We start from the raw sequence: 97100 nt of genomic DNA, 5'->3' as shown, positions 1-97100 counted from the left end.
CTGAATATCATGGGTATCCATTAAAAATACGAGTAGATAATGGACCAGAATTCACCGGAAAAACCTTTATAAACTGGGCTAAATCACATGATATAGCCATTGATTATATAAAGCCCGGTAGCCCTTATCAAAATGGTTACATTGAACGATTTAACCGGACTTATCGAACTGAAGTGTTAGATTTATATCTTTTTAACAACCTAGCGCAAGCAAGGAGAATAACCGAAGAATGGCTAACCATTTATAATACCGAAAGACCGCATGAGGCATTAAATAACATGACACCGATTGAGTATAAAACACTAAAACAAGCAGCTTAATTTTCTACGTGAGTTGTGTACTAAGTTTGGGGCATTTACAGTTGTTTTAATAACAAAGTATTAGTTATTAAACTGTACTAGGAAAATTAGTTTTGTTACCATTTTGTAATGAAGATCATATTAAAGCGATACCAACTAATTTTGTAACTTCTAATATTTTTATTACAATAGGTTAAAGATCTACATTATTATGAAATAAGTTCTAAAAATGTCGGTAACAAATAATAATATTACGATTAAAGTAACGTTTTAAACCTAAATTGCTACAATTTATTCTGTTGTTATAATTTTATAATAATAATTTTTACCCCATTTATAATTTATTAAAAAAATAAGATATTTTATCCGCTAATAAATCTTGTTTAGGTACTTTTAATAAAGGTAATTTAATATTTTCAATTGATTAATCTTTTACCAAAAAGAGTCTACATTATTTTTTTAATAGTTAAAAAGCCTGTTTTTCTTTCTTCAAGGATGGTTTTTATATTAGTTCCAAAACCATTTATGTCCCAATGATTTTTATATAATAACAATAAGCGAATATATATTAATCTTTTTAATTATCATCACAATTTCAAACTTATTTAGAGATATTAAAATGAGTAATCATATTAATAACAATTCTATATTGTAATTAAATTACATAATCGGTATTAATACCTACAAATTATCCTTATTTTAAAAATAAGTATTCAATATTATCTGATTATTAGGATAATTTTCAGTTTAATTTATTCTTGCGCAATTATTTGGAATCAACTTGAATAAACCATAAAAATTTGATAGTTTACTGTTAATTATTTTATCATTTAACAAATAAAGAAGGTAAGTGTTATGACAATCAAAGTAGGTATTAATGGATTTGGTCGTATTGGCCGTATTGTTTTCCGTGCAGCACAAAAACGTTCTGACATTGAGATCGTCGCAATCAATGATTTATTAGATGTTGATTATATGGCTTACATGCTTAAATATGATTCAACTCACGGCCGTTTTGATGGTACTGTTGAAGTTAAAGATGGCAAATTGGTTGTTAATGGGAAAACAATCCGTGTTACTGCTGAGAGAGATCCTGCAAACTTAAAATGGAATGAAGTAGGTGTTGATGTTGTTGCCGAAGCTACAGGTTTATTCTTAGATGATGCAACAGCTCGTAAGCACATCCAGGCTGGTGCTAAAAAAGTTGTTTTAACTGGACCTTCTAAAGATAACACTCCTATGTTCGTTATGGGTGTTAATGATAAAGATTATGCTGGTCAAGATATTGTTTCTAATGCTTCATGTACAACTAACTGTTTAGCGCCTTTAGCTAAAGTTATTAACGACAACTTTGGTATTGTTGAAGGTCTAATGACAACAGTACACGCTACAACTGCAACTCAAAAAACTGTAGATGGTCCATCACATAAAGATTGGCGTGGTGGTCGTGGTGCAGCTCAAAACATCATACCTTCATCAACAGGTGCTGCCAAAGCTGTAGGTAAAGTTATTCCTGAATTAAATGGAAAATTAACTGGTATGGCTTTCCGCGTTCCAACTCCAGACGTTTCTGTTGTTGACTTAACTGCTCGTTTATCTAAACCAGCTAAATACGAAGATATCTGTAAAGTGATTAAAGCTGCTTCTGAAGGCTCAATGAAAGGTGTTCTTGGTTATACAGAAGATGCAGTTGTTTCTACAGATTTCTTAGGTGAAGTTTGTACTTCTGTATTTGATGCGAAAGCAGGTATTCAAATCAGCGATACTTTTGTGAAGCTTGTTTCTTGGTATGACAATGAAGTGGGTTATTCTAACAAAGTATTAGATTTAATAGCTGTTGTTTCTAAAAAATAATCGTTATTAAAGCGCTAAAAAAGTAACTAAAAACGCCCATTATCAAGAATGGGCGTTTTTAATAATAATATTACTATATTAATTAAATTACGACGACTTCTGAAGCTGCTGGTCCGCGAGGGCTATCTTGGATAGCAAATTCAACTTGTTGTCCTTCTGCTAGCGTTTTAAATCCGTCACCGGAAATTGCTGAGAAGTGAACAAATACGTCTTTGCTCCCATCGGCTGGCGTGATAAACCCAAAACCTTTACTCTCGTTAAACCATTTTACTTGGCCTGTTTTCTTATTCATTTACTAGATATCCTAACAATAATTAATATTTTGCCTTTTAGGCTCGTATAGACTTTTTACGCAACATTAATAATTCAACAGATAAAAAACAACTAATAAACTACATCATAATTGTTAACCGTTTTCATAGAAATGTACTGCGTCATAAGTCTGTTACTATTACCGCATAATTTATATTTGAAAGCAAGAAATTAATGACAGTTTTTTTATCTTAGAGTGAAGTTTTTTATAAAATTTTTATATGTGTCGCATAATTTGATATATAGCAAATTATTAGCCGATAAAAAATTTTTAATTTATTTCGAAAGTAAAGAATACTAAAGTAAATTAAGTGCAGATCTAAGGAAATGAGGAAGGTTAATATTAACTATTATGTATCCAATTTATAAAAGTAAACAAATTTATAATATTATTTGTTTTATGCGTTTTTATGGACATTTTAAAAACGTGAGTTAAATGAAATAGGGTTATTCTAAATAGTCATTTTTATCTTGTTACTTTTTTATAATTTAATTTCTGCCAAAAATGTTTGGTCAGATGTAAGAAGTTAAACTCTACAATATCCAGGTAAAATCATATTGGTAACCATATTTCAAATTTTTGTGGGACTAAAAAGAATATAAATGATACATTTATAGGATGTCTTAACAAAATATTTTCGAAATCAAATTAAAAGCCATAAGATATGATCTTATAGCTTAACTTAGGTAATGAATTCTATCTGATTAAAACGTATTATTAGGTGAAACTATTTACTTTTTGCTCTTTCAAATGATTCAACAATCTCTTTACGAGCAGCTTCAGCATTCTCCCAACCTTCAACTTTAACCCATTTGCCTTTTTCAAGTGCTTTATATTGTTCAAAAAAGTGCTTAATTTGAGATTTAAGCAGTTCAGGTAAATCATTTACATCTTTAATATGGTCATACTCTTTTGATAATTTTGTATGTGGAACAGCAACAAGTTTTGCATCTTCACCTGCTTCATCCTTCATTTTTAATACACCAACTGGGCGGCAACGAATAACTGAACCTGGTTGTAATGGGTATGGAGTTGGGACTAATACATCAACTGGATCACCATCAAGTGATAAAGTATGATTAATATAACCATAATTACATGGATAAAACATTGTTGTTGACATAAACCGGTCAACAAAAACCGTACCTGTGTCTTTATCAACTTCATATTTAATTGGATCAGAATTAGCAGGAATTTCAATCACAACGTAAATATCATCGGGTAAATCTTTACCTGCAGGTACATTTAATAGTCCCATTTTAGTATCCTCTATCTTTGTTAATAATATTGTTTAATGATAAGTAAATAAGTGCGCCTATTAAAATTATTCAGTATCACTTAAATCTCTTAAGTACTGAAAAATTTGCTTGGCTACTTTTTGTGTTTTATTGGCTTCTTTTTCTTTCTTAGCTGCCCGAGCTAAAGCGCGAAGCTGCTGCCTATCAGCTGTGGGAAATAAACCAATAATAATTTCTGCATCACCTGTTTCAATCAAATCATCTCTCAGTTTTTCAATCTTATGAAACATTGCGACTTGTTGATTATGGCGATTTTTAAGTTTATCAAGTGCTTGAGTAATTGGTTCAATATCGCGGTTACGAAGTAGTTTTCCGATATATTGAATCTGTCTTCTGTATCCCTCTTTTTTAATTTTTTTTGCAAGTTCAATTGAATAACGTAAATCTTCATCAAGTGGGATCTTATCAATTTCATTTTTGCTTAAATTAACTAATTCAACTCCCAATTTCTTTAAAGCTTCAGCATCTCTTTTTATTTCACTTTTGCTGACATAAATAATTTCATCTTCAATGTCTTTTTTGTTAAATTCTTGCGCAGTGATTAATTCTTTTTGGTAATTCATAGGATTTCTTGTGTTAACAGTTAACTAAAATGTAATTCTGGCTTATTATAGCGTATCATTAGCAGAATTGTAGAAAATAATAAATGAGTATTGAACAGATAAAAAAAGATGCTATAAGCCAAAAATTACATTTATCAGCTATTGTAGCTAATGCTATAGAACAAGCTAAAAAAAGAGTCGATTCAGTGGAAGTCTCGATTAATCAAGCAACAGGACTAAGTGTAAGCACTCGCTTTGGTGAGGCCGAAAACGTAGAATTTAATAGTGATGGCGCATTAGCAATTACCGTTTTCCAAAACCAACGTAAGGGAAGTGCCTCAACCAATGATTTATCGCCAATAGCTATTTCACAAACGATTGATATGGCGATTAATATTATGCGGTACACTTCTGCTGATCCTTGCTCGGGTTTAGGCGATGTTAATCAAATGGCATTTAATCCTCCTGATTTAGATTTATTCTACCCAAGTGAGTTAAATGTTGATAAAGCCATAGAACAAGCAAAAATGGCCGAAGAAATGGCTTTGGCTCACTCTAAGCTTGTTAATAGTGATGGCGGTTATTTTAGTAGCCGATACGGGATTTATGTTTATGGTAATAGTTTAGGAATGTTACAAGGGTATTGTGCGAGTTCGCACTCACTTTCTTGCTCGGTCATTGCCGAGGAAGGTGGGCAAATGGAGCGTAATTATGCTTATACATCATCACGTGATACCAATGATTTAGCTTCCCCCTTATGGGTTGGAGAACAAGCAGCAAAAAAAGCAGTTTCTCATTTGGGCAGTAAGAAAATTTCAACTATGCAAGTACCTGTACTATTTTGTGCAGAAGTTGCAGTTGGATTACTTGGGCATTTGATAGGTGCCATAAGTGGTGGCTCAATATATCGTAAATCTTCTTTTTTATTAGACAGGTTGGGAGAATCGATTCTACCTTCTTGGACTACTATTCATGAAGATCCCCATGTTTTAAAAGGAATAGGTTCTTCACCTTTTGATAGTGAAGGTACTAAAACCATTAAACGTAATATCATTGAACAAGGTGTTTTACAAACCTATTTGCTAAGTAATTATTCTGCTAGAAAGTTAGGGTTAATTTCAACCGGTCATGCCGGTGGCATTCACAACTGGATAGTATCATCAAGCCTATATGATGCTGATTTTGATGCGATGCTTAAGAAATTAGATAAAGGGATAATGATTACTTCATTAATGGGGCAAGGTGTTAATATTGTTACGGGTGATTATTCTCGTGGAGCAACGGGTTTTTGGGTTGAAAATGGAAAGATTCAATATCCAGTTAGTGAAATTACTATTGCTGGTAATCTGAAAGATATGTATAAAAATATTGTCGCAATTGGTAATGATGTCGAAACAAGAACGAATATTCAATGTGGTTCAATTTTGATTGATAATATGAGTATAGCAGGGAAATAAGAGCAGTATGGGCAGATTTTTACATAGTACCTTTTTTCAAAAAATAACTTCATGGATGCCGGGGTTAAGTAGTTTATTACAATATAAGCGAGAATATTTTACTTTTGATCTTAAAGCTGGCTTATCGGTTGCTGCTGTTTCGTTACCTGTGTCCATTGCTTATGCTGAATTAACGGGAGTCGGTGCAATAGCAGGGCTATATTCAACTATTTTACCTTTAATTATGTATGCGCTTTTTGGCTCTTCTAAACAACTAATTGTTGGGCCTGATACAGCAACTTGTGCGGTGGTTGCTGCTGTTGTATTGCCGTTAGCGGTTAATGATCCTGTATTACGTTGGCAATTAGTTGTTATATTAACAATTATGATCGGTATTTGGTGTATTATTGCCGGGAAGTTGCATCTTGGTGCACTGGCTGACTTACTGAGTCAACCTATTTTAATTGGTTTGCTTAATGGAATTTCAATTACTATTATGGTTGATCAATTAGCTAAAACATTAGGATTTCATTATGATTATTCCTATTTGATTGAGCGAATTATTTATTTTCCATTTAAGATATTCCAAATTCATATAGGAACAGCACTAGTTTCATTTTTTACTTTGCTGATTTTAGTTAGTTTAAAGCGATTAAAACCACAATATCCAGCTCCACTGTTAGCTGTTATTGTGATGACGATATTTTCATGGTTGTTTAATTTTGATCATTTTAATATTCGTATTATTGGTAATGTGAGCAGTGATTTTATTCCTGTCGAATCATGGATTGATTTTGATAAAGGTTTAATGCGTGATTTAGTTGTACCTTCGCTTAATATTGCTATCATCTGTTTTGTTAGTATGATGATAACAGTACGTAGTTTTGCTTCTAAAAATAACTATGAAACAAATGCCGATGTCGAATTTAAAGCGTTAGGTATGGCTAATATTGCAGCAGGGCTATCACAAGGTTTTGTCGTTAGTGGTACATCATCAAGAACTGCTGTGAATGATGCAAATGGGGGTAAAACACAGCTAGTTTCAATTATTGCCGCAATCTTAATTGGTTTTGTAGTAATGTTTTTGCTTTCCCCTTTGCAGTATATTCCAACTTGTGTATTAGGGGTGATTTTAATTTATTCTTCAATTTCCTTAATTAATTTTCAAACGATCATTCGCTTTTTTAAATTTGATCGTGACGCTTTTTATTTAAGCTTATCAACTCTAATTGCGGTACTCTTAATTGGAATTATTCCAGGTATGGCTCTTGCTGTTTTATTAGGTCTATTTTTATTTTTACGACGTATATTTAGACCTAAAGATCAACTATTAGGCATTGATGAAAGTGGGAGAATTCATTCATTAGGACAAGGTGTTAATCCAGTAAATAATACCATTATTTATAGATTTAACTCTCCATTAACCTATTTTAATATTGCCTATTTTAAAAGAAGAATTATTAATTTTATTGATGAAGCAGAGGAACCAATTAACTATGTTATTGTTGACGCAATACCCTGCTTTACCTATAAAGATGTCAGCGTAATATCGGGCATTGATGAACTAGTCAGATCGCTGAAAATACGTAATGTTGTTTTGATTTTATCGGGTAGACGAAAAACACTTAAAAATTGGTTTAAACAAATGAATATTAATCTCGATGATAAATGTATTGAAATTACTTATGATCTTTATTTCGCTGTTCGATTAGTTCAAAGCAGGAGACATATGGAAAAAAATAAGTTTGATTAATCTGCATTATATTTATTTTTAATAAATTAAGGAGTAAGCAACCTGTCTCCTCAACAGAAAATGTATAAAAATTAACATTAGATTCAATGTTATTAATAAATATTTTACAAAAAATAGCTTTTTGTTTTTTTGAGAACTTTTCTATTTTAATAATAGTAAGATATTAATATAGACAATTCCCTACAAATTTAAGTAAAATAATAGATCTTTTAAATTAAGCAAACAAGTAAAATCATCAGAGGTAAAAATGGCTCGTGTAACTGTCCAAGATGCAGTAGAAAAAATAGGTAATCGCTTTGATCTCGTTTTAGTTGCAGCAAGGCGTGCTCGCCAATTACAAGTCGAAAATAAATCACCACTAATTCCCGAAGAAAACGACAAAGAAACTGTTGTTGCTTTGCGTGAAATTGAAGATGGTCTTGTAAATAAAAATATTCTTGATACTGCTGATTTTCAAACACGCCAAGAAGAAGAGGCAGAAGTACTTTCTACTCTGCATGAATCGATTCTCCTTGAAAATACGCCATCGTACGAATAAGCTTAACAGGAATTGCCTATGCAATATTTTGATAGCTTAAAAGAAATCATTACGTCGTATCTTCCTCCTAAACAAGTTGAGATTATACAAGGTGCTTATCTTTTTGCTAAGAAAGCTCATCAAGGGCAATTCCGAAGTAGTGGTGAATCATATATAACTCATCCCATTGCAGTTGCAGCAATATTGGCCGAGATGCGGCTTGATTGTGATACAATTATCGCTGCACTTTTGCATGATACCATAGAAGATACAACAGTAACTTTTCAAGATATCACCAATCATTTTGGTAAACATATTGCCATTCTCGTTGAGGGTGTATCTAAGCTTGATAAATTAAAGTTTCGTAATAGACAAGAAGCACAAGCCGAAAATTTTCGGAAAATGATGCTTGCAATGGCTGAAGATGTTAGGGTTATTTTGATTAAACTTGCTGACCGTACGCACAACATGAGAACTCTTGCTGCGTTAAGGCCTGATAAGCGGCGTCGGATTGCAAAAGAAACGCTAGAAATTTATGCACCACTAGCACATCGTCTCGGTATTCATCATATCAAAACAGAGCTCGAAGTTTTAGGCTTTACAGCTATGCATCCAAACCGAGCAAAAGTCATCGAAAAAGTTATCAAGTCCGCTCGAGGAACAAGAAAAGAACTTATTCAGCAGATCTTATCTGAGATCAGAAGTCGATTATTAGAAGCCCACATTGATGCAGAAGTTGAAGGATTAGAAAAAAATATTTATGTGATTTATCAGAAAATGCAAATGCGCGAGCAGCATTTTCATTCAATTATGGATATTTATATTTTTAGAATTTTGGTGAAAGATATTGATGCTTGTTACCGTGCACTTGGCCTTGTGCATAATCTTTATAAACCACGCCTTAATCGTTTTAAAGACTATATTGCTATTCCAAAAGCGAATGGTTATCAATCATTACATTCTTCATTAATTGGTCCACATGGCACACCAGTTGAGGTTCAGATCCGTACTGAAGATATGGATCAAATGGCTGAAATGGGAGTAGCTGCGCATTGGGTTTATCATGAAAACAATGCGCTCAATAATACAACAGCACAAATTAAAGCTCAACGTTGGATGCAAAGCTTACTTGAATTGCAACAAAGTGTAGGTAATTCATTTGAGTTTATAGAAAACGTAAAATCAGATTTATTTCCTAAAGAGATTTATGTTTTTACACCAAAAGGTCGTATAGTGCAGTTACCAGAAGGAGCGACTGCAGTTGATTTAGCTTATGCAGTCCATTCAGATATTGGATATCAATGTATTGGTGCAATTGTGGATCGTAAGCCATATCCTCTTTCACAACCCTTAAGTAACGGGCAAACGGTTGAAATTATTACTTCTCAAGAGAGTAGACCTAATGCTAACTGGTTAAATTTTGTAGTTAGTGCTAAAGCTCGATCGCGCATTCGTCAAGCGTTAAAAACATTAAAACGTGAAGATGCAATTGAATTAGGTCGACGATTGCTAAACCTATCCTTGCTTAGATCTGGTGGTATTAATGCGCTTTCTATAAAACAGAAAAATAAGATTATTGAGTTAACAAAATTGCAATCTTTTGATGATGTGTTAGCGGAAATTGGGCTTGGAAATATCATGAGCCATTTTATTGCTAAAGGAATAGTACACGAAGAATTATTTCAAGATTTGTCTGAGACAAATAAAACACTTGTTATCACTGGTAGTGAAGGTGTTTTAGTGACCTTTTCAAAATGTTGTCATCCAATTCCTAATGATCCTATTGTTGGGTTGGTTAGCCCAGAAAAAGGATTAACAGTGCATCATGAATCTTGCCGAAATGTTTCTGGTTATCAAAACAACCCCGAACAATATATTTTAACAAGATGGGCGCTAGATATTACACAGCTATTTGTCGCTGAAATTTGGGTGGATATTACCAATAATCAAGGATCACTTGGACATATTCTTTCTATCATTAATGATGAGCAAGCACATATACAATGGCTTAATACTGAAGAAAAAGATAGGCAAATTTACACGATTATCCTTCAAATTGAAGTTAAGAATACACAAAAACTTAATGATTTAATGCGGAAAATCTCATTTCAGCAAGATGTTGTTAGTGTCACTCGTAATGTTAATCAGCGATGATGAGCCGATTTTTTAGTCAACTGCCATTGATACAATTAACGGGTATTGGGAGTAATCTAGAAAAAAAATTCCATACACTGGGCATATACACAGTTCAAGATTTATTATTGCATTTTCCTCTACGTTATGAGGATCGTACTTCTTCATGTGCCATTGGAGATGTTTCTATAGGTGAATACACCACTATAGAAGGGCGGATTATAAAAAGTGAAGTAATTTTTAGACGCCGACAAATGTTAATCTGTCATATTCAAGACGACTCAGGTATTGCGATATTAAGATTCATGCATTTTAATGCTGGAATGAAAGCAAGCTTAGTTCCGGGAAAATGGATCACGGCTTACGGTGAGGTTAAAAACGGAAAAACGTATCCCGAAATTATTCATCCCCAATTTAAAATAAAGACAAACCTTCAAGAAAAAACGGTTAATTTGGAGGATAACCAAGAACGTTTTACACCTATTTATTCCACAACCTATGGATTGACTCAGAATGTCATTCGTAAATTAATTCAATCAGCTTTACTATTACTTAAACGTAATCTTCCTGAGGAGATTTTGCCAGAAAAGCTGGCAAGTCGTTATTTAAGTGCATATGACTCACTAAATATTATCCACAATCCACCAATTGATACTGAGATTAAACTGTTAGAATCGGGTGAACATCCTGCGATTAAACGTTTTATTTTTGAAGAGTTAATTGCTTACCATTTAAGTATGTTGATGATAAAAAAACATAACCAAAACCAGCGATCGCATCCATTTTATCCAAGCCAGCGCTTAATTAAGCCATTTTTATCCTCATTACCTTTTACGCCAACTCGTGCTCAGCAACGCGTTGTGCAAGATATCTATCAAGATATGACCAAAGCAGTGCCCATGATGCGATTAATTCAAGGTGATGTAGGTTCTGGTAAAACGTTAGTTGCTGCTTTAGCTGCATTAAATGCGATTGAAAACGGTAATCAAGTGGTGTTAATGGCGCCGACCGAAATATTAGCTGAACAGCACTATAACAATTTCAATAATTGGTTTACGCCGTTAGGGATTAGCCTTGAATGGTTATCTGGTCGATTAACCGCTAAAAATAAGCAGCTTCGTTATGAACGTATTAAAAATGGTGAAATCACCATGTTAATTGGTACGCATGCAGTGTTTGTGGATAAAGTTGAGTTTGCTTCGTTAGGATTAGTCATTATTGATGAACAGCATCGCTTCGGTGTAAACCAACGTTTAACTCTTTGGGAAAAAGGTATTAAAAATAACTTTCATCCACACCAATTAATTATGACTGCAACGCCGATTCCTCGAACACTAGCCATGACAGTATATGCAGATTTAGATGTTTCTATCATTGATGAATTACCGCCTGGGCGAACGCCCATTACTACAGTTGTCATACCTAATACTCGTCGTGATGAAATTATTGAACGTGTCAACCAAGCTTGCCTTGATAACCGCCAAGTTTATTGGGTTTGTACATTAGTTGAAGAATCTGAAATGCTTGATGCCCAAGCTGCTGAAATACTTGTAGAAGAATTACAACAAAGATTGCCACATCTTAATATTGCTTTAGTACACGGCAAAATGAAATCAGATTTAAAACAATCAGTCATGCAAGACTTTAAAGCTGGAATGATTCAACTACTTGTTGCTACAACGGTTATTGAAGTCGGTGTTGATGTGCCTAATGCGAGTTTAATGATTATCGAAAATGCAGAACGATTAGGCTTAGCTCAATTACATCAATTGCGAGGGCGAGTAGGGCGTGGAACGGCGGTATCGCATTGTGTGCTTATGTATCAAGCGCCTTTAAGCAAAGTTGCCCAAGCACGCATGAAGGTAATGCGTGAAAGTACAGATGGATTTGTTATTGCCCAAAAAGATCTTGAACTTCGTGGTGGTGGCGAAATTTTAGGTACTAGGCAAATGGGAGTGGCTAATTTTAAAGTTGTTGATCTAATTCGTGATCAACATTTGATTAGTGAAGTACAACAAGCCTCTTATGATATCCAAACAAATCACCCACAAAGCGCAGCGCAATTAGTTGATTGTTGGCTTCCAAATCGTGAAAAGTATATTAATGCTTGATTAATAATGTTAAGTTAGATTGACGTGTGGATGATAAAATTATCATTTGAATCCGTCCACACGTTAAAGTCTAATAGCTAAATTCGCCGATTATAAGAATGAGCGATACGGCAACTCTGGTTCATCGATAAAAATATCTCTAAAGCCACGATAATGTTGATAATGCATTTTATTCTTATCGGTTGGGTAAGTATATTTACCACCAACTTGCCAAAAGAAAGGTGTAAATTTATAATCAAGACGATCTTTTTTCATTTTCCATAAAACTTCAATTTCACGAGGATCGCTTTGGAAGTTTGCCCAAATATCATGGTGGAAAGGGATCACAACTTGAGTATTAAGAGATTCAGCTGCTCGCAAAATATCGGCCGATGTCATTTTATCGGTCACGCCACGAGGATTTTCGCCATAAGACAGCAGTGCTACATCAATTTTGTAATCATTCCCATGTTTGGCATAATAGTTAGAATAGTGGGAATCACCAGAGTGATACAGTGAACCGCCTGATGTTTCAAATAGGTAATTTACCGCTCTATCATTCATACCATCTAAAATAGATTTATCGGTTGATGATACGCCTTTTGGCAAAGTCACCAACGATGTTCTATCAAAAGAGTCTAATACTCGAATTGTAATATCACCTACCTCAATTGTTTCTCCCACTTTAGCAACAATACAACGTTCTTCAGGTACGCCCCAGCTTTTCCATAATTCCACACAAGCTTTTGGACCAATAAATTTTACTTTGGGTGAACAGTTTTGAATAACCGCAGCAGCAACATTTACATCAATATGATCGGCATGATCATGCGTTGCCATCACTGCATCAATTTTTTTTATTGCAAAAGGATCAAGAACAAATGGACTGGTTCTTAAGTTAGGCTGCAATTCACGGACTCCACCCATTCGCATCATTTGGTGTTGCTTGTTCATTAATGGGTTTGCGTGAGTTTTTTTACCAGTACCACACCAAAAATCAACAGATATATTGGTATTACCTGCTGATTTCAACCAAATACCTGTACAAGCAAGCCACCACATAGTAAATGTATTGGGTTTAACCTCTGTAGCTTCAATCTCCTCATTAAGCCAAGTTCCCCACTCAGGAAATGTATTTAATATCCACGATTCACGGGTAATTTCATTTACTTTACTCATACTCTGTTCCTTTTACAATTTAATAGTTAAACTAAAATAACTTCAACGCCTTGCTCCTTAATGCATTCAATTACGTCCTTATTGGCTTGTTTTCCAGTAATCAAAATATCAATTTTATTTACTGGGCAAAAAAGCATGCCAGAATTGGCCTTAGTATCAATTTTTGAGCTATCAACGACCACAACTAATTTTTCAGTTTTTTCCAATATTTGTTGTTCAGCTATAGCACCTAGAATTTCGTTTTTATAAAGACCAGTTGGTGTTAATGTTTTACCACTAGTAAACATCCACTTGCCAGCATAAGAATCGGTTATGTTAGCAATAGGGTTAAGAATAATATTTTGTGTTTTGTTATATAATCCACCCATAATGATGACATTTTCATGATCATGCTCAATTAAATAACAAGCTAATGGAAAATAATTAGTAATAATTGAAACATCTTTCCCACACAGTTCACGCCCTAGTAAAAAAGCTGTCGATCCACAATTTATAACAATATTTTCATCACTGTTGCATAACTGTGCAGCACGAATTGCAATACGTGCTTTTTCGTGATAATGATCGGTATTGTTGTTGTCAATCGGTGCCCAGATTGGTTTTACTTCTTCTAATCGCATAACGCCATTACGAACTTTTTTAACTCGCCCTTCCTGATCAAGCTTAGTAATATCTCGCCTTGCTGTTGCTGGCGATATAGCAAAGTTTGCGATCAACTCAGTCACTTTAACCATACCTTTTTCGTTTACCAACGCTACTATTTCGTTATGCCGTGTAATTTCGTTCATTTTTATATTTTATGATTAAATTTGATTATTTTATCGTAATTTTTATTTATGTTGTTGTCAATTATTATAATTTAATTTATTAATGATTAATTATTTAATATGTTGATAATAATGCTTATTTTTATTTTTTTCTTGTAATTTTTTATAAATTGTGATGACTGTCACAGATATTATAATGGTTATCATAGAAAAGTGATCTTTATCAAAGTAATCATAAATAATCATTGAGTGATTTGTTTTGATTGTAGAATATAGTAAGTGCTATCTAATAAGTCATTACGAATAACATTAAAGTGATCAGCGTTTCCATTCATTCACTTTGCAGGTTGTAAGTATTTTGATGAGAGGCATTTAGCTAAAACGCAATATCAAAATGTAGTGTTGTAAGGACAATAAGAAATGTCAATAACTGATGAGAGGAACATATGGAAGCAATCTATAACGTATTTTATATTTTTTATAGTCAAGTGATGACAAAAGCGCCTTTGTTACTTGGCTTAGTGACGATGCTTGGTTATTGTTTATTACGTAAAGATCTAACTACAGTGTTAAAAGGTACAATTAAGACCATTGTTGGATTTATGCTATTGCAAGTTGGATCTGGTGTGTTGGTTTCAACATTTAAACCTGTTATTGCTAAACTTGCAGAATACCATGGTATTAAAGGCTCAATTATTGATACTTATGCCTCTATGGTGGCCGTTGAAAATGGTATGGGTGAGCACTATTCATGGGTAGGTTATGCAGTTTTACTCGCTTTAGCTATCAATATTTTATTAGTTATTTTTCGACGCCTGACAGGTATTCGAACTATTATGTTAACTGGTCATATTATGTTCCAACAGGTCGGTTTAATTGCACTATTTTACTTTCTTTTTGGCTACAGCATGTGGGAAACCATCATCTATTCGGCTATTATCACCGCACTTTATTGGGGCATATTTTCTAATATGATGTTCAAACCAACCGAAGCGGTAACTGGTGGAGCTGGGTTTTCAATTGGTCATCAGCAACAGCTAGGTTCTTGGATTGCGGTTAAAGTGGCACCAAAATTAGGTGATAAAAACGACACAGTTGATAATCTAAAATTACCAAAATGGTTACATATTTTTCATGATAGTATTGCTGCAACCACAATCGTAATGACGATTTTCTTCGGTATTATATTACTTTCCTTTGGGTTAGATAATTTACAAACAATGGCAGGTTCCACTCATTGGACTATCTACATCTTTGAAACAGGGCTTAAATTTGCCGTCGCAATTCAAGTTATTGTTGGTGGTGTACGCATGTTTGTTGCTGAATTATCTGAAGCTTTCAAAGGTATTTCAGAAAAACTGATCCCTAACGCAGTATTAGCCATTGACTGTGCGGCAATTTACGCTTTTTCTCCAAATGCGATGGTATTTGGTTTTATTTGGGGGGCATTAGGGCAATTCTTAGCGATTGGCTTGCTCCTTATCTTCAAATCGCCAATTATGATTATTCCGGGATTTATACCGATGTTCTTCTCCAATGCAACTATCGGAGTATTTGCTAACCATTTCGGTGGATGGAAAGCGGTAATGAAAATATGTTTTTTCATGGGAATGATAGAGGTATTTGGTTCAGCTTGGGTGATTAATATCTTTGCGCAAAACAGCACGCCAATTGATTCATGGATGGGTATGGCAGATTGGGCAATTTTATTCCCACCGATTTTGCAAGGTTTGTCTTATTCTCATTTATTTATCTATGTACTGATAGCACTTGCGTTAATTTACATGTTTTTTGCTGCTAAACAGTTGCGCCAGGAAGAGTCCATACAACAAAAAAAACCAGAAATTAACGATGAACATCAAGATATTAACGAAGCTGTACTTGAAAAAATGGATGAAGTTGCTGTGAGTGAAGGTCGTCCAGTGCGGATTTTAGCGGTATGCGGTAGTGGGCAAGGTTCATCAATGATGATGAAAATGAAAATCGCCAATTATCTAAATAAAAAAGGTATTCCAAACGAAATGGACTCCTGTGCTGTAACAGATTACAAATCACGTTTGCCAAATGTCGATATCATCGTCGCTTCTAAGCATCTTATTCATGAAATCGAAGTTAATGAAGGTCAACATGCATTAGGTGTGCAAAATATGCTAAACCCCCACACCTTTGGCGATGAGCTTATAAAACTGATTGAGCAAGTGCTTTTAAAATAGATTTTAAATACTAAGGAGTACACCATGGCTTTAAAAGAATCATTAATTGAAAATAACTCTATTTTACTCAAGGCTGAGGCATCAAATTGGCAAGAAGCAGTTAAATTGGGTACGGATATGTTAGTTGCTTCTAAGGCAATAGAACCTTCTTATTACGATGCCATTATCCGCTGCGTCAATACAATGGGTCCTTACATTATTATTGCACCAAACTTTGCCATGCCACACGCAAGGCCTGAAGACGGTGTAAATCGTACTGCTTTTGCTTTGGTGACTTTAAAAAATCCTGTCTATTTTGATGGTGAAGCTGAGCCTGTTGATGTCTTAGTGACATTAGCAGGTAGCACGTCTGATCAGCATATGGAAGGATTAATGGAAGTGACTCAAATCTTAGATGATGAAAATAGTGAAACAGGAGTTGATCTTGATAAATTAAGGCGTTGTAACACCAAAGAAGATGTGTATGCCGTTATCGATCAGGCATTAAATGGAGGCTGAATTATGTATCAAGCTTTAAAAGAACGTGTTTTAAACGCTAATTTATTACTGCCCAAATATAATTTGGTCACCTTTACTTGGGGTAATGTATCTGAAATCGATCGCGATAAAGGTCTTATCGCTATTAAACCTTCTGGTGTTGAATATAGCAATATGAAGGTGGATGATATTGTGATTGTTTCGCTAACGGGCGATATTTTAGATGGAAAATTAAATCCTTCCAGTGATACCGCAACACATATTGAGTTGTATAAAGCATTTCCACAGATTGGCGGTATTGTGCACACCCATTCTCGTTACGCTACCATTTGGGCTCAAGCTGAATTAGATATTCCAGCACTGGGCACCACTCATGCTGATTACTTTTATGGCGATGTGCCTTGTACACGTGAACTAACCGATAGTGAAATTACAACTGATTACGAAAAAAATACAGGATTAGTAATAATAGAAGAATTTAAACGCCGAAGCTTAGATCCTGTTGCTATGCCTGGCGCTATCATATCAGGTCATGCCCCATTTTGTTGGGGTAAAAACGCCTTAGATGCGGTGCATAATGCTGTAGTACTTGAAGAAGTAGCAATGATGGCGCTTTCAACTCGGCAACTTAATCAAACAATCAAAATACAACAAACATTATCTGACAAGCACTATTTTCGCAAACATGGTGCGAATGCTTACTACGGTCAAAAATAACAAATATTAAGGAGAACAACATGACAGCACCTAAATTACAAATAGCATTAGATCAAACTGAATTAACACCTGCACTAGATGTGGCAAAAAATGTAGCAGGGTTTGTTGATATTATTGAAGTTGGCACCATTCTTGCCTTTGCCGCGGGTATGCAAAGTGTAAAACGGTTAAGAGAACTCTACCCAAATCACATTTTAGTGTGTGATTTAAAAACCACTGATGGAGGAGCGATATTGGCAAAAATGGCGTTTTCAGCTGGAGCCAATTGGTTAACCGTATCAGCTGCAGCTCATATTGCAACTGTAGAAGCATGTAAAAAAGTGGCTGATGAATTTAATGGTGAAATTCAAATCGAATTGTATGGCCATTGGACTTTAGATGATGCCAGAGCTTGGCGAAAACTTGGCATTAAGCAAGCGATATACCATCGCTCTCGTGATGCAGAATTAGCAGGTATTGGTTGGGGTGAAGATGATATAATTAAAATGCGTCAATTGTCTGATTTAGGGCTTGAACTATCAATTACTGGTGGAATTGTGCCAGAAGATATTCATCTATTTGCAGGCATAAAAACCAAAGCCTTTATTGCCGGTCGTGCGCTGGCTAACGAAAACGGTCAAAAAACGGCACAAGCATTAAGAGAGCAGATCGCAAAATATTGGTAACAACCACATGTAGCTGAACAAATCGGCTACATGGTTTCTTTTCATATAAAAAATAGGTTATCGCCATGCCACAAAGTAAAAATATATCAAAAAAACTGTATCAACCCCAAAATACGCCTCGTATTGGTATTTATGAAAAAGCCCTACCTAACCAGCTATTATGGCAAGATAAATTACAAGTAACTAAAGATTTAGGATTTGATTTCATTGAAATTTCTATCGATGAATCGGATGAACGTCGCGCCAGATTAGATTGGTCTGACGATGAGATCTATTCACTCAGACATCAATGCGAAAAAATCGGAATTCCTCTACATTCCATGTGCTTAAGCGCACATCGTAAATATCCATTTGGTTCAGCCAATAATGATATCCGTAGTGAAGCCCAAATCATTATGGACAAAGCCATTACGCTAGCTTATAAGTTAGGAATAAGAGTGATCCAACTTGCTGGCTATGATGTTTATTATGAACCTGCTGACTTACAAACGCATCAGCGTTTTATTCAAGGTATGCAGTGGGCAGTTAAGCAAGCAGAACGAGCAGGGGTAATGTTAGCGGTTGAAATTATGGATACGCCGTATCTTAACAGTTTAAGCAAATTCGAAATCCTCAAAAAAAATATCGATTCTCCTTACTTTATGGCTTACCCTGATGTTGGAAATATTACTGGTTGGAATTATGATACTTGCACTGAACTTATGTTAAGTCGTGACCATATTGTCCAAATTCATCTAAAAGACACATTTAAAGTTAAAGCTGATTATTCTGGGCAATTTAGGGATCTAGTCATTGGTGAAGGTGAAGTTGATTTTGCCGCTATTTTTGCAACACTTCGTACCATGAATTATGTTGCGCCATTGGTAATTGAAATGTGGGCAAAAGATGATAAATGGCAAGAAAATATCATGATTGCTCAAAAAAGGTTAAAAACAATAGGGCAAAAGGCGAAATTTCCTATATTTAGTAAATTGTACAATTAATAGTTATCTAGCTATTATTAAATGCTCTACCTAATTGATAAAATTGTATAATTTTTAACTATCTAAATATAGTGCAGCGTTAAAAGTAAGAAATTGTCTATGATAAAAGTAAAAGAGGATTTGGACATGAAAAAATTTATACAGGGCTTTTCTAAGTGTTTTTAATCGTATCTAAAAGTTAGGTAGTACAGGACAATGGATTAAAAAATTAAAGGTTATTTAATATAAAAAAGTATTATTTTATTTCTTAACCCTTTTGGATTGAATCGGAAGAGCGAAGGCTTTTACTTCCGATTAATATATTGAGAAAAACAATATTTTTTCTGAAATTGAAAACTTAAAATATCTTTTAATATGTCAAATATAATTATGTCATATTTTGTTATATAGTATTTCTCAATTCTTTCAGTTCTATATATTATTGGAATTTATGTCTTGCTTTTTCTAACTATCTTTGTCCTCTTTGTGTCAAAGCGGGCATTAGGCTTTTTTTACAAAGCAAGCTTTAAGCATAATTTTTATTCCGTCAATTTTACAATCGATTTCATGATCGCCTTCAACTAAACGAATACCTTTAGCTTTAGTTCCTTTTTTTAAAACTGTTGAAGACCCTTTCAATTTGAGATCTTTTATAAGCAAAATATCATCACCATCCGCAAGTAAATTACCATTACTGTCTTTAACCTCTAATTGAGATGATTCAGTAGTTGTTTGATTTGGATCCCACTCATGTGCGCAAATTGAGCAGACAATTAAATTACCATCAGGATAAGTATATTCCGAACTACAATCGGGACAGTTAATTGTTGATTCCATCTTGTTTCCTAATTATTTAAAAACTAGATTATAGCATAAGTAATACAAATTTTATTGAAATTACTATATACATTATATTTATTATCTAAAAAATAACATGAATATAAAGATTTGATGAAAAATTCAGTTTTTTTAATTATAAAGACTTTATTATTTGCTCTTTGCACGAATAGGGGTATCGTGTAATATAGTGGCATCATAAAAAATAAAAATTGTGAACGTTGTATGAAACCATCTATTAAATTACTTTCAATGCTTTTATTTATACTGTCATTAGTTGGTTGTGGATTAAAAGGTCCACTTTATTTTCCTACAAATGGGGCAATGGCATTAACTCAATTACAGTTATTCGATAAAATCGCTTAGCGGGATAGATGAATGGATTTTTTACATTATCAAAACGGCCATTTAAAAGCTGATAAAGTAGCAATTTCTGATCTTGCAGCGCAATATGGTACCCCATTGTATGTTTACTCTGCAAACTATATTGTCAAGCAATTTTTAGCTTATGAACGATCACTTACAAATTATAAACATTTAGTTTGTTATGCGGTTAAAGCAAATAGCAATTTATCGGTTTTAAATTTATTGGCTAAATTGGGGGCTGGTTTTGATATTGTTTCACAAGGTGAATTGGAACGAGTGCTTAAAGCGGGTGCAGATCCTAAAAAGATTGTTTTTTCTGGTGTGGCTAAATCCATTGTTGAGATTGAACGGGCATTACAAGTTAACATTAAGTGTTTTAATGTTGAATCTGAAGCTGAGTTATACCGTATAGATCAAGTAGCTAAACGTTTGGGTACAGTCGCGACTATTTCTTTAAGAATTAATCCTGATGTGGATGCCAAAACTCATCCTTATATTTCAACAGGCTTACGCGAAAATAAGTTTGGCATTAGTTATCAGCTGGCACTCGATGTATATCGTAAAGCCCAAACGTTAACCAATATAAAAATTGCCGGTATTGATTGCCATATTGGATCACAATTAACAGAATTATCTCCATTTCTAGATGCTGCTGATCGTGTACTTAAATTGGTTGATCAACTAAAATCAAACAATATTCATATTGAACATATTGATTTAGGCGGAGGATTGGGAGTTTGTTATGATAATGAAAATCCGCCGAAAGCATCAATACTTGTTAAGGAATTAGTCAAAAAGTTAGCAAATTATAAGGGTATTGAAATCATATTTGAACCAGGTCGGTCAATTGTTGCTAATGCAGGTCTATTAATTACAAAAGTGGAATATCTCAAACATCAAGATAATAATCATTTTGCTATTGTTGATGCAGGTATGAATGATTTAATTCGCCCATCACTTTATAAAGCTTGGATGAAAGTTTTGCCAGAATTAGAACCACAAGTTGATGATGAAAAATATATTTACAATGTTGTTGGACCGATTTGTGAATCAAGCGATGTTTTAGCTTATCAGAGAGAGCTTTCTATTAAACAAGATGATTTACTTGTTGTATGTAGTGCTGGCGCTTATGGGTTTAGTATGGCTTCCAATTATAACAGCCATCGACGTCCGGCCGAAGTAATGTTGGTTGATGAACAACAGCATAAACTAATTCGTAAGCGTGAATCATTTGATGATTTATGGCGTGGAGAGATTGTTTGATAATTTTTAGCCAATAAGCAAACAGTAAAATTAAAAGATAATAGCGTTTTATAATATAAGGTAAATCACGATGAACTTTTCAAAAATGCATGGACTCGGAAATGATTTTATGGTCATAGATGCGGTAACGCAAAATGTTCATCTCTCGGTAGAAACGATAAAACGTTTAGCAGATCGCTATACTGGCGTTGGATTTGATCAGTTGCTAATTGTAGAGCCACCTTATGCTCCTGATAGTGATTTTCATTACCGAATATTTAATTCAGATGGATCAGAAGTTCAGCAGTGTGGCAACGGAGCCCGTTGTTTTGCTCGCTTTGTTCGTTTAAAAGGATTAACTAGAAAACGAGTTTTAAATGTAAGTACCATGAAAGGTAATATTGTATTAACAGTTAATGATGATGAAACTGTACGGGTAAATATGGGGATGCCTGTCTTTGAGCCAAGTAAAGTTCCTTTCAAAGCAATTAAAGAAGAAAAAACTTATATTATTCGAGCACAAGGACAAACTGTTTTATGTGGCGTTGCTTCCATGGGCAACCCTCATTGCATAATACAAGTTGATAATATCATTACTGCTCAGGTGGCATCCCTAGGGGCATTATTAGAACAACATGAGCGTTTTCCTGAACGGGCTAATATTGGGTTTATGCATATAGTTAATCGTAATAATATTAATTTGCGCGTATTTGAACGCGGTGCAGGTGAAACGCAGGCTTGTGGCAGTGGTGCATGTGCGGCAGTTGCCGTTGGTATTAATCAAGGTTTACTTAATGACTATGTCTCGGTTAATTTGCCTGGCGGTAAATTGCTTATTGAGTGGAAAGGAGGGAATCATCCACTTTATATGACAGGACCTGCAACACATGTATATGACGGATTTATCGCTATATGATCAAAAATTTTACGTTATTTTTTTGTATTATATTAGCTGATTTGAACAGAAAAAATGGATCTAATTATAAGATATTATGATTAAATTTAAAACACTTTATATTTGGATTTAATTGAATAGATTATGGTTAAGCAAAATACTCAAGATAAAAAAAAGCGAGTTTTATCAAATAAAATAAATGATAACCTTGTTAATCAATATTTAATTGATAATCCAGACTATTTTATTCGTAATGCCAATTATATTGAATCAATGCGGGTTCCACATCCTATTCGGGGTGGAATTTCATTGCCAGAGTGGCAAATGGCTAGGCAACGCAATAAAATAAAACAATTAGAATCAGAAATTACCTTACTAATGGAGAACGCGAGTGCTAACGAATTATTATTTAGCCAGCTTATTAATTTATACCTTGAGCTTATTCAAACATCGAATTTAAATGAATTAATAGAATCATTGAATAATTGGGCAAAATCACTTGGTCTTAGTGGAGCTTATTTGTATCTATTTGATGATAAATGGTTACTTGGCGCTCCATCAAACTATCATTATTTTGCTATTAATTCATCAAGGTTTGATTTTATTCGTGTTCGGCATTTACAGTACAGTAAACAGTATTTAGGCACCTTAAATTCAACCGAATTGGATTTTTTATTACCTGAACATGGTTATGTTGGATCGGTAGCATTATCTCTATTGGGAACATTTGGGGATTTAGGGATTTTAATTTTTACTAGTACTAGCCCAAGGCATTATCAAGCAGGGCAAGGGACATTGTTATTGGAAAAAATAAGCGAAATACTACCAATTTTAATTGGTAAGTGGATTATGCGAATAAAGTAAGGAAAAATTATGATTCAATCTCTTCAAGATCAAGTCCCTTTACTTACACAACCTGTCGAGGAATACCTGAATTATTTGAAGTCCGAAAAACAGCTTAGTACCAATACTCAAATCAATTATCGGCGCCAACTTTATGCACTTATTGCATTAGCAAAAGAAATTGAAATTTCAAGTTGGCAAGATTTAGATACTTCGGTAGTGCGTTTATTGATGGGGCGTAGCAAACAAACTGGTTTACAAGCTAGAAGCTTATCCCTAAGATTGTCTGCATTACGGAGTTTTTGTGATTGGTTAGTAAAAAAACAGGTGCTTAAGGCAAATCCAGGACGGGGAATTTTAAACCCTAAATTAGGTAAACACCTTCCCAAAAATATCGATATTGATGAGATTAACCAATTGCTTAATATTGAATATAATGATCCTCTTTCTGTTCGTGATAGGGCAATGCTTGAAGTGATGTATGGGTCTGGGTTGCGTTTATCTGAATTGGTTAATATTAATTGCCGAGAACTAAATCTAACTGACGGTGAGATTCGTGTGGTGGGGAAAGGCGGTAAAGAGCGTAAGCTGCCATTAGGCGGAGAATCCATAAAATGGATTAAAAACTGGCTCTCAATGAGAGATTTTTTAAGACCTCAAGGTGATGCTTTATTTGTATCAAAATTAGGTCGCCGGATTTCCCCCCGTAATGTAGAAAAACGTTTTGCACAAATAGGGGTTAAACAAGGTTTGAGTTCTCATGTTCATCCACATAAATTACGTCACTCATTTGCCACCCACATGTTAGAGTCAAGCCGAGATTTACGTGCTGTGCAAGAGTTATTAGGACATGCCGATTTATCAACAACTCAGGTTTATACTCACTTGGATTTTTCACACCTGTCAGAAGTTTACGATTTAGCTCACCCAAGAGCAAAAAGAGGAAAATAGCGATGCGATTTTATCGATCCTTAAATGCTATAAAAGCGATGACTTTTGATCTCGACGATACATTGTATAATAACAGCATGATTGTTGAAAGGGCTGAAGAAGAGATGGTAAAAATACTTCAGCATTATGATCAATTGCAGCACATTACTCTTTCTGATCTTTATACTGAAAAAAAAAGAGTGCTAAATGCCAACCCAGAGATTTATCATGATGTTATCGTTTGGCGAATTGCAACAATTAAATCATTATTAACTAAAGCTAGATGGCCAGCGTCAAAGATAGAAAACATGATTAATGAAACAATGGCATGTTTTAATTTTTGGCGACATAAAATGCAGATACCCCAATCAACACATGTATTACTGTCCAAGTTAGCAACCAAAATACCTCTGGCGGTAATAACAAATGGTAATGTTGACATTAACCAAATAGGTTTAAGCCACTATTTTCAATTTTCATTGCGAGGGGGTGCGAACGGCCGTTCAAAACCTTTTCCTGAAATATTTGAATTAGCTGTACGACAGTTAAAGGTACCTGCTCATCAAATTTTACATATTGGAGATAATTTATTCACTGATGTGAATGGGGCAATTAAGAGCGGTTTTTTAGCATGCTGGATCAACATTTTTCAGCAAGATATTTTCCATCTTACTGAGGCAAGATGTTTACCACATGTTGAAATAAGCCAATTGCTAGAATTAGATAATCTGCTATAATTTACATATGTATAAATAGACAGTAAAATGAATGTAATCATTTATTGCATTTAATAAAATACCTATCTTGATATCCTGTTTGCCGACAGCCAACAAACAAAATATTGAAAGATAATAAACGTATAGATAATACTTTGGACATCAATTTCGATTAAAAATTGTTATTATCGTAATGGGTTTCAACATAATGGAAATTAAACAATCATTATTAAACGATCTTAATTTTGAACAAAAAAATGCCGTCACAAATGATAATCAATACACTATAGTGCTTGCTGGTGCTGGAAGTGGTAAAACTAGGGTATTAGTTCATCGTATTGCATGGCTTTGTATTGAAAAAAAATATTCGCCAAACTCGATCTTTGCTGTAACTTTTACTAATAAAGCTGCGGCTGAAATGCAAGAACGTATTCAAGCCTTAATGGGGGAAGGCTATTTTAATGGCATGTGGGTTGGTACATTTCATGGGTTAACGCATCGTTTATTGCGTATGTTTTCTCAGCAAGCTAACCTTCCATCTAATTTTCAGCTTATCGATTCGGAAGATCAAATGCGCCTAATAAAGCGAATTTTTCGTGAGTTAAAAATTGATGAAAAGCAGTGGTCTGCTAAGGAATGTGCTAACTTTATTTCTAATCAAAAAGAGCGAGGTTTACGTGCTAGTGATATGATACCAGAAGATCCTAAACAAATGATGTGGCAAACCATTTATCGCGATTATCAAGCCATTTGTGATAGGGTAGGATACGTTGATTTTTCAGAATTAATTTTAAGAACATACGAATTACTTTGTCGTGATGACGAGGTTTTGAACTATTGTCATCATCGTTTTTCAAATATTTTGATTGATGAATTCCAAGATACTAACCAGATTCAATATCAATTGGTACAAAAATTAGCAGGCACAGCAGCTAATGTTATGATTGTAGGCGATGATGATCAATCAATTTATAGCTGGCGAGGCGCTAACGCCGATAATTTACAAGCATTTATTAATGATTATCCAGAAACTGAAATTATCCGCTTAGAACAAAATTATCGTTCTACCAGTATTATTTTAGATGCAGCAAATAAACTTATTGCCAAAAATCACAATCGGTTAGGTAAAAATTTATGGACAGATCGAGGGGAAGGCGAAAAGATTTCGTTGTATGTTGGATTTAATGATATTGATGAAGCTCGATTTATTATTGGTCAAATAAAAAAGCGCCATGATGAGGGTGACAAATATGCCAGTTGTGCAATTTTATACCGCAATAATGTTCAGTCTCGTCTATTTGAAGATACTTTGTTACAAGCTGGATTACCATACCAAATTTATGGTTCTATTCGATTTTATGAGCGACAAGAAGTGAAATTAGCGTTGGCTTATTTGCGATTATTACATGATCATGATAATGATATGGCATTTGAAGCAACGATTAATACGCCAACTCGTGGTATAGGTAATGTTACCCTTGATAAAGTTAGACTAACAGCAAAGCAAAATAGTATTTCATTATGGAATGCTTGTTTATTGTTAATTCAAAAGGGTGGATTTACGGAAAGACAAAGATCTGGAATTAGCCGTTTCCTGGAGCTTATTGGCTCAATTTATGATGATGTTGTCACAATGCCATTTTATGAACAACTTGATATGATTATTAAATTATCAGGCGTGCTTCAAATGTATGAGCAAGAACCAGGTATAAAAGGGCAATCAAGGCTAGAAAATCTTGAGGAGTTGATTTCAGCTGCTGAACAATTTTACCATAACAATGAAAATACAGTAATTGAAGATCATGAAACTGGAAAAACGCTGACAGTACTTGAATCATTTTTATCATACACATCACTTGAAAGTGGAAATTTTATAAAAGAGCAAGATTCCGTCCAGCTTATGACATTGCACTCAGCTAAAGGACTTGAATTTGATAATGTTTTCATTGTTGGGTTGGAAGAAGGTATTTTCCCAACACAGCGCTCTATACAAGAAACAGATAGATTGGAAGAGGAAAGGCGCTTAGCCTATGTTGGTATAACAAGAGCACGAAAACGTTTAACATTGTCATTAAGTGAATCAAGGCGCCTTTATGGACGTGAAGAGCGAAACCTGCCTTCCCGATTTATAACTGAACTGCCTATTGATAGATTAACTGAAATCAGTTATCGAGGGATTTTAGTCACACCAGAGGTAAAATGTAAAGACATAAATAAGGAAAAACGTAAACAATCTTATATAGAAAAAAGCCGTGAAAGCGACGGTTATATATTAGGCAAAAAAGTCATGCATAATCGTTTTGGCGAGGGAACAATTATTAACGTTGATGGGGAAGGAGACCATAGACGTGTTCAAATTGCTTTTGTTAACGAAGGAGTAAAATGGCTAGTGGTAAAACTGGCTAATCTTACCTTAATTTAAGCTAATTGGGGTTTTTAGCTTACTTAAGTTCCTTATAAAAACAAGGAGCAATGCATTAAATATTGCTCTCTAAGAATTTCGGTAATTATCTATTATCTTTTAATGATTCTAAGAAAACCTCATCAAAGGTGCGAGCCGAGCGATTACAAATCCATTGATTATCCACATAATCAAAATGATATCCTTGCTGATGTGTAGCTAGCCAAATTTGAAAAAGGGGCTCTTGCGTATTAACAATAATTTTACTATTATTGGGAAAACTAATGGTAATGACATTTCCGTTGGTTTCATAGTCTAAATCGATATTATGCTCATCAGCATAATTATCTAAAGTTCGTTCAACCCTATTAAAGAGTTGCTCTGTTAAAGTATAAAATTGCGCGATGTTCATAACTATATATTCGACTCAATCTCTGTAATGCAAAGATATTAGCATAAACCAATCTTATTTGTCATCATACAATGATAGGAATATTGTAAGATATTGATTAGCTTTTTATTTGATTTTTTTAAAATTTTTTGGAAAATATAAAATAGTATACTTTAAAAACAACGGTTGATTAAGGCTTTGCTAATAAACCCATATCAAGTGAACGAGTTTTATAAAAAATATTTATCGCAATAATTGGTTATCTAATTTTCGTCTTCTTGCTTTTTACCAATTTCGGATAAATCAGACGTATTTTCAGAAATAGTTTGTAATTCATTAGGCTGATTATCTTGCTCTTGCTGCACTTGTAATAACTCAATAGCTTTTAATTTTTCATCAATTTCAGTTTTTATCTTTGCTTCGATAGATTTTATATCAGGGCGAGTTGCATATAAAACTTCTTTATTCAAATCACCTTGAATTGAGCAAGTTAACCTGCTTTGTTCTTCCGTTATAGTTTCTAAATAAAGTGCTTTTTCAATTGTTTTTCGTCTTGGAAAGGCCATATCAATAGAATGAGGATTATCTTGCCAAACTGGTGGCTTAGAATTAAGATCTAGCATTTTAGCATTTGCAGTATAAATTTCAAAATTGAATTGTAGCCAATTAACATTATTCAAAGCTTTTTTAGCATCTTCAAGATTATTATCAATAATAAATCCCCAATAATAAAATTCGCCAGAAGAAGATGTTGAAATATAGATATTTTGATATCCTGTTATTGTTAACCCATGATACTTAAATGGTTTTTTGAACATTACTTTATTTCTATTTGTATCTTTAATGGATTCGACGGGAATATATGTAACATCGTTATCAGTTGTTAAAGTAACATATTTGCTAAATGGTTTCTTATATTTAGCTAATTTTTCAAAAAATTGATTATCACATTCTAAAAATGCATCCATTATATTATTGGTATCATTTGTATTGATTTTGCTGTGAGCAAATGCCATACAAGATATAAATGATGCACAAAGCAGCATGGAAATTTGTTTTAATAGCATGGTAGTTTCCTATATTTAATATTTCATCCAATAAATTACTATGTCATAGTAAATTATCGTAAACATTGATGTCAATCTTCCAAATTAACATCTTCAATAAAAACAAGTAAATCTCCTTTTTCAAAAATGATATCAACTGAGCTAGATGTTGCTTTATTACGTAAGCTTACGAACTTTCCTAAAGACAATGTTTGTTTAATTAAAGGGTATTTAACCCCTGTAATGGTTAAATCTGTAACCTCGGAAAGAGGCATAAATGAGATTATATGATTTTTTATATTAATAATTTTATGATGATCTTTTGCAAAAAAGAAGTGACAATAATTGTCATAAAAAGTTATTTGATATTGGTGATAATACTGCATAGCGACGGAAAGGTTACCTAAGAAATGATCGCTGGCATGACCGGAAGCGCCATAAACATCAAATTTGGTTATACCCTTATTAATAAGAAATAAAATTGCTTTTTCAAAATCCGTTTTATTTTGGTCTGGTGTATGAATGATCTCAGTTTTATTAGGAATCACACAATTGGAGTTTAAGCTATCTAAATCGCCTATAATAAAATCAGGGATGATTGGTAAATTAAACAAATAATTATGGTAAGCACCGTCAGTACAGGCAATATAATTATATTTACTTATGTCATTTGGGTAGCGTATTGGTGGTTCACCATTAACTAGTAGTAAGGCTTTATTTTGTGTCATTGCACCATCCTTATGGGGGGATATAAATCTAATGAATAAGCCATAATAATTGCATCTTCTTGTTTGCTGTCTTTGGTCGGATAATAATTTTTTCGAACCGTGATTTGGTTAAAACCTAGCGCATGATATAGCCTAATTGCTGGTGTATTTGATTGTCTAACTTCAAGCCAAAGCGTTGAAATAGGGCAAGATAATTCCATAGTTAGTAATTCTTGTATCAAATGGTTGAGTAAAGCTTTTGCTAGTCCTTGTTTTCTAAAATCGGGATGTATTGCAATATTAAATAAATTTGCTTCATCAGCTGCTTGTTGGCAGATACAAAATCCCACTATTTGGTTACCAATCGTTATTTTAAAATTTAAGTAGCGATCACCTTGGTTTGAAAAGAACGTCTGTTTTGACCAAGGTATCTCATGACAGATCAGTTCTAATTCAAAAGCATTTATTAAATCATGTTCAGTTAGGGGAGAAATAGTTTTCATATTGACATAATTGTTGCCAAAGTAGGCGTTTTTGTTGTGGTGTTTTAGCAAGAAGATCTAAGTTAATTGTTTGAATTATCAATGAATTCTTCCAGGATTCATCTGGCGTAATATTAATAAACCAAATTACCTTTTTAATTTCATCTGCAGGTATAATTAGTTGTTGTGGCGTTAAAAACAACACTTGTTCCTCAGTTAGATGAATAGCATTTAAAATATCATAATAGATTTTTTGTGTTGGTTTTTGCTCTGCAACCACAATCAATCTAATTTCTTCATTTATTTGTGTCGCTATTTCACCTTTGAAAACATTAGCATTCCTCAAAACGTATTGAGTTATGTTGCACTGTTTTAGATACCAATCTTGTAGTGTCATTATTGACTTACTGTTTTTTATTAGAGATTAAAGATAGTTAATTGTATAATCAATGCATCAATTTATAAAGGTTTTTCATTGAGGAAATATGGCAACATCTGCTTTTACCCCAGCAAGTCAAGTACTTGAGCGTCACCAAACGTTTTTTAACGATAAAAATGTGTTGATAGCTGGTGATATTCAGGATAATTATCCATCTATTATGCCGGCAAATCAAGTTAAGATTCATTGCACACAATTTCATACTTATTTACGTCTAAAAGCTAGTGCACGAGGCAATCATACCTATTTTTCATTGTTGCCAGAAGCGGATTTTTACGTTGGAATAAACACACTGATTTACTATTGGCCCAAAACGAAAAGTGAAGCGCAGTTTCAGCTATCGTGTTTATTACATAATATGCCTAAAGGGAGTGATATTTTTATTATTGGTGAAAATCGCACAGGCGTAAAAAGTGTTGAATCTTTATTAGGCGATTTTGGAACAATTCAAAAAATAGATAGCGCAAGACGTTGTGGTTTATATCATTTTCAGGCAGAAAACCGTTTAGCCTTTGATCTTGATGAATGGTGGCTAAGTTATCATTTAACTATTGAAAATCAAGATATCGAAATTAAAAGTTTGCCAGGTGTATTTAGCCAAAAAGGGTTAGATGCTGGTAGTGAATTACTGTTAAATGCATTGATGGATCGTACTGATATTATTAAAGGTAATGTATTAGATGTGGGGTGTGGTTCAGGCATCTTATCCACGGTGATAGGTAAATTATCCCCTGATATTGCACTAACGTTATCTGATGTAAGCAGTGCGGCAATTGAATCAAGTAAAGCCACGTTAAATAGTAATAATGTTAATGCAACGGTTGTGGCAAGTGATGTTTTTTCTAATCTAAATGATAAATATCATTTAATTGTTTCTAATCCACCATTTCATGATGGAAAACAGACTGATTACACGGCCGTCAATACGCTAATCAAAGAAGCGAAAAAACACCTAAAATTAAATGGTTATTTGTGCATTGTGGCAAATTCATTTTTACCGTATCAAACCATCTTAGATGAAACATTCAAAAGTGTTGAAGTGATTGCACAAACGACAAAATTTAAGGTTTATTTAGCCAGCTACTAATAAGCTCAGTTTGCTTATTTTGTTTTAAAAGAAAAGAATAAGTTTTAAAAAATAGGGCGATGCTATCGCCCTATTTATAAAATGTAAATATTTAGACTTAAACTGATTTTATTATTTGTGGAATTACTCGCACTGTTTACAGCAATTTGGCAAACGACTTCAAATTAAATAACCCTAGAAAACTGCTGCTGCCTTGCCATTTTTCGCATGTAAATATCAAAGCACATACAAATATTGCGTATCAATAAATGCCCTTTATGTTGGACTTCAATTATATTGTTATTGATTGTCACTAATCCATCTTTTTGCAATGGTGCCAGTAATTTTAAATCTTCAGCAAAATAATCATCAAATTGAATTTGGTATTGTTGTTCAATAACATTTTTATCTAAATGAAAATGGCAGATAAGCTGTTTTATCACATCACGACGAATCTTATCGTCACGATTTAAGGTGAATCCTTTCCATAATCCATGTCCTTTTTGCTCAACCTGAGTTTGATAGATTTTTAGATCTTTCTGATTTTGCGCATAACTATCACCTAACATACTAATGGCCGACACACCAAGTCCAAGTAAATCAGCATCGCCTTGAGTTGTATACCCCTGAAAATTACGATGCAATTTATTTTCTTGTTGAGCAATAGCTAATTCGTCAGTAGGTTTTGCAAAATGATCCATACCAATAAATTGATAACCCGCTTGAGTTAACTTTTTAATACTCGTTTGTAGAATCTGTAATTTTTGATTGGCATTAGGCAAATCATCATCTTTAATTTTACGTTGGGCAGCAAAACGGCTAGGTAAATGGGCATAATTAAAAACACTTAAACGATCGGGCGAAATAGCAATGACTTTATTTAATGTTTCAGTAAAACTAACAACAGTTTGTTTGGGTAAGCCATAAATAAGATCTAAACTAATTGAATGAAAATGGTTTTTACGCGCTTGCTCAATTAGTGCGCGAATTAAGTTTTCGTCCTGCTTTCGATTGATTAGGTTTTGTATTTCATCATTAAAGTCTTGAATGCCCATACTTAATCGATTAAAGCCAACATGGGCTAAATGATCGATAGTTTCGGGGGTAATTTCACGAGGATCGATTTCGATTGATAGTTCCGCGTTATTTGCAAAATGAAAGTGCTTTTTTAGTGATGCCATTAAGCGAGATATTTCATCATTTGTTAAAAATGTTGGTGTACCCCCTCCCCAGTGCATTTGTGTCACTGTACGGTTATCAAATAATTTTGCACGGTTGGCAATTTCAATATCTAAAATATCAAGGTACTTGGTAACTTTTTGCATTTGACGAGTAATGAGCTTATTACAACCACAAAAATAACAAAGCTTATGACAAAACGGAATATGTACATAAAGCGATAATGGCTTTGTAGAGTAAGCGGTTGTTGCTAATAAAAAATCCTGCTCGCTGAAGTTTTCATTAAATTCAAGTGCAGTAGGGTAAGAGGTATATCTTGGACCAGAATAGTTATATTTTTCAATTAATGCTTGATCCCATAATTGCGTATTGCTCATCTAATTACTTCCGTTTAAATCTGTATTTGCTGTTGTTTTTATGAAGTTTTAATATTGGTTTTTGCTGATTTCTAATTTTGTTTTTAATTTTAATGCGACTTGTTTTATTTAAATATAACAATGTACAAATTAATAACCCAAAATATAAACTTAACATAATTAATATTGGCATTACGGCTTACTCGCTTTTAAGTTATCAATTTATAGGATTTAAATTTCGGGCAGAAATTTAATCATTAAAGTTACCGTCCTGCCCATATTGAAAAACACTATTACAAATAATTTTATATTTTTGTCATTAACTGCGTTTTAAAAAACTAACAATATCTTCTTCTTTTTCGTCTTGATCTTCAAACTCATCATCGGTATAGCCTAGCTCTTGCATCAGTTCGTCGATTCGATTTAATTTACTGTCAAGGTAGGATTGTTGTTCTTTAGTTAGTTTGTTATTTTGTTCAACTAAATCAAGCAACATATCTAATTTTGGATCGTTTTCTAATTGTTCTAATTCTTGTTGTGGCGATAAAACCGTTTTTATTGATTTAGGTTGCTTAACCCGCTTTTCTATATTTCTAGAATCTTCAAGAATTAACGAAATAGGTTTTTTACTCCCAATACGGGGATCCTTTAACTCTTTTGGAGTGTTTTTATTTTTGTTGGGCCCGCCATTATTAAAACGTGATCCGCTCGGCAAGCCCTTATGTTTGCGTTTACGTTTCAGTTCTCGAGATTCTTCATTAATCTCTTGACGACTTTTTTGGGGTTTCTGTTTTGATTTGTTTTTTAACATAAAGTCTCTATCTAATATTATGGTTAATCATTTTACAAACATATTTTATCAGTAAGTCCAAAATATAGCTATGATGAACAAGTCATGCTAATTTAAGATTGTAAAAAAAGAAATTTATGTATAATCTGAGTCAAATAAATTTGTTAGATCGAATTAGAGAACAATATAAAATGAAAAATCACTTAAGCCCTTATCTCAAATTTAATCGTCAAGAATGGGCTCGTTTACGTAGTACTGTGCCAATGACTTTAACAGAAGATGAATTAGTCTCGTTGCAAGGTATTAATGAAGATTTATCTATAAATGAAGTGAGTGAAATTTATTTACCTTTATCTAGATTGCTTAATTATTACATCAGCAATAATTTTAATCGGCAAGCTGTTTTATCTAAATTCTTAAGTAAAAGTCAAAAAACGCCCTATATTATTGGCATTGCAGGTAGCGTTGCTGTAGGTAAAAGTACTACTGCTCGAGTGTTACAAGCATTATTAACCCGTTGGCCTGAACATCGCAAGGTAGCTTTGGTTACCACCGATGGTTTTTTATATCCAAATAGATGGCTTGAAGAGCGTGGAATAATGAATAAAAAAGGGTTTCCACAATCTTATGATATTAAAAAACTTATTAACTTTGTTGCTGATGTCAAATCAGGACAAGATAAAGTCAAAGCGCCAGTATATTCACATCTAGTTTATGACATTGTCGAAGGTGAAGAAATTGTTATCGATTGTCCTGATATTTTAATTCTTGAAGGATTAAATGTCTTACAAGGCACTATAAACTATACCCAAGCCAATAATCGTGTTTTTGTGTCTGATTATGTCGATTTTTCAATTTATGTTGATGCTGATTTAGCATTGTTACATGATTGGTATGTGAGTCGATTCTTAAAATTTAGAGCAGGGGCTTTTAGTGATCCTAACTCTTATTTCAACCATTATTCACAGCTACCAGAACAAGAAGCGGTCAATATTGCTAATCGCCTTTGGTGTGAAATTAACGAATTAAATCTAATTGAAAATATTTTACCAACTAGAGAAAGAGCCAGCTTAATTTTAACTAAAGGTAAAGATCACAAAGTTGATTTGATTCAGTTAAGAAAATAAATTAATAGGAGTTTATATGAAGTCAGTAATTCAAGCAGTGACCAAATTAAGTATTATCGCTTTGGTTATTTCATTTCCGTTTGGCATTTATGCCTCTGATCATGTAGAAGGACTCACCTGTGAAGGAAAAAAACAGGCTATTGAGGTCGGAATTGAACAAGCAAAAAATCACAATAATATCCATAAGGTTGAAGGTCTTCAAAAAATATTAAAAGATATTAAGAATCATTGTTTAAATAAAGATTTAGAAGAAAAATATAAGAAAAAAATCCAAGAAAAGACAGATAAAGTAGCCAAAAGAACCCAAGAATTGGCTCAAGCAAAAACAAAAGGTGATAAACAAAAAATTACTAAGCAACAAATAAAATTAGCTGATGCCGAACAAGAACTTAATGAAGTTAAAGCTGAATTAGCTAAATTTTATAAAGAGCTTGAAGCAAATAAACCAACTAATAGCTTAATTCACTGATTCTATAATGACGTTTTAATTATAACCCCCATTACTGATTACTGACGATGGGGGTATTTAGTCTTTTGCATGGTATCTTATCCTAGCTAGACTTTTTTATTAAAAAAGAGTATGGTGTGCGTCTTGTTACGTGGTTCGTGAACCTCCCACGCTAAAAAACTAAGGAAAAATAATGAGTAAAATTACACTACTAGGCGATCAGTCTGTTCGCTATCCAACAACCTATTGTCCTGAAATACTCGAAACGTTCGATAACAAACACCCGAATAACGACTATTTTGTTAAATTTAATTGTCCAGAATTTACTAGCCTTTGTCCTATCACAGGGCAACCTGATTTTGCGACAATTTATATTTCGTACGTGCCGAATATTAAAATGGTCGAAAGTAAATCGTTAAAACTCTATTTGTTCAGCTTTCGTAATCATGGTGACTACCACGAAGATTGCATTAATATCATTATGAAAGATCTTATTAAATTGATGGATCCTAAATATATTGAAGTCTGGGGAAAGTTCACTCCGCGAGGTGGCATTTCGATTGATCCTTATGCTAATTATGGCAAATCAGGTACTCATTGGGAACAAGTTGCGGCTAATCGATTAGCCAATCACGACATGTATCCAGAAAAAGTGGATAATCGCTAATTTAATCTATCCTAACAGGAACAGTTAATGCAAACTCGTAAAGCACTAGTTATATTTTCTGGTGGGCAAGACTCAACCACCTGCTTACTGCAAGCCATTGCTGATTATGGACGTGAAAATGTTCAGGCAATCAGTTTTCACTACGGTCAACGTCACGCAATAGAACTTGAAAAAGCCAAATGGATCGCTGATGATCTTGGTATTGAGCAAACCCTCATTGATACTTCAGTTATCAAACAAACTACAAATAATGCGTTGATTGATGACGCTCAAGAAATTAAAGCAGCTCAAGATGGTGATTACCCCAATACCTTTGTTGATGGGCGGAATATGCTTTTTTTACTTTTAGCAGGCTGTCATGCCAAGCAGCAAGGAATTTCTGACATTATTATTGGAGTTTGTGAAACCGATTTTAGTGGTTATCCAGATTGTCGTGATGTTTTTATTAAATCAATGAATGTATCAATGAATTTAGCCATGGACTATGCGTTTAATCTCATCACTCCGCTGATGTATTTGACCAAAGCGCAAACGTGGGAAATGGCTGATAAACTAGGTTATCTTGATTATGTCCAAAAACATACCCATACCTGTTATTACGGTGTTGAAGGGGGGTGTGGTAAGTGTCCAAGTTGTTTATTGCGCAATAAGGGCCTACAAGAATATATGGCTCAAGCTAAATAAATTAATTCATTCATCATTGGTTTCTCTCACCCCATTAAAAAGGAAAAAAGATGCACTTAAATGTTCATTCAGAATCGATAGAAAAAAGTTTTACCCGTAAACAAAAGCAAAAAGCTCTTTACTGGTTGGCTTTTTTTCACATATTAGTTATTGCTTCAAGCAATTATTTAGTCCAAATTCCATTTGATATTTTGGGTTTTCACACCACATGGGGTGCTTTTACATTTCCATTTATTTTTTTAACCACCGATTTAACCATTCGAATTTATGGTGCAAGTTTGGCAAGAAAGATCATCTTTGTAGTAATGATTCCTGCCTTGCTATTTTCATATTCCATTTCGGTACTATTTTTTGAAACCCATTGGGTTGGATTATCAGCATTGACGGAATTTAATAGCTTCGTATTTCGAATTGCATTGGCAAGTTTTGCCGCTTATTTAGTTGGACAACTAATGGATATTACTGTTTTTAACTATTTAAGAAAAAACAAATCATGGTGGGTTGCCCCAACAGCATCAGCAATATTTGGTAATGGTATTGATACTATTGTCTTTTTTGCTATCGCATTTTATCAAAGTAACGATGAATTTATGGCAAATCATTGGATCGAAATTTCGTTAATGGACTATAGTTTTAAAATTCTAATTTGTGGGCTATTCTTTTTGCCTCTTTATGGGGTGATTTTAAACTTTTTATTAAAAAGATTAGTCTCACTACCCAATTCCAATTAATAATTTGATATATTTTATAATCAAAAATTTTTTTATTTAAAAGCTCATTTATTATTTTTCTTAAATGAGTTTTTAAAGCTGGCTATAATTGGAAAATTAATTCCACCTTAATTGCTATTTTATTAATATTTTTTCAAATATCCAAAATCACAAAAATCACAAAATCGTTTTTAAACATTTTTTGCCAAACATGGTTTGCCAGTGCATAATATATCACCAGCATGGTATAATAGTTGATCATAATAATAATTATTATTAATTTTTTTAATGGGTAAGGGGTTGTAAATAATGAAACTTGCAAAAAGGTTAAGTGTATTGAGCTTAATTTTGGCATTAATTGGCTGCGATAATAGTAATAGTAAATATATACCGCCTACAACGCAAAATGAAAGTCAGAAAACGACGCAGTTATTGGATATCAATCATTCTAGCAGTAAAAATAATCAAAAAGCTGAATCAAAAAGTGTTTTCACGTTAACTCCAGAGCTGATAGAAAAATATAAAAATAAACAATTGACTGTTATTAATAGCTCTGAAGTTATTCTTGATGGTTCAAGTACTTTAGTTATTACATTTTCTGTTCCCATTAACCCAAAACTTAACTTTTCAAATTTACTTAGACTTGTTGATCGCGAAAGTGGTGATGTCGATGGTGCCTGGGAGCTTTCTGATAATGGATTAGAATTAAGGCATCGATTCCTTGAACCAAATCGAAAGTTAACTTTGACGATTGATAAAATGTTATCCGCAATTAATGACAGTCATTTACAATCGGTTTATCAAGTAGATATCACAACTCAAAATCGCCAACCAATGATTGGATTTGCTAGTAGTGGTTTTTTATTGCCAAGCAAATCAATAGGAGGTTTACCTGTCACAACTTTAAATGTTGATCAAGTCGATGTAAACTTTTTCAAAATTAAACCTGAAAAATTACCTGATTTAATAGCCGATTTTGGGTTTATCGATCTTATATCAATCTGGCGTTCAAAAGATTTAAATCATTATGCAGATTTAGTCTATTCATCTCGCTTTAATCTTAATCCTAAGCCTAATACTCAAGAGACGATATTACTTAATTTATCTAAAATTTCTGACCTGAATCAAGAAGGTGTTTATATTGCCGTAATGAATCAATCTGGTTCGTATAATCAGTCAAATCCTGCTTCGTTATTTTCAATCAGTAATATTGGTGTATCGATTCACGCTTATAAGAATGGTAAATTATCAGTAATGGCTTATGCACTGGATGATGGGAAACCACTTAGTGATATTAATTTAACATTATTTTGCCGTAAAAATATTCGTGATAGTAACAAACATTGTGCAATGATTTCGGCTAAAACAGATAAAGAAGGTTATGCTGAAATTGCTTTACCTAAAGGATCGAATTATGCTTTACTCACGGCCAATAATGGACAACAAACATCATTTGTTAATCTAGATCGTAATGCACTTAATTTAACGGAATTTAACCTGTCTGGCTCAGCTTTCTACCAAAAACAGCTATTTATTTTTGGTCCCCGTGATTTATATCGTCCTCAAGAAACCGTCTACTTTAATGCTTTATTACGAGATGCAGATGGGCAGCCTTTACCAGATCAACCGATTATAGTGGATGTTATTTCATCAGATGGTCGCGTTATCGAAAACTTTCAACTAAAAAGTCAATCTGAATCTAATGGATTGTATCAATCTCATTTTGTGGTACCAAGTGATGCCGCAACAGGTAAATGGTCACTTCGTTTTAATTTAGGCGATGATAATTATCGTTATTCTTATTTCCAGGTAGAAGAGTTTTTACCTGAGCGCATGTCAATGGAAATCAACACATTATCGAATAAACCAATTTTAGCTAATGAACAGGTTAATTTTAATATTAAAGGTTGGTATCTTTATGGTGCTCCGGCTTCAAGTAATAGCTTAGAAGGAAGTCTTTATATTAAGAAAATGGATTCAATATCTGAACTGGATGATTATAAAATTGGCTCAGTCACTGATAAGGACTTATATAAACAATTAGCGAATATTGAAAAAACGCTTGATAACAATGGGGCTGTACAAATAAATGTTGATGCTGATAACTGGTCAGGCGTGCGATCACCAATTAAATTGATTTTACAAGCAAGTTTACTTGATTCTGGTGGTAGACCAATTACTCGCTATGCTAGCCAAGTTATTTGGCCTGCAAGTGAATTGCCTGCTGTTAAAGCGCTTTTTGGCGAGTCGCCTTATTATAATTGGGAAGCTGATCGCTATGATAATCGTCCAACAATTGATATAAATAGTAATGCTGAATTTGAAGTTGCATATATTAATACAAATGGCGAAAAATTAGCAACTAATGATTTAAAAGCTAGATTTGTACGTGAGCGACGAGATTACTATTGGACTTGGAGTGACGATGAAGGTTGGAGAGAAAATTATAATTCTAGCGAATTTATTGTTTTAGAAAACCAATTAACTATTGATAAAAACAGCACTACTAAAGTGAGTTATCAACCTAATGATTATGGTTCTTATCGTATTGAAATTGTCGATACTAAAAATAATATTATTAGTAGTCTTCGCTTTTGGGTAGGCTATGAATGGGAAGATAATACCCGTGGTACAAATTCAGTACGCCCAGATCAAGTTAAGTTAAGCATCGATAAAGCGTCTTACACATATGGTGATACGGCTAAAGTTTATGTACAGGCTCCTGTTCCTGGGGCAGGTTACATTTCGCTTGAAACTAATGACGGTATTTTATGGAAACGTGATATCGCAGTCGGTGAAGAAGGGCTTGAAGTTGAAATTCCAATAAAAGATTGGAAACGTCATGATATTTATATCAGCGCGATGATTATTCGCCCTTCAAAGGATGTGACAGTGCAAACAGTTAAACGTGCAATTGGTTTACTTTATTTACCTATTGACACCAGTAACCGTCAATTAAATGTTACTATAGATGTACCTAAAAAAACGGAGCCGGAAAAAAACATCTCAATAAAAATCCGAATGGATAAGCAAACAATTCAAAAAGAGCACAAAGTAACAGTATTGGTGTCTGCTGTGGATTCTGGTGTACTAAATATTACTGATTTTACCACTCCAGATCCTTATACTTCTTTTTTAGGGCGTAAGAGATATGATGTTGATTTATATGATGTTTATGGTAAGTTAATTGAAGCATCTGGTCGTGTAGTTAATATGAGTTTTGGGGGGGATGCCACTGGGACAGGTGGAAAAAAATCATTAACCGAAGTTCAAATTGTTGCACAGCAACTTAAAACTATTGAATTGAATGAAGATGGAGAAGGCATTATTGAATTACCTTTACCTAATTTTAATGGTGAATTACGTATAATGGCACAAGCATGGGATGATAACCGCTTTGGTAAAGCTGAGCAAACAATGATTGTTGCAGCCCCGGTTGTTGCTGAACTTTCAACACCACGCTTTTTATCTGGTGGAGATCGGGCAATATTAGCGTTAGATGTCCATAATTTGACTGAAACAAGACAAACCATGCAGATTAATATCACAACTTCAGGATTAGTTAATCAAGATTCACCTAAAACAATCACAATGACACTTGATAGCAAACAGAAAAATATTTTACAAGTTCCTATTATTGCAGATTATGGGTATGGAAAAGGAATAGTTAATGTTGACGTTGAAGGTATCGTTCTAGATGATAAATCGAATTACCAAATTCATCGCTCATGGATAATAGGAATAAGGCCAGCTTATTCAGGTACAACTAAAGATTATGTTGCAGCAATTAATGCTGGTGACCATTGGGAATTACCTGCTACTGTGCTAACTGATTTGATTGATAATACCATTGATGCAAAATTGGTTGTTTCGAATAAGCCACCATTGAACATCGCCAAATATATTCAGGAATTATTTGCTTATCCTTATGGTTGTTTAGAGCAAACAACGAGTGGGCTATTCCCTTCATTGTATGCAAATCAAGAACAACTTGCCTCATTAGGTATTAAAACTGAATCTGATGAAAAACGACGTGAAAAAGTGCAATTAGGTATCTCGCGAATTTTATCAATGCAGCGAAATAATGGTAGTTTTGGTTTATGGAACAGTGAAAGTGATGAAGAACATTGGTTAACAGTTTACGCAACTGACTTTTTATTACAAGCAAAAGAACGTGGCTATCATGTTAGTGATGTAGCACTTAATTCGGCAATGATGCGTATAGGTCAATATATTTATGATTCATCTGCTTTTAATAATATGCAAAATTATTATAGCAATTCAGATTATATTGAGTATAGTAAATTTTCGACTAAAGCTTATGCATTAATGGTTCTTGCCAAACATAATAAAATTACTTCTCCTATGCGTAACGAAATTAATAGAATGTACCGACAGTTTAACAATAATCAATCAGTTATGTTTTCGCCATTACCGATTGCACAGTTGGCAATATCGGCTAAGATTGTTGGCTTTGGAAATATTTACCAAGATCTTATGTCAAATGTGTTTAATTTATCTTATGTAGATTCAAATACATGGTTAGGTGTTTATGGTAGTGAAATTCGAGATGAGGCATTAATTTTATCGATATTAGTGGACAATGATATAGCTGTTACCAAACAAGCTGATTATTTGTATTCTTTATCCGATTTATTAAATAATACACGATATTTTTCAACTCAGGAATTAAATGCTTTATTTATGGCTGGTTGGTCATTAGAACAGGCTAAAGGTAAAAATAAATTTAAAGTCGAAATTAATGGTAAAGTAAGTAATGTGATCTCATCTTTAACTAAAGCCTATAGTTTTAGTGATTTAAATCATGGACTCACCATTGCTAATCCACAGAATGATGATCCTCTTTATGTTAAATTAACAATTGCGGGCTATGGGAAAAAGGCTCCAAAGGCAACCTCTGAAAGCAATATGTTGACGATTACCCGAAAATATTATGATCTTAAAGGTAATGAAATTACGCCATCAAACTTAAAGGTTGGTAGTATGATGGTGGCACTAATAGACGTAACTGCACAAAAAATGATTCATGATGCATTAATTGTTGATTTTTTACCAGCAGGTTTTGAACTTGAAAACCAAAATTTAATGAACTCTAGTGTTAACTTACTAGCTATTCCTGAATTCGCTAATCTATTAGGAAATGAAGATAGTAACGATATTAAATATCAAGAATATCGTGATGATAGATATATTGCTGCAGTTAATATTCATAATTATGTTGGCAATGGGTATTATCGTAAACGTGTTGCTTATTTAGTTAGGGCAGTGACTCCAGGCGAGTATATGTTACCATATCCATATGTTGAGTCTATGTATCGGCCTGACCAATTTGCTATTGGTCAATCACTTGATATGATCACAATTTCAAATCCTACAATAACTGATAGGTAATAACATTATACTGAACTAATTATGTAAATAATCTATACTACATGAATAATCCGCCAATGAAACTTGGCGGTATTTTTATTTGATAAATATATTGTTAGTTTTGAATAAGTAGATAGTGATGAAAAAATATTTCCTTAATATATTAATTTACTTATTAGTTTTATTCTTTTTGCTTTGTTTTGGCTTTTTAATTTTTGATTATTTTTTCCCAATATCTATCTCACAAAATAAAACTACACAAACCGTTATTGCTCAAGATGAAACACCATTATGGCGTTTTGCGGACGAAAATGGTATCTGGCGTTATTCAGTTAAATTGGATGATGTTCCTAATTATTACCTTGATGTTCTGTTAAATTATGAGGATCGCTATTTTTATCATCATATTGGGATAAACCCTGTATCTCTTATTCGTGCTGCTTGGCAAAATATCAGCAATGATAGGGTTGTTTCAGGTGGAAGTACTATTTCAATGCAAGTAGCTAGACTACTTTATCCTCACGACCGGACTATTGTTGGAAAACTAAAACAAATATTTAGAACGTTACAATTAGAATTACATTACAGTAAAAAAGAGATCTTAACTTTATATATTAATCATGCTCCATATGGTGGCACAATTGAAGGCATAGGAGCAGCTAGTTGGTCATATTTTGGTAAGAAACCAAGTGAGTTGACTCGTAGCGAAGCGGTTTTATTAGCTGTGTTACCACAATCACCTAGCCGACTACGTCCTGATAGATACCCAGAACGCGCAAAACGAGCGAGAGATAAAGTATTAAATCGTTTATCCGAATTTGATGTATGGCCAGTAGAAATTATTAGGCAAGTTCGACAAGATGAAGTATGGGTATATCCACGCAGAGCACCACAACTTGCTCCATTGTTGGCATATCGATTAAAGCAGAAATATCCTAATGAAAATACCATTCATTCAACGATTGATGCTTCACTACAATATTATCTTGAGGATATGGCAATTAATCGTAAAAAGCAATTGCCGCCTAAGGCTTCACTTGCTATTTTAGTGGTGGATCATACCGATATGACTGTAAAAGGATATGTAGGCTCAGCTGACTTTAATGATAAAGAGAGATTTGGTCAAGTGGATATGATTAGTGCATTACGTTCACCAGGTTCAACACTCAAACCCTTTATTTATGCATTTGCTATTGATGAAGGCATGATTCATTCAGAATCATTATTGCAGGATGTGCCCCGTATTACATCTGATTACCGACCAACAAATTTTGATGAAGATTTTTATGGACCAGTCAGTGCTTCTGATGCGCTGAAAAAATCCCTGAATTTGCCAGCAGTACAATTAATGGAATTATATGGACCAAAAAAATTCACTAGTAAACTTAATAGTGCTGGTTTACCACTCTTATCACTAAATAATGATCCTAATATATCTTATATATTAGGTGGAGCATCATTAAGAATGGATAATTTAGTTAGTGCTTATAGTGCTTTTGCGAGACATGGAGAAGTTGCTCCTTTACGTTTTACCCAAAATGATCCTATGCTTAGCAAGCCATTACTTTCAGATGGTGGTGCATGGATAACAAAACAGATGATGATTAATACTAATTTGCTTTCATATAAAACAGGAACAAGTTATGGTTATCGCGATGCGTGGGCAATAGGCATAAATCCCCGTTATTTAATTGGCATTTGGGTTGGTCGACCAGATGGCACACCTGTTGTAGGGCAATATGGTTCAATATCAGCAATGCCGATTTTACAGCAAGTGAATTCTTTATTATTAAATAAAGAAATCCGATTAAATCGACCGTTACCGATATTCGCAAAACCCGATTCTGTCACTGCCGAAAAAATATGCTGGCCTTTAGGAATATCATTATCAAATTATGATGAAAATTGTCATCGCCAAAAAACTGCATGGGTATTAAATAATATGATACCGCCTACGTTGGGAACACTTTCCGAACTCAACAATAATATTTATCGTTCTGGATGGATAAATATTTGGGTGAATAAACAAGGTAAACGTGTTGCAGCAGATTGTAAAGGTGCCCATAAAAAACAAATAGCTATCTGGCCTGTTGCTCTGGAAAATTGGTTATTGCCTAAAGAGCGCAGAAAATCTTTATTACCACCGATAGATCAAAATTGCCCAATATTAGGTAAAGATATCTTTTCTACACTTATGATTATTGGTTTACGCGATAAACAATTGATTAAATCTTTACCAGGAAAACATCAAGTTACTATAGATTTGACAGCTGAAGGTGGATCTGGAAACAAGTGGTGGTTTTTAGATGGTAATTTTTTTGCTCGCTCATTTGATAACGAAAAAGTAACATTAACTATTTCTAAAAAAGGATTGCATCATCTGTTATTATTAGATGAAAGTGGTCAAATTTCAAGAATCGCATTTAGCTCAGACTAATAAGACATTTCAAATAGCTATTGAACGAATAAAAATCAAATGCAGTTAAGGATGAAATTTTAACTTGTTTTACTATTTCTAAAAGGATCTTTTGGTATTTATTAATAGATATACTCGGATTTTTAAGAGCGATTCAAGTAATTATGATAATTGGACATGCTTTTTATTGCTTGTATTACTTAATGTGAATGTTTCTGCTATTGCTGCTGTGAGCTACACATTATTACTTATTAATGCGGCATATATTGGGCATTGTGTGCATGCAGGAATAATTGTGATTGGCAAAGATCAATAGCAAGTGCATTTTCTTTAAATTTGGATAAAAAAGTAATTATTTATATTGCTTAGCCACAAACATTACAATGGCTTTGCTATCTTTTGTTACTCAATGAGTATCTTTGATTAAAAATGCGTCTCTGACACATTGTTGGTGTTGCAGAGTTTACTTTTATTGTTGATCCAGGGGAATGCCTAAGTATAGCCCATCGAGAGGAAATATTTTTATTTTTCATAATAGTCTATTCTATTATCTATGTTCTGCTTAATATAGTTGTCTCATCACTATCGAAAATAAAGTTATAGTGTTTGGGTACAAATATTAATAATATAAATATATTGTTTAAAATTAGTTTTATATTTTTAATCAGTAAATATTTTTTAAGGTTCTTTTAAGATTAAATTATTAAATTAGTTTAAAGTTTAAATCATTTTGATGAGTATTTCATGTGGCGCAATATCAATATTCAACTTTTTTTATTAATTAATGCTTCAGAGCATGCATCAAAAATTTTTATAAATTTTGCTATCTTTTGTGCTAGCTATTTAATTTATTTTCCTATTATTATCTTAGGTGTTTATTGGTTAATTAAACCAATTAGTAGGCAATTAATAATTAAAATTATAATTGGTTTAATGCTGGCATTATGGATCACTTTTGTTATTCGTTATCTTTTTTATTCACCGCGTCCTTTTGAAATGGAAATAGGGACTAATTATCTGCATCATGGAAAAAATAGCTCATTGCCAAGCCAACATGCTGTTTTTGTATGGACTATTTCTCTAACAATTCTTTTCAATTACAAACAACAGTTTAGAGCATTGCTGTACCTCTGTGTTGGAGTAGCTTTATTGGTTTGTTGGAGCCGAGTCTATTTAGGTATCCATTGGCCTTTAGATATCATTATTGGGTTCATTGTTAGCATATTATCAGCCTACTTTGTTAGGAAATGCTGATTAATTTTTCAAAGTAAATAAATAATTTGTTTCACAAAGGGAAAAGTATTATTTATTATAATTTTTTATTAAATGTTTTTGGATGGGCATATCAAAGCGTATACTGAATCAATATTAACTTAATAAGAACGAAAATCCGTAATAGGGTAAACTATAATGAAAATACTTATTGTGGAAGATGATAGTTTGTTACAAAGAGGACTTTATTCTGGTATAACTTCAAACGGTTATGTTTGTGAAATAGCGTCAAATGGTAAACAAGCTGAACAATATATTCAATTTGGACAATTTAGCGTTATTATTTTAGATCTAGGTTTACCTGATTGTGATGGATTAGAATTGCTTACTCGTTGGCGTAAAAATAAAATAGATACACCAGTTCTTATTCTTACTGCTCGAGATTCCATAGAAGATAGAGTTGAAGGTTTAGATCTTGGTGCTGATGATTATTTAGTTAAGCCTTTTGCCTTATCAGAATTATTGGCAAGAATAAGAGCGTTAATTCGTCGCAACCAAGGAACGGCTAATAATCTTATCAGTTATGGTTTAATCACAATGGATATCAAACAACAAAAAGTAACTTTCAATAATCAAGACGTGGTATTAACGCCTAAAGAGTTTATCATTCTTTCTAGATTAATGTTAAAAGCAGGCGAGAAAGTACATCGTGATTTATTGCAAAATGATCTTTATGATTGGCAAAGAGATCCTAGTTCAAATGTTCTTGAGGTTTATATTCATGGATTACGAAATAAATTAGGTAAAAATATAATCAGAACAGTGCGTGGATATGGTTATCAACTTAATGTGAGGCATTAATACATTTTTTAATTTAAAATCACCTTAGTTTAACTAAACATATTACTCAAAGTAAAAGGCAATTATGGATTCATCATCACTTAATCATACCCGTCAAAGCATCCGTTGGAACCTTTTTTCACTTTAGGAACGATTAAGTTAATTTACCAAATTATACTATTTTTTGGTTATGGCACGAAATTAAAGAACAAATCGAGTATTGGTTAATTTAATATTAAGACAAAATAAAATTGATGAAGTCGTTGAACATGAAGAATTAGAAGCTATTTTTGCTTTATTTTGTTCCATCTTTACAATGATACTTGTCATACTATTTTTATCTTATAAAGCGATTAAATGGACAACTAAATCACTAAATGTGCTGGAAAAAGATCTTAATTAACGCACAGAGAAAAATCTCAACCCTATTGAGCCAATCAGTAACATGTGTGAAATTAAATCGATTACCACTGTTTTAAATAATCTTTTTGTTCATTTGGGTAATTCTTTATCACAAGCGCGTTTTTTACAGAAAATGTTGCTCATGAAATGAGAACGTCACTTGTTGGTATTAGTTTACATTTAGAGTTATTAGAAAATAAACATAATATTGATTGTAAGGAACTCATTGAGTGTATTGATTAGTTGAACAGCTACTAATGTTTGCTAGAGCAATCAGAAATTTACAATAGGTAAATATCAACTCATTAATTTTCATAATGATATTATAGTTCCATTAATGAATGAATTAACGTTACGAAAAGGACCGTATGTCCAATTGTAAGTGAATAATCATCATATTTTTAATGGTGATGCTACATTATTTAAATTATTAGTTCACAACTTAGTAGAAAATAGTTGTTGCTACCGCTCTGAAAATACCAAAATTTTTGTAAATTGCTATAACGATAAAAAAGTTATCATTATATCAGTTGAAGATGAAGCAACAGTCATTGATGAGTCAAAAAGTGAAAAATTGACACAAGCTTTTTTCCACATGGATCGTAAACATGATGGTGTTGATCTTGGTCTGTGTATTGTTAGCCGTATTGTAAAATTACATCATGGATGTATTTACCTTAAAAAAATCGACAAGATATAGCTCAAGAGACGATTGCACAATTATGGACTACCTATTCACTCGAGCAACTAAACTATTAAGTTCTGGATTATACCAATTTTCATGAAGAATCAGTTTTAAAAATTGTTGCCATTTTCGCTCAATTTTTGCGGTTGCAAAAAAAGAAATATAATTAGAAACAGGTATAAATGTGGAGTTACCAATATTATCAATAATAATCAAACGATTTTGATTCGGGGAAACACGTTGAAATAAGATATTTTTACTTTTTATTGTCATTGTAATGATACGGTTTTGAAGTAATTCTGATTTTAATTCCCGTAAAGATGCTACAAGTTCATCATAATGTTGTTTAGTTAATTGTTCATCGGCAAAAAACTTATCTAAAGAAGTTGAGATTTTTCCATCATAATCTCGAATAAGTTCAAAGAGTTGTCCTTCACCTAAGCTGGTTTGAACAGGGCCATAATATTTTGCGAGAGTATTCCAAGAAATATTCCTTTTTATTAAATGTTTATAGTAGGCAATTTCACGATTTGTTTCTTGTTCTGCACCCTCATTATAATTAATTTTAATACATTTATTCGGATCATCTGGATGATGATAACATTTTCGGTGCAACCCTTTGCTAATGTAATCTTTATCAGTTAGTTGAATTATATTTTTCATTTAATTTAGTATTAAGATAGTTAGTAAATGTTGGTCTGAAGTTTATCAGCAAGTTTTTTTTCTTGCCACATTTTTTATTTTAAGTTCTAGCACTTTTATTATATTACTGTATAATAACTCAACCCACGTTACAACAGCATTTTTCCCAACGCTGTTTTCGGTTGTCAAAGTTAATATAACAGCTCGAAGGGGTTAGTTAATTAAAAATTGCAATCAAAAAGTGTAAATAAATCAAGTGATTTATTGACGTGAGATTAATTAAAATTGGATAATTACGAATGAGTACTTTTTCAGCTAAACCAGAAACAGTTAAACGCGACTGGTATGTTGTTGATGCAGCAGGTAAAACGTTGGGTCGTTTAGCCTCTGAAATCGCAAACCGTTTGCGTGGTAAACACAAAGCAGAATACACACCACATGTTGATACAGGTGACTACATTATTGTTATTAATGCAGAAAAAGTTGCTGTAACAGGCAAAAAACGCACTGATAAAATCTATTATCGTCATACTGGCTACATCGGTGGACTTAAAGAAGCGACTTTTAAGGAAATGATTGAACGTCATCCTGAACAAGTTATCGAAATTGCTGTAAAAGGCATGCTACCGAAAGGTCCTCTTGGTCGTGCAATGTACCGTAAACTTAAAGTTTATGCTGGTAGTGAGCACAATCATGCGGCACAGCAACCGCAAATATTAGATATTTAAGGGGATAAAAGATGGCTGATAATCAATATTACGGTACAGGTCGCCGCAAAAGTTCCGCAGCTCGTGTGTTTATTAAACCAGGTAGCGGGAACATCGTTATTAATAAACGTTCATTAGAGCAATACTTCGGTCGTGATACAGCTCGTATGGTTGTTATGCAACCGTTAGAGTTAGTTGAGATGACCGGCAAACTTGACCTTTATATTACTGTTAAAGGTGGTGGTATTTCAGGTCAAGCAGGTGCGATTCGTCACGGTATTACTCGTGCGTTAATGGAGTATGACGAGACTTTACGTTCTACTTTACGTCAAGCGGGCTTTGTAACTCGTGATGCACGTCAGGTTGAACGTAAAAAAGTGGGGTTACGGAAAGCACGTCGCCGTCCACAATTCAGCAAACGTTAATTGTAAATTACAAAAGAAGTTACAATTTCTTCAAAAACCCAGTATTTTCTGGGTTTTTTGGTATTTAAAATAAATATAATTAATTGAAATAATTATATCTTCATGTTTTGATCATTTAAATGACATGATATTTAAATAAAATATAAGGCTTTTGTTAAATATTTTGTCAGAAAGAATGTGAATTCTATAAAGTTAGTAAGAAAAATTATTTTTTTTAACAAATTTGTTATCCAATTTGCTAGAATAGTAATCCTGTACACTCATTTTTATAATTTTGCATATTTGGAGTTAACATGGTTGTTGCTGTTAATAAACGTTCTGTAATGACATTATTTTGTGATACAACAGATATTTACGGCCATCAGATTCGTTTTGTGTTGGCAGAAAAAGGTGTAACTGCTGAGATTGAGTTTGTAAAAGCAGGTAACTTACCTCAAGAATTATTGGATCTCAATCCATATGCTACTATTCCAACATTAATTGATCGGGATCTGACGTTATACGAATCACATATCGCGTTAGAGTACCTTGATGAGCGGTTTCCTCATCCTCCGTTAATGCCAGTTTATCCGATTGTACGTGCAAATTCTCGGCTAACAATGTATCGAATGAAGCGAGAATGGTATCGAGCTTATCAAACGATTCTTGCCGATCCTGATAGTGATGTAGCTAAAATTGCACGTAAAAACCTTCTAGATGATCTTGTCGCTATTTCAGTGATATTTAAAGAAAAAGATTACTTTATGAGTGATGATTTCACATTATGCGATTGTTACTTTGCTCCTTTACTTTGGCGTCTGCCGTTACTGGAAATAGAACTTCCAAAAGTTGCTGAAAAAAATTATTTAAGTTATATGGCACGTATTTTTGAACGTCCAGCTTTTATTAATTCATTAACAGAAGATGAAAAAAAGATAAGGCTATAACATTATACATTTATCTACTTTACTTATTAATTAAAAGGTGCTTCTTATATATGGATCCTAACCAAATGTCTGCCCGTCGCCCTTATTTATTTAGAGCTTTTTATGATTGGATATTAGATAATGAATTAACACCATATATTGTTGTAGATACAAAAGTATATGGTGTGGTTGTTCCACAAGAGTTTGTTAAAAACAATCAAATTGTACTGAATATTGCACCACATTCAGTTGGCCAATATTCAGTAACAAATGAAAAAATTGAATTCAATGCTCGCTTTTCTGGTGTGTCTCAGCATATTGTGGTGCCAATAGCTGCAATCAAAGCAATTTATGCTCGTGAAAATGGTGTCGGTATGGGATTTGAAGATGAGCCTCAATATCAGGTACGGCGTGAATCTTTATCTCAACAACCTGAAAAATCTAAACCAAAACCTAATCCATTTCGAGTTGTAAAATAATTTGTAATATTGTTAGTTAATGGTTATTCGTTGTAATGTATAAAAGAAAGTCATCGTTGATTATATTAAAAAATAACGAAAAAATAGATGAATGAGTAACGAAATCGAATTAAAGTTTGAAATCAATACTAGCGACATTGTTAGTTTAAAATATTATTTAGATCAATGGATCGATTGTGACGAAGCTGAATTTTCGGCAATATCACCAACATTATCATCGGCCAAACATAGTTTTACTAAACTAAATCTGATCAATACCTATTACGATACTAGTGATTATTACTTGCGTAATCACGGTTGTGGGTTGCGTGTAAGAAAGTGTGATGATGGTTTAATAAAATTTTTTGAGATCACATTAAAACGGGATAAAAAATCGACTCCGGGGTTGCATGAGCGTGCTGAATTTAATGTCGATTTGCCTGACTCTGTTCCTGATTTAACCGCATTACCTTGTCATGCATTACCAAATGACTGTGATGTTGCTCAGCTACAACGGAATTTACAGCCTCTATTTACCACCAATTTTGAACGGCAGGCGTGGTTAATTTCGTTTGCAAGTAGTGAAATTGAAGTTGCGTTAGATCAAGGGCAAATTAGTTCAAATAATCAATCTATCCCCATTAAGGAAGTTGAACTTGAAATCAAGCAAGGCAACAAATATGATTTATTTAATTTTGCTATTGAGCTAAGTCGATTTAATTTGCATCTATTTTCACAAAGTAAAGCTTTTAGAGGTTATCGATTACTGAACAATCTAGCACCTAAAAAGTGTGCTTATACGCTTTTAAGCCAATGTGATTTACCTAAATTACTTGAGTTTTGGCAACAAAACGAAGAATATGCGTTAGAAATGGATGATTTATCATACTACAAACAAACTTTAAATCAAGTAAACGATCAGTTAACCAATAAACTGCTTTTTAAAGATCCAGAGTTTGCTCAATGGCAAGCGGCATTGTTAATTATTAATTCTGTAAAAGAATTTGCTTTTAGTGAGATAAATACGAAGTTAAAACTAATGTTACTTGTTGAAATGAATAAAAATAACATATAAATATAAGGATATAGAGATGAAAAAGTCATTTTTTAGACTATCTTCATTGCTAGTTTTATCTTATTGGATATTGATGAATATTTTTTATATCGTCAGATACGACAACCTATCAGATTAGCAGAAAACTTATTAAGCGAATATTACCTATTTTCTTTTTACAGTTACCTACTTCACTTTTGCTATTTATTACTTCCCCAATGATATTGAACAAATATGCTATTAACGAAATCAATTCAAAAAATATCGTCAATAGTTTATTTATTGCCATATTAATCATATTAGGCGATATTGTTGGTTGATTGCATTGTTAAATCAGTATTGATGAGTGGATATAGCCTGGACGACAATGCATTAACTCAAAAAAGAGCCTACAAATACATTTAGGTTTATTTATAGTACTAATTGCTCTTTCTTGTTGCTAATTTGCTTGGTTATTTTTTGTTAAAAGGATGTTTTACTGGTGTAACGGAGACCTTAGCCTTAAGAAGGATCATCTTTAATTCAATGGGTATTTTTATATTAAATTGTTTATTATTGATCGCATTAGTAATATTTAGTGTTTCATTATCACATTATTTAGAATATTGGTGCAAAATAAGTGAGTTAGAAATAATAATTATTTGGTTTATGATGGCAGTAATTTTATTTATTTCAAGATGCGTATTGGTGAGAATAGTGGTTAAACGAATATTTGGTAAAATGGATAAAAATCATCAAAATATTTAAGTTTAAATGTAATTATTTATCAGCAATCACTGATTTTTGTTATTGTAAATCAATTTTAAGAGAGTAGCCTATGTCAGAATTTAACTCGTCATTTTCTTCTTTGTTGGAACAACAAAAGCAAAAAGTCACCCATCAACTTAATCAATACAACTTAACTCAAGTGCAAGCTCACCTTGATATTTTGGTGCAAAGTGACTTTTTAGTAGATGCGTTTTGTCGGTTCCCTAGTTGGTTTGCTGACATAGTAAAAAAACCACCGCAAGCCGATGAAAGGAAATTTTATCAATCTTGGCTAGATGAACAATTGGCAAATGTGACCGATGAAGCTATTTTTATGAAAAATCTTAGGCTATTTCGGCATTTTATGTTAGTGCGCCTTGCATGGTCACAATTAGCTAAAATAAGTCATGATGAGCAGCTTTTATTGCAACTGACCGAACTAGCCGAGGTGATTATTGTTACTGCTCGCAATTGGCTTTATGAGCTTAGTTGCAAAGAGTGGGGAACACCTTGTAATGCTCAAGGTCAGGCGCAGCCACTACTGATTTTAGGTATGGGTAAATTGGGCGGTGGGGAGCTGAACTTTTCGTCCGATATTGATTTGATTTTTACTTATCCAGAGCATGGGCAAACAAAAGATGGTCGGCGAGAATTAGATAATGCTGTCTTTTTTACCCGATTAGGCCAACGCTTAATTAAAGCACTAGATCAAATTACCGAAGATGGTTTTGTGTATCGTGTGGATATGCGTTTACGCCCGCTTGGTGATGGGGGACCTTTAGTCCTGAGCTTTTCTTCTATGGAAGATTATTATCAAGAGCAAGGTCGAGATTGGGAACGTTATGCTATGGTTAAAGCCAAAGTTCTTGGTGATCAACACGCCCCTTATGTAGGCGAACTGTATCAAATGTTGAAGCCTTTTGTCTATCGTCGTTATATTGATTTTAGTGTTTTACAATCATTGCGTAATATGAAAAGCATGATTGAACGTGAAGTGCGTCGTCGTGGTTTAAAAAATAACATCAAGCTTGGCGCTGGTGGGATTCGTGAAATAGAGTTTATTGTACAAGTTTTTCAGCTTATTCGTGGTGGGCGAGTAGTGGGATTGCAAACTCGTTCGTTATTAAATGCACTTAATGTGATTGAACAAGAATCTCTACTTGCATCGAATGAAGTATCGCTATTACGAGAAAATTACCTGTTTTTACGTCGTTGTGAAAATCTTCTACAAGCTATTGCCGATGAACAGACCCAAGCCTTGCCAGATAATGTACTGGACCAAGCCCGTTTAGCGACAAGCATGGGGTTTAATCATTGGTATGATTTTGAACAAGAATTATCAGTACGAATGCAATGTAATCGCCAAATTTTTAATGAACTTATTGGCGAAAACGAATCAGAATCTGTTTCGAAAACCAAGTGTTATAATGATCAATTTGACGATCTTTGGGTGCCAGATCTTCAAATAAGTGATGTTAGCTCAGTGCTACCCAATTATTCAGAAACACAAATCGCACAGATCCATCAAATGCTAATACAATTTCGTGATGATATTGGTAAACGTACAATTGGTGTACGGGGGCGTGAAATACTCGATCAATTAATGCCACGTTTATTAGAATCTATCTGTAGTGAAAAGCAAGTAACAATAGTGTTATCAAGAATTTTGCCGTTACTTGTTAATATTGTTAGTCGTACTACTTATTTAGAACTGTTACTTGAATATCCAACCGCTTTGAAGCAATTAATTCGCTTATGTAGTGCTTCGTCAATGATTAGCGATCAACTGGCTCATTATCCTATACTGTTAGATGAGCTTATTGATATCAATTCGCTTTATCAGACGATTGCCCCAAATGAATATAAAAGCCAACTTTATCAATATTTACTGCGCATTGCAGTGGATGACGAAGAACAACAACTTGAAGCTTTACGTCAATTTAAGCAGATGCAATTACTGCATATCGCTGCCGCCGATGTTGAGCATGTATTAACTACTATGAAAATTAGCGATCATCTAACTTATGTGGCCGAATCTTTGTTAGATTTTGTCGTACAAATGGCATGGAATCAAATGATTGCTCGTTATGGCAAGCCTGATCATTTGGCTGATAACCATAAAGGTTTAGTTGTGATTGGCTATGGTAAATTAGGCGGTTGGGAATTGGGTTATGGTTCAGATCTTGATCTGGTTTTTTTACATGATTGTCCTGTTAATAGCGTCACTGATGGTGACAAGCAGATCGATAGCCGTCAATTTTATTTGCGCCTTGTACAACGTATTATTCATTTATTTAATGTACGCACTAGCTTTGGTATTTTATATGAAGTTGATGTAAGACTTCGTCCTCAAGGCGATGCAGGGCTTCTTGCTTGTAGTTTAGATTCGTTCGAAGATTACCAAATAAATGAAGCTTGGACATGGGAACATCAAGCTTTAGTACGAGCCAGAGCCGTATATGGTGAAGCCGAATTAATCGATCGTTTTAATCAAATTCGTCATAATGTACTTTGTAAAAAGCGTGATGAAGTTGTATTAAAAAAAGAAGTACGTGAAATGCGTGAAAAAATGCGATCACACCTCGGTAGCACTCAAGATAATTTATTTAACTTAAAAATTGATAAGGGTGGAATTGGTGATATTGAATTTTTATCACAATATTTGGTACTTAATTATGCTTACCAGCATCCCCAAATGACTCAATGGAGCGATAATGTTCGTATCTTAGAACTCGCAACAAAATATCACATTATCGATAGCCACGAAGCACAGCAACTAACGCAAGCTTATATTGATATGCGTAATAAAATCCATCAACTTGCGTTGCAATTATTACCAAGTACGGTGGATAGCGCGCAGTTTAAGCAAGAAACAGAAATAGTCAATCAAAGTTGGCAAAAGTGGCTGAAATAATAGTATTAAAAACGCCGACTAGAACGGCGTTTTTAATATTTTAACTAGCTTAATTATTTAACTTCTTTCCATAAAATCAAATCTTGATCTTCAAGATCTGAACTATCAAAGCCTATAATCGGTTTGATATCTTCGCGGTCAAAAGCAATATCGCCACCATTAACGGCAAGATCACCTTTTTTAATTCCTTTGAAATCAAACAAATTGGTATCACACAGATGAGATAGGGTGATATTTTGTGTTGCACGAAACATGGTCTCAATACGCCCTGGGTATTTTTTATCCCATTCATTTAGCATCTCTTTAATCACTTGTCTTTGCAGATTTGGTTGTGAACCACAAAGATTACAAGGAATAATCGGAAACTGTTTAATTTCAGCGTATTTGGCGATATCTTTTTCTTTGCAATAAGCTAGTGGTCGGATAATGATATGTTCACCTGAATCATTCATTAGCTTTGGCGGCATTGCTTTGAGTTTGCCACCATAAAACATATTTAAAAATAGTGTTTCTAAAATATCATCTCGATGATGGCCAAGGGCAATTTTTGTTGCACCAAGTTCGGTCGCTGTGCGATATAAAATGCCACGGCGTAGTCGTGAACAAAGCGAGCAAGTTGTTTTTCCTTCCGGGATTTTATCCTTGACAATACCGTAGGTGTTTTCTTGCACGATTTTATATTTAATGCCTAAAGAGTTTAGATATTCAGGCAATACATGTTCAGGAAATCCCGGTTGTTTTTGATCTAAGTTAACTGCTATTAGATCAAAATATACTGGTGCACTGATTTTTAAGTTGATAAGAATATCAAGTAAAGTATAACTATCTTTACCACCTGATAAGCAAACCATAATACGATCGCCTTCTTCGATCATATTAAAGTCAGAGATTGCCTCGCCAGTTAAGCGACGCAATCGTTTATGTAGTTTATTTTGATTATATGTATTCATCACAATTTTATTGGTTATTCGGCACGGCTCATGTAACGACGTTCAGCAATATGAACTTTGACTTTTTCGTGGTTATCAATATATTCAGGAACCTGAATAACAAGCCCTGTTGATAAGGTTGCAGGCTTGGTTCGTGCACTTGCTGAAGCGCCTTTAATACTTGGAGAGGTTTCGATAATATCAAGTTCAACAGTCTGTGGCAATTCCAAGGCAAGAACTTCACCATCAGCCATTAGCACTTGAATACCATTCATACCACCTTCAGGGATAAACAATAACTCATCTTCAATTTGTTCTTTTTTGAATATATAAGGAGTAAAATCCTCATTATCCATAAACACATATTCATCACCATCAATATACGAAAAACTAACAGGTCGGCGGGATAGTTCAATTGTTTCAAGGATATCATCACCTTTAAAGCGTTCTTCAACTTTTCCACCATTTTTTACATCGGTAAAACGCATTTTATAAAGTGTACTAGCGCCCCGTGCGCTTGGACTTTGAACGTCGATATCTTTAACGATTAATAATTTGCCATTATATGTGACCGCATCGCCACGTTTTATTTCATTTGCTTTAGCCATAATAGTTTTTTCACAATTAATAAAAATGTAGTTAAAAAAATTAACCTGTTATTTTACCGCTAACTTGCTATTGTCACCATCAAAATTTATCAAAGATTCTTAAAATAGATGAAAGCCATGACCGATTTATTTAAATGTAGAAAAAATTGCGGTGTATGCTGTATTGTACCTTAAATTTCATCCTACATCTCTGGTAAACTCGTTGGCGAACCTAGTATACATTTTGGCAAAGACTTTAAATGTGCTTTGTTTGTGCAAGCTTCAATACCGATTGTTTGTGGTCTATTAACACTCTGTTTAAAAATGTGCGGAAATAATCGTTCCCAAACCATGGATTATTTAACCCAATTAGAACAGGTAAATAGCGTATAAGTATTGCTTCTATTTAACAAATCAGTTTAATTATTAGAATTATTTATCTCTCACTGTTTTTTTTTTGATAAACTTCACAGCATTTTATTACTTGATAATAAAAAATTATAATCAACAAAATAGGTTTCACTATTATTGATTTGTTGAATAATTAAATATTGATGAAGCATGAATTTAATTCATGTCTTATTAAGTTTACGCTTTTAGTCAAGAAGAATATTGATATGAAGAAAAAATTAAAACGAGATTTAAAAGCACGTCATCTGGCAATGATTGCTATTGGCGGCTCAATCGGTACAGGGTTATTTGTTGCATCAGGTGCGACAGTTGCTCAAGCAGGTCCTGGTGGAGCATTAATTTCATATGCTATCATAGGTCTGATGGTTTATTTTTTAATGACCAGTCTCGGTGAACTGGCTGCTTATTTACCAGTATCAGGGACATTTGCTACTTATGGTGCACGTTATGTTGATGAGGCATTTGGTTTTGCTATTGGTTGGAATTACTGGTACAACTGGGCTATCACTGTAGCTGTTGATTTGGTAGCGGCGCAGCTGGTTATTTCCTATTGGATAGATTCGGGTAATTATAGTTGGCTTTGGAGTTTACTATTTTTAAGTATTATCTTTGGTTTAAATTATATTTCCGTTAAAGGCTTTGGTGAAGCAGAATTTTGGTTTTCATTGATAAAAGTAGTCACCGTGATTATCTTTATTATCATCGGGTTATTGATGATTATTGGCATTTTAAACGGAGCTGAAGGTGCAGGTTGGCATAACTGGAAAATTGGTGAAGCGCCATTTGTAGGTGGATTCTCATCAATGATTGGTGTTGCAATGGTCGTAGGATTCTCATTCCAAGGTACTGAATTAATCGGTATTGCAGCAGGTGAATCAAGAGATCCTGAAAAAAACATCCCTAAAGCCATGAAACAAGTATTTTGGCGTATTTTATTATTTTACATCTTCGCAATTTTGGTAATAAGTTTAATCATTCCTTATACCGATCCCAATTTACTACGTAATGATGAAACAGATATTAGTGTTAGTCCATTTACGTTAGTATTCCAACATGCAGGATTATTATCTGCTGCTACATTAATGAATGCTGTTATCTTAACTTCTGTTTTATCCGCTGGAAACTCAGGACTATATGCTTCAACCAGAATGTTGTATGCATTAGCGAAAGAAGGAAAAGCACCAAAAATCTTTGCAAAATTATCTTTATCAGGTGTTCCACGGATGGCACTAATTGCAACAACTTTTGTTGCTATGCTTTGTTTCTTAACTTCAATGTTTAAAGATCAAGAAGTTTACTTATGGCTACTTAATATGTCCGGTATGACCGGTTTTATTGCTTGGCTTGGGATTGCTATTAGTCATTACCGTTTTAGAAGAGGATATATAATCCAAGGGTATGATGTCAGCAACTTACCTTATTATTCAAGTTGCTTTCCATTTGGACCAATATTTGCATTCGGTCTATGTTTAATTATTACACTAGGACAAAATTACGAAGCATTTTTGCAAGATACCATTGATTGGAATAGTGTGATTGCGACTTATGTGGGTATTCCATTATTTTTGCTAATTTACTTTAGTTATAAGTTCTTGAAAAAGACAAAGTGGGTTAAATATGAACAAATGGACTTTTCTAAAGTAAATTAATTAACATTCATTACTTAGTTTCTCTTTTTCCGTCGACATTTGTCGACGGAGCTTTATTAAAGAAGAGTAAAATAGCCCATTATAAGGTTTAATGATAAAAATCAGTAAGTTTAATAACCTTATTAGCGACTACGGAAGATGATACGTGCTTTAGATAGATCGTAAGGTGTCATTTCAACCGTAACCTTGTCACCAGTCAAAATGCGGATATAGTTTTTTCGCATCTTGCCAGAAATATGTGCAGTAACGACATGACCATTTTCAAGTTCAACGCGAAACATGGTGTTTGGAAGTGTTTCAAGTATAGTACCTTGCATTTCAATGTTATCTTCTTTTGCCATTGGGGCCTCTTAATAATAAAAACAAATTAATATCTACTAATCATTAAATGTAATTTCAACTAAAACTGAGTGAGCGAAATGTTATATATTAAACTTTTCTAATAATCATTTTGGCTTTTTATTACATGGCTGATTGATGTAGAGTTTAAACACAGATTAACTGAACTTAGAAATATAAATACAGCGCCAAAATAATGCCGAAAAAACTTTCAGATGTAAAGCTATTTCTATTTTTTCTTTGCATTATAGAGTCCTTGTTCATGGATATATTGCCAAACTTTTGGTGGTAATAAATTTTTGTAATTTTGTTGAGTGATTATATTTTGTCTAATTTCTGTTGCCGAAACATTTTCAAGCGGGGTATTCGCAAAATAGATATAACCATGTAGTGAATTGTGTAAATCTTTTACATTGGTGGTCTGGTGAGCATCAATCCATTGTTGCAATTTTGCATTATTGGTTTTGTTCTCATAACCAGGACGGCGACAAATTAACAAATGACAATAATCAAGCAACGTTTGCCAATTATGCCAAGTTGGTAATCCTAGTAATGAATCTTGCCCCATAATAAACGCTAACGGTTTTTGGTTACCATTTTTGAATCGCCATGCTTGTAGGGTTTCAACAGTATAAGATGGGCGTATTGATGTTTCAGGTAAGATCTCACTTATATCTAATACAAATAAAGGTAAATCTTCAATAGCTAATGCTAACATTGCTAAACGTTGTTCAGTATCGGCTTCTGGTTGTGGTTTATGAGGAGGAATATGATTAGGTAACAAGCGAATTTGTTTTAAACCAACTTCATTAGCTAATGAAATAGCAGGGCGAAGATGCCCATAATGGATTGGGTCAAAAGTCCCCCCTAATAATGCAGTCAACATTTATCTAATCCCATAAATTGCATCGATAAACTAGACATTGCATTCCATATTTGTATTTGATTATCATATTTTAAACTGATTTCAATTTCGGTTAGTTTGGCTAGCAAATTAAATAAATTTTTAATATCAAAACGGTTTAGATAATTGGCATAAATCGTTCTTTTATGCTGCCAAATTTTATATTCATCAAAAACCTGTTTTAAGGATTTTTGCCGTAATGCTTTTTTTAAATTAATTATCAATATTAGCTCACGTTGAATAATTCGTAACAAAATTAACGGCTCAAAATCATTTATTTTTAATTGTTGTAAAATATGGGTTGTACGTTTAGTCTTAAGCGAAACCATTGCATCTATCAAATGATAAGCTGTAAAAATTGAGGAATCATTAATATTATTTTCAGCCAAATTATAAGTAATAGTTTGGTTCGGATAAAGCAGGTTTAATTGTTCTATGGTTTGTGTTAATGCAAGCAGATTTCCTTCATAATAATAACAAAGCAATTCTATAGCTTCTGACTCAATAGTTATTTGCTTTTGTTGTAGATGGTTTTTAATCCATTGTGGTAGTTGTAAAGTATCGGGCGTTGTGCAATTGACAATTACTAATTTGTTAGATAATGTTTTGTACCAATTGGCATTTTCTTGTAATTTAGTAATTTTATTTAAACAAATTATTAATGCAACATCTGGCGCTAAAACTTCACTTAATGTATTAAGTCTGGTTGTTATACCAGCATTTAATCCTCCCTCACCCACGTCGAGGCAAATAAGAGTTTTTGAAGAAAAAAGACTCATTGCCTGACAGCTATCGTAGATATTAGCCCAATCAGTTTGATTATTAATATTGAAATCAAGTTGCTCATCGAAGCCTAATTTTTTAAAAGCATCCTTTAGTTGCGTTTGAGCATAATACTGTAAATAAGGATCGCTACCTAATAATAAATAATAGGACGATCCTAAGTTACGGCTAATCTGATCAGCACTAATTTTTATCATGACGAATTTTAATTTACAGCATCAACAGCTTTTAATTTACGAATAATCTGTTTAGCTGCTTGTTCATACATTTCATCTTCAATTAAATTTTGCTCTGCTGTTTTAGCTAAAGCGGTAGATGGATTATCAAAGAAAGTACGGAATACGCGAACATTCAGAGGATAAGTTTGCTTTCCAGCAATAACTGCTTGAGCTTGAACAATTAACACTAATTGATATTCAGCCGCTTTTCCATCTTGATAAATTGAAATGGTGTTACGTTCAATATCGTCTCTAATTACTCTTAGAGTTGGTGATTTATTATCATTTACTAATGTAACTTTATTATCACGTAAGATCTCTTTAATATTTCTTGATAATTTACCATAAGGGTCATTACTTGTGAAAGACATCGTTTTGAATCGCTCTGGTATTTCCGTATCATATTGTAAATGAAATCCACAACCAGTTAGTGATATTGTAATTAACATAAGTAAGGCTATATATTTTTTCATAAGTATTACCATCAAATTTTGATTATTCAACAATATCAACCGACAACAAGATTTAACAATTTACCTGGTACATAAATAACTTTACGAATGGCAACATCACTCAAATATTTTTGGATGTTAGGCTCTTGTTTTGCTTGTGACACAACAAAATCTTGATCGGCATCAGCGGGCACAATAAATTTACCACGGACTTTGCCATTGATTTGTACAACAATGAGCTTCTCGTCCTCAATCACTGCTGATTGATCAGCAATAGGCCAAGTTGCATTATCAATCGATTCGTTGTGACCTAGAGCTTGCCACATAACAAAGCAAGCGTGTGGCATCATAGGATAAAGTAATCGAACAATTGCATTTAAAGCTTCACTCATTAGAGCGCGATCTTGCTCAGTTTCTTGAGGTGCTTTTTGTAAGCGATTCATAAATTCCATCACAGCGGCAATAGCAGTATTAAATGTTTGGCGACGACCGATATCATCACTGACTTTAGCAATAGTTTTATGTAGCTCACGGCGTAATGACTTTTGTTCACTACCTAGAGCTGTGACGTCTAGTTTTGCAGCAACACCTTTTTGGGTATGTTCATAAACTAAACGCCATACACGTTTAATAAATCGATTTGCACCTTCAACGCCTGATTCTTGCCATTCTAGTGTCATATCAGCAGGAGACGCAAACATCATAAACAATCGAACGGTATCAGCACCATATTTTTCAACCATTTCTTGCGGATCGATGCCATTATTTTTTGATTTTGACATTTTAGTCATACCAGCATGAACTAGCTCATTGCCATGACTATCAACAGCCTTAGCAATTCGGCCTTTATCATCACGTTCAATAGTGACTTCAGTTGGCGAAACCCAAATGCGTTCATTTGTTGGGCTGGTGTAATAAAATGCATCGGCTAACACCATACCTTGGCATAGTAAACGTTTTGCTGGTTCGTCTGACGATACCAAACCAAAATCACGCATTAATTTATGGAAAAATCTAAAATAAAGTAAATGCATAATGGCATGTTCAATACCACCTACATACTGATCAACAGGTAACCAATAGTTTGCCGCTTTTTCGTCTAACATACCTTTGTCGTAGTTTGGACAAGTGTAACGAGCATAATACCAAGAAGATTCCATAAAGGTATCAAACGTATCAGTTTCACGTAGTGCAGGTTGACCGTTAACGGTTGTCTTAGCCCAGTTAGGATCTGCCTTAATTGGACTTGTAATACCATTCATTTCAACATTTTCAGGTAAAATAACTGGTAATTGTTCTTCTGGTGTTGGTACAGTTGTACCATCTTCAAGCGTCACCATTGGAATTGGTGCACCCCAATAACGCTGACGCGAAACACCCCAATCACGCAAACGGTAATTAACTTTACGTTTACCAATACTTAATGCAATTAACTTATCAGCAACAGCATTAAATGCTTGATCAAAATCAAGGCCATCAAATTCGCCTGAATTAAATAACTTGCCATGCTCAGTATATGCTTTTTCAGAAAGATCAGGTGCATTACCTTCTTGAGTTAAAATAACAGGATTAATTGGTAAGTTATATTTTGAAGCAAATTCGTAATCACGTTCGTCGTGACCAGGCACAGCCATTACTGCACCTGTACCATATTCAATTAACACAAAATTAGCAATCCAAACAGGAACCTTTTGACCTGTTAAAGGATGGATAGCATAAAAGCCTGTAGCAATACCTTTCTTTTCCATGGTTGCCATATCAGCTTCGGCAGTTTTGGTATTTTTACATTCAGCAACAAATTCAGCAATTTTAGGATCGTTTTTTGCAGCTAATTGTGCAAGAGGGTGCTCTGCGGCAACAGAAACAAAACTAACGCCCATTAATGTATCAGGACGAGTTGTATAGACGCGCAACTTATCAGCATAATTTTCAACAGCAAAATCAAATTCAACCCCTTCAGAGCGACCAATCCAGTTACGTTGCATGGCCTTAACTTGTTCAGGCCAACTTTCAAGTGTATCTAAATCATTAAGAAGTTCTTCGGCATATTCAGTGATTTTAATAAACCATTGTGGGATCTCTTTGCGCTCAACAGGCGTACTACAACGCCAACAACAACCTTCAATCACTTGCTCATTAGCTAGTACGGTTTGATCATTTGGGCACCAGTTAACCGCTGATGTTTTTTTATAAACTAAGCCTTTTTCGTATAGCTTAGTAAAAAACCACTGCTCCCATTTATAATATTCAGGATGACAAGTAGTAACCTCACGATCCCAATCATAACCAAATCCTAAAAGTTGTAATTGCTTTTTCATATAAGCAATATTTTCATAGGTCCATTTTGCAGGCGCAGTATTATTTTTAACAGCCGCACCTTCAGCAGGTAACCCAAAGGCATCCCAACCTATTGGTTGAAGTACATTTTTACCATTTAAGCGCTGATAACGTGAAATGGTATCGCCTATGGTGTAGTTACGAACATGACCAAGATGTAAACGCCCAGAAGGGTAAGGCAGCATTGATAAGCAGTAATATTTTTCTTTTGATGAATCTTCAGTAACATGAAAGGTTTTATTTTCTTGCCAGTGTTTTTGTACGGCGGCTTCGATTTCATCAGGGCGATATTGTTCTTGCATGACGAGTTAATGTCCTATCTATTATTGCTAATAAAAATATGTTACTAATTGTATTGGTTATTGACTCGTTTTACAAACGATATATAAATTAAAACATGATTTCTTGCTATGTAAAAAATCAAACAAATCCCATCAATTAAATTCAAAAAATAAATTAATGCGTAATTTTATTGTTAGTTTAAAATAAAACAGCTATTTTAAAAGCAGTTAATTTTGGTTGAATTTAATTATCAACCCATTGTTATATAGGTTAGTAATGGTGTAATTTGGTTATTTTCAGTATTATCAAAAAAGATGAAACTAGCTTTATTGCTTTTTTTGACGGCTTAAAACAATAAATTTTAACCTAGAATTTTACTTTAATGACTATTTAAAAAAATAGAGTGAACCGTTCACACAAAAGGAAAGCAATATAGGCGATAATGTAGAATATTGATATATTTATGAACGACAGGAAAAAATTGCTATTTAATTGAATTAAATAGCAACTAATATATATTAAGTAACATATTTACAAATGATTTAAAAAACAGTTTAACCACCATTAAACACACTGGTAAATTTTGATAAAAATGTTTTTTGCTGTTCTTTAGGCATATTCACAAGGTTCGCCTGAATAAGTTGATCAACTTTTTGAGCTTCATCGCTTAAATTTAATTTATTATATGCATTGTGCATTAACAATAAACCTTGCTTTGTTGAATCAGTATCAGGAAACATTGATAACATTTTTGTAACTCGATTAATGACTGCAACATAAGCACCTCGTTCAGTGTAAAACTGAGCTACTTTTAACTGATAGCGTGAGATTCTATTTTTTAGATAAACTAAACGTTTATACGCATCGGCAGTATAATAACTTGATGGAAAACTTGCTACAAGATACGAAAAGTCTTTAAAAGCAGCTTTGGCAAATTCCGCATCACGATCAGAACGATCCACATTGAACCAGCCTTGAATCGTATTATCATCTTGAGCCATATTAGATAAACCACGAATATAGATAACCCAATCAATATTAGGATGTGTTGGATTTAATTTTAGAAAACGGTCGATTGATGCAATAGCAAGTGGCAAATCCCCCGATTTATAATAAGCGTAGATTAGATCTAATTGTACTTGTTGTGAATATGGACCAAATGGAAAACTTTTATCCAACGCTTCTAGTACTGAAATACTGGTTTTTAAATTACCATTATCAAGTTCATTTTGTGCTTTAGTGTGAAGTTCAACTTCAGATACATTATCAATGTCAGATCTAATCGATGAAGTACAGCCAATTAACATGCCACTTAAAGCAATCGCTAATAAAGAGTGTAAACGTAATTTCATTCAGTTCCCAATCCAAATATAATTAAACATTAAAAACTATGATTGATATATAATACTCTAAAACATAACAGCTTAAAATAGATAAATTACACATGTATAAGTTAAAATTATCAACCGAAATTGAACAAACCCAATTAGGGATGCGCTTAGATCAAGCTTTATCAGCGCTTTTTCCTGATTATTCACGCTCAAGAATAAAAGATTGGATTATTAATAATAAAGTCACTGTTAATAATGTTATTGTCAACAAGCCTAAAGAAAGAGTATTAGGTGGTGAAAAAATAATAATCAATGCTGAAATCGAAGAAGAAAACTGCCACCAACCGGAAGATATAAAGCTCAACATTGTTTATGAAGACGACGATATCCTTGTTATCAACAAACCGCGTGACCTTGTTGTACATCCTGGAGCAGGCAATCCTGATGGCACAGTATTAAATGCTTTATTACATTATTATCCTGACATAGCACGCGTGCCACGAGCAGGTATTGTTCATCGACTTGATAAAGACACCACAGGCCTAATGGTTGTTGCTAAAACCATTAACGCTCAGACACATTTAGTTGATGCGCTTCAACATCGTGAAATCACACGTGAATATGAAGCTGTTGCTATGGGCATTATCACTGCCGGAGGCACGGTTGATCAACCTATTACCCGTCATCCAACCAAACGCACTCATATGGCAGTATTTCCAACAGGAAAACCTGCTGTAACACATTACAGAGTGATGGAAAGGTACCGTCTACACACTCGCTTGCGCTTGCGCTTAGAAACTGGCCGAACACATCAAATTCGTGTACATATGGCGCATATTGCCCACCCCTTAATTGGCGATCCTCTTTATGGCGGGCGCCCAAGACCCCCTAAAGGTGCGAGCGAATCGTTTATTCAAACTTTGCGAGATTTTGATCGTCAAGCATTGCATGCTGCCATGTTACGTTTATATCACCCTATTACAGGTGAACTTATGCAATGGAATGCACCAATACCGCAAGATATGCAAACGTTAATTCAAGCCTTGCAAGAAGATACCGAACAACACAAAGACGAACTAGATTGGTAACCAACATGATAAAATCGATTTACCCATATTGGACAGCCCCAAAAAATGTCCATGCTTTGACTACAACACGAATAGGTGGTGTTAGCATGGCACCATTTACAAGCTTAAATATGGGAAGTCGAGTAGGCGATAATTTAACCCATGTAGCCCAAAACCGCCGGTGTGTTATACAGGTGGAACAAATACCTAGCGAGCCCTATTGGCTAACACAAACCCATAGCATTATAGCGCTAGACATATCGAAAATTCCCTTACAAATGGCAACAGGTAACATTCCTAACCAAACGGTAGAAGCCGACGCATCTTATACTCATCAAGCAAAACAAGTTAGCGTTGTACTGACTGCTGATTGTATGCCAGTTTTATTTTGTTCAACTAAAGGGGATGAAGTTGCAGCTGCGCATGCAGGGTGGCGTGGATTATGTAACGGAATACTGGAAGAAACCGTCAAAAAATTTGCCTCACCACCCATAAATATCATTGCTTGGCTTGGACCAGCAATCAGTGCCAAAAAATTCGAAGTTGGTATTGAGGTCAAGAAGCAATTTGAAAAAATTGACTACAACGCACAAACTGCTTTTAAATTAATTAACCCTGCAGAACAAAAATACCTAGCCGATCTTTACTTAATTGCTAAACAACGCTTACAAGCAATGGGAGTAACTAAGATTTTTGGCGGTGATTTTTGTACTTATACTGAGCAAGACACGTTTTTTTCGTACCGCCGGGAAAGTAATACCGGTAGGATGGCGTCAATGATTTGGTTCGAATAAAAATTAATTTTGTTAATCTTGCGTGTTAAGTTTTGCCAATATTTTTTGTTTTTTAAAGTATTGATTTTTTTTTATTCTATATTGGCAAATTTATGGCTTTGTACACTAAGTAACCATTTATTATCCAAGCGATCTTTGTTGATTTTGCCCAATAGTTCAATGGTTTCAAACATATTAAACACGCCATCTTTTTCACAGGGTGAAAGATAATAGCGTTTAGCTTGAATTTGGCTTTCGATATATTGGCAAAAATCGATAAAATCGGAGTGATTTTCGGCAACAATGCGAACCTCGTTGGCGGTGGATTGAGCTATTTTTTTGTAGCGTGACTGATAGCAAAATTTTGGACTAAGTGCAATGTAATCAACTAACGGATCGACCTTACCAAGCCCATTACTTTCAATGGCGATAAAATACCCCGCTTTTTTAAGTGACAAAAGCAATTCAGGTAACGCTTTAACCATGGTTGGCTCGCCACCGGTAATTATGATATTTTTAGTTTTATATTTGCTCACTTTGCCAAGCAGTTCCGCCAACGAAAAGCGAGTAAACTGACGAAAATTTGTATCGCACCAAGTGCACTTCAAATTACACCCAGAAAAACGGATAAAAACGGCAGGCATACCTGTATTATAACCTTCACCCTGCAAGGATTCGAAGATTTCAACAATACGAAACTCGACCATATTAACTCCGACGGTATTCGCAATATGAGGTGGGCGTTTCCCATAATTTGATCATCGAAACAGGCAAGTATTGCGACAGACGATCGTAAATAAACTGGCTCATCCCCTCGGCTGTTGTTCGGCAGGGAAAGGCAAAGATTTTTCGATCCATCTCTTGCAATAACGACGCAATACGGCACTCATTAGGGTTATTTTGATTGTAAAGGTAAGCATGATCGAGTGGATCGGCAATATGCTGTTTAACGATTTGCTTTAAATTGGCATAATCCATGACCATATCTTGGCTTGAACCGCTATCAATAAGAACACCGCTGACTTCGACTAATAAACGGTAAGTATGACCGTGCAGATTGTGACATTGCTTATTATGCCCATCTAACATATGACAAGCATCAAATTGAAATTCTTTGGCTATTTTGAACATGTTGTATTCCTAGTTTTTTTACGTGGGATGGGTTACGAACCACGGTTAGTAAGCTAACAAAATAAAAGGCGGCTACTATAATCGATAAACAGCAATTTGTCATCTTTGATATGTTATTGAGTGTGATATCGGTTGGTAGTGGTTTGGTATTATGCTTCTTTATTTTGGCTTTTTTAAAGCTTAAACTAATAAAGATCGTGCTGTACAAAATTTGTAAAAATATTCTTAACTTGCTCTTGAAAATTATTCTTCCACACTCATTTAATGATCAATGCAATGGTTTACATGAATTAAACATGCAAACCAAATCTATTGCTCAGGAGATAAACTATGAGGTTAGATAAACTTACCAACAAATTTCAACAAGCTTTAGCTGATGCGCAATCGCTAGCATTAGGTAAAGACAATCAATATATCGAGCCGGTGCATGTTCTATTAGCTATGCTCAACCAAGAAGGCAACAGCGTTGCACCATTATTGAATACAGCGGGTGCTAATGTTGCTGTTTTGCAGCAAGAATTAGCTCAAGCTATTGACCGATTACCCCAAGTTCAAGGTGTGGGTGGAGATGTTATTCCATCGCAAGAGTTTGTTCAAGTATTAAATCTTTGCGATAAATTATCCCAAAAGAACGGTGATAGCTATATTTCATCAGAACTCTTTATATTAGCCGCTTTAGAAGATAAGGGCAGTTTAAGTGATCTTCTTAAAAGATCAGGTGTTAATAAAGATAAATTTAGCCAAGCAGTCAATCAAGTAAGAGGTAACGATAACGTGAACGATCCTAATGCAGAAGATCAACGCGGTGCACTTAAAAAATACACCATTGATTTAACTCAGCGTGCAGAGCAAGGTAAGTTAGATCCAGTTATTGGTCGTGATGAAGAAATTCGCCGTACCATTCAAGTATTACAACGTCGTACCAAAAACAACCCAGTACTTATTGGTGAACCAGGTGTAGGTAAAACTGCCATCGTTGAAGGACTAGCACAACGTATTGTCAACCGCGAAGTGCCAGAGGGATTACGTAATAAACGTGTATTATCATTAGATATGGGCGCATTAATTGCGGGCGCAAAATACCGTGGTGAATTTGAAGAACGCTTAAAAGCGGTGCTTAAAGACTTAGCTAAAGAAGAAGGTCGCATTATCTTATTTATTGACGAAATTCACACCATGGTCGGCGCAGGTAAAAGCGACGGAGCAATGGACGCTGGTAATATGTTAAAACCCGCATTAGCTCGTGGTGAATTACACTGCGTGGGAGCAACCACACTTGACGAATATCGTCAATATATTGAAAAAGATCCGGCATTAGAGCGTCGTTTCCAAAAAGTCTATGTTGCCGAACCAACAGTTGAAGATACTATTGCTATTTTGCGTGGTTTAAAAGAACGTTATGAACTACATCACCATGTGCAAATAACCGATCCGGCAATCGTAGCTGCAGCTACATTATCGCATCGTTATATTTCTGATCGCATGTTACCTGACAAAGCGATTGATTTAATTGACGAAGCCGCATCAAGTATTCGTATGCAAATGGATTCAAAACCAGAATCTTTAGATCGACTTGAAAGGCGCATAATTCAACTTAAACTTGAACAACAAGCGCTTAAAAAAGAATCTGATGATGCGAGTAAAAAGCGACTAGAAATGCTAAACGATGAACTTTCTGAAAAAGAAAAGGAATATGCTTCACTTGAAGAAGAGTGGAAGTCAGAAAAGGCAGCTGTTTCGGGTACTCAAAACATAAAAGCAGAACTAGAAAAGGCACGTACTGAAATAGAGCAAGCTCGTCGAGCTGGCGATTTGAACAAAATGTCAGAATTACAATATGGCAAAATTCCAGAGCTTGAAAAGAAACTTGCTTCAGCAACGCAATTAGAAGGCAAAACCATGAAGTTATTGCGTAACAAAGTGACCGATAACGAAATTGCAGAAGTATTATCTAAAGCGACAGGTATTCCAGTTTCTAGAATGCTTGAAAGCGAAAAAGATAAACTATTGCACATGGAAGATGCCTTACATAAACGTGTAATTGGTCAAAATGAAGCAGTATTAGCGGTTGCAAATGCGATTCGACGTAGCCGAGCAGGGCTTTCAGATCCAAATAAACCGATTGGATCATTCCTATTCTTAGGACCAACTGGTGTCGGTAAAACCGAGCTTTGCAAATCACTGGCTAACTTTATGTTTGACAGCGAAGATGCTATGGTGCGTATAGACATGTCCGAGTTTATGGAAAAACACTCCGTTGCTCGATTAATCGGTGCGCCTCCAGGTTATGTTGGGTATGAAGAAGGGGGTTATTTAACCGAAGCAGTTAGACGACGACCATACTCAGTAATTTTACTTGATGAAGTTGAAAAAGCACACCCAGATGTCTTTAATATCTTACTGCAAGTATTGGATGATGGGCGCTTAACAGATGGTCAAGGTCGCACAGTTGATTTTCGTAACACTGTCATAATTATGACATCAAACTTAGGTTCTGACCTAATTCAAGGTCAAGTTGAACTAAGTTATGATGAAATGAAATCTCTAGTGATGACAGTTGTAACCAAACACTTTAGACCAGAATTTATCAATCGTATTGACGAAACAGTGGTATTCCATCCATTAGGTAAAGAAAACATCAAAGCGATTGCAAAAATTCAGTTAGCATACGTTGAAAAACGTTTAGAAGAACGTGGTTATCAATTGGATATTTCGGATGCGACACTTGAACAATTAGCTAAAGTTGGCTTTGACCCAATTTATGGCGCAAGACCGTTAAAACGAGCTATCCAACAAGAGATCGAAAATCCATTGGCGCAACAAATATTGTCAGGAAAATTAGTCCCGGGTAAAGCCATTCATCTGGATTTAGTTGGCGACAATATCGAAGCGAAACAGTAATTAGATATCACAAATTACAACCGACCTTGTGGTCGGTTTTTTTATATTAGTAAACTAAGTTTTTTAATTATCGAATCATATTTTAAAAAACAGTAATCTAATTAATATGGATTTATATATGCATTAAACTATCTCTTGATAAGTTTAATCAATTATATTTTAGATTATTATTTGTACAATATATTGATTATAAATATTTTGTGTATTAAGAACTCACATGAGCTGTTATTTTTTATTTGTGATTATCAAAAACAAAACTTACAATACCTTGTGGTTATATAAGTTAGGTTAAGTAAAATGTCTATTGCTGTAGTTGAAGTTAATCGCCAAGCAATCCTTCATAATATTGAATACTTTAGGAAAATAGCTCCTGGTACTGAGCTTATCGCTATTATAAAAGCTAATGCTTATTCCCATGGAATCCAAAGTGTTGCTCAATTATTGCACGATAAAGTCGATAGTTTTGGAGTTGCGAGAATTGCTGAGGCGCAAATTTTACGTAAAATAAAAATTACTACGCCCATTATTACGTTAGAAGGTTTTTTTCCTCATGATAATGTTTGGGATATAATTGATTTCAATGTTCAGCCTACCATTCATAGCGAATGGCAGATAGATATTTTAAATAAATTGGCTGTTCAAAATCAAATTACTGTTTGGTTTAAGTTAGATATAGGAATGCACCGTTTAGGTTTTAATCTTGAACAAGCAAAAAAAGCGTTTTATCGCCTAGCTAGTTGTCCGGCAGTCCGTAAACCAATTAACATTCTCAGCCATTTCAGCTCTGCAGACGAGCTTACTTCAGATAAAACATTGCAACAGATTAAATTGTTTGATGAATTTATTACTTCCATTGAAAATAGGTCACTAATTGGTAAATCTTCTATTGCTGCATCGGGCGGGATCATAGCTTGGCCAATGTCACATCGAGATGCTATTCGTCCTGGTATTGCATTATATGGTGTTTCACCGTTTGATAAACCGATTTACGAATTAAAACCAGCTATGACGTTTAAATCTGAACTAATTGCTGTGCGTGAACACAAAAAGGGTGAATCGGTCGGTTATGGACAGATTTGGACAAGCAAACAAGATACAAAATTAGGTGTGGTTGCAATGGGGTATGGTGATGGCTATCCTCGAAATATTCCAGCTAATACACCTGTTTTAATTAATGAACGTCGTGTGCCTATTGTAGGTCGAGTTTCAATGGATATGATCGTGGTTGATTTAGGGGCTGATTGCCTAGCTATGCCGGGTGATGAAGTGATCTTTTGGGGAAAGGGATTAATGGTTGAAGAGATTGCTAAACACACAGGTATTAGTGCCTATGAGTTAATAACGCGTTTAACAGCTCGAGCAAAGATTTGTTATATAGATAAATGAGTTATGATTAAAAAGATATTTTTATACACTTTGATAACATTTACTTTTATTATTAGCAGTTTTATTGGCATAGCTTATTATTATTTATACCAATTTTCTAAAAAGCAAATTCATGTAACTGATAGTAATAAAATGTTTATTCTAAAAAAGGGAATATCATTACATCAATTAGTTGATCAGATTAAAGAAGCTAATTTAATGGATAATGCTTATTTACTTCCTTATTTATATAAATTGCACCCTGAATTAAGTTCAATTAAAGCAGGAGCTTATCAATTGCAACAGCATATGACGAATGAAGAATTTCTAAAATTATTAGTTTCCGGCAAGGAAAGTTATTTTCCTATTCAATTTGTGGAAGGAAAACGTGCTCAAGATTGGTTAAATTTATTAAAAAATGCTCCCTATGTAAGACAAACATTATCCGAAAAATCGAATGAGGAAATTGCTAAATTATTAGGTATAGAAGGTTCGATTGAAGGTTGGTTATCTCCTAATACTTACCTTTATACTGCTGATTCCTCTGATATTAGTATTTTAAAACGTGCTCACGGCGCTATGAAAAGTAATCTTAAACAAGTTTGGGAAAATCGTGATTCTGAGCTTCCTTATAAAACTCCATATGAGCTGCTTATCATTGCTTCAATTATTGAAAAAGAAACGAGTTTAAGTACGGAACGGGCTAATATTGCTTCAGTATTTGTTAATCGTTTGAAAAAAAAAATGAAGTTACAAACTGATCCAACAATTATTTATGGGTTAGGAAATAATTATACAGGTAAAATTAGGCGTATCGATTTAACCGATATTAAAAATCCTTATAATACTTATATCATTGAAGGATTGCCACCTACTCCTATCGCCATGCCGAGCCTGGCATCCTTAGAAGCAGCAGCTCATCCTGCTAAAACAAACTATTTATTTTTTGTTGCTAATGGTACAGGAGGACATACATTTACCAGTGATTATAATAGTCATAAGCGGGCTGTAACTTACTATCGTAAGTTAATTAAATATTAAAATTAAATATTTTCAAATGGCTAACAGAACTATTGTTATTTGTTTAGAGTATAAAAAATTAATCTTCTAAAGAAAAAGCATCAAGTTGCTTAATAAGCTTTAATAGCTCGTTGACATTTTCACCTTCTTTTAGTGCTTCTTCAAAATAAGGGTGCAAGGCAAATTTAGGTAATTTTATACCCGAATCAATTAAAATTTGCACTCTTGGTATAAATACCCATTGTAACCATTCATGAGCTTGCATTGTGTCAATCGCAAATGGTTCTTGACTTAAAAATGCATCAGCATGTGGCGGGCTTATTTGCCATAATTTTATATTCTGTAACTCTTGTTTGATCTGTTCAATTTGGTTTGTTATTGCTTGAGCTAACTTTTTTTGTGCCAACAAATTATTATAATATTGCCAATCAAAACATGGTCCTGGATCCGTTTTTCTATCTGGCGCAATGTCACTATGCCCAGTAATATTTTTAATGGGATAAGTCTGTTCAAGTAATAAAGTTACTTTAGCTAACTGAGCGTACTGAATTTCGGTAAAATTTTCGCTATCACAACCTTCTATTTCAATACCAATCGAAAAATCGTTACAATTTTCTTGCTGTTCAAACTGTGATTTTCCTGCATGCCATGCCCGTTTATCAAATGCTACAAACTGAATTATTTCGCCATCACGACGAATAAATAGATGGCAGGATACTTGTAATTGATATATTTCAGCAAAATAGGGATGTCCTGTTGGATCAAGCTTTCCTGTAAATAGTTGCTCAACATAAGGACCTCCATATTGATTAGGGGGCAAACTTATATTGTGAATTACTAATAATGTAATCGGTTTTTCATTGGGACGATTATTATAAAAAGGTGAAATGATCTGTTTTACGCCTTGTAACCAACCATTAACAATTTTTAAAGACATATTGACTCCAATACGATTTGATAGACCTACTTTTAAATTAATTTTTTATTGCGAAGTAAATCACACAAAATGAAAACAATTGAAATAAGTAAAATAATTCTGTGATTTATTTTACTTATTTCACATTGGTCTATTATTTCATTTTTTTTTTAAGCTATAAAGTCAATTATGTTAAATATTTATTTTACTTACTAAGATACTTTATGAATAACCAATCTGGATTTTCATTATTTGAACTTATGATCGCTATTATCGTTATTGCTATATTAACTGCTATTGGTTTACCAGCCTATCAAAGTTATGTTAAAAAAGCAGCAATGACTGATATGTTACAAACAATGGCATCATATAAAACAGCTGTTGAAATTTGTGCTATAGAGCAGGGGGAGTTGGCTAATTGCAATAATGGTAGTAATGGTGTACCAGCAACAAGAGCTACCAATTATGTTACTTCGATAACAGTTAATCAAGGTGAGATAACCTTGGTCGGAAAAAGCGTTTTATCAGCTTTAACAACTACACTGACTCCAGTATTAAATTCTGAACATGGGAATTTAGATTGGAATCGTAGTTGCGTAACTTCGCCTATAGATACAAGTTTAAAGAGAATTTGTGAAGATATTTTCAAATTTTGATTTGGTAGTATTTTGGAACTAGGAATAGTTAATGCAAGAAGAACAATTGATAGAGAGTATTGATAAACTGTTACTTGAAGCATTAAGCAAACGTGCTTCAGATATTCATTTTGAACCTTATCAAAACAGCTATCGTATACGGATGCGGATTGATGGAGTCTTGCAAGAGATGCTTTCACCGCCTCTTTTTCTTGCTAAGCAAATTGTAGCTAGGTTGAAAATTATGGCTAAGTTAGATATAGCCGAACAGCGATTACCCCAAGATGGTCAATTAGTGATTGATAATTATGCAATGCGCATTGCAACCTTACCTGTAATGAACGGTGAAAAAGTTGTTTTGCGAGTAATGGACAATCATGAGACACAACTTTCACTCTACGATTTAGGTTTAACAGAGCAAAATCTTTCTATATTTCAGCAGATTTTAGCTCAACCACAAGGGTTGGTTTTAGTTACAGGGCCTACTGGAAGTGGTAAAACAATAACGTTATATAGCGGATTGAAAATGCTAAATCAATCTTATCGTAATATATGTAGTGTTGAAGATCCTATTGAAATTCCTTTAGAAGGCATTAATCAAACAGCTGTTAATATGAAATCAGGATTAAGTTTTTCAGTTATTTTACGAGCCTTATTAAGGCAAGATCCCGATGTTATGATGATAGGCGAAATTCGTGATCGTGAAACTGCTGAAATTGCTATTCAAGCTGCACAAACAGGACATTTGGTTTTATCTACACTGCATACTAACTCAAGCATTGAAGGTGTAACACGACTAAATCAAATGGGAATTGAAAATTATCTTTTATCGTCGTGTTTAAAACTTGTTATTGCTCAACGATTAGTTCGTAAGCTTTGCCCTTATTGTAAACTAGCAGCAAGTGAGCTTATTATGTTTGGCCAAGAACCCTCACCACATTTTATTGCAACAGGATGTTCACACTGCATTGGTGGATATCTAGGGCGCATAGGTATTTACGAATTTTTATTAGTCACTCGTGAAATTCAGAATCAGATCTTAAATAAACAAGCTATTTCACCATCGAATATGATCACTCTTAAAGAAGCAGGGCAAAAGTTAGTTATAGAAGGGGTGACATCATTGGCGGAGCTACATCGTGTATTAGGAGATTTGATATGAAAAGGCTTTATTATTGGTATGATGATGATTTTTGTCAACATAAAATTATTGCTCGTTCGAGACAAGAAGCCAAACGGCAATTATTATTACAAGGTAAAATAGTAATCAGGCTAAACGCAAGTATATTTATTAGCACTAGTAGTTTTAAACATTCTGAACTGTTAATCATTACTAAACAGATGGCAACTATGCTCAAAGCAGGTTTGCCACTTATTGAAAGTTTAAAATTATTATCGCAAGATAATCCTAAACCACAATGGCAATATCTGCTTATTGAAATCGAGCAACAGGTAGCTAAAGGTGAAACACTATCAAAGGTGTTAGCTCTGCATCAATCAATTTTTCCAAAACTATATTGTGAAATTATTGCTACAGGTGAATTGACAGGTCAACTTGATAAGAGTTTCGAACAATTAGCATTACAACTTGAAAGGTCGATACAATTACAAAAGCGTATTAAAAGCGCCATGCGTTATCCTTTATTTTTATTGTCTGTATCTTTAATTGTTATGTTAGTTATGTTGTTATGTGTATTGCCAAGATTTGTTGATGTTTATGAAAGTTTTGATGCTGATCTACCAGTGTTTACGCAATTTATTATCAATATGTCTACCTATATACAATATAATTGGTTTAAAAGCATTTGTATCTTTATTTTTACTTATGTAATTTATAAATATTATTTGAAAGCAAATTATCAAATAAAAATAGATAGTTGGATAATTAAGCTTCCAATATTGGGAAAAGTTATTCAGGTTAACCATTTAACCCAAATTTTTCAAACTGTTTCAATCACACAGTTTGCAGGAATTCCTTTATTAACTGGCTTACATGCAGCAGCTAATACAATGCACAATACTTATTATCTTAATACTGTTCATCAAATAATAGTTGGAATTGAGAAAGGGTATTCTTTCAGTTCTGTTTTAAAACAACAAACGCTGTTTCCCGATTTATGTAGCCAGTTAATCCATGTGGGAGAAGAGTCAGGTACACTGGATTTAATGCTTCAAAAATTAGCGTGTTACTATCAAGAACAGAGTCAAATATTGATCGATAATTTGTCGCAAACTTTTGAACCCTTATTTATGATAATTTTAGCAGTCATTATTGGTAGCTTAATTGTTGCAATGTATTTACCGATTTTTCAACTTGGCGATGTTATTCATTAATTATGATTATGATTGTTTTTAGTTTAGGGCTATGTTTTGGAAGTTTTATTCATGTTGCTTATTATCGTTTTTCATCAGAGCAATCACTATTCGAGTATTTCAGAGCAATTTGTTTTAATCGTTCCAGGTGCCCTTCCTGCCAACATCTATTAACAGTTTGGCAATTGATACCTGTTCTTTCTTGGCTTATTTTAAAAAGGCGATGTTATTATTGCTTTTGTAAAATTACCTATCGGTGCATTATAGTAGAAATTATAGTGGCCATTATTTTTATGGCAATTTTTTTACATAGAGGTATTGATTTTAAAAGTGTTTTTCTTATGCTACTCGCTTGTTATTTCTTGCTATTGGGCATGATTGATTTTCAATATTACTTATTACCCAATTTTTTCACTCAGCCGTTAATGTGGCTAGGTGTTTTGTGTGCATTTTTTCAATTGTTCAATCATTCATTAAGTGATGCAATGATAGGTATATTGTTTGGTTACCTTTTGTTGAAAATTCCAGCAATGTTATTTTATCTTATAACCAAAAATCATGGGCTAGGGCAAGGTGATATCAAACTGTTTGCCGCATTCGGTGCTTGGGTTTCTTACCAATCTTTACCGATTTTATTGATTATTGCATCTTTATTGGGTATTGTGTATTTTCTTTTCTTACGTTACGTTCTCAATAATAAATCCCTAAAATTCATTCCTTTTGGACCTTTTTTGCTTATGTCTGGGTATTGCTTTTTCTATATTTTATAGATAGTGAATCTAGAGTGCTATTTGTGATTTGTTTTTATTCGATAGGATAGCTTTCTATTTGCATATAACTAAAATTAATAATGATAGTGAAATTGGTTATTTTAGATAAAGCTTAAATCACATTATAGTAGTGATTAGTTTACTGAACCATAACCAATTAATTAAACAAGGAATTTTAAATGACGGCTATTAATGAATTAAAAAATGAGATGATCTCTTGGAGACATTACATTCATGCTCATCCTGAAACTGCATTTAAAGAAATACATACCACCCAATTTATAATTGAAAAACTGCAATCGTTTGGTATTACTGAATTATATACGGATTTTTCTCCAACGGGTGTAGTCGGTCTTATCAAGGGTAATAGAAAAGGTCGTTTTATCGCATTGCGCGCTGATATCGATGCATTAGATATTGTTGAAGAAAATTCATTTGATTATTGCTCAACAATACATGGCAAGATGCATGCGTGTGGTCATGATGGGCATACAGCAATATTATTGGGTGTAGCTAAATACCTTAATTTGTTTCGTGATTTTTCTGGTACCGTTGCAGTTATTTTTCAACCAGCTGAAGAAAACGAAGGAGGGGCAAGAGTTATGGTTGAAAATGGTCTATTTGAACGTTTTCCTATTGAAGCTATATATGGCTTGCATAACCAACCAAATATGGCGTTAAACCATTTTTATATCAATCATGGTGCAATAATGGCATCTTTTGATGTTTTCGAAATCAAAATTACAGGTACAGGTTCACATGCTGCCGCTCCCCATTTAGGTAAGGATTCTATTTTAATAGCAACACACATTGTTAGCACTTTACAAAGTATTGTAAGCCGTAATACCGATCCGTTGAGTGCCCTAGTAGTTAGTGTTACTCAAGTTCATAGCGGTGATACCTGGAATGTGTTACCTCAAAAAGCAGTTATCCGCGGAACGGTTCGTGCCTTTAGTCCTCAATTACAAGATATGGCAGAAAGTAGAATTAAAGAAATAGCAATAGGTATTGCTACTATATTTGAAGCTAAAGCTGAAGTTAATTACCAAAGGCGTTATCCTGTAACAATTAATCATTCAAATCAAGCAGATATTGCCATTAGAGCTGCTACTCATATAGTTGGAACTAATAAAGTTGTGATAGATACTAAACCATCCATGGGAGCTGAAGACTTTGCATTTATGTTGCAAAAAATACCCGGTGTTTATGTATGGTTAGGTGCGGGTAATGGCGCTAACTTACACCATCCTACTTATAATTTTAATGATGAAATATTAATAACAGGTGCCAAATATTTTATTGAAATTGTTAAACAGGAGTTAAGTTAATAAGTATTTTAATGAGTAGAAAATTATAGAATAGAAAAATTTATGCTCATTAAAAACCGATCTAATAAGTAGTGAGAATTGATAATTAATATTTAACAATCATAGCTCAATTCTCATCTATTTTAATAATTAGTCGACAAAATAAATCTTTTATTAATTTATGTTCAGTACATTCTTATATAATTCAATATAGGATATCGTTGATAATCAATAAATTTTTATATTTTTAAATAATCAATAAAAAGATCTATCATCAATTGAATGTCAGGCGGCTGTCTGTATGTCCTTTTATTCTAAATTGTGTATTAAGATCGATGCCATTAGGCAATACTATTTGGACATAAATATCATTATCTTTGTTTAATTTGAGTGCTGCTAAAATTTGCCCACTTTCTCGCCAATGATCATTAATTTGATATTCAATCGTGTCACCTATAATTGGTAAGGCCTCACTCTTGCCCGATAATAAATAGAGCCCTCGTTTGTTGGCACCGCGAAATTCTGCTCTAGCAACCATTTCTTGCCCACAATAACAGCCTTTATCAAAGCTAATAGCATCAAAGTATTGTAAGTTAGAGGCTTGTGGTAATAAACTTTCTATATTGGCGATGTCAATAACAGCATAGCCTGCTTCTAAGTCAAGTTGTAACCATTTATTACATGGTAATAAATCATCTACTATAGGCTCTGGAGTTATCATAATAATGCGAGTTTCTGGTAATGGTAACTTGATATAAGTGATATTATTGTTTGTAATACAGTTTTTATCTTTTAATAGCGAAATAACCTTGCTAGGTATCGCATTTGAAACTAATCCAACCATATTTAAATCTTGAACAGATTCAATAGTAATTTTAGAAAAAATAGCATACTTTTTTAATTCTTCAATTTGCTTTTCAGCAACACTTTTACGAACAATGTAATATATGTCTAATCCTCGCTTAAAGATTAATAAATTACTCCACATTCTACCTTTAGCGTCACAATGAGCAGCAAATATTGCTGATTGTTCAGAAAGTTTGTTAATATCATTAGTAATTTGACCTTGTAAATATTTTTGACTGTCGTCGCCAGAAACTTTAACTAGTTGCCAATCTGCAAGAGAGATTGAATTGCAAGAATAATTGCTCATGATAGTACCTTATTGGAAATAAATGATTCTAGTACCTAGTGGCTAGATTAATTACTTTACAAAGTTTATATAAGAAATTAAAAACAGACAATAAAATCAATCAATAATATTATAGTAAAATTGGTAGGTTGCGGATTTATCAGTGATATCTTAAAAAAATAAATTATTTAATGTTAGAGAAAACTAATTGTCTTAGTTTATTGACTTTATTGATTTTGTATATGAGTTGATGCAAAATGAATCACTTAATGATAAATAAAGTTATATTGGAGGCAAAATCCATGGCAAAACTATCTGGCGCAGAAATGGTTATCCAATCTTTGATAGATCAAGGAGTAAAACAGATATTTGGTTATCCCGGTGGCAGCGTACTCGATATCTATGATGCTATTCATACTCTTGGTGGAATTGAACATATTTTAGTCCGCCATGAACAAGCTGCAGTACATATGGCCGATGGTTATGCCAGAGCAACGGGTGATGTAGGCGTGGTTTTAGTTACATCAGGCCCAGGTGCAACTAACACCATTACGGGGATTGCAACAGCTTATATGGATTCGGTACCGTTAGTAATATTATCTGGGCAAGTTGCTAGTAATTTAATTGGTAATGATGCATTTCAGGAATGTGATATGGTTGGTATTTCACGTCCAATTGTAAAACACAGTTTTTTAATCAAAGATAGCAAAGATATTCCTGAGACTATCAAAAAAGCGTTTTATATTGCCTCTACAGGTCGGCCTGGTCCTGTTGTTATTGATTTACCTAAAGACATTGTTAATCCTGCCAACAAATATAATTATTATTATCCAAAATCTATTGCTATGCGCTCTTACAACCCAACCATACATGGACATAAAGGGCAAATAAAAAAAGCGCTGACCATTTTATTAACTGCTAAAAAGCCTGTTTTGTGTATCGGTGGTGGAGTAATTGCGGCAAATGCCAGTGATGCAATTAAAACGTTTGCTGAAAAATTAAATTTGCCAGTGACTTCAACATTAATGGGGATTAGTGCCTTTCCAGGTACTAATAAACATTATCTTGGTATGGTTGGTATGCATGGTGTTTATGAAGCCAATATGGCTATGCATAATGCTGATGTTATTTTAGCTATAGGGGCAAGATTTGATGATAGAACAACAAATAATGTTGAAAAATATTGCCCAAAAGCTAATATTATTCATATTGATATCGACCCAACGTCAATATCAAAAACGATTATGGCAAGTATCCCTGTTGTGGGTGATGCTAAAATGGTGGTTGAAACAATGTTATTTCAAATTGATGAGCTAAATGTAGAGCGTGATTTAGATGCATTAGTTGATTGGTGGAAGCAAATAGAACATTGGCGATCTCGTCATTGTCTTGTATATAATCACGAAGGTGATCGAATTAAGCCGCAAGAAGCAATTGAAATTTTATATAAATTGACAAAAGGTGATGCTTTTATCACTACCGATGTTGGTCAGCATCAGATGTTTACTGCACTTTACTATCCTTTTGATAAACCCCGTCAATTTATTACTTCCGGAGGGCTTGGTACCATGGGTTTTGGTTTACCGGCGGCTCTTGGTGTTAAATTAGCTTTTCCTAAAAAGTGTGTAGTATGTGTGACTGGTGACGGTAGTATTCAAATGAATATTCAAGAGCTTTCAACTGCATTGCAATATGATTTGCCTGTTATTGTTTTAAATCTTAATAATCGATTTTTAGGAATGGTAAAACAGTGGCAAGATATGATTTATGCTGGTCGTCACTCCTGTTCCTATATGGAATCATTGCCTGATTTTGCTAAAATTGCAGAAGCTTATGGTCATGTAGGTATGGTTATTGCTAAGCGTGAGGAGCTCGAATTAAAACTTAAACACGCATTGGCAATTAAAGATCGATTAGTTTTTGTTGATGTTATGACCGATGCTACCGAACATGTTTACCCTATGCAAGTTCGAGGTGGAGCAATGAATGAAATGTGGCTTAGTAAAACGGAGAGAACTTAATGCGATATATTTTATCAATTCTTACAGAAAATGAACCAGGTGCATTATCTAGAATTATTGGTTTGTTCTCGCAACGTGGTTTTAATATTGAAACAATTACAACAGCACAGACAGAAGATCCTACCATGCACCGCATGACAATACAAACTAGTGGTGATGAACACGTCCTTGAGCAGATCCAAAAGCAGCTACATAAACTAGTTAATGTTTACCGAGTGCATGATTTAACCGAAGGACCACATGTTGAACGTGAAATAATGCTTGTTAAAGTTGCAGCGAAAGGGGCTGATGCTCGTGATGAAGTTAAACGTTGCGCTGATATTTTTAGAGGATCAATTGTGGATGTAACGGCAACACATTACATCGTACAATTATCGGGGACTAGCGAAAAACTAGACTCATTTTTAGCCTCAATTCGTGAAACGTGCAATATAGTTGAAATTGTTCGTTCTGGTATTATCGGTTTATCGCGCAGTTAGAAAACAGTAAATCCTTAATTTTCGTGGTTAAGAAATTAAGATTCAATTTTTTCAGTTAGTTATTATACAATAGGGTTTATAAGGAATAAGTTACAATGCAGATGTTGGTGGTCGTCTTAATTCAATTTATTGTTTCATTTATTTTTTATCCAATAAAAAAATATAGAAGCACTAAGTATAAAAAAAGCTAATGGCAAGTAGTTCGGTTAACAACTTCAAACCTATTAGAATAGTGACTAAAGACGAAATAAATAGTGTAGAAACATATTTAACGATGACTAGTCAGAAATCTTCAGGGGTAAAAAAGTTATCATTAGTTTCTAAAGATGTGATGTTAATATCCGGTAATTGTTTAAAACAAAATGAATTTTCACATCCCGAAGACACTTTTTCCTATAAAATCGATAATATTGATGTTACATTTCCTTTTAAAATGGACCGTTACCTTAGTGATTTTAACGAAGTTGAAATTGTGCTTACCCAAAATTACGCTATCGCCGTTAAGTTAAATGGTCATAAAATAGATTCAGCATTTAAAGCTATCTATTTGGCAGAACAAAAATATGATAAACAAAGTTCAATGTATTGGTTGAGCAGCACTTCAAAATATCCAGAAGGTGAAAACTTAGATGAAAATATTAAACACACTGTAAGTCCAAATCCTAAACTGAGTAAAAAATTTGGTTACGAAATTTTATCAGTTCGAAAAGAAACACTTCAAGAATCAGCTTGCCGTAATAAATCAAATAAAGGGATAGTCACGGTATTTTTTGGTATTTTTGCAATCAGCTATTTTAATGGTTTTTGGCAAACAAAAGAATTGCACGATCTGTTTTGGTTTGGGGTGAATTTTCTGGCTGCTATTTATTTTTATTACCGTAAACCAAAATCTAAAACAAAAGTGCAATTTATTAATCAAATAAGAGGAAAAATAAATCATAAAATTGCCAAATCACAAAAGATTATAGTTGGCCGTAATTTAGAGTTAAGCTATCCTAAAAATTGGCAATCATTTATTCCTGAAAGTAGTGTTTTTAATATTGAAATGGATGTTGATATAAACAATAAAAAAATTGTTCGCTATGGTTATGCTATGTCGGTTGGTAAAGAGGTTGAACAGTTTGGTCCACCAAGATTTTGGGGGCGTAATTTATGGCTTTTTTTGATAGGAACGTTCTTTATTTATGTTGTCTATACTCAAGCACATGTGAGTGATAATATCTCATTTGCTTATCATCAATTTAATCATGATTCACAACGTTGGTTTTTTGATGATGCATCAAAATTGTTAGATAGCAATATCAAGCCTGGTGATTTATTGTATTTAAACTTGAACGGGGAGTCATGGTCATGTGATAGGCCTGTTAAAGATGATGCTGATATATGCAAAAAAGCATTAATTCACAGTCTAACAACAGGTACATCTTTTCATTTAGTAATATCTAATGGATATTTTCATCAAACCGATGGCAAAGATGAAGCAAATTTACAATTGAGTAAGGCTGTAGATCCAAAAGCTGACAAAAAGTTTTATGCAGATCTTGGTCTGCTCAAAATTTCGGGATTCGTTTCAAAGGTTGATTATGACAGTAATCACACCATTGCAGCATTAACCATAAATACGCAAAGTTTATATCAAACGAATATAAGAGAAAATCTATTGCCAATGTGTTTAAGCCTACTGTTATTTGGGGTTTTAACTTCCACAACCATTTTTAACGGTTTCATGTTGTTGTTGAAACTAATTCAGAATCGACTTCGTAACAATAAAATTAAAAATTTATACGCTAATCGTATAATTTAGAATGATTTTCACGATTATTGATAATATTTAATCGTGAAAGTTGATTAGCTAAACTCGTTATAAGTTTGGCTAATATGCTTGTTGAAAACATTGGTTAAAAATAATTATTCAATTGTGAGCAAGGATGGATTCTGTTATACTATTTTCCCGTCTAATTCATCGTATATTGCATTGGTTTTTATCATTTAGCTTTAGTGCAATATTATTCTATTAAATAAATAATGGTCTGGTATTAATGGTCACGAATTATATCTTTGTTACAGGCGGTGTCGTTTCTTCTTTGGGTAAAGGCATTGCCGCAGCATCACTTGCTGCAATTTTAGAAGCCCGCAATTTAACAGTCACCATGCTTAAACTTGATCCTTATATTAATGTTGATCCAGGTACAATGAGCCCGACTCAACATGGTGAGGTTTTCGTGACAGAAGACGGTGCCGAAACCGATCTTGATTTGGGGCATTATGAGCGTTTTATTCGCACTAAAATGACGCGAAAAAACAACTTTACTACTGGTCGCATCTATTCTGATGTGTTACGTAAAGAGCGCCGTGGAGATTATTTAGGGGCAACAGTGCAGGTTATTCCTCATATCACAAATGCAATTAAGTCGCGTGTGATTGATGGTGCTAAAGGTTTTGATGTTGCGATTGTTGAAATCGGCGGCACGGTGGGCGATATTGAGTCACTGCCATTTTTAGAAGCAATTCGCCAATTAGCCGTTGATGTGGGGCGTGAACATACGTTGTTTATGCATTTAACATTGGTTCCTTATTTAGGATCTGCTGGCGAAGTTAAAACCAAGCCGACGCAGCATTCAGTAAAAGAATTATTATCAATTGGTATTCAACCCGATGTGTTAATTTGCCGTTCTGATCGCATCATCCCTGCTAATGAGCGAGCCAAAATCGCCCTATTTTGTAATGTGCCTGAGCGTGCGGTTATTTCGCTTAAAGATGTTGATTCAATTTATAAGATTCCTGCATTATTAAAATCACAAAATTTAGATTCCTTTGTTTGTAAACGTTTCAATCTTGATTGTAAAGAAGCTGACCTTTCTGAGTGGGAGCAAGTTATTTATGAAGAAGCAAATCCAGTTGGCGAAGTGACCATTGGTATGGTGGGTAAATATATTGCCTTACCAGATGCCTATAAATCAGTTAATGAAGCGTTAAAACATGGTGGATTAAAAAATCGTTTAACGGTGCATATCCGTTATATTGATTCAGAAGATCTTGAATCACGTGGTACCGATTTACTACAAGGTTTAGATGCTATTTTAATTCCAGGTGGATTTGGTTATCGTGGTGTTGAAGGCAAAATTATGGCAGCTCGCTATGCACGGGAAAACAAAATTCCATATTTAGGTATTTGCCTTGGTTTACAAGTAGCTATGATCGAATACGCACGTAATGTTGCTGGTATTAAAGATGCCAATTCAACTGAATTCGTTAAAGATTGTGCTAATCCTATTATCGCTTTAATCACTGAATGGAGTGATGAATCAGGTAATGTGGTTCAACGTAATGAGAATAGTGATTTAGGTGGAACTATGCGCTTAGGCTCACAAATTTGTCATCTAGAACCAAACTCATTAGTATATGGTATGTATAAAAACGAATCTATTGCTGAACGCCACCGTCATCGCTATGAAGTAAATAATAATTTATTACCAGAAGTTGTTAAAGCTGGTTTGAAAGTAACAGGGCTTTCAACAGATAGAAAACTTGTTGAAATTATTGAAATTCGAGAACACCCTTGGTTTGTTGCTTGTCAGTTCCACCCGGAATTTACCTCGACACCACGAGATGGACACCCATTATTCAGTAGTTTTATAAAAGCTGCCAAAGTTTATCAAGAGCAGCAACAAAAATAGTTTTGAATTAACATTAGTAAAATATCTGTCATATAGAGGAAAATAACATGGCAAAAATCGTTAAAGTACATGGTCGTGAAGTGATCGACTCTCGTGGTAATCCAACAGTTGAAGCTGAAGTTCATTTAGAAGGTGGTTTTGTTGGTCTTGCAATTGTACCATCTGGTGCATCAACAGGTTCACGTGAGGCGTTAGAACTTCGCGATGGTGACAAATCTCGCTTTTTAGGTAAAGGTGTTCTAAAAGCTGTTGAAAATGTTAATGGTCCAATTGCAAAAGCTGTAGTAGGTAAAGATGCATTGAATCAAGCTACTATCGATCAAATTATGCTTGACTTAGACGGAACTGATTTTAAATCTAATTTAGGTGCTAACTCAATTCTTGCTGTATCTTTAGCAACGGCTAAGGCCGCAGCGGCTGCTAAAGGAGTTCCACTTTATCAACATATTGCTGACCTTAACGGCACTCCAGGTCAATACTCAATGCCATTACCAATGATGAATATCATCAATGGTGGTGAGCATGCTGATAACAACATCGACTTACAAGAATTTATGATTCAACCTGTTGGTGCTAAAACAGTACGTGAGGCAATCCGTATGGGTTCAGAAGTATTTCACAATTTAGCAAAAGTTTTACATGCTAAGGGCATGAATACTGCAGTAGGTGATGAAGGGGGATTTGCGCCTAACTTAGGGTCAAATGCGGAAGCATTAGCATGCATTAAAGAAGCAGTAGAAAAAGCAGGTTATGTTTTAGGTAAAGACATCACTTTAGCAATGGACTGTGCTGCATCTGAATTCTATAACAAAGAAACGGGCAAATATGTATTGAAAGGTGAAGGCAACAAAGAATTCACTGCTCAAGAATTTACTCATTACTTGGAAGGTTTAACTAGTGAATATCCAATCGTATCAATCGAGGACGGTTTAGATGAAAGTGATTGGGAAGGTTGGGCTTATCAAACTAAAGCATTAGGTCACAAAATCCAATTAGTAGGTGACGATCTATTTGTAACTAATACTAAAATCTTCAAACAAGGTATTGAAAAAGGTATTGCCAACTCTATCTTAGTTAAAGTAAATCAAATCGGTACATTAACTGAGTCTATCGCTGCGGTTAAAATGGCGAAAGATGCAGGTTATACAGCGGTTATTTCTCATCGTAGTGGTGAAACCGAAGATTCTACAATCGCTGATTTAGCGGTAGGTTTAGCTGCGGGGCAAATTAAAACTGGTTCAATGAGCCGTTCTGATCGTGTAGCTAAATACAATCAATTAATTCGTATTGAAGAAGCTTTAGGTTCAAAAGCACCATTTAACGGGCTAAAAGAAGTTAAAGGTCAATAATTATTTTGCAGTTTGATCTATCGTTTAATAAAAACGGTGACTTGTTCGCCGTTTTTTATTTTCATCAACTTTTTTAACAATATATAGAAATAGTTGCGCTGATTTATATTGTGTTATACTCTTTGCACCTTGTATTCATGACTTATTTTTAATATATAATTGGTATTTCTTAATTTAGTCATCGCATTAATGTTTTCAATTAACTAGCTCAATTTAAATTTTTTCCTTATGAATAATATTACGAATATGTCTAAGCCAAAAAGTAAATGGCAATTATTTAACTGGCTTTGTACAGGTAAACTACCGTTAAATGAACTGTGGCTTAAAGCGACCTATCGTTATAAGTTTTTTTTAAGAACCTTATTTTTAAAAACAATTACACTTAAATGGCTCGATAAATTAAGGAAGTATCCTTTACTTGGGTATTACTTTTCATGCCAGACTAATTTGCCATGTAAGTTACAACGTCCATATTTGTCATCTTGTCTAACGCAAAAAGAACGTTTTGCTGCATTATCTTACCATTACGATTTTTTATCGCAGCACCCAGATAGTATGACAAAAGCATTTTATAATCCAGATTCACCTTATGTGCTAGCTAATTTAATAGTAAAGAATGATGTTAATATACAAATAGCCATTCAAGCGCGAAATAAATTTGCACGAGAAGGTGAAATAAGTCTTTATTTTTTTGATAATGAAGGTGTTGATTTGGCAACATTAACCTTTTGTATCATTGAATATCAACAAAAAACGACTCTGTTTATTGCTGGCTTACAAGGTAGTGGATATGCCGATGCAAGATCGCGTGTACAAAAAGCAACTAAAAACTGTTATGGATTATTTCCTAAGCGAGTGTTGATTGAAGCTGTATCAGTTATTGTTCATTATTTCCATTTAGAGCAAATTGTAGCCGTTGGAAATCAAACTCATATTTACAATAACTGGCGTTATAACAGTCGTCAGGAACAAATCTTATCTGATTATGATAGTTTTTGGTTAAGCATTGATGGTAAAAAAAATACCAAAGGTTTATTTATTTTACCAAACAAAATAGAACGAAAATCGATAGAAGAAATTGCTAGTAAAAAGCGTTCTGAGTATCGTAATCGTTATGCTTTGCTAGATCAAATGGCAAATGATATAGAAACACAATTAGCCTCTTTAACATAATTTAATATAAAGAGTATAGTAGTATTAAAAAGAAAAAGATAAATTGTAAGTTAGGAGATAAAGCATGTATTTTGGTATCCTTATTGCTCTGATTCCAATGTGTATAGGTTATTTGTTTAAATTCAAAAGCCAGAAATGGATAGATACGATTAACCAAACATTAAGTTGGATGATTTATTTAATGTTATTTATTATGGGCGCCGAACTTGCCCATATGGATAATCTAACTACTAATTTGCAAATTATTTTATGTTATGCCTGTGTTATTTTTGTTTGCTCGTTTGGCGGTAATTTTATTTTTTTAATTATCTTTGACTATTTTTTTACTTCCAAGACCAATAGCTTAACTCAAACTTATACATCACCTTTTAAGATGATTTTTGAATCATTACGTGTTTTTATTGCATTAATTATCGGATTTATTTGTGGATTATTGCCATTATTTATTTGGCAATATGCTGAAAATATAACTCAGGTTATACTGGTTTTTTTATTATTTTTAGTCGGAATTCAATTACGCAGTAATAATATTTCAATTAAGCATATTTTAATTAATAAAATAGGGGTGATGGCGACTATCTTGGTCGTTATGAGTGTTTTTTTAGGAGGAATAATTGCATCATTTATTTTAAACTTGCCTGTTCGCGTTGGTCTTGCAATGTCATCGGGATTTGGTTGGTATTCGTTATCGGGTATTTTAATGACAGAAGCGCATGGTGCTATTATTGGGAGTGCCACATTTTTAAATGATATTCTACGTGAAGTATCTGCAATATTATTAATTCCTATATTGATTAAACGTTATAAATTGACTGCACTTGGTTTGTGTGGGGCTACTTCAATGGATTTTACTTTGCCAATGTTACAAAAAGGAGCTGGTGTTATTATTGTTCCTTCAGCAATGGTTCAGGGTTTTTTGCTAACTTTGTTAATGCCAATTTTTATGGGACTGTTTAACTATGGATAACAAAATATAATTAAAAGTAATTTATTAATAAATCGATAACTATTCCTTTATATTACAATAACATTCTGTTTTCGATTTTTAAAACAGAATCTATAATATCTTAAGCTCTAGTTTATCATTATATAAGCGCTATAAAATTGCTCTTATAATAAAATTTTTAATCACATGAACTTACCGTCATATAACCAGCCTAAAATAGCTTATATTCAAAATTGGCATAGTTATTGCTATATGATACACTGCAGTAATCTAAATAGTTTGAGTGAATTATGATTACTAGAACGATTGATTATTGTGCTATTGGTCAGCGTCTACGTGCGTACCGAATCGCAGCCTCTTTAAAGGCTGAAGATGTCGCAGAAAGTCTTAAAATTTCAAGAGCAGCAGTATATCGGTTAGAAAAAGGTGAGATCGTTAAAATTGACACTCTAGAGCGCTTAGCTTTCTTACTCGACACGTCTTTTGCTAGTTTACTTGGTATTGACACTGAGTACTATTCGAGTGGTGAAGGCTTTTTTGAACGCATGCGCCAACTAGAACAGCAATCAACTCATATTTATTCTCACTTTGATCCTTTTTCATTTTTATTAACCTCTTCTGATTATTTGCCTCATTTAGCAATGATGTTAAATGAGGCAAATAAATCCATAGATCCTCAAAAATATGCAACTACCTTGTCTATTTTAAAAGATCGTAAAGCTCAGTTCCATCAATCAGTCCCAAAAGTTATTAATTTAATCAGTTTACGTAATGTAGAACGTTTTTTACATATTGGTTTGGTAGGTAATTTAGCTATTTCGCCAGGTAAAAAATCGGAAAGAATGTTACTAGCACGTAAAGAAGTTTATCACTTAATTCAGTTAATTGAACAGCAATCCCTTTCGCCAACGATTGCTATTACACAAGAAGCAATTCCGTCAATTACTTTTCAGATTTTTTATCAAGATGAGAATCCTATTTCATTAGCAATTAGCCCGTTTCGATTAGGTGAGTTACCTAATGTTACTACTGGTATTGCTTCGATTACCTCATCTTACGATGCAATTAAACGGTATCGTCATTTATTTGATAAGCTATGTGAAAATAGTGCTAAAAATAAGCAAGCAATTGATTTATTGAAAGCGACGTTAGAAAAATTTTAAAGAAGATTAAAGAGAGCCCTTATGTTATCCTTAACATTACAACCGATAAAAAGATTTAATGGTACAATCAATTTACCTGGTTCAAAAAGTATTTCTAATCGTGTGTTATTACTATCAGCATTGAGTAAAGGTAATACACGGTTAACGAATTTACTTGATAGTGATGATGTGCGTTATATGCTTGATGCTCTTGCGACGTTAGGTGTGAAGTATCAGCTATCACACGATCGTACGATTTGTGATGTGCAAGGTGTAGGCGGTATTTTGCAATCCGACCATGCATTAGAACTTTTTTTGGGTAATGCAGGCACAGCAATGCGTCCTTTAACTGCTACGTTATGTCTTGGAAATAATAATATTGTGTTAACGGGCGAACCTCGCATGAAAGAACGCCCAATTGGTCATTTGGTCGATGCTTTGCGTCAAGGTGGAGCTAAAATTGATTATCTTGAAAATGAAGGTTATCCACCACTACATATTCAAGGCGGCTTTACAGGTGGTGATATCAAAGTTGACGGTTCGGTCTCTAGCCAATTTTTAACAGCGTTGTTAATGGCTTCGCCATTAGCACAAAATGATACTCAAATTACTATAATTGGTGATTTGGTGTCTAAGCCTTATATTGATATCACTATTAAGATGATGGCTATGTTTGGTGTTTTGGTTACCAACCACAATTATCAAAAATTTACTGTTAAAGCTAATCAGTGTTATCAATCACCGGGAAATTATTTAGTTGAAGGCGATGCGTCTTCTGCTTCTTATTTTTTAGCAGCAGCTGCAATTAAAGGTGGTAGCGTTAAAGTAACTGGCATAGGGAAAAATAGCTTACAAGGTGATACCCAATTTGCTCATGTGCTTGAAAAAATGGGTGCTAAAATCACTTGGGCTGATGATTATATTGAATGTTCACATGGTGAATTAAATGGCATTGATATGGATATGAACCATATTCCCGATGCGGCAATGACTATTGCTACAACGGCATTGTTTGCTAAAGGTCCTACTACGATTCGTAATATTTATAATTGGCGAGTGAAAGAAACTGATCGCTTATATGCAATGGCGACAGAATTAAGAAAGGTTGGTGCAACTGTTGATGAAGGTCACGATTATATTACTATTATTCCACCAGTTAAATTAAATCATGCTAAAATCGAAACCTATAATGATCATCGTATTGCTATGTGTTTTTCGTTAGTTGCATTATCTGATACACCAGTGACGATATTAGATCCTAAATGCACAATGAAAACTTTTCCTGATTATTTTGAACAATTTAAACGATTAAGCGAACAATAAAATGAATAAAATAGTTCCCGTTGTTGCTGTTGATGGACCAAGTGGTGTTGGTAAAGGTACATTATGTCAAGCATTAGCGAATCATTTAAAATGGCACCTTTTAGATTCAGGAGCTATTTATCGCGTACTAGCATTATCTGCTCTTGAAAAAAATATTGCCCTGGATGATGAAAACCAGTTAGCTAATTTAGCATTAAATTTACCTTTGACTTTTGACAGTAATGATATTGAAGTTAAGGTTCTGCTAAGTGGTGTTGATGTAACTAAACATATTCGCAACGAAGCAACAGGTGGCGCAGCTTCAAAGGTAGCTGCACTCAATAAAGTTAGAGTTGCCTTATTACAACGTCAACGTGACTTTAGGCAAGCACCTGGGCTTATTGCCGATGGTCGAGACATGGGTAGCGTGGTATTTAGCGATGCACCTGTTAAAATTTTTCTTGATGCAAGTGCACAATCACGTGCTGAAAGACGAATGAAACAGTTGCAACATAAGCAAAAACATGTTAAATTCGCCGGAATTTTGCAGGAGATAACTGAGCGTGATGAACGAGATCGTAATCGGGTTATTGCGCCACTTAAACCTGCAGTTGATGCGCTAATAATTGATACTACATCGCTTTCTATTCAAGATGTTTTTGAACAATCTATTACGTATATAAACAAAAAATTGTGTTGTAAGTCAGTTTACAGCGTGAGTAAACCAAGCTCCATCACAAGGATGAGTGGAGTATCATCAATAACCCCATAAGACATGATGTAATGTGGACGTTAAATTAATTTTAAGTATATAAATATGACTGAATCTTTTGCTCAACTCTTTGAAGAGTCTTTAAATCAACTAGACACTCGTTCTGGTAATATGATCCGTGGTACTGTCGTTGCAATCGACAAAGATGTTGTTCTAGTTGATGCTGGTTTAAAATCTGAATCCGCAATTCCAGTAGAGCAGTTTAAAAATGCCCAAGGTGAATTAGAAGTTCAAGTTGGCGATATTGTTGATGTTGTGCTTGACTCAATTGAAGATGGCTTTGGTGAAACAATTTTATCTCGTGAAAAAGCAAAACGTCATGAAGCATGGATAATACTAGAAAAAGCAGTTGAAGATGCTGCAACAGTTTTAGGTGTTATTAATGGTAAAGTTAAAGGTGGCTTTACGGTTGATCTTAATGGCGTTCGTGCGTTCCTTCCTGGTTCACTTGTTGACGTTCGTCCATTACGCGATACTTCTCATATTGAAAATAGAGAAATCGAATTAAAAGTTATTAAATTAGATCAAAAACGCAACAACGTTGTTGTTTCACGTCGTGCAGTTATCGAATCTGAAAATAGTGCAGAAAGAGAACAACTTCTAGAAAATCTACAAGAAGGTTCTGAAGTTAAAGGTATCATCAAAAATCTTACTGATTACGGTGCATTCGTTGATCTTGGTGGAGTTGATGGTTTACTTCACATTACTGACATGGCTTGGAAACGTGTTAAACACCCAAGTGAAGTGGTTGAAGTTGGTCAAGAATTACTTGTTAAAGTACTTAAATTTGACAAAGATCGTTCACGTGTATCACTTGGCTTAAAACAATTAGGCGAAGATCCATGGGTTTCAATCGCTAAACGTTATCCAGAAGGTACTAAAGTAACTGGTAAAGTAACTAACTTAACTGACTACGGTTGTTTTGTTGAAATTGAAACAGGTGTTGAAGGTTTAGTTCACGTTTCTGAAATGGATTGGACAAACAAAAACATTCACCCATCTAAAGTAGTTAGCTTAGGTGATGAAGTTGAAGTTATTGTGCTTGAAATTGATGAAGAGCGTCGTCGTATTTCTCTTGGTCTGAAACAATGTAAACCAAATCCATGGTTACAATTTGCTGAATCACACAATAAAGGTGATAAAGTTAGTGGTAAGATCAAATCAATCACTGATTTCGGTATCTTTATTGGTTTAGATGGCGGTATTGATGGTTTAGTTCATCTTTCAGACATTTCTTGGAGTATGCCAGGTGAAGAAGCTGTTAAATCATATAAAAAAGGTGATGACATTGAAGCTATTGTTCTGCAAGTTGATGCTGATCGTGAACGTATCTCTTTAGGTATTAAACAATTAGAAGATGATCCATTCAGTAGTTTTGCCTCAAACTTCAAAAAAGGTGCAATAGTTAAAGGTAAAGTACTTGCAGTTGATGCTAAAGGTGCAACTATTGAAATTGCTGATGGTATTGAAGGCTATTTAAAAGTTCAAGATATTGCACGCGAACGTATCGAAGATGCAACCACCGCACTTAAAGTTGGTGACGAAGTTGAAGCTAAGATTATGAATGTAGATCGTAAAACACGTGCAATTTCTTTATCTATACGTGCAAAAGATGAAGCTGAAGAAAAAGAAGCTCTTGCTACTGTAAATAACACTGCTAATCAAGAAGAAGCATCATTTACTAATGCGATGGCTGAAGCATTTAAAGCAGCATCAAAAACTGAGTAAAAATTATTTATTTAAAGAGTAAAGAGGGCTTGCCCTCTTTTTCTTTTGTAGTATAAAATAAAAGAATTATATGCCTGCAAATAAATTAGGAGTGACCATGAACAGATCAGATTTAGCAGAAAGAATCGTCAACTGGCGGGCGCACCTTCCTGTGCAATTAGTTGATGAAGTAGTAAGGGATATTATTGAACAGATCGCTTTAGCAATGGAAAATAATGATCGTGTTGAAATTCGAGGTTTCGGTAGTTTTAGTTTGAACTATCGTGCCCCACGTAAAGCAAGAAATCCTAGAACAGGTACTAAAGTTGTGGTTAAACAGAAGTATATCCCTCATTTTAAACCAGGTAAAGAGTTACGTGAAAGAGTAAATAACGGCGTAAAAGCATAGTTTTCAAATATTCTTCATTGAAAACCTTTGAGTAAAATCAAAGGTTTTTTAGTTTATTAAGATTAGTAAAATTAAGATATTTAAAGTAGTTGCTGCATTCTAATTTTCAAAATTATTAAACTTTTTCATTGATTAAAATCTTAACGTCAAGTTTATTTATGATTAATTTTTAAATAGTTATAGGTAAGTTATATGTTTATATCAAATAAATATATAATATTGAGAGTTAGCTCGAA

Annotated in this window: 87 protein-coding genes, 1 pseudogene and 2 riboswitches; of the genes and pseudogenes, 61 read left to right on the top strand and 27 right to left on the bottom strand. The window is 33.9% G+C overall.

The window, feature by feature from the left end; all coding sequences use genetic code 11:
• Together A9G34_RS03630 and gapA are read left to right on the top strand one after the other, a co-directional pair.
• The coding region (locus A9G34_RS03630) for an integrase core domain-containing protein (RefSeq protein WP_141670325.1) at positions 1 to 320 on the top strand (320 nt) is incomplete at its 5' end.
• A gap of 834 nt (positions 321 to 1154) precedes the next feature.
• Positions 1155 to 2153, top strand: a complete 999-nt coding sequence (gene gapA, locus A9G34_RS03625; RefSeq protein WP_034943291.1) for a glyceraldehyde-3-phosphate dehydrogenase — start codon at positions 1155 to 1157, stop codon at positions 2151 to 2153.
• Positions 2154 to 2235: 82 nt separating this feature from the next.
• Here gapA and cspE read toward each other — a convergent pair whose 3' ends face one another.
• From cspE to yjgA, 3 genes are all read right to left on the bottom strand, one after another.
• Positions 2236 to 2445: a transcription antiterminator/RNA stability regulator CspE gene (gene cspE / locus A9G34_RS03620; protein WP_034943290.1), complete on the bottom strand. Its 210-nt coding sequence runs from the start codon at positions 2443 to 2445 to the stop codon at positions 2236 to 2238.
• A 748-nt stretch (positions 2446 to 3193) separates the two neighbouring features.
• Complete coding sequence (gene ppa / locus A9G34_RS03615) at positions 3194 to 3724, bottom strand: inorganic diphosphatase (RefSeq protein ID WP_034943289.1); 531 nt, start codon at positions 3722 to 3724, stop codon at positions 3194 to 3196.
• A 66-nt stretch (positions 3725 to 3790) separates the two neighbouring features.
• Positions 3791 to 4327 carry a ribosome biogenesis factor YjgA gene (gene yjgA / locus A9G34_RS03610; protein ID WP_034943288.1) on the bottom strand — a complete coding sequence of 179 codons (537 nt, stop codon included), beginning with the start codon at positions 4325 to 4327 and terminating at the stop codon, positions 3791 to 3793.
• Positions 4328 to 4410: 83 nt separating this feature from the next.
• Here yjgA and pmbA point away from each other — a divergent pair, with 83 nt between their 5' ends.
• From pmbA to recG, 5 genes are all read left to right on the top strand, one after another.
• Positions 4411 to 5763: a metalloprotease PmbA gene (pmbA, locus tag A9G34_RS03605; RefSeq protein WP_065568894.1), complete on the top strand. Its 1353-nt coding sequence runs from the start codon at positions 4411 to 4413 to the stop codon at positions 5761 to 5763.
• Positions 5764 to 5770: 7 nt separating this feature from the next.
• Positions 5771 to 7495 (top strand): SulP family inorganic anion transporter, encoded by a 1725-nt coding sequence (locus A9G34_RS03600; protein ID WP_218055667.1) that lies wholly within the window; start codon positions 5771 to 5773, stop codon positions 7493 to 7495.
• Positions 7496 to 7742: 247 nt separating this feature from the next.
• The gene (gene rpoZ, locus A9G34_RS03595; RefSeq protein ID WP_034943286.1) at positions 7743 to 8033 is read left to right on the top strand and encodes a DNA-directed RNA polymerase subunit omega; all 291 of its coding nucleotides are present in this window, start codon (positions 7743 to 7745) and stop codon (positions 8031 to 8033) included.
• A gap of 18 nt (positions 8034 to 8051) precedes the next feature.
• Positions 8052 to 10166, top strand: coding sequence for a bifunctional GTP diphosphokinase/guanosine-3',5'-bis pyrophosphate 3'-pyrophosphohydrolase (gene spoT / locus A9G34_RS03590; protein ID WP_065568893.1), 2115 nt, complete (start codon positions 8052 to 8054; stop codon positions 10164 to 10166).
• A complete protein-coding gene (gene recG / locus A9G34_RS03585) occupies positions 10163 to 12256 on the top strand; it encodes an ATP-dependent DNA helicase RecG (RefSeq protein WP_065568892.1) in 2094 nt (697 codons plus the stop codon). Before spoT ends, recG begins: the two co-directional genes overlap by 4 nt.
• A gap of 90 nt (positions 12257 to 12346) precedes the next feature.
• Here recG and ulaG read toward each other — a convergent pair whose 3' ends face one another.
• Positions 12347 to 13414 carry an L-ascorbate 6-phosphate lactonase gene (ulaG, locus tag A9G34_RS03580; protein ID WP_065568891.1) on the bottom strand — a complete coding sequence of 356 codons (1068 nt, stop codon included), beginning with the start codon at positions 13412 to 13414 and terminating at the stop codon, positions 12347 to 12349.
• Between the two features lie 26 nt (positions 13415 to 13440).
• Positions 13441 to 14202, bottom strand: coding sequence for an HTH-type transcriptional regulator UlaR (ulaR, locus tag A9G34_RS03575; protein ID WP_065568890.1), 762 nt, complete (start codon positions 14200 to 14202; stop codon positions 13441 to 13443).
• 425 nt (positions 14203 to 14627) lie between these two features.
• On the opposite strand from ulaR, the gene A9G34_RS03570 reads away from it, so the two are divergent.
• The 5 genes from A9G34_RS03570 to A9G34_RS03550 all read left to right on the top strand — a co-directional run bounded on the left by A9G34_RS03570 (position 14628) and on the right by A9G34_RS03550 (position 19236).
• Positions 14628 to 16394 carry a PTS ascorbate-specific subunit IIBC gene (locus tag A9G34_RS03570; protein ID WP_065568889.1) on the top strand — a complete coding sequence of 589 codons (1767 nt, stop codon included), beginning with the start codon at positions 14628 to 14630 and terminating at the stop codon, positions 16392 to 16394.
• Between the two features lie 24 nt (positions 16395 to 16418).
• Complete coding sequence (locus tag A9G34_RS03565; protein WP_065568888.1) at positions 16419 to 16892, top strand: PTS sugar transporter subunit IIA; 474 nt, start codon at positions 16419 to 16421, stop codon at positions 16890 to 16892.
• A gap of 3 nt (positions 16893 to 16895) precedes the next feature.
• Complete coding sequence (locus A9G34_RS03560; protein ID WP_065568887.1) at positions 16896 to 17588, top strand: L-ribulose-5-phosphate 4-epimerase; 693 nt, start codon at positions 16896 to 16898, stop codon at positions 17586 to 17588.
• A gap of 20 nt (positions 17589 to 17608) precedes the next feature.
• A complete protein-coding gene (locus A9G34_RS03555) occupies positions 17609 to 18253 on the top strand; it encodes a 3-keto-L-gulonate-6-phosphate decarboxylase UlaD (RefSeq protein ID WP_065568886.1) in 645 nt (214 codons plus the stop codon).
• A 95-nt stretch (positions 18254 to 18348) separates the two neighbouring features.
• Positions 18349 to 19236: an L-ribulose-5-phosphate 3-epimerase gene (locus A9G34_RS03550; protein ID WP_442902680.1), complete on the top strand. Its 888-nt coding sequence runs from the start codon at positions 18349 to 18351 to the stop codon at positions 19234 to 19236.
• Positions 19237 to 19716: 480 nt separating this feature from the next.
• Here A9G34_RS03550 and A9G34_RS03545 read toward each other — a convergent pair whose 3' ends face one another.
• Positions 19717 to 20052 (bottom strand): zinc ribbon domain-containing protein YjdM, encoded by a 336-nt coding sequence (locus A9G34_RS03545; protein WP_034943272.1) that lies wholly within the window; start codon positions 20050 to 20052, stop codon positions 19717 to 19719.
• A 225-nt stretch (positions 20053 to 20277) separates the two neighbouring features.
• On the opposite strand from A9G34_RS03545, the gene lptM reads away from it, so the two are divergent.
• The 7 genes from lptM (at position 20278) to uvrD (ending at position 27466) form a co-directional block, all read left to right on the top strand.
• A complete protein-coding gene (lptM, locus tag A9G34_RS10400) occupies positions 20278 to 20418 on the top strand; it encodes an LPS translocon maturation chaperone LptM (RefSeq protein ID WP_080715838.1) in 141 nt (46 codons plus the stop codon).
• Positions 20419 to 20430: 12 nt separating this feature from the next.
• Positions 20431 to 21681: a diaminopimelate decarboxylase gene (gene lysA / locus A9G34_RS03540; RefSeq protein ID WP_065568884.1), complete on the top strand. Its 1251-nt coding sequence runs from the start codon at positions 20431 to 20433 to the stop codon at positions 21679 to 21681.
• A gap of 70 nt (positions 21682 to 21751) precedes the next feature.
• Positions 21752 to 22576: a diaminopimelate epimerase gene (gene dapF, locus A9G34_RS03535; RefSeq protein WP_034943266.1), complete on the top strand. Its 825-nt coding sequence runs from the start codon at positions 21752 to 21754 to the stop codon at positions 22574 to 22576.
• Positions 22577 to 22699: 123 nt separating this feature from the next.
• A complete protein-coding gene (locus A9G34_RS03530; RefSeq protein ID WP_065568883.1) occupies positions 22700 to 23419 on the top strand; it encodes a DUF484 family protein in 720 nt (239 codons plus the stop codon).
• Positions 23420 to 23428: 9 nt separating this feature from the next.
• Entirely contained in the window at positions 23429 to 24349 is a 921-nt protein-coding gene (gene xerC, locus A9G34_RS03525) for a tyrosine recombinase XerC (protein WP_065568882.1), read from the top strand.
• Between the two features lie 2 nt (positions 24350 to 24351).
• Positions 24352 to 25065 carry a 5-amino-6-(5-phospho-D-ribitylamino)uracil phosphatase YigB gene (gene yigB, locus A9G34_RS03520; protein WP_034943260.1) on the top strand — a complete coding sequence of 238 codons (714 nt, stop codon included), beginning with the start codon at positions 24352 to 24354 and terminating at the stop codon, positions 25063 to 25065.
• A 187-nt stretch (positions 25066 to 25252) separates the two neighbouring features.
• Positions 25253 to 27466 carry a DNA helicase II gene (uvrD, locus tag A9G34_RS03515; RefSeq protein WP_034943258.1) on the top strand — a complete coding sequence of 738 codons (2214 nt, stop codon included), beginning with the start codon at positions 25253 to 25255 and terminating at the stop codon, positions 27464 to 27466.
• Between the two features lie 85 nt (positions 27467 to 27551).
• On the opposite strand, the gene cyaY is transcribed toward uvrD, so the two are convergent.
• The 5 genes from cyaY to A9G34_RS03490 form a co-directional block, all read right to left on the bottom strand.
• Entirely contained in the window at positions 27552 to 27857 is a 306-nt protein-coding gene (gene cyaY / locus A9G34_RS03510) for an iron donor protein CyaY (RefSeq protein ID WP_034943255.1), read from the bottom strand.
• A 242-nt stretch (positions 27858 to 28099) separates the two neighbouring features.
• A complete protein-coding gene (locus A9G34_RS03505; protein ID WP_065568881.1) occupies positions 28100 to 28903 on the bottom strand; it encodes a hypothetical protein in 804 nt (267 codons plus the stop codon).
• Positions 28904 to 28974: 71 nt separating this feature from the next.
• Positions 28975 to 29610 (bottom strand): thiamine diphosphokinase, encoded by a 636-nt coding sequence (locus A9G34_RS03500; RefSeq protein ID WP_034943250.1) that lies wholly within the window; start codon positions 29608 to 29610, stop codon positions 28975 to 28977.
• Positions 29607 to 30092, bottom strand: a complete 486-nt coding sequence (gene rimI, locus A9G34_RS03495) for a ribosomal protein S18-alanine N-acetyltransferase (protein ID WP_034943248.1) — start codon at positions 30090 to 30092, stop codon at positions 29607 to 29609. The genes A9G34_RS03500 and rimI overlap by 4 nt, the downstream gene beginning before the upstream one ends.
• Positions 30067 to 30468, bottom strand: coding sequence for a DNA polymerase III subunit psi (locus tag A9G34_RS03490; protein ID WP_065568880.1), 402 nt, complete (start codon positions 30466 to 30468; stop codon positions 30067 to 30069). Before A9G34_RS03490 ends, rimI begins: the two co-directional genes overlap by 26 nt.
• 88 nt (positions 30469 to 30556) lie before the next feature.
• Here A9G34_RS03490 and rsmC point away from each other — a divergent pair, with 88 nt between their 5' ends.
• Complete coding sequence (gene rsmC, locus A9G34_RS03485; RefSeq protein ID WP_065568879.1) at positions 30557 to 31597, top strand: 16S rRNA (guanine(1207)-N(2))-methyltransferase RsmC; 1041 nt, start codon at positions 30557 to 30559, stop codon at positions 31595 to 31597.
• 164 nt (positions 31598 to 31761) lie between these two features.
• On the opposite strand, the gene hemN is transcribed toward rsmC, so the two are convergent.
• On the bottom strand, positions 31762 to 33132 hold the full coding sequence (hemN, locus tag A9G34_RS03480; RefSeq protein ID WP_065568878.1) for an oxygen-independent coproporphyrinogen III oxidase: 1371 nt from the start codon (positions 33130 to 33132) through the stop codon (positions 31762 to 31764).
• A 298-nt stretch (positions 33133 to 33430) separates the two neighbouring features.
• Positions 33431 to 33922, bottom strand: coding sequence for a Der GTPase-activating protein YihI (gene yihI / locus A9G34_RS03475; RefSeq protein ID WP_065568877.1), 492 nt, complete (start codon positions 33920 to 33922; stop codon positions 33431 to 33433).
• Between the two features lie 170 nt (positions 33923 to 34092).
• Between yihI and coaA the strand changes: the two genes are divergently transcribed.
• The 12 genes from coaA to A9G34_RS10390 all read left to right on the top strand — a co-directional run bounded on the left by coaA (position 34093) and on the right by A9G34_RS10390 (position 48498).
• The gene (gene coaA, locus A9G34_RS03470) at positions 34093 to 35028 is read left to right on the top strand and encodes a type I pantothenate kinase (RefSeq protein ID WP_034944588.1); all 936 of its coding nucleotides are present in this window, start codon (positions 34093 to 34095) and stop codon (positions 35026 to 35028) included.
• A 16-nt stretch (positions 35029 to 35044) separates the two neighbouring features.
• Entirely contained in the window at positions 35045 to 35497 is a 453-nt protein-coding gene (locus tag A9G34_RS03465) for a DUF1090 domain-containing protein (protein WP_051824979.1), read from the top strand.
• 124 nt (positions 35498 to 35621) lie between these two features.
• Positions 35622 to 35666: riboswitch (PreQ1 riboswitch) on the top strand.
• 3 nt (positions 35667 to 35669) lie between these two features.
• Complete coding sequence (gene queF, locus A9G34_RS03460; protein ID WP_034912452.1) at positions 35670 to 36143, top strand: preQ(1) synthase; 474 nt, start codon at positions 35670 to 35672, stop codon at positions 36141 to 36143.
• A gap of 27 nt (positions 36144 to 36170) precedes the next feature.
• The gene (gene queC, locus A9G34_RS03455) at positions 36171 to 36827 is read left to right on the top strand and encodes a 7-cyano-7-deazaguanine synthase QueC (protein WP_034943238.1); all 657 of its coding nucleotides are present in this window, start codon (positions 36171 to 36173) and stop codon (positions 36825 to 36827) included.
• A 50-nt stretch (positions 36828 to 36877) separates the two neighbouring features.
• Entirely contained in the window at positions 36878 to 37558 is a 681-nt protein-coding gene (locus tag A9G34_RS03450; RefSeq protein WP_051824978.1) for a 7-cyano-7-deazaguanine/7-aminomethyl-7-deazaguanine transporter, read from the top strand.
• Positions 37559 to 37846: 288 nt separating this feature from the next.
• A complete protein-coding gene (locus A9G34_RS03440) occupies positions 37847 to 42949 on the top strand; it encodes an alpha-2-macroglobulin family protein (RefSeq protein WP_065568875.1) in 5103 nt (1700 codons plus the stop codon).
• A 118-nt stretch (positions 42950 to 43067) separates the two neighbouring features.
• A complete protein-coding gene (pbpC, locus tag A9G34_RS03435; protein ID WP_065568874.1) occupies positions 43068 to 45365 on the top strand; it encodes a penicillin-binding protein 1C in 2298 nt (765 codons plus the stop codon).
• A 91-nt stretch (positions 45366 to 45456) separates the two neighbouring features.
• Positions 45457 to 45660 carry a hypothetical protein gene (locus A9G34_RS03430; RefSeq protein ID WP_065568873.1) on the top strand — a complete coding sequence of 68 codons (204 nt, stop codon included), beginning with the start codon at positions 45457 to 45459 and terminating at the stop codon, positions 45658 to 45660.
• Between the two features lie 428 nt (positions 45661 to 46088).
• The gene (locus A9G34_RS03425) at positions 46089 to 46598 is read left to right on the top strand and encodes a phosphatase PAP2 family protein (RefSeq protein WP_051824975.1); all 510 of its coding nucleotides are present in this window, start codon (positions 46089 to 46091) and stop codon (positions 46596 to 46598) included.
• 156 nt (positions 46599 to 46754) lie between these two features.
• Positions 46755 to 47417, top strand: coding sequence for a two-component system response regulator PmrA (gene pmrA, locus A9G34_RS03420; RefSeq protein ID WP_065568872.1), 663 nt, complete (start codon positions 46755 to 46757; stop codon positions 47415 to 47417).
• Between the two features lie 489 nt (positions 47418 to 47906).
• Positions 47907 to 48041, top strand: a complete 135-nt coding sequence (locus A9G34_RS11075) for a histidine kinase dimerization/phospho-acceptor domain-containing protein (RefSeq protein WP_442902660.1) — start codon at positions 47907 to 47909, stop codon at positions 48039 to 48041.
• 139 nt (positions 48042 to 48180) lie between these two features.
• Positions 48181 to 48498: an ATP-binding protein gene (locus A9G34_RS10390; RefSeq protein WP_081295257.1), complete on the top strand. Its 318-nt coding sequence runs from the start codon at positions 48181 to 48183 to the stop codon at positions 48496 to 48498.
• A gap of 27 nt (positions 48499 to 48525) precedes the next feature.
• On the opposite strand, the gene yrbL is transcribed toward A9G34_RS10390, so the two are convergent.
• Entirely contained in the window at positions 48526 to 49146 is a 621-nt protein-coding gene (gene yrbL, locus A9G34_RS03410) for a PhoP regulatory network protein YrbL (RefSeq protein WP_051824971.1), read from the bottom strand.
• Positions 49147 to 49424: 278 nt separating this feature from the next.
• Here yrbL and rplM point away from each other — a divergent pair, with 278 nt between their 5' ends.
• The 6 genes from rplM (at position 49425) to glnE (ending at position 56335) form a co-directional block, all read left to right on the top strand.
• Positions 49425 to 49853, top strand: coding sequence for a 50S ribosomal protein L13 (gene rplM / locus A9G34_RS03405; protein WP_034943228.1), 429 nt, complete (start codon positions 49425 to 49427; stop codon positions 49851 to 49853).
• Between the two features lie 11 nt (positions 49854 to 49864).
• Positions 49865 to 50257 (top strand): 30S ribosomal protein S9, encoded by a 393-nt coding sequence (gene rpsI, locus A9G34_RS03400; RefSeq protein ID WP_034943226.1) that lies wholly within the window; start codon positions 49865 to 49867, stop codon positions 50255 to 50257.
• Positions 50258 to 50550: 293 nt separating this feature from the next.
• Positions 50551 to 51183 carry a glutathione S-transferase N-terminal domain-containing protein gene (locus A9G34_RS03395; RefSeq protein ID WP_034943224.1) on the top strand — a complete coding sequence of 211 codons (633 nt, stop codon included), beginning with the start codon at positions 50551 to 50553 and terminating at the stop codon, positions 51181 to 51183.
• Between the two features lie 50 nt (positions 51184 to 51233).
• Entirely contained in the window at positions 51234 to 51641 is a 408-nt protein-coding gene (locus A9G34_RS03390) for a ClpXP protease specificity-enhancing factor (RefSeq protein WP_051824969.1), read from the top strand.
• Between the two features lie 91 nt (positions 51642 to 51732).
• A complete protein-coding gene (locus A9G34_RS03385) occupies positions 51733 to 52695 on the top strand; it encodes a CYTH domain-containing protein (protein WP_065568871.1) in 963 nt (320 codons plus the stop codon).
• 796 nt (positions 52696 to 53491) lie between these two features.
• Positions 53492 to 56335: a bifunctional [glutamate--ammonia ligase]-adenylyl-L-tyrosine phosphorylase/[glutamate--ammonia-ligase] adenylyltransferase gene (gene glnE / locus A9G34_RS03375; RefSeq protein ID WP_065568870.1), complete on the top strand. Its 2844-nt coding sequence runs from the start codon at positions 53492 to 53494 to the stop codon at positions 56333 to 56335.
• Positions 56336 to 56388: 53 nt separating this feature from the next.
• On the opposite strand, the gene ttcA is transcribed toward glnE, so the two are convergent.
• Both ttcA and yeiP read right to left on the bottom strand, forming a co-directional pair.
• Positions 56389 to 57285, bottom strand: coding sequence for a tRNA 2-thiocytidine(32) synthetase TtcA (gene ttcA / locus A9G34_RS03370; protein WP_065568869.1), 897 nt, complete (start codon positions 57283 to 57285; stop codon positions 56389 to 56391).
• A 14-nt stretch (positions 57286 to 57299) separates the two neighbouring features.
• Positions 57300 to 57872 carry an elongation factor P-like protein YeiP gene (gene yeiP / locus A9G34_RS03365; RefSeq protein ID WP_034943216.1) on the bottom strand — a complete coding sequence of 191 codons (573 nt, stop codon included), beginning with the start codon at positions 57870 to 57872 and terminating at the stop codon, positions 57300 to 57302.
• 596 nt (positions 57873 to 58468) lie between these two features.
• On the opposite strand from yeiP, the gene A9G34_RS03360 reads away from it, so the two are divergent.
• On the top strand, positions 58469 to 59911 hold the full coding sequence (locus A9G34_RS03360; RefSeq protein ID WP_051824964.1) for an amino acid permease: 1443 nt from the start codon (positions 58469 to 58471) through the stop codon (positions 59909 to 59911).
• 122 nt (positions 59912 to 60033) lie between these two features.
• Here A9G34_RS03360 and infA read toward each other — a convergent pair whose 3' ends face one another.
• The 6 genes from infA to bamD all read right to left on the bottom strand — a co-directional run bounded on the left by infA (position 60034) and on the right by bamD (position 66578).
• Positions 60034 to 60252 (bottom strand): translation initiation factor IF-1, encoded by a 219-nt coding sequence (gene infA, locus A9G34_RS03355; protein WP_024495300.1) that lies wholly within the window; start codon positions 60250 to 60252, stop codon positions 60034 to 60036.
• A 227-nt stretch (positions 60253 to 60479) separates the two neighbouring features.
• Positions 60480 to 61136 (bottom strand): nicotinate-nucleotide adenylyltransferase, encoded by a 657-nt coding sequence (gene nadD / locus A9G34_RS03350; protein WP_034943212.1) that lies wholly within the window; start codon positions 61134 to 61136, stop codon positions 60480 to 60482.
• Positions 61130 to 62134 carry a DNA polymerase III subunit delta gene (gene holA, locus A9G34_RS03345; protein WP_034943210.1) on the bottom strand — a complete coding sequence of 335 codons (1005 nt, stop codon included), beginning with the start codon at positions 62132 to 62134 and terminating at the stop codon, positions 61130 to 61132. The genes nadD and holA overlap by 7 nt, the downstream gene beginning before the upstream one ends.
• An 8-nt stretch (positions 62135 to 62142) precedes the next feature.
• Complete coding sequence (lptE, locus tag A9G34_RS03340; protein ID WP_051824962.1) at positions 62143 to 62628, bottom strand: LPS assembly lipoprotein LptE; 486 nt, start codon at positions 62626 to 62628, stop codon at positions 62143 to 62145.
• A 35-nt stretch (positions 62629 to 62663) separates the two neighbouring features.
• Complete coding sequence (gene leuS, locus A9G34_RS03335; protein ID WP_065568868.1) at positions 62664 to 65246, bottom strand: leucine--tRNA ligase; 2583 nt, start codon at positions 65244 to 65246, stop codon at positions 62664 to 62666.
• Between the two features lie 534 nt (positions 65247 to 65780).
• The gene (bamD, locus tag A9G34_RS03330; RefSeq protein WP_065568867.1) at positions 65781 to 66578 is read right to left on the bottom strand and encodes an outer membrane protein assembly factor BamD; all 798 of its coding nucleotides are present in this window, start codon (positions 66576 to 66578) and stop codon (positions 65781 to 65783) included.
• A gap of 92 nt (positions 66579 to 66670) precedes the next feature.
• Between bamD and rluD the strand changes: the two genes are divergently transcribed.
• Together rluD and pgeF are read left to right on the top strand one after the other, a co-directional pair.
• Entirely contained in the window at positions 66671 to 67645 is a 975-nt protein-coding gene (rluD, locus tag A9G34_RS03325; protein ID WP_034943205.1) for a 23S rRNA pseudouridine(1911/1915/1917) synthase RluD, read from the top strand.
• Positions 67646 to 67650: 5 nt separating this feature from the next.
• Positions 67651 to 68418 (top strand): peptidoglycan editing factor PgeF, encoded by a 768-nt coding sequence (pgeF, locus tag A9G34_RS03320; protein ID WP_065568866.1) that lies wholly within the window; start codon positions 67651 to 67653, stop codon positions 68416 to 68418.
• A 71-nt stretch (positions 68419 to 68489) separates the two neighbouring features.
• On the opposite strand, the gene A9G34_RS03315 is transcribed toward pgeF, so the two are convergent.
• Both A9G34_RS03315 and queD read right to left on the bottom strand, forming a co-directional pair.
• The gene (locus A9G34_RS03315) at positions 68490 to 69104 is read right to left on the bottom strand and encodes a 7-carboxy-7-deazaguanine synthase QueE (protein ID WP_065568865.1); all 615 of its coding nucleotides are present in this window, start codon (positions 69102 to 69104) and stop codon (positions 68490 to 68492) included.
• Position 69105: 1 nt separating this feature from the next.
• Positions 69106 to 69528 (bottom strand): 6-carboxytetrahydropterin synthase QueD, encoded by a 423-nt coding sequence (gene queD, locus A9G34_RS03310; protein WP_034943198.1) that lies wholly within the window; start codon positions 69526 to 69528, stop codon positions 69106 to 69108.
• 3 nt (positions 69529 to 69531) lie between these two features.
• Positions 69532 to 69577: riboswitch (PreQ1 riboswitch) on the bottom strand.
• Positions 69578 to 69858: 281 nt separating this feature from the next.
• Between queD and clpB the strand changes: the two genes are divergently transcribed.
• The 3 genes from clpB to mltG all read left to right on the top strand — a co-directional run bounded on the left by clpB (position 69859) and on the right by mltG (position 74835).
• Complete coding sequence (clpB, locus tag A9G34_RS03305; RefSeq protein ID WP_065568864.1) at positions 69859 to 72429, top strand: ATP-dependent chaperone ClpB; 2571 nt, start codon at positions 69859 to 69861, stop codon at positions 72427 to 72429.
• Positions 72430 to 72726: 297 nt separating this feature from the next.
• Complete coding sequence (gene alr / locus A9G34_RS03300) at positions 72727 to 73815, top strand: alanine racemase (protein ID WP_065568863.1); 1089 nt, start codon at positions 72727 to 72729, stop codon at positions 73813 to 73815.
• A gap of 3 nt (positions 73816 to 73818) precedes the next feature.
• The gene (gene mltG, locus A9G34_RS03295; protein ID WP_065568862.1) at positions 73819 to 74835 is read left to right on the top strand and encodes an endolytic transglycosylase MltG; all 1017 of its coding nucleotides are present in this window, start codon (positions 73819 to 73821) and stop codon (positions 74833 to 74835) included.
• A gap of 58 nt (positions 74836 to 74893) precedes the next feature.
• Here the strand turns inward: mltG and A9G34_RS11070 are convergent, their stop codons facing one another.
• Complete coding sequence (locus tag A9G34_RS11070; RefSeq protein WP_442902659.1) at positions 74894 to 75220, bottom strand: YqcC family protein; 327 nt, start codon at positions 75218 to 75220, stop codon at positions 74894 to 74896.
• Positions 75206 to 75751, bottom strand: a pseudogene (gene ampD / locus A9G34_RS11065) (1,6-anhydro-N-acetylmuramyl-L-alanine amidase AmpD); the annotation flags it as partial. The pseudogene ampD and the gene A9G34_RS11070, both read right to left, overlap by 15 nt.
• A 203-nt stretch (positions 75752 to 75954) precedes the next feature.
• On the opposite strand from ampD, the gene ppdD reads away from it, so the two are divergent.
• The 5 genes from ppdD to A9G34_RS03265 all read left to right on the top strand — a co-directional run bounded on the left by ppdD (position 75955) and on the right by A9G34_RS03265 (position 80776).
• On the top strand, positions 75955 to 76386 hold the full coding sequence (gene ppdD, locus A9G34_RS03285) for a prepilin peptidase-dependent pilin (RefSeq protein WP_034943189.1): 432 nt from the start codon (positions 75955 to 75957) through the stop codon (positions 76384 to 76386).
• Between the two features lie 31 nt (positions 76387 to 76417).
• Positions 76418 to 77527, top strand: a complete 1110-nt coding sequence (locus tag A9G34_RS03280) for an ATPase, T2SS/T4P/T4SS family (RefSeq protein ID WP_051824960.1) — start codon at positions 76418 to 76420, stop codon at positions 77525 to 77527.
• Positions 77524 to 78699 (top strand): protein transport protein HofC, encoded by a 1176-nt coding sequence (gene hofC / locus A9G34_RS03275; protein WP_081295256.1) that lies wholly within the window; start codon positions 77524 to 77526, stop codon positions 78697 to 78699. The genes A9G34_RS03280 and hofC overlap by 4 nt, the downstream gene beginning before the upstream one ends.
• Before the next feature lie 2 nt (positions 78700 to 78701).
• The gene (locus A9G34_RS03270) at positions 78702 to 79448 is read left to right on the top strand and encodes a prepilin peptidase (protein ID WP_065568860.1); all 747 of its coding nucleotides are present in this window, start codon (positions 78702 to 78704) and stop codon (positions 79446 to 79448) included.
• Positions 79449 to 79627: 179 nt separating this feature from the next.
• Positions 79628 to 80776, top strand: coding sequence for a M20 aminoacylase family protein (locus tag A9G34_RS03265; protein WP_065568859.1), 1149 nt, complete (start codon positions 79628 to 79630; stop codon positions 80774 to 80776).
• A gap of 253 nt (positions 80777 to 81029) precedes the next feature.
• Here the strand turns inward: A9G34_RS03265 and ygfZ are convergent, their stop codons facing one another.
• Positions 81030 to 81908, bottom strand: coding sequence for a tRNA-modifying protein YgfZ (ygfZ, locus tag A9G34_RS03260; protein ID WP_065568858.1), 879 nt, complete (start codon positions 81906 to 81908; stop codon positions 81030 to 81032).
• Between the two features lie 281 nt (positions 81909 to 82189).
• Between ygfZ and A9G34_RS03255 the strand changes: the two genes are divergently transcribed.
• The 12 genes from A9G34_RS03255 (at position 82190) to ihfB (ending at position 96864) form a co-directional block, all read left to right on the top strand.
• On the top strand, positions 82190 to 83908 hold the full coding sequence (locus A9G34_RS03255; RefSeq protein WP_065568857.1) for an acetolactate synthase 3 large subunit: 1719 nt from the start codon (positions 82190 to 82192) through the stop codon (positions 83906 to 83908).
• Complete coding sequence (gene ilvN / locus A9G34_RS03250; RefSeq protein ID WP_034943182.1) at positions 83908 to 84387, top strand: acetolactate synthase small subunit; 480 nt, start codon at positions 83908 to 83910, stop codon at positions 84385 to 84387. The genes A9G34_RS03255 and ilvN overlap by 1 nt, the downstream gene beginning before the upstream one ends.
• 190 nt (positions 84388 to 84577) lie before the next feature.
• Positions 84578 to 86191, top strand: coding sequence for an IgaA/UmoB family intracellular growth attenuator (locus A9G34_RS03245; protein ID WP_081295255.1), 1614 nt, complete (start codon positions 84578 to 84580; stop codon positions 86189 to 86191).
• Between the two features lie 235 nt (positions 86192 to 86426).
• Positions 86427 to 88064: a glutamine hydrolyzing CTP synthase gene (gene pyrG, locus A9G34_RS03240; protein ID WP_065568855.1), complete on the top strand. Its 1638-nt coding sequence runs from the start codon at positions 86427 to 86429 to the stop codon at positions 88062 to 88064.
• Positions 88065 to 88111: 47 nt separating this feature from the next.
• The gene (eno, locus tag A9G34_RS03235) at positions 88112 to 89413 is read left to right on the top strand and encodes a phosphopyruvate hydratase (RefSeq protein ID WP_034943174.1); all 1302 of its coding nucleotides are present in this window, start codon (positions 88112 to 88114) and stop codon (positions 89411 to 89413) included.
• Positions 89414 to 89659: 246 nt separating this feature from the next.
• Positions 89660 to 90586, top strand: a complete 927-nt coding sequence (locus A9G34_RS03230) for a VirK/YbjX family protein (protein WP_162174510.1) — start codon at positions 89660 to 89662, stop codon at positions 90584 to 90586.
• A gap of 64 nt (positions 90587 to 90650) precedes the next feature.
• Positions 90651 to 91553 carry a lysine exporter LysO family protein gene (locus A9G34_RS03225; RefSeq protein ID WP_065568854.1) on the top strand — a complete coding sequence of 301 codons (903 nt, stop codon included), beginning with the start codon at positions 90651 to 90653 and terminating at the stop codon, positions 91551 to 91553.
• A 269-nt stretch (positions 91554 to 91822) separates the two neighbouring features.
• Positions 91823 to 92695, top strand: a complete 873-nt coding sequence (locus A9G34_RS03220) for a helix-turn-helix domain-containing protein (RefSeq protein ID WP_034943167.1) — start codon at positions 91823 to 91825, stop codon at positions 92693 to 92695.
• 21 nt (positions 92696 to 92716) lie between these two features.
• Positions 92717 to 93997: a 3-phosphoshikimate 1-carboxyvinyltransferase gene (gene aroA / locus A9G34_RS03215; RefSeq protein WP_065568853.1), complete on the top strand. Its 1281-nt coding sequence runs from the start codon at positions 92717 to 92719 to the stop codon at positions 93995 to 93997.
• A gap of 1 nt (position 93998) precedes the next feature.
• Entirely contained in the window at positions 93999 to 94748 is a 750-nt protein-coding gene (cmk, locus tag A9G34_RS03210) for a (d)CMP kinase (RefSeq protein ID WP_065568852.1), read from the top strand.
• Positions 94749 to 94793: 45 nt separating this feature from the next.
• Positions 94794 to 96476: a 30S ribosomal protein S1 gene (gene rpsA / locus A9G34_RS03205; protein ID WP_034943163.1), complete on the top strand. Its 1683-nt coding sequence runs from the start codon at positions 94794 to 94796 to the stop codon at positions 96474 to 96476.
• Between the two features lie 70 nt (positions 96477 to 96546).
• The gene (gene ihfB, locus A9G34_RS03200) at positions 96547 to 96864 is read left to right on the top strand and encodes an integration host factor subunit beta (protein ID WP_176701028.1); all 318 of its coding nucleotides are present in this window, start codon (positions 96547 to 96549) and stop codon (positions 96862 to 96864) included.
• Positions 96865 to 97100: the final 236 nt, after the last annotated feature.

Origin of the sequence: Gilliamella sp. Choc4-2, from assembly GCF_001690355.1 — a bacterium.
Taxonomy (GTDB): domain Bacteria; phylum Pseudomonadota; class Gammaproteobacteria; order Enterobacterales; family Orbaceae; genus Gilliamella; species Gilliamella apicola_A.
The sequence above is the reverse complement of the archived record's forward strand: the minus strand, read 5'-3'. Positions and strand labels throughout refer to the sequence as shown.

Coding starts and splice junctions, on each gene's coding strand:
- gapA (WP_034943291.1), top strand. CDS start 1,155: ATGACAATCAAAGTAGGTATTAATGGATTTGGTCGTATTGGCCGTATT.
- cspE (WP_034943290.1), bottom strand. CDS start 2,445: ATGAATAAGAAAACAGGCCAAGTAAAATGGTTTAACGAGAGTAAAGGT.
- ppa (WP_034943289.1), bottom strand. CDS start 3,724: ATGGGACTATTAAATGTACCTGCAGGTAAAGATTTACCCGATGATATT.
- yjgA (WP_034943288.1), bottom strand. CDS start 4,327: ATGAATTACCAAAAAGAATTAATCACTGCGCAAGAATTTAACAAAAAA.
- pmbA (WP_065568894.1), top strand. CDS start 4,411: ATGAGTATTGAACAGATAAAAAAAGATGCTATAAGCCAAAAATTACAT.
- A9G34_RS03600 (WP_218055667.1), top strand. CDS start 5,771: ATGGGCAGATTTTTACATAGTACCTTTTTTCAAAAAATAACTTCATGG.
- rpoZ (WP_034943286.1), top strand. CDS start 7,743: ATGGCTCGTGTAACTGTCCAAGATGCAGTAGAAAAAATAGGTAATCGC.
- spoT (WP_065568893.1), top strand. CDS start 8,052: ATGCAATATTTTGATAGCTTAAAAGAAATCATTACGTCGTATCTTCCT.
- recG (WP_065568892.1), top strand. CDS start 10,163: ATGATGAGCCGATTTTTTAGTCAACTGCCATTGATACAATTAACGGGT.
- ulaG (WP_065568891.1), bottom strand. CDS start 13,414: ATGAGTAAAGTAAATGAAATTACCCGTGAATCGTGGATATTAAATACA.
- ulaR (WP_065568890.1), bottom strand. CDS start 14,202: ATGAACGAAATTACACGGCATAACGAAATAGTAGCGTTGGTAAACGAA.
- A9G34_RS03570 (WP_065568889.1), top strand. CDS start 14,628: ATGGAAGCAATCTATAACGTATTTTATATTTTTTATAGTCAAGTGATG.
- A9G34_RS03565 (WP_065568888.1), top strand. CDS start 16,419: ATGGCTTTAAAAGAATCATTAATTGAAAATAACTCTATTTTACTCAAG.
- A9G34_RS03560 (WP_065568887.1), top strand. CDS start 16,896: ATGTATCAAGCTTTAAAAGAACGTGTTTTAAACGCTAATTTATTACTG.
- A9G34_RS03555 (WP_065568886.1), top strand. CDS start 17,609: ATGACAGCACCTAAATTACAAATAGCATTAGATCAAACTGAATTAACA.
- A9G34_RS03545 (WP_034943272.1), bottom strand. CDS start 20,052: ATGGAATCAACAATTAACTGTCCCGATTGTAGTTCGGAATATACTTAT.
- lptM (WP_080715838.1), top strand. CDS start 20,278: ATGAAACCATCTATTAAATTACTTTCAATGCTTTTATTTATACTGTCA.
- lysA (WP_065568884.1), top strand. CDS start 20,431: ATGGATTTTTTACATTATCAAAACGGCCATTTAAAAGCTGATAAAGTA.
- dapF (WP_034943266.1), top strand. CDS start 21,752: ATGAACTTTTCAAAAATGCATGGACTCGGAAATGATTTTATGGTCATA.
- A9G34_RS03530 (WP_065568883.1), top strand. CDS start 22,700: ATGGTTAAGCAAAATACTCAAGATAAAAAAAAGCGAGTTTTATCAAAT.
- xerC (WP_065568882.1), top strand. CDS start 23,429: ATGATTCAATCTCTTCAAGATCAAGTCCCTTTACTTACACAACCTGTC.
- yigB (WP_034943260.1), top strand. CDS start 24,352: ATGCGATTTTATCGATCCTTAAATGCTATAAAAGCGATGACTTTTGAT.
- uvrD (WP_034943258.1), top strand. CDS start 25,253: ATGGAAATTAAACAATCATTATTAAACGATCTTAATTTTGAACAAAAA.
- cyaY (WP_034943255.1), bottom strand. CDS start 27,857: ATGAACATCGCGCAATTTTATACTTTAACAGAGCAACTCTTTAATAGG.
- A9G34_RS03505 (WP_065568881.1), bottom strand. CDS start 28,903: ATGCTATTAAAACAAATTTCCATGCTGCTTTGTGCATCATTTATATCT.
- A9G34_RS03500 (WP_034943250.1), bottom strand. CDS start 29,610: ATGACACAAAATAAAGCCTTACTACTAGTTAATGGTGAACCACCAATA.
- rimI (WP_034943248.1), bottom strand. CDS start 30,092: ATGAAAACTATTTCTCCCCTAACTGAACATGATTTAATAAATGCTTTT.
- A9G34_RS03490 (WP_065568880.1), bottom strand. CDS start 30,468: ATGACACTACAAGATTGGTATCTAAAACAGTGCAACATAACTCAATAC.
- rsmC (WP_065568879.1), top strand. CDS start 30,557: ATGGCAACATCTGCTTTTACCCCAGCAAGTCAAGTACTTGAGCGTCAC.
- hemN (WP_065568878.1), bottom strand. CDS start 33,132: ATGAGCAATACGCAATTATGGGATCAAGCATTAATTGAAAAATATAAC.
- yihI (WP_065568877.1), bottom strand. CDS start 33,922: ATGTTAAAAAACAAATCAAAACAGAAACCCCAAAAAAGTCGTCAAGAG.
- coaA (WP_034944588.1), top strand. CDS start 34,093: ATGAAAAATCACTTAAGCCCTTATCTCAAATTTAATCGTCAAGAATGG.
- A9G34_RS03465 (WP_051824979.1), top strand. CDS start 35,045: ATGAAGTCAGTAATTCAAGCAGTGACCAAATTAAGTATTATCGCTTTG.
- queF (WP_034912452.1), top strand. CDS start 35,670: ATGAGTAAAATTACACTACTAGGCGATCAGTCTGTTCGCTATCCAACA.
- queC (WP_034943238.1), top strand. CDS start 36,171: ATGCAAACTCGTAAAGCACTAGTTATATTTTCTGGTGGGCAAGACTCA.
- A9G34_RS03450 (WP_051824978.1), top strand. CDS start 36,878: ATGCACTTAAATGTTCATTCAGAATCGATAGAAAAAAGTTTTACCCGT.
- A9G34_RS03440 (WP_065568875.1), top strand. CDS start 37,847: ATGAAACTTGCAAAAAGGTTAAGTGTATTGAGCTTAATTTTGGCATTA.
- pbpC (WP_065568874.1), top strand. CDS start 43,068: ATGAAAAAATATTTCCTTAATATATTAATTTACTTATTAGTTTTATTC.
- A9G34_RS03425 (WP_051824975.1), top strand. CDS start 46,089: ATGTGGCGCAATATCAATATTCAACTTTTTTTATTAATTAATGCTTCA.
- pmrA (WP_065568872.1), top strand. CDS start 46,755: ATGAAAATACTTATTGTGGAAGATGATAGTTTGTTACAAAGAGGACTT.
- yrbL (WP_051824971.1), bottom strand. CDS start 49,146: ATGAAAAATATAATTCAACTAACTGATAAAGATTACATTAGCAAAGGG.
- rplM (WP_034943228.1), top strand. CDS start 49,425: ATGAGTACTTTTTCAGCTAAACCAGAAACAGTTAAACGCGACTGGTAT.
- rpsI (WP_034943226.1), top strand. CDS start 49,865: ATGGCTGATAATCAATATTACGGTACAGGTCGCCGCAAAAGTTCCGCA.
- A9G34_RS03395 (WP_034943224.1), top strand. CDS start 50,551: ATGGTTGTTGCTGTTAATAAACGTTCTGTAATGACATTATTTTGTGAT.
- A9G34_RS03390 (WP_051824969.1), top strand. CDS start 51,234: ATGGATCCTAACCAAATGTCTGCCCGTCGCCCTTATTTATTTAGAGCT.
- A9G34_RS03385 (WP_065568871.1), top strand. CDS start 51,733: ATGAGTAACGAAATCGAATTAAAGTTTGAAATCAATACTAGCGACATT.
- glnE (WP_065568870.1), top strand. CDS start 53,492: ATGTCAGAATTTAACTCGTCATTTTCTTCTTTGTTGGAACAACAAAAG.
- ttcA (WP_065568869.1), bottom strand. CDS start 57,285: ATGAATACATATAATCAAAATAAACTACATAAACGATTGCGTCGCTTA.
- yeiP (WP_034943216.1), bottom strand. CDS start 57,872: ATGGCTAAAGCAAATGAAATAAAACGTGGCGATGCGGTCACATATAAT.
- A9G34_RS03360 (WP_051824964.1), top strand. CDS start 58,469: ATGAAGAAAAAATTAAAACGAGATTTAAAAGCACGTCATCTGGCAATG.
- infA (WP_024495300.1), bottom strand. CDS start 60,252: ATGGCAAAAGAAGATAACATTGAAATGCAAGGTACTATACTTGAAACA.
- nadD (WP_034943212.1), bottom strand. CDS start 61,136: ATGTTGACTGCATTATTAGGGGGGACTTTTGACCCAATCCATTATGGG.
- holA (WP_034943210.1), bottom strand. CDS start 62,134: ATGATAAAAATTAGTGCTGATCAGATTAGCCGTAACTTAGGATCGTCC.
- lptE (WP_051824962.1), bottom strand. CDS start 62,628: ATGAAAAAATATATAGCCTTACTTATGTTAATTACAATATCACTAACT.
- leuS (WP_065568868.1), bottom strand. CDS start 65,246: ATGCAAGAACAATATCGCCCTGATGAAATCGAAGCCGCCGTACAAAAA.
- bamD (WP_065568867.1), bottom strand. CDS start 66,578: ATGAAATTACGTTTACACTCTTTATTAGCGATTGCTTTAAGTGGCATG.
- rluD (WP_034943205.1), top strand. CDS start 66,671: ATGTATAAGTTAAAATTATCAACCGAAATTGAACAAACCCAATTAGGG.
- pgeF (WP_065568866.1), top strand. CDS start 67,651: ATGATAAAATCGATTTACCCATATTGGACAGCCCCAAAAAATGTCCAT.
- A9G34_RS03315 (WP_065568865.1), bottom strand. CDS start 69,104: ATGGTCGAGTTTCGTATTGTTGAAATCTTCGAATCCTTGCAGGGTGAA.
- queD (WP_034943198.1), bottom strand. CDS start 69,528: ATGTTCAAAATAGCCAAAGAATTTCAATTTGATGCTTGTCATATGTTA.
- clpB (WP_065568864.1), top strand. CDS start 69,859: ATGAGGTTAGATAAACTTACCAACAAATTTCAACAAGCTTTAGCTGAT.
- alr (WP_065568863.1), top strand. CDS start 72,727: ATGTCTATTGCTGTAGTTGAAGTTAATCGCCAAGCAATCCTTCATAAT.
- mltG (WP_065568862.1), top strand. CDS start 73,819: ATGATTAAAAAGATATTTTTATACACTTTGATAACATTTACTTTTATT.
- ppdD (WP_034943189.1), top strand. CDS start 75,955: ATGAATAACCAATCTGGATTTTCATTATTTGAACTTATGATCGCTATT.
- A9G34_RS03280 (WP_051824960.1), top strand. CDS start 76,418: ATGCAAGAAGAACAATTGATAGAGAGTATTGATAAACTGTTACTTGAA.
- hofC (WP_081295256.1), top strand. CDS start 77,524: ATGAAAAGGCTTTATTATTGGTATGATGATGATTTTTGTCAACATAAA.
- A9G34_RS03270 (WP_065568860.1), top strand. CDS start 78,702: ATGATTATGATTGTTTTTAGTTTAGGGCTATGTTTTGGAAGTTTTATT.
- A9G34_RS03265 (WP_065568859.1), top strand. CDS start 79,628: ATGACGGCTATTAATGAATTAAAAAATGAGATGATCTCTTGGAGACAT.
- ygfZ (WP_065568858.1), bottom strand. CDS start 81,908: ATGAGCAATTATTCTTGCAATTCAATCTCTCTTGCAGATTGGCAACTA.
- A9G34_RS03255 (WP_065568857.1), top strand. CDS start 82,190: ATGGCAAAACTATCTGGCGCAGAAATGGTTATCCAATCTTTGATAGAT.
- ilvN (WP_034943182.1), top strand. CDS start 83,908: ATGCGATATATTTTATCAATTCTTACAGAAAATGAACCAGGTGCATTA.
- A9G34_RS03245 (WP_081295255.1), top strand. CDS start 84,578: ATGGCAAGTAGTTCGGTTAACAACTTCAAACCTATTAGAATAGTGACT.
- pyrG (WP_065568855.1), top strand. CDS start 86,427: ATGGTCACGAATTATATCTTTGTTACAGGCGGTGTCGTTTCTTCTTTG.
- eno (WP_034943174.1), top strand. CDS start 88,112: ATGGCAAAAATCGTTAAAGTACATGGTCGTGAAGTGATCGACTCTCGT.
- A9G34_RS03230 (WP_162174510.1), top strand. CDS start 89,660: ATGTCTAAGCCAAAAAGTAAATGGCAATTATTTAACTGGCTTTGTACA.
- A9G34_RS03225 (WP_065568854.1), top strand. CDS start 90,651: ATGTATTTTGGTATCCTTATTGCTCTGATTCCAATGTGTATAGGTTAT.
- A9G34_RS03220 (WP_034943167.1), top strand. CDS start 91,823: ATGATTACTAGAACGATTGATTATTGTGCTATTGGTCAGCGTCTACGT.
- aroA (WP_065568853.1), top strand. CDS start 92,717: ATGTTATCCTTAACATTACAACCGATAAAAAGATTTAATGGTACAATC.
- cmk (WP_065568852.1), top strand. CDS start 93,999: ATGAATAAAATAGTTCCCGTTGTTGCTGTTGATGGACCAAGTGGTGTT.
- rpsA (WP_034943163.1), top strand. CDS start 94,794: ATGACTGAATCTTTTGCTCAACTCTTTGAAGAGTCTTTAAATCAACTA.
- ihfB (WP_176701028.1), top strand. CDS start 96,547: ATGCCTGCAAATAAATTAGGAGTGACCATGAACAGATCAGATTTAGCA.